Origin of the sequence: Microbacterium oxydans (genome assembly GCF_000956525.1) — a bacterium.
GTDB classification, from domain to species: Bacteria; Actinomycetota; Actinomycetes; order Actinomycetales; family Microbacteriaceae; genus Microbacterium; species Microbacterium oxydans_A.
The window spans coordinates 281,593-396,935 of record NZ_JYIW01000024.1 but is presented as its reverse complement, the minus strand read 5'-3'; the positions used below and the strand labels follow the sequence as shown (position 1 = coordinate 396,935).

Here is a 115,343-nt window from a genome sequence, read left to right as displayed (position 1 = left end):
ATGGCGTACCTCGACCCCGACGGGGCGGAGCCGGCGGAGGAGCTTGCGATGCGTGGGCGGGGGATCCGGTTCGGGCCTGCCAAGCATGGCCTGGTCCCGATCCACGGTGACCTGCTCCCCGAGACCGCGGGAGCATTGCAACGGCAGTTCGACGCGTACTTGAACCCGAAAGTCGACGGGCCACCGGTGCCCGGGGTGCGGTTCGTGCCATCCGGCGACACCGCGGATGCCACCACAGCGGGTGGCGGGTATGCGCGGGGCAGTGATGAGCGGGGTGATGATGACGTGTTGCCGTCGGGTGATCCGGGTGGGATGGTCGACACCCGCACCCGGCCGCAGAAGCAGCATGATGCGTTCGCGGCGATCATCGGCATTGCCGCCCGTCATGATGAGACGCCGAAGCTGGGTGGGGCGGCGCCGACGTTGCTCGTGTCGGTGACAGCGGAGGACTATGCGACCGGTCGCGGGTGGGCGCATGTGGACGGGGTCGATACCCCCGTCTCTGTCGCGACCGCCCGGCACACCGCGTGTGGGGGAACGATCCAACGCGTGCTGTTCGACCCCGAAGGCCGCATCATCGGCATCGGTACCACCGACCGCATCTTCACCACCCACAAACGCAGGGCGATCACCCTCCGCGACAAGGAATGCTTGATCCCCGGGTGCCACGTGCGCGCGTCCTGGTGCGAGATCCACCATGTGCACGAACACGCCAGAGGCGGACCGACACATACGGACAATGGTGTCGCGTTGTGTTGGCACCATCACCGCACCCTCGACACATCAGGGTGGGAGATCCGCATGGGCAACGGCACACCGCAGGTCCGCGGGCCCGCCTGGTGGGACCCCGCACGCCGATGGCGCACCCCACAACCCGCACTCACCCACGCACTCACCGGATAGTCCACGCACTCACCGGCTAGTCCACACGCTCACCGGGCAGTCCGCGGACTCAACCATGCATGCACCGGGTAGCTCCACGAACTCATCGGGCAGTGCGTTGCAGGAGGTGCGCGTTGGCGCTCCGATCACCTGCCAGACTCGGACGATGCCAGGTTTTCATCACGTCGAATTGTGGATCGCGAACCTCGCAGAGGCACGCACCGACTGGGGCTGGCTGCTGCAGCAGCTCGGGTTCGTCCTGGACTCCGAATGGCCAGACGGGCAGTCGTGGTCCGCGGGCGACGCATACCTGACGTTCACGCTGTCGCCGAACCTGTCCGATCCGGTGCACGACCGCCGCCGAGCTGGCCTCAACCACCTGGCGTTCCGCGGAGGCTCCCGCACCGAGGTCGACGCGATCATGGAGAGCGCATCGGACCACGGCTGGGCGCAGCTGTACAGCGAGCGGTATCCGCACGCCGGTGGCGCCCAGCACTACGCCGGCTGGCTCGAGAACGCCGCCGGCTTCAAAGTCGAGATCGTCGCAGACCACGAGGCAGCAGACGACGCAGACGCGCTCCCGTCTCAGGCGCCGTAGTCAGGCAGCTGCTGCAGCGTCCAGGTGTTGCCGTCGGGGTCGTCGAAGGTCACGAACCGGCCCCAGTCGAGGTCTTCCACACCGTTCGCCTCGACCCCGACACCGCGCAGGTGCGCGAGCGCCTCATCGGCATCCGGCACGACGACCTGGATCGTGTTCTGCTGCCCAGGCTCGAGTTCGATCCCGAGACCGGTGCCGAACGCGATCGAGCAGGCGGAGCCCGGCGGGGTCATCTGCACGAAGCGCAGCCCCTCGACCGGCGTCTGGTCGTGGTCGGCGTTGAAACCGATCTTCACGTAGAAGTCCTTCGCCCTGTCGACATCAGCCACCGGCACGAAGATGAGTTCGATCTTCCAGTCCATCGCGCACTCCTCCTGGTGGGCACCGTCGACCCATCCGCGTTCACGGTACGCCGCGCCACCGACATCGCACCAGGCCGGTTCAGGTCTGCAGACGACCGTTCCGCGATGCCGTCAGATCCAGCCCTTGTCGAGGGCGATCCGCACCGCCTGCGCCCGATTCGCAGCCCCGGTCTTCCCGATCGCAGCAGAGAGATGGTTGCGCACGGTCCCCGCCGAGAGGAACACCTCGGCGGCGATCGACGGCGCAGCACGCCCGTCCGCCGCGAGCCGCAGCACCTGTCGTTCACGGTCGCTCAGGGGGTTCGCCCCGTCGAACAGGCTGTCGGCGGCGAGCACGGGATCCAGCACCCGCAGCCCCGACCGCACTCGACGGACAGCCTCGGCCAGCTGCTCGGCAGGGGTGTCCTTGACGATGAACCCGCTCGCACCGGCATCCAGTGCCGCGCGCAGATACCCGGGACGCGCGAATGTCGTCACGATCAGCACCCGGGTGGCAGGGCTCGCCTCACGGATGCGTCGCGTCGCCTCGACGCCGTCCATACCCGGCATCTGGATGTCCATCAGGCACACGTCCGGCCGCAGCTCGGCCGCACGCTGCACCGCTTCCGCCCCGTCTGATGCCATGCCGACCACGGTCAGGTCGGACTCGAGTTCGAGCAGCGCCCCGAGGGCACCGCGCACGAGCGCCTGATCGTCGGCGATCAGCAGGCTGATCTCGCCGGCGGCATCCGATGCGGTCACCAGCGCACCTCCACGCGCGTCCCCACGCCGCCATCGGCATCGGCCGCTCCGAGTGCCAGCGCGGCCCCCGCCGCCGCAGCCCGCTCGCGCATACCGCGAATGCCGTTCCCGCCGTCGACTCCGTCGCCAGCGCTCGTGCCGATACCCACGCCGTCGTCCTCGACCGCCATCCGGCCCGGCGACAGCTGCACTCGCACCGAGTGCGCACGCGCATGCCGGAGGGTGTTGGTCGTGGCCTCTCGGAGGATCCAGCTCGCGGTGATCGCCTGCACCGGCGACAGCGCGCTCGGCTCCCCCTCGACCTGCAACTCGATCTCAGCCGCACGGAGCGAGTCCCGCGATGAGGCCAGCTGCTCCACGAGTGTGGTCGCCCTGGCGCCGGACACGGTCGAGCGCACCCCGGCGATCGCCTCTGCCGTGAGCCGCTCGATGTCGGCGAGCTCTGCCTTGGCACGCTCCGGGTCGGAGTCCATGAGCCGACGCACCAGCTGCGCCTTGAGCCCGACGACCGTCAGCGAGTGCCCGATCAGATCGTGCACGTCGCGAGCCACCGCTTCGCGCCCCTCGCTGGTCGCCAGTTCGAGGCCCAGCCGCTCTGCCTCGGCGGAACGAAGGATGAGCCACGTCGACACGGTGTTCACCGCACCGAGCAGCGCGACGATCGCCAGGACCGAGAGGTAGTCAATGCCGCCAGGGAGCAGGAACACGCAGGCTGCCGTGAGCGCGACCGCGGTGACGGTGGTGATCCAATGCCAGATCCGGGTGAGCCCGTACGAGGCGAACGACATGATGAACGGGAGGAAGCTGAGCGCCGATCCGCCCTCCGCCGGCACCGAGAGCAGGACGCACACGATGAGGGCGACGAACGTGAGCCACTGCCGCGTCGACGGCGTGCGCCCGAGGCCTCCGCCGCCGCGCATGCCGTGCATGAAGCCGGTGACGTACAGCACGACGAATGCCACGAGCGCGACCCATCCGACCACCACCCACACGAGCTGTGCCTCGGATCGCAGCAGTGCGATCACCGGGTAGACGAGGAAGACGAGCCAGATCACGGCCATCAGCCAGCCGAACCGCGCCCACGGATCCTTGCCGGTGGCACGAGCGCTCCGGGCGCCAGGGGCCGCCCACGCTGCCGGCGGCACTCCCGCGGCAGCGAATCCCGCCGCATCCCGAGCCGCGTCGCGAGAGACGTCGCCAGAGCCCCCGGATGCTTCCGAGGTCTCTCGCTTCGATCGCTGCGTCATCCGTCCAACCTACTGTCGTCGTCCGCCGCTACTGCCGCGCCCGCGAGCGCTTCATGCCCATCATCACCAACAGCGCGAACAGGGCGAGCCAGACGGCGACGTTGAGGAACAGCATCCACAGCTGATCCGTCTGTCCGGTCGTGAGCACCCCCTCGGTGAGCGGCCAGCGGCTCAGGGCCACGAAACCGTAGAGCGGCGTGAAACGGGCGATGTCGAGCATCATCCCGTCGAGCGGCATGAACACGTTGCCGAAGAACGCGAAGAACGTCATCGAGATCGAGGCGAGGGCCGCCGCCGAGTCCGAGCTGAAGAACAGCCCGACGCCGAGCCCGAACAGTCCGTACATGAGGCCGAGGCCGAGGACGATGCCCGCCGTCGCGACCCAGCGCCAGGCGTCATCGACGTGGGCCCCGGTCATCATGCCGGCGGTGAACACCGCCACCAGCGCCAGCGCGGCGAACGCGACGGACGTGAGCAGCTTGGTCATCGCGTAGCCGAGGGTGGTCAACGGGGTCATCGCGAGCTGGCGACCCCACCCCTGCTTGGCCTCCGTCGCAGCCAGCGAGGTCAGCGAGCTCATCGCGACGGCCGTGCCGTACGCGGCCATCGAGGTCATCACGTAGAACGAGACGTTCCCGTTGCCGGCCGACAGGGTGCCGTAGCCCATTCCGGCGCCGAACAGCAGGTACATCGCGACCGGCATGGCCAGCGTGAACGCGAGCGTGTAGGGGTTGCGCAGCTGGCGGACGCCTTCGATGCGCAGCATGGTGGGTGAGACGAGCATGTCAGTCCTCCGTCAGGGCCGTGAAGGCGGTTTCGAGCGTGGGGGCGGCGATCTCGAGGTCATGCGCGCCGGCATCGAGGAGCAGGCGGGCGGCGGCATCCGAATCCGTGGCACGAAGGCTGAGCCGATCCCCGTCGACCCGGACATCGATCACGCCGTCGGTGCTCCGCAGCAGCGAGACGAGCTCATCGGATGCCGTGTCCAGCGTCGCCGAGACGGTCCGCTCCCCCAGGCTGGCGCGCAGGAGTGCCGTCGGCGCATCCGCGACGACCGTGCCGCGATGCATCACGACGGTCCGGCGGGCGAACTGCTCCGCCTCCTCGAGGTAATGGGTGGCGAAGATGATCGTCCGCCCCGCGTCCGCGTCGGCGCGCATCACGTCCCAGAAGTGCCGGCGTGCAGTGACGTCCATCCCCGCGGTGGGCTCATCGAGCACGAGGATGTCGGGGTCTGACACCATCGCGAGCGCGAACTTCACCCGCTGCTGCTCGCCCCCAGAGCATTTCGACACCCGACGGCGGGCGAGGTGATCGAGGTCGGCTCGCGCCATGACGTCATCCACCCGGCCGAGCGCTTCCCTGCCGTACAGCGAGGCGATGAGACGGACCGTCTCCCCCACCGTCAGGTCGCCGAGCAGTCCACCGGTCTGCAGCACCGCGCCGATCGCTCCGCTCGAGGTGGCCCGCTCCGGGGTGACGCCGAGCACCCGGACGCTGCCGCTGCTGGGCTCGGTGAGTCCGAGCAGCATGTCGAGCGTCGTCGTCTTGCCTGCGCCGTTCGGTCCCAGCAGGGCGACGACCTCGCCGCGCCGGATGGCGAGATCCACCCGGTCGACGGCCTGCACGCGACGCTCGCCGGTGCCGAAGTGGCGCTCGACGGCCTGCAGTTCGAGTACCACGGGGTCATCGGTCAGGGCGACGGATGCCGGCCGCGCGGTGACTCGCGTCGCCGATCCGTCAACAGAGGAGTTGTTCATACCTCCAGCCTCGTCGAGCGGCGTCGACGAGGCCGGAGGGCAGTGTCATCTCCTCGGCATGACACGTGTCATGCCGAGCGTCCTCACCGCACCGGCAGGAGCGCCCCGTCGAAGAACTCCGCGAGCTCGTCCACGGCATCGAGCGGCAGGATCGCCGCGACGTACTGGTCGGGACGCACGACGATCACGACGCCGTCTCTGGACAGCTCCCGCGCGGCGAAGATGTCGGTCTCGGTCCACTTCGACGGCCCGGCCGCGTACACCTTCTCCCAGTCGGTCAGTCCGAGCGGGCCGGACTTCGGCTGGAACAGTGTCGGCGCCGCCGTGACCTCGAGCTCCTCGAACGGCTGCTGATACACGGCCTTGACGTCGAAGACCGCATCGGCGTCGGCATCCGTCGGCGTGAAGCGAGCGAACACCGGCTCCGCCTCAGACGCCCAGGCGGCGAGCGCGGCGCCGGTGCGATCGCCGAACGCGTACACACGCCAGCGTCCGTCAGCCTTGGCGTGGTGGCCGAGGTGGATCACGTTGCCGTCGCCGACCCGCACGACCTCGGCCGACTTGAAGCGCTTGCCGAGCGGGTATCCGGCCGCGAGCGCCTGATGCCGATCGGACCCGGTGATCATCGACGAGGTGTACTGCGTCATGAATCCCGAGGGGAACTCGGCGGTCGCGAGGTAGTACGTCGCGAGTTCAGACGGGTCGGAGATCTCCTCGGGTTTGCGAGCCATCAGGGTCGACCACTCCCGATCGAAGTCGATCAGCTGCTGCGCCACCGGTCGACGTTCGGCGCCGTAGGTCGCGAGCAGCGCCTCGGGCGCGCGGCCGGTGAGCACCGATCCGAGCTTCCAGCCGAGGTTGAACCCGTCCTGCATCGAGACGTTCATCCCCTGGCCGGCCTTGGCGCTGTGCGTGTGGCAGGCGTCGCCGGTGAGGAAGACACGCGGCGTGCGATCGGCGTCGTCCGGTACGTCGTCGAACCCGTCGGTGACCCGATGCCCGACCTCGTAGACGCTGTGCCAGGCGATCTCCTTCACGTCGAGGGAGTACGGATGCAGGATGTCGTTGGCTTTGCGGATGACGTCCTCGACCGGCGTCTGCCGCACCCGGTGGTCGTCGTCCTCGGCGACCTCGCCCAGGTCGACGTACACGCGGCTGAGGTAGCCGCCCTCACGAGGGATGTGCAGGATGTTGCCGGCCTGCGAGTTGATCGCGCACTTGGTGCGCCAGTCCGGGAAGTCGGTGTTCACGAGCACGTCCATGACCCCCCAGGCGTGCGCGGCGCTGGCACCGACGTGCGTTCGCCCGATCGCCTGGCGCACGCCGCTTCTGGCGCCGTCGCACCCCGCCACGTACTTGGCCCTGATGACGCGCTCGGCCCCGGCGTGCTCGCCCGCCACGTACCGCACACGCACCTCGACGGGGAACTCGCCGTCGTCGTGCACCGTGAGTCCGAGGAATTCCACCCCGTAGTCGGGCGTGATGCGGGCCGGACCGTCGGCGGCCGCCTCGGCGAAGTAGTCGAGCACCCGTGCCTGGTTCACGATCAGATGCGGGAACTCGCAGATGTCGTACGCGTAGTCCGCGGTGCGGGTGGTGCGCACGATGCGCTGCGGGTTCTCGGGGTCGGGGCCCCAGAAGTTCATCCAGCCGATGTTGTAGGCCTCGGCGACGATCCGCTCCGCGAAGCCGAACGCCTGGAACGTCTCGACGCTGCGCGGCTGGATGCCGTCGGCCTGGCCGAGCACGAGCCGACCCTCGCGCTTCTCGATGATGCGGGTCGTGACGCCCGGGTACTGCGACATCTGCGCCGCGAGCAGCATGCCGGCAGGTCCCGAGCCGACGATCAGCACGTCGACCGTCTCCGGGAGTTCAGCCGGCCGGTCGAGGCCGGTGCCTGCGGCGTCCTGCACGCGAGGGTTGCCGGAGACATAGCCGTGGTGGTGGAACTGCATCGTCGTCGATTCCTTCCGGACATCACTGTCGGGGTCTTGCGCCATCCGATCGGTTGTTCTATATTCGAACACACCGTTCTACTATTGAACACATCGTATGCGCGACCCGCGCGGAACACAAGGGAATCCCATGCCCGACGGCGCAACCCCGGCATCGCAGACACTCAGTCGCGGCATCCGCATCCTCGAGATCCTGGCCGAGGCGCGGCATCCGCTCACGATCGACGAGATCGCCGCCCGGCTCGGCGTGCACCGCTCGATCGCGTACCGCCTGCTGCGCACCCTCGAAGACCACGGGTTGACCGGTCGGGACGCAGCAGGCAGCGTCAGCCTCGGCGCGCGCATGGCCGCCCTCGCAGCCGGCGTCGCCTACGACCTGCAGGCCGAGGCGCTCCCCGAGCTCACGGCGATCGCGAACGAGCTCGGCATGACCTGCTTCCTCGCGGTGCTCGACGGCGACGAATGCATCACGCTCGCGAGCGTCGAACCGCGCCACGCGGTCGCGAGCGTCGCACAGCGGCCGGGCGCCCGGCACCGGGTGACCGTCGGCGCCCCCGGCAAGGCGATTCTCGCGCAGCTCTCCCCGGCGGACTGGCCGTCAGACGCCTCCGAAGCACTGCGCGTCGAGGTCGACGCCACCAGGCTCCGCGGCTACGGCACCAGTCACGACGAGGTCATCCCGACGGTGCAATCGGTCGCGGTGCCGCTCGTGCTCCGCGGGCATCGGCCGGCGGCGATCGCGGTCGTGCACGTCGCGACCGATCTCGACGACGCGGCGATCGCCGCGCGACTGCAGCGCTCGGCATCCGTCATCCGCGACGCCCTCGACGGCTGACCACCACGCACAGCGCTCCCACCGCGCACAGCGCTCCGGTCGCACTTCGTGTCGTTCGGCAAGCCGATGAGCGACGCGAAGTGCGACCGGAGCGCGAGGGGCGGCGTCAGGCGCGAGCGAGACCCCGAATCGGACTGACCGACTGCTCCTCCTCGTGATCCGGACCCAGCGGGATGCCGGACCGGTCGCGCAGCAGCAGCGTCGCGATGAGGCCGAGCACCGTCATCCCGGCGAGGTACCACGTCACGGCCTGCGTCGAACCGGTCGCCTGCACGATCGCCGTCGCGATGGTCGGGGCGAAGGCACCACCGGCGATCGCACCGATCGCGTACGAGATCGAGACGCCGGAGAAGCGGATGCTCGCAGGGAACAGCTCCGTGTACAGCGCCGCCTGCGGGCCGTAGGTGAAGCCGAGGCCGATCGTGAGGATCGCGAGGCCGATGAACAGCAGCCCGATCTCGCCGGTGTTCACGAGCGGGAACAGGGTGAACACGCCGACGAGCTGCATGAGCCAGCCGATGATGTACGTGGAGCGACGGCCGATCCGGTCGGAGACCCAGCCGGCGAGCAGCGTCGTGAGCAGCCAGGTGACGGCAGATCCGGCGACCGCCAGGAGCACCGGGCCGCGCTCGAGACCGATCGGACCCTCCGGGTTCGTCGCGTAGCCCTGGATGTACCCGCCGGTGGTCATGTAGCCCACGGCGTTGTTGCCCGCGAAGACGAACGCGGCGACGATCACCAGCAGCGCGTGCTTGCGGAACAGCTGCACGATCGGCATCCGCGCCTTCTCCTTGCGCGCGGCCAGCTCGGTGAACACCGGGCTCTCCTCGACCTTGCGGCGCACGTAGTAGCCGACGAGGATCAGCACGACGCTGAGCAGGAACGGCACGCGCCAGCCCCAGATCGCGAACTGCTCCCCCGGAGCGATCGCGGTCATCAGCGCCATGACACCGGAGGCCAGCAGCAGGCCGAGCGGCACCCCGATCTGCGGCGAGGCGCCGAAGATGCCGCGCTTGGTCCGTGGCGCGTGCTCGACGGCCATCAGGACTGCGCCGCCCCACTCTCCACCGGCCGAGATGCCCTGGATGATGCGCAGCAGCACGAGCAGGATCGGCGCGGTGATGCCGATCGTCTCGTACGTGGGGAGGATGCCGATCAGGGCGGTGGCCGCACCCATCAGGATCAGCGTCCACATGAGAACGGTCTTGCGGCCGAGCTTGTCGCCGTAATGCCCGGCGAGGAATGCGCCGAGCGGGCGGAACAGGAAGCTGACGCCGACGGTCGCGAACGCGATCAGTGCGCTGTTGGCTCCGAGCGGCTCGAAGAACAGCTGGCCGAACACGAGGCCGACCGCGGTCGCGTAGATGAAGAAGTCGTACCACTCGACGGTGGTGCCGACGACGGTCGCGAAGACGACTCTGCGCCGATCGACCGCCGATGCGATGGTGCCGGTGGGGGTGAACCCGGCCTGTGACTGCCCGCTCATGGGGTGTCTCCTTTGGTTGTGACTGCATTGTCACGGCGTGCAGCGGACGCGAATCCGGAGTGCTTGCCGAGGGATGAACCGATGATATATGATTTCGAATACGACGCACAAGGCGTCGAAATCGAGCGCGAGGAGGCGCCCCGTGACGGATCCCATCGACCGCCCCGGCAAGATCATCGCGATCCACCTGAGCTACGCCTCTCGCGCCGATCAGCGCGGACGTCGTCCAGCCGCTCCCTCCTACTTCTTCAAACCGGCCAGCTCCGTCGGCACCACCGGTGGCACGGTCGAACGCCCGGCAGGCACCGAGTTGCTGGCGTTCGAGGGCGAGATCGCACTCGTGATCGGCACCCCCGCCCGTCGCGTCTCCCTCGCGGACGCCTGGTCGCACGTCGGCTGGGTCACGGCCTCGAACGACCTCGGACTCTACGATCTGCGCGCGAACGACAAGGGCTCGAACGTGCGGTCCAAGGGCGGCGACGGCTACACGCCGCTCGGCCCCGAGCTCATCGACGCGAGCACGGTCGACCCCGCCGCCCTGCGCGTGCGCGCCTGGGTCAACGGCGAGCTGCGGCAGGACGACACCACCGCAGGGCTCATCTTCCCCTTGGCGCAGCTCGTGGCCGACCTCTCGCAGCACTTCACGCTCGAGGTCGGCGACGTGATCCTCTCCGGCACGCCTGCCGGTTCCTCGGTCATCGTGCCCGGCGACGTGGTCGAGATCGAAGTGGATGCTCCGGATGCCGCCGGCGCCCCGTCGTCCGGACGACTGGTGACCACGGTGACGCAGGGCGAGGCGCCCTTCGACGGCGAACTCGGGTCGCTCCCGGCCGTCGACGACCTGCAGCGCTCCGAGGCATGGGGATCACGCGAGGCGGCTGGACTGCCCGCCGACATCGCCGAGAAGCCAGAACACGCCGCTCCCGTGCCCGCGCGCGCGGCGGGTTCTGACTCCTCAGGGCTCTCTCCCGAACTGCGCGCCAAGCTGCTCGAAGCGCCGACCGCCGGGCTCTCCGCCCAGCTGCGCAAGCGTGGCCACCACGCCTGCTTCATCGACGGCGTCGCCGCGAACATCGCCGGCACGAAGATCGTCGGCACCGCCAAGACGCTGCGGTTCGTGCCCTTCCGCGAAGACCTGTTCGCCAGCCACGGCGGCGGCTACAACGCCCAGAAGCGCGCCTTCGACGCCGTGCACGAGGGCGAGATCATCGTGATCGAAGCCCGCGGCGATGCGACGACCGGCACGCTCGGCGACATCCTCGCCCTGCGCGCCAAGGTCCGCGGTGCGGCGGGCGTCGTCACGGACGGCGGTGTGCGCGACTTCGACGCCGTGGCCGAGATCGGCCTGCCCGTGTTCTCCCAGGGCGCGCACCCTTCGGTCCTCGGTCGCAAGCACGTGCCGTGGGACGTCGACGTCACGATCGCGTGCGGCGGAGCATCCGTGCAGCCGGGCGACATCATCGTCGGCGACAGCGATGGCGTGATCGTCATCCCGCCCGGGCTGGCCGAAGAAGTCGCCGACGCCGCAGTCGCGCAAGAGATCGAGGATGCCTGGATCGCCGAGCAGGTCGCGGCCGGGCACCCGGTCGACGGGCTGTTCCCGCTGAACGCGGAGTGGCGAGCCCGGTACGAGGCCGCGAGCGGCCCTTCGACAGGCTCAGGGACCCAGGGCGGCTCAGGGACCCAGGACGACGCAGGGGCCCCGGGCGACGACGCAGGGACCCAGGACGGCTCAGGGACCCAGGACGACTCGGGAGCACAGAGCGCATGAGCGACATCGCCACCGCGAGCAAGTCGGAGCAGGCGTACGCCTGGATCCGCTCCCGCATCGCCGCGCACGCGTTCGGTCCCGGCTACCGCCTGGTGCTCGGCTCGATCGCCGACGAGCTCGGCATGAGCGTCGTCCCGGTGCGCGAGGCGATCCGCCGACTCGAGGCCGAGGGACTCGTGACCTTCGAGCGCAACGTCGGCGCCCGCGTGACACTGGTCGATGAGAGCGAGTACGCGCACACGATGGAGACCCTCGGGCTCGTCGAGGGCGCTGCGACCGCGCTGTCCGCTCCGTTCCTCGACGCACGGGCGCTCGACGCGGCCGAAGCCGTCAACGAGACGATGTCGCGCATGCTCGTCGACCTCGACGCGCACGCGTTCACCGAGCTGAACCGCCGCTTCCACTCGGTGCTGTTCGAACCGTGCCCGAACCCGCACCTGCTCGACCTGGTGCACCGCGGATGGGCGCGACTGTCCGGCATCCGCGATTCCACCTTCGCCTACGTGCCGGGCCGCGCACAGCACTCGGTCGAGGAGCACACCCAGATCCTGCAGCTCATCCGTGACGGCGCAGAGCCGCTCGAGATCGAGCTCGCCGCCCGCAACCACCGCCTGCGCACGAGGGACGCCTTCCTCGACGCGCTGCATGCCCGTTCCCACCGAACCCCTGGAGAAGACTCATGACCGATTCGCGCATCCCCGCCGATCTTCCCGACCACATCCAGCACTACATCGACGGCGCCTTCGTCGACTCGGTCGACGGCGACACCTTCGACGTGCTCGACCCGGTGACCAACCAGACCTACACGACGGCCGCGGCCGGCAAGAAGGCCGACATCGAGCTCGCCGTGGCCGCAGCGAAGCGCGCCTTCGATGAGGGCCCGTGGCCGCGCATGCTGCCCCGAGAGCGGAGCCGTGTGCTGCACAGGATCGCCGACATCGTCGAGTCCCGCGATGCACGCCTCGCCGAGCTGGAGTCCTACGATTCCGGCCTGCCGATCACACAGGCGCTGGGGCAGGCTCGTCGTGCCGCAGAGAACTTCCGCTTCTTCGCCGATCTGATCGTCGCGCAGTCGGATGACGCGTTCAAGGTCCCCGGCCGCCAGATGAACTACGTCAACCGCAAGCCGATCGGCGTCGCTGGACTCATCACACCGTGGAACACGCCGTTCATGCTCGAGTCGTGGAAGCTCGGCCCCGCACTCGCGACCGGCAACACTGTCGTGCTCAAGCCGGCCGAGTTCACGCCGCTCTCGGCATCGCTCTGGGCCGGCATCTTCGAGGAGGCCGGACTCCCGCAGGGCGTCTTCAACCTCGTGAACGGCCTCGGCGAGGATGCCGGTGACGCCCTCGTCAAGCACCCGGACGTGCCGCTCATCTCGTTCACCGGCGAGAGCTCGACGGGTCAGCTCATCTTCGGCAACGCGGCCCCCTTCCTCAAGGGCCTGTCGATGGAGCTCGGCGGCAAGTCGCCGGCCGTCGTCTTCGCGGATGCCGATCTCGAGGCTGCCGTCGACGCCACGATCTTCGGCGTCTTCTCGCTCAACGGCGAGCGCTGCACCGCGGGCTCCCGCATCCTGGTCGAGCGGTCGATCTACGAGGAGTTCGTGGAGCGCTACGCCGCGCAGGCGAAGCGTGTCAAGGTCGGCTACCCGCACGACCCTGCCACCGAGGTCGGCGCACTCGTGCACCCCGAGCACTACGACAAGGTGATGAGCTACGTCGAGATCGGCAAGACCGAGGGCCGCCTGGTCGCCGGTGGCGGTCGTCCTGCGGGCTTCGAGGAGGGCAACTTCGTCGCCCCGACCGTGTTCGCGGATGTCTCCCCCGACGCCCGCATCTTCCAGGAGGAGATCTTCGGTCCGGTGGTCGCGATCACGCCGTTCGACTCCGACGACGAGGCACTGTCGCTGGCCAACAACACCAAGTACGGCCTCGCCGCCTACATCTGGACCAACGACCTGAAGCGGGCGCACAACTTCGCACAGTCCGTCGAGGCCGGCATGGTGTGGCTGAACAGCAACAACGTGCGCGACCTGCGCACCCCGTTCGGCGGTGTGAAGGCCTCCGGCCTCGGCCACGAGGGTGGGTACCGCTCGATCGACTTCTACACCGACCAGCAGAGCGTGCACATCACGCTCGGCGGCGCACACAACCCCACTTTCGGCAAGAACTGACCCTGCCCGCACTGATCTGCAAGGACGCTGACATGACCAACCGTGACGACATGACCCTGACCTCAGCGGGCTACTACGTCTCTCAGGAAGCACCGATCCGCTCGGACAACCCGGTCGCGACGCCGAAGAGCACGCCGCCCGATATCCTGCGCTGCGCGTACATGGAGCTCGTGGTCACCGACCTCGCCGCCTCCCGGCAGTTCTACGTCGACATCCTCGGGCTGTACGTGACGACGGAGGACGACCAGGCCATCTACCTGCGCTCCACCGAGGAGTTCATCCACCACAACCTCGTGCTGCGCAAGGGACCGATCGCCGCTGTCGCCGCCTTCTCGTACCGGGTGCGCACCCCTGAGGACCTCGACCGCGCCGTCGAGTTCTACACCGAACTCGGCTGCGAGGTCCGCCGCGAGCCGGGCGGCTTCGTGCAGGGCATCGGCGACTCGGTGCGCGTGGTCGATCCGCTCGGGTTCCCGTACGAGTTCTTCCACCAGTCCGAGCACGTCGAGCGGATGTCGTGGCGCTACGACCTGCACATCCCGGGTGAGCTGGTGCGCCTCGACCACTTCAACCAGGTCACCCCCGACGTGCCGCGCGCGGTCGGCTTCATGCAGGATCTCGGCTTCCGCGTCACGGAGGACATCCAGGACGACGAGGGCACGGTCTACGCCGCATGGATGCGCCGCAAGCCCACCGTGCACGACACCGCGATGACCGGCGGAGACGGCCCGCGCATGCATCACGTGTGCTTCGCGACGCACGAGAAGCACAACATCCTCGCGATCTGCGACAAGCTCGGCGCGCTCCGCCGCTCGGACTCGATCGAGCGCGGCCCCGGCCGTCACGGTGTCAGCAACGCCTTCTACCTGTACCTGCGCGACCCCGACGGCCACCGCGTCGAGGTCTACACGCAGGACTACTACACCGGCGACCCCGACAACCCCGTCATCACCTGGGACGTGCACGACAACCAGCGCCGCGACTGGTGGGGCAACCCCGTCGTGCCGAGCTGGTACACGGATGCATCGCTCGTGCTCGACCTCGATGGCAACCCGCAGCCCGTCGTCGCGCGCACGGATTCGAGCGAGATGGCGGTCACGATCGGCGCCGACGGCTTCTCGTACACCCGCGCTGACGAGGGCGAGAAGAAGCTGGGCAACCAGCTCTAGGCGCTTCGACAGGCTCAGCGACCCACCCCGTGGCTCCTGCCCCTGAGGCCCTTGGGTCCCTGAGCCTGTCGAAGGGCCCGCCACGCCCCCTGGGTCCCTGAGCCCACCTTTGGGTCCCTGGGCCCACCTCCCCCCTGGGTCCCTGAGCCTGTCGAAGGGCCCGAAGAAACCGATCGACGAAGGAGAACCCGGATGCTGTCACCAGACACCGTCGCGCAGATCGCGGCCGAGCTCGCGGAGGCCGACCGCACGCACGCGGTGATCCAGCGGATCACCGCCCGCTACCCCGAGGCGACGGTCGAGGACTCCTACGCGATCCAGGGCGTCTGGCGCGACACGCAGATCGCGGCCGGCCGTCGGCTCGTCGGACGCAAGATCGGCCTGACCTCGAAGGCGATGCAGCAGGCGACCGGCATCACCGAGCCCGACTACGGCGTGATGTTCGATGACACGGTCTATGAGTCCGGCGCCGAGATCCCGGTGGACCACTTCTCGAACGTCCGCATCGAGGTGGAGCTCGCGTTCGTGCTGAAGCATCCGCTGGAGGGTCCTGACTGCACGCTCGAGGATGCCCTCGCCGCGATCGACTATGCGGTGCCGGCGCTCGAGGTGCTGAACTCGCACATCGAGCTGGAGGGCCGCACGATCGTCGACACGATCAGCGACAACGCGGCGTACGGCGCGATGGTGCTCGGCGACGTGCACAAGCGTCCGGACGAGATCGACCTGCGCTGGGTGCCCGGTGTGCTCTCGCGCAACGGTGAGATCGAGGAGACCGGTGTGGCCGCCGGAGTGCTCGGCCATCCGGCCACCGGCGTCGCGTGGCTCGCGAACAAGTTCCATCAGCACGGCGCGCGTCTCGAAGCGGGCGAGGTCATCCTGGCAGGATCGTTCACACGCCCGATGTGGGTGTCGCGGGGCGATGCAGTGCTGTGCGACTACGGACCGATGGGAACAATCACATGCCGCTTCGTCTAGACCCCTCCTTCCGCGAGCGCCTCGCGGCGTCGGATCGATCACTGATCGGCATGTGGGCGTGCTCCGGCAGCCCGGTGGTCACCGAGGTCGCCGCAGGGTCGGGTCTGGACTGGCTCCTGATCGACATGGAGCACTCGGCTGTCACGTTGGAATCCGCGCTCCTGCAGCTGCAGATCGTCGCCGCCTACCCGATCGTGCCCCTCGTCAGGGTGCCGTCGAACGACACGGTCGCGATCAAGCAGATCCTCGACCTCGGCGCGCAGAACCTGATCGTGCCGATGGTGTCGTCCGTCGATGACGCGCTGGCAGCCGTCGCAGCGACCCGCTACCCGCCGGCGGGGGTTCGCGGCGTCGGCAGTGCGCTCGCTCGCAGCGCCCGCTGGAACCGCGTCGACCGCTACCTGCAGGAATCCGCCGAGCACACCTCGCTCACGGTGCAGATCGAGACCGCCGCGGGAGTGGCGGCTGCGGCCGATATCGCGGCGGTCGACGGCGTGGATGCCGTGTTCGTCGGCCCATCCGATCTCGCGGCGTCGATGGGTCTGCTGGGTCAGCAGACCCACCCCGACGTCGTCGCGGCGGTCGAGCAGGTCTTCACCGCTGTGAAGGCCGCTGGCAAGCCGGTCGGCGTGAACGCCTTCGACCCGGTCGCCGCTGATGCATACATCGCCGGCGGGGCGGACTTCGTCGCCGTCGGAGCCGACGTGGCGCTGCTGGCGCGGGCATCCGAGGCCCTCACCGCCCGATTCGTCGCAGCGGCGGGCGCAGAGCGCGCGAGCTACTGACGCGGCGCCCGTCACCCCACCCCGCATCCGACCCGTCCCGCTCTGGCGGATTCATAGCAATCCGGGGAAGACTGTGGTCATGACCTTCGCCGCGCTCCAGCCCCTCGCCGACCGTGCCGCCCTGTTCACCGCGCTCCGTCAGGATGCCCTCTCGACCGCGGCCGACGCGCTCGGCGAGCACCGGTGGGATGCCGACATGGCCGCGGGCACCCTCACGTTCACGGCGAACGACGACCCGAGCCGTCAGCTCGTCGCCCGTGCGCACCTGATCGCGACGATCGCACCCGGCCCCCGATCGATGCTGTGGGCGTGGGCGCACCCGCAGGGAGATGCCCAGGGCGTGGCCGCTCAGCTGCACGCGTACGGCGCTGAGCACGGCATCGTGGAGCTGACGTCGCCCGAGGTCCCGTTCCCCGCCGACGCACCGGCCGACGAGGACTGGATCGCGCAGGCCGCGCACGTGGTCGGCGGCGTGGCGGTCGAGCTCACCGGACGCGCTCCCTACTACTCGGCGCCGGTCGGCGGCGGCACGCGCGCCGTGTTCCTGCTCGATGCCCCGCTCCCCCCGCTGACGGTGGCGGATGCCGTGATCGCACTGCCGCGTCTGCTCGCGGGTCTCGCACTGAGTGATGCCCGCACCTCGGTGTGGGACCTCGCTCGCCTCGCGAACTGGACCCTCACGTGGACCGACGAGGCGTTCTCCGGCGCGACCGTCGTCGATGCCTCCGGCTCCGCGACCTTCCGCTTCGACGAGCAGGCCCGCATCGTGGGGATCGAGAGCACGCTCGCAGGTTCCTGACCGCAGGTCGCACCGCGCGGCTACCATGAGCGCATGAGCGACCTCGACCTCATCCCCGCCGGACGGACGTTCTCCCCGGAGGAGATCACGGTCTTCGCCGACAGCGGCACCCGCACGCTCGAGCAGGCCATCGCCGACGCCGACGTGCTCATCAGTTGCCCGCACGCCGGTGCGCGCATCCCCGAGGAGCTGCTGCCGTACCTCTCTCCCGCGCTCACGCGTCGACTGCAATACGACTTCACCGATGTCTCCACCGACGCGATCGTGCGCACGTGGGCCGCCTCCGATCCGCGAGTCGTCGCGGTGCTGAATCCGCACCCGCGTCTGGTGCGCGACCCGAACAGGGCGCGACCCGAGGACATCGCCGCGGATCTCACGACGGCGCTCGAGCGCACCCGTGCGGCCGGCGCCTGGCAGAAGGTCGATCTCACCGGCGTCGACGCCATCCGTCCGGTGACGTTCTCCTTCTTCCCGATCCTCGACGTCCCTGATGACGAAACGGAACGCGAACGCCTGGTGCAGACGTTCGTGGAGGTCGGCGAACGCGGGCTCGGCGTGTACGAGCAGACGAGGGATGCGCTGACCGAGCGGTTCGTCGCGGCCAAGCTGCGCACCGGCGGTCGATTCACGCGGCTGTCGTTCCACGACACCATGAACACGACCACGACTCGCGAGGGCGCGGTGAATGTCGCCAGGGCGGAGCAGGATCGGCTGCCTGCCGTTGTGGCGCTGTCGAATCGCGGCGACACCCGCGGCGACGAGCGTGATCCCGCCGACCCTCCGACCATGGATCCTGAGCGAGCACGGGCATTGGCCGATGCCCACCGGGCGGGCTTCCGCGTCGAGCGGCCGGATGCCGTGGCGCTCAACACCCCGTACCTCGGGAGCCAGGAGATCATCGCCGCCGGGCGCCGCTTCCGCGAACTGGCGGATGCAGCCGAGGAGGCTGCCCTGACGCTCGACGCCGTGCAGGCCGAGTTCCTTCGGGAGTATCTGCTCGGCGACGCCGCCGTCGAAGCGTTGCACCGCCCGGGCACCGACTGGATCACCGAGGACCCGGAGCACGTGCGAGCAGTCGCCGCGGCCTGCAAGCGCTCGTGGGACATCTTCCGCGCGCTCTGATCGGAGAGCGCATCGACCATCCGGCGCTGCTGCTGCTGCCACGGGTTCGGGGTGCTCAGCCGCCCCAGAGCACCCCGAACAGTGCACCGAACGCGATCGTGGTCGCCGCGAGGATGAGCGTCGGCACGAAGAAGGAGTGGTCGACGAGCTTGGTGCCGAGCTTCGTGGAGCCGGAGGTGTCGAAGTTCGCTGCGGCGATCTGCGAGCCGTTGGTGGGCAGCAGGTAGATGCCGGCGAACGCGCCGGCCCACATGCCGCTGAGGAGTCCGAGCGGGATGCCGGCCGCAAGACCGATCGGCACGATCGTCCTGGTCGCGGTCGACTGGCTGGTGGTGAGCACGCACACCAGGAACACGCCGAGCGCGAAGATCCACGGTGCGGCGCTGACCCAACCGCCGACGCTGCTCGAGATGAGCGCCGAGTGCGCGGTGAGGAAGGTGTCCGTCAGCCACGCGAGGCCGAACAGCGCGATCGCCGAGACCATACCGGCTTTGAACACGGTCATGGTCGGGATCTCCGCCACCTTCGGCCGTGAGACCACCAGGATCAGCGTGCCCACCAGGAACATCACGATCTCGATGATCGGCGTCATGGCGACGGGGTCACCGGCGGCATCCAGTGGGCGGATCCCCTTGAACAGACCGAACACGACGATCGCGGCGACGCCGAGCAGGAAGATCACCGCCGCGTTGCGACCGGCGGTGGTCACCGTGACGTCGGCCTTGATCTCCGCGGCATCAGCGCGGGGCGGAGCGAGCTCTCCCCTGGCGATGCGCGCCTGCACGTCCGGGTCGTCTGCGAGGTCCTTGCCGAGGCGGTTCACGAAGAAGCTCGACACCACGATGCCGACGATCGCGGCCGGGATGGTCACCTTCAGGATGTCGACGAGCTCGAAGTCCCATGGCGCGGTGTCGGTGAGCGTGACCATCGCCGCCATCGCCGCCGACACGGGGCTGCAGGCGAGCGCGACGCCGGTCGCGACGACCGAGAGCGAGAGCGGACGTGACGGGCGGATGCCGTTGCGGTAGGAGAGGTCCTGGATCACCGGGAGCAGCGGATAGAGGATGTTCGAGGTGCCGGCACCCACCGAGAACAGGAACGAGACCAGCGGTGCGACGAGCGTGATCTGCTTGGGGTTCCGCGCGATCAGCTTCGCGGCCACGGAGACCATCCAGTCGATGCCTCCGGCTGACTGCATCATGGATGCCGCGAGCACCACCGAGAGCACGATGAGCAGCGCGTCGACCGGGGGCGAGCCTGGAGAGAGCCCGAAGACGAAGACGAGGATCGCGACGCCCGTGCCACCCCAGAGACCGAGGCCGACGCCGCTGGATCGAGTGCCCATGACGATACAGCCGAGGACGACCAGCAACTCGATGACGAACAGTGCGATGTCCACTGGATTCCTCTCGCCGGGGACGTTGCGGTCAGCATATTGGTCGGCGGGCGGGATTCCGAGCCCCTCATGTGGGATTCTGTTTCGCATGAAGAACGGAATCGTGCGGTTCGTCTCCCTCTACGTGTTCAACGTCGCGGTGCTGCTGCTCATCGGACTGCTGCTGCGTGGGGTGTCGGTCGGATGGAACGCCCTGTGGGCTGCGATCATCCTCACGCTCGCCGCGCTGTTCGTGAAGCCCCTGCTGCGCTCGGCGTTCCGCAGATCGGCCGCGAAGTCGGCAGCCGATCGCACCAGAGCCGGCGAGAAGGTCGTGCAGTACGTGCTCGTGTACGTGGTCGAGTTGATCGTCTGGGTGCTCACCGTCTGGTTGAGCGGCGTGCGCTCCTCGAGCGTCTGGGGCTATGTGCTCCCGCCGCTCATCCTGCTCCTCGGCTGGGTGATCTATGACCGGATCGACGACCGACTCCACGCGAAGGCGTCGGAGGTGTACGACGCCGTGCAGGCGCGAGTGAAGGGCGGAGCGAGGGCCACGCACTCCTCCCCCGCTCCAGCGACCGCGGAGACGGCCGCCGCACGCGATGAGCTGCACGACGGTCTCACCCCGGAGCAGCGCCGCATGCTCGACGAGCTCGGCTGAGGCCGAGGCCGAGGCGCCCAGCAGACCGAGAACGGCACCCATCCCCGAGGGGTGGGTGCCGTTCTGTCATCGGAGCAGGCGGGTCAGACGAGCCGTTCCGCCGCCTCGACCACATTCGTCATGAGCAGTGCGACCGTCATCGGGCCCACACCGCCCGGGTTCGGCGAGAGGAACCCGGCCACCTCGGCCACATCGGGGTGCACATCACCGAAGACCAGGCTCTTCCCGGTCTCCTGGTCGCTCTCGCGCGTCACGCCGACGTCGAGCACCGCAGCGCCGGGCTTCACGTCCTCGGCGCGGATCAGGTGCTTCACACCGGCTGCCGCGACGATGACATCGGCCTCGCGCAGGTAGCGCGACATGTCGACCGTGCCGGTGTGCGTGAGCGTGACCGTGGCGTTCAGGTCGCGCCGCGTGAGCAGGAGGCCGATCGAGCGTCCGATCGTGACCCCGCGTCCGACGACGACCACATGCTTGCCCGTGAGGTCGTAGTCGTTGCGGAGCAGCAGTTCGATCACACCGCGCGGCGTGCACGGCAGCGGGGTGTGGATCGGGCTGTTGACGTTCAGCACGAGCCGACCGAGGTTGGTCGGGTGCAGTCCGTCGGCATCCTTCGCCGGGTCGATGCGCTCGAGGATCGCATCGGTGTCGATGTGCTTCGGCAGCGGCAGTTGCACGATGTAGCCGTGGCAGTCCGGGTCGGCGTTGAGCTCGTCGATCAGTGCCTCGACGTCGGCCTGCGTGGCGTCGGCCGGCAGCTCGCGCTGGATCGAGTTCATGCCGACGGCTTCGGACTGCCGATGCTTCATCCCGACGTACAGCTGTGATGCCGGGTCGGCGCCGACGAGCACGGTCGCGATGCCGGGCGTGATGCCCTTGGCCTTCAGCGCCGCGACGCGCTCGGTGAGCTCGGCCTTGATCTCGGCTGCTGCGGCCTTGCCGTCGAGGACCTTCGCGGTCACTGCTGCAGGTCCGGGTAGAGCGGGAAGCCGGCGGCGAGCGCGTCGACGCGGGCACGGAGCGACTCGACGTCGGCACCGGGGAGCAGCGCGAGCGCGATGATGTCGGCGACCTCGGTGAACTCGGCGTCGCCGAATCCGCGCGTGGCGAGCGCCGGGGTGCCGATGCGCAGACCGGAGGTCACCATCGGCGGACGCGGGTCGTTGGGGACCGCGTTGCGGTTCACGGTGATGCGGATGTCGTGCAGCAGGTCCTCGGCCTGCTTGCCGTCGATCGCGGCGTCGCGCAGGTCGACGAGCACGAGGTGCACGTCGGTGCCGCCGGAGCGCACGCCGATGCCGGCATCCTGCACGTCCTGCTGCGAGAGGCGCTCGGCGATCAGGGCGGCGCCGCGCAGGGTGCGCTCCTGGCGCTCCTTGAACTCGGGCGTCCCGGCGAGCTTGAACGCGGTCGCCTTGGCGGCGATCACGTGCATGAGCGGCCCACCCTGCTGTCCGGGGAAGACGGCCGTGTTGATCTTCTTGGCGAGATCGGCGTCGTTCGTGAGGATGAAGCCGGAGCGGGGTCCACCGATGGTCTTGTGCACGGTCGAGGAGACGACGTGCGCGTGGGGCACCGGGTTCGGGTGCAGCCCTGCGGCGACGAGTCCGGCGAAGTGCGCCATGTCGACCCAGAGCAGTGCCCCGACCTCGTCGGCGATCTCGCGGAAGGCCGCGAAGTCGAGGGTACGCGGGTAGGCCGACCATCCGGCGATGATGACCTTCGGCTTGTGCTCGATGGCCAGGCGGCGGACCTCGTCCATGTCGATCGTCGAGGTCTCGGGGTCCACGCCGTACGCGACGATGTTGTAGAGACGACCGGAGAAGTTGATCTTCATGCCGTGCGTGAGGTGGCCGCCCTGGTCGAGCGAGAGGCCGAGCAGCGTGTCGCCTGGGCGGGCGATGGCGTGCAGCACCGCTGCGTTGGCCGAGGCGCCGGAGTGCGGCTGGACGTTCGCGAACTCCGAGCCGAACAGGCTCTTGGCGCGCGCGATCGCGAGCTCCTCCGCGACGTCGACCTCTTCGCAGCCGCCGTAGTACCGGCGACCGGGGTAGCCCTCGGCGTACTTGTTCGTGAGCACCGACCCCTGCGACTGCAGGACCGAGACGGGCACGAAGTTCTCGGATGCGATCATCTCGAGGAAGGTCTGCTGGCGCTGCAGTTCGCGATCCAGGACCTGGGCGATCTCCGGATCGACCTCGGAAAGCGGGGCGTTGAAGTAACGGTCGGTCATGATGACATGCTCCTCTGACAACGGATTCGAAGGGTGTACCAATCGGCCCAGGCGCGCGGTCGAATTCCGTGGTCAGTCGCTCCCCGGTGGTAGTCCACCCAGACGCCAGTCGCGACGAGTACGAGCATACCGGATTCCCCCTGTGCCCCGAGTGCCCTGCACGATAGGTTTTGTTCATGGTCCTTCCCCATTCCCTCCCCCTTGTTCCACTCCCCGCCGTCGCTGTCGCCGGCGAGGGACGGATGCCGGTCGGCGCGACGTCGCGCGTGCTCGGCGCTTCCCCCGTCGTCGCCCAGCTGATCGATGCGATCGCGGACCGCAGCGGCATCCGCCTCGCTTCGACGATCGACGGCGAACCGACCGAGGGCGACATCGTCCTGCGCGTCGACCCGGCTGCTGCACCGGCGGAGGGCTACACGCTCCGCGTCGGCGAGTACGCGGAGGTCGTCGGCGGCGACGAAGCAGGACTCTTCTTCGGCGTGCAGACCCTGCGCCAGCTCTTCCGCGAGGACGAGGACGGGTGGGGCGTCATCCGCGCAGACATCACCGACAGCCCGCGGTTCGAGCACCGCGGCGTCATGCTCGACGTCACGCGGCACTTCTTCGACGTGGCCGAGGTGAAGAAGTTCATCGACGCGACGAGCGCGCTGAAGCTCAACCGCCTGCACCTGCACCTCAGCGACGATCAGGGCTGGCGCGTGCAGATCGACTCCTGGCCGCTGCTCACCGAGCGCTCGTCCTCGACCGCGGCCGGCGGCGACCGCGGCGGCTTCTACACGAAGGACGACTACCGCGAACTCGTCGAGTACGCGGCATCCCGGCACATGATCCTGATCCCGGAGATCGACCTGCCCGGGCACACCCATGCGATCGGCGTCGCCTACCCGGAGCTCGTCGAGGCACCGGTGCTCAACGACGGACTCATCGCCGAGTCGGCGCGCCTGGGGCAACCGCTGCCCGTGGCCGGCGAGAGCTACCTCGGCTGGGGCGTCGGGCACTCCAGCGTCCGCATCCACGAGGAGCGCACCTACGACTTCGTGCGCGACGTGGTGCGCGAGCTCGCCGAGATGACCCCTGGACCGTACATCCACATCGGCGGCGACGAGTCGCTCGGCACCCCGCAGGCCGACTTCGACCTGTTCGTCGAGCGCGCGACGCAGATCGTGGTCGATGCGGGCAAGACGCCGGTCGCCTGGCACGAGGTCGGCGCAGCCGAGCACATCGCCACCGGCACGATCGGCCAGTACTGGGGCAAGACCACGCCGGAGGGGACGCACGCCGAAGAGGCGGCGCACTTCGTCGCCCGCGGCGGATCGCTCATCATGTCGACCGCGGATGTCGCCTACCTCGACATGAAGTACACGCCGGACTTCCCGCTCGGCCTGACCTGGGCAGCCGTGATCGATGTGCGCTCCTCCTATGAGTGGGAGCCCACGGCGATCCTCGACGTGCCTGACGCTGCGATCCTCGGCGTCGAAGCGCCGCTGTGGTCCGAGACGACCCGCACGCTCGGCGATGTCGAGCAGCTGGTCTTCCCGCGTGCCGCTGCCCAGGCCGAGATCGCCTGGTCTGCGAAGCAGGCGCCGGAGCGCACCTGGGAGTCCTTCCGCACGCGGCTCGGCTCGCTGGCGCCGCTGTGGAACGCTGAGTCGATCGACTTCCACGCCTCCGACGACGTCCCCTGGAGCGACAGATGACCGTGCACTCCTCCGCGACCGGCTCGCTGGTCATCCATTCGGTGCGTCTGATCGACGGCGGCGAGAGCATCGACGACGCCTGGATCCGGATCGAGGACGGCCGCGTCGCCGCGCGCGGCACCGGCGCGGGATGGGCCAGGGCGGACGAGGTCGTCGATGCGACCGAGGCCGCAGGGCAGGGCGCCATCCTCACGCCCGGATTCGTGGACATCCACGGGCACGGCGGCGCCGGAGCATCGTTCGACGACGGCGTCGACGCGATCCGCACCGCACGCGCCCTGCACCGCGAGCACGGCACCACGCGCGCCGTCGTCTCGCTGGTCACCGCTCCCCTGGATGACCTGGCCGACAGCGTCGCGTCGATCGCCGACCTGATGCAGACGGATGCCGACATCCTCGGCTCGCACCTCGAGGGGCCGTTCCTCGACCCTGGCCACCACGGCGCGCACGAGCCGTCGCTGCTGCGGACGCCGATCGCCGACGACGTCCGGCGGCTGCTCGATGCCGGACGCGGCACCATCCGCCAGGTCACGATCGCGCCGGAGCTGCCCGGTGGACTCGAGGCGATCCGGCTGATCGTCGCGGCCGGCGCCGCTGCCGCCGTCGGCCATACGGACGCGGATGCCGAGATGGCCCGCTCCGCCTTCGAGGCCGGGGCATCGATCCTGACGCACGCGTTCAACGCGATGCCGGGGATCCACCATCGAGCGCCTGGGCCGGTGCTGGCCGCCGCCGCGGATCACCGGGTCGTGCTCGAGGCGATCGCCGACGACGTGCACCTCGACCCGCAGATCATCGCTCTGCTGTTCGCCTCGGCTCCGGGCCGCGTGGCACTCATCACCGATGCGATGGCTGCTGCCGGCAGCGCCGACGGCCACTACGACCTCGGCGCCGTCAGCGTCACGGTGACCGACGGCATCGCGCGCGCCGATGACACCGGCTCGATCGCCGGTTCGACGCTGACGCAGGACGTGGCGCTGCAGCGGGCGGTGCATGCAGGCGTTCCGCTGGCCGCTGCCGTGCAGGCGCTGACCGAGACTCCGTCGAAGGCGATCGGGATGGATGCCGAGCTCGGCACCCTGCGCGATGGGCGACTCGGCGATGCCGTGCTGCTGGATGGAGAGCTGCGCGTCGTCCGCGTATGGCAGGGAGGGCGCCCCTCGGTACGAGGCTCCGTCCGCTGATCGCGAGACGACGCGCAGCTCTGCGCTCTCCGGTCGTGCACCTGCATGCGGGTCACCGTTTCCCCAGAATCCGATGGCCCTGTCGCAGTCAGAGCGAGCGGGCCGAGCACTCCTCCCCCGAGGCGCTCGACCCGCTCGGCTGGTGCGGTTGCCCCCGGCACCAGCGCCAGAACTTCGCCCCCCGGTGAAGTTCCTCACGGCTGTCTCTATGGGATGAGACGACGCATGCCCCGATCCATTACGCGATATCCGAGACTTTTTTGAAGTTTCTTCGGGACATCCGGCGGAAGTTGTTCCTGAACTGGGATTCTGTGCTGAAAAAGATTTCGAGGAATCCGTGACGAGGGGTGGCCCTGCGGCGCGATCCGAGTGAGAATGGAGAAGACGCGTGATGAACGGCCCACTCGCGCGTCTCTCTTGTGAGGGCGCACGAGCGTCCCGAGACAGATTGATGGAAGTGCACGAAGACACCCCCCTTCACGATCCGATCGCCGATGCCGATCTGATCCTCCGTACCCGCTCCGGCGACACGGAGGCATTCGGCGAACTCTGGCGACGCCACTACCCCTCTGGGATGGCAGTCGCGCGGTCCGTGACCTCTTCGATCGACCCCGACGACCTCGTCCAGGAGTCGTACACCCGCATCTACCAGGCCATCGTCAAGGGCGGCGGGCCCAACGGCTCGTTCCGCGCCTACCTCTTCACCAGCATCCGCAACACCGCCGCCGCGTGGGGTCGATCCCGCCGCGAGTCCGCGATCGACGAGCTCGACACGGTCGCCGACCCCGACAGCACGGAGCAGGCGACGAACGAGGCGCTCGACCGCAGCCTCACCGCGCAGGCCTTCCGCAGCCTGCCGTCGCGCTGGCAGGAGGTGCTCTGGTACACCGAGATCGAGCAGATGAAGCCGCAGGCCGTCGCTCCGCTGCTCGGCATGAAGGCAGGCGCGGTGTCGCAGCTCGCCTTCCGTGCCAGAGAGGGCCTCCGCGAGGCCTGGATCCAGGCGCACCTTCGCAGCGCAGCCCCCGGCTCCGACTGCCAGTGGACGATCGAGCACCTCGGCGCGTACTCGCGCGGCAACCTCGGCACCCGCGACCACAACCGCCTCGAGGCCCACCTCGACGAATGCGCCCGCTGCATGATCGTGGCCGCCGAAGCCAAAGACGTGTCGATGCGACTCGGGCTCGTGCTCCTGCCGCTCGTGCTCGGCATCACCGGCTCTGCCGGATACCTCGCCACGCTGCAGGGCAACGGCGCGCAGATCGCAGCCCTCGCACCCGCCGTCGTTCCGGCCGCGGTGTTCGCGGGCGGTCATGGCGCCGTAGCCGGCTCGTCCGGCGCACTCGCCTCGGCTCACGCAGCCGGTGGCAGCGGCGGTTCCGGCACTGGAAGCGCCGCCGGTGGCGGCGCCGCGGGTGGCGGTGCGGCCGGCGGAGGCGCAGGGGCCGGCGTGCTCACCGGAATGGGCGCCCTCGTCGGAGTCGGCTCTGCCGCACTCGTGGTCGCCGGCGTCGTCGTCGCCGCGGCCGTCGTGCCGGGACTCACCGGCGCCGGTCCGTCAGCGTCACAGCCGAGCGCAGGAGACTCCGACTCCTCGTCGATCGCGTCGGATGTCGGCCCGGACGCCTCGATGTCGCTCGATGAGCCGGTCGTCATCGAGACGCCCGCTCCCGCTCCGACGCCGGACGAGAAGGTCGCGCCGATCACGGAAGAGGCGGATGCCGCCGACCCCGCGCCGGCCGAGCCTGCCATCCCCGCCGCGGTACCGCCGACTCCCGTGACACCGGTCGTCCCGACGATTCCGACCGACCCCACGGGTCCGGTCGATCCCGTCGATCCCGTCGATCCCGTCGATCCGGTCGATCCGGTCGACCCGCAGCCCACGTTGCCGGAGGGCGCCCCGAGCGTGACCGGCACCGAGGTCTCCCTCGATGGCCTGGTCACGAACTATCGCATCTCGTTCAGCGGCGCCGTCGGCTCCACCGTGCAGGCGCAGATCGACGGCAGCGGCCCGCGGACCGCTGCGCTGACCGGTGCACCGGGGGCAGACGTCGCCACCGGTTCGATCGATCTGCACCCCACGTTCACCCAGCTCTGCGGCAATGCGGCCGTCAGCTTCGCCTACATCGCGGGCGACCAGGTCGGCGTACCGGCCACGACCACCCTGTGGGAGCTCGCTCCCCTCTCGCCGATCACGGCGCTGCTCTGTGACATCGCGTTCGGCGACGAGGCGGCGACCACCGCGCCTGACCCCAGCTCTGCATCGGAACCCGCCACCGAGACTTCCGACTCTGGCACCACCGACGTGAGCAACACCGACGTGACCGCTCCCGCCGCAGACGTCGCGGCTCCCGCCGCCGAGCAGCAGCCCGCGCCGGCCGAAACCGCGCCGACTGAGTCTGCGCCGGCCGAATCCGCACCGGCCGAAACCGCACCGGTCGCGTCCGCACCGATCGACGACGCCCTCCCGGTCGCAGCAGCGCCCACCGACGCGGACGAGGCACCGGCGACCGCCGAATAGACTGGAGCCATGTCTCCGGATCCCGCTCCCGTACCCGGCGTCGAGCGTCCGGTCATCACGGTTCTCGACGTCGTCCGCGCCATCGTCCTGGTGCTCGCGATCGTCTCACTCGCCCTCTGGGGCTTCGCCACCTGGGCGTTCCCCTGGAACGTGGTGCTCGGTATCGGCACGCCGATCGTGGTGCTGCTGGTCTGGGCGCTCTTCCTCTCGCCGAAGCCGGTGCTGCGGGTGCATCCGTACCTCAGGGCCATCGTCGAGCTGCTGATCTACGTCGGCGTCACGATCGCCTGGTGGTCGATGGATCAGGCACTGATCGGCTCGGCCTTCGGCGTCGTCGCGATCGCCGCAGGCGTCATCAGCGGGCGGCGCGCACTGTCGTGAGCGTGCTGGCGCAGCTCTCGACGGCCCTCGGCGATCTCGTCGACGTCGACGACGCAGCGCTCGAAACCGCCAGGGCCGACCGTTCAGGTCATGCCGCCGTCGGCCGACCGATCGCGATCGTGCACGCCGAGACCGTGGAGCACGTGCAGGAGACCATGCGCATCGCCTCCGCGACGCGCACGCCGGTGGTCGTCCGCGGAGCCGGCACCGGCCTCGCCGGCGCAGCGAACGCGGGTGCAGGCGAGATCGTCCTCTCGACCATGCGGATGAACGCACTCACCGAGGTCCGACCGGATGATCTCCTCGCCGTGGTCGAACCGGGCATCCTGAACGCCGACCTCAACCGTCAGCTCGCCGCGCACGGCGTGTGGTGGGCACCCGACCCGGCCAGCCGCGACATCTCGACCGTCGGCGGCAACATCGCCACCGGCGCCGGCGGGCTGCTGTGTGCGAAGTACGGCGTCGTGCGCGATGCGGTGCTCGGTGTCGACCTGGTGCTCGCGGACGGTCGGCTGCTGCATCTCGGCCACCGCAGTGTGAAGGGCGTCACCGGGCTCGACCTGACCTCGCTCGTGATCGGCTCGGAGGGGACGCTCGGCGTCGTGGTCGGCGCCACGTTGAAGCTGCGCAGGCTCGTCGAAGGCGCCACCTGCACCGTGACGGCGACGTTCCCCGATGTCCGCAGCGCGGCCGCGGCGTCTGCCGCGGTGACCGCCGCCGGCGTGCAACCGGCGATCATGGAGCTGATGGATGCCGCGAGCCTCGCAGCCGTGCACGCCCTGCTCCTGCTGCCGGCTCCCCCGGCCGGCGCCGCCCAGCTGACGATCCAGACCGACGGCCCTGCAGCGCTCGCAGAGGCGGAGACGATCGCGGCGGTGCTCAGGGCCGACGCCGGCACCGTCTCGCTCACCCAGGACACCGCAGAGGGCGAGCGCCTGCTGGCGATCCGGCGCTCCATGCACGCGGCGATGGCCTCGCTCGGGACGACGCTGATCGAAGACGTCTCGGTGCCGCGCAGCGCGATGCCCGAGATGTTCGATGAGATCGCCCGCATCGAGCGCGAGTACGGGCTCGTGATCCCGACGGTCGCGCACGCCGGCGACGGCAACCTGCACCCGAACTTCATCTTCGAGGGCACCGAGACTCCTGACCACGTGTGGGCAGCCGCCGACGACCTCTTCCGCGCCGCGATCCGTCTCGGGGGCACCCTGACCGGCGAGCACGGGATCGGCGTCCTGAAACGACGCTGGCTGGCCGACGAGCTCGGCGACGCGCAGTGGGAGCTGCAGCGGCAGATCACGCGGGTGTTCGACCCGCTCGGCATCCTCAATCCCGGCAAGGTCTTCGAGAATCCCGGCAGGCTGATCGAGCAGACGGGTGATGCAGATGCCTGACATCCACGTGAGCGCCGCCGTCATCCTCGACGAGGACGACCGAGTGCTCGTCGTGCGCAAACAGGGCACGACGCGCTTCATGCAGCCGGGTGGCAAGCCGGAGGCCGGCGAATCACCCGCGCAGACACTGATCCGCGAGCTCGATGAGGAGCTCGGCCTGCAGCTCTCCGAGAGCGACCTCACCCCGCTCGGCAGGTTCGTCTCCGCGGCGGCGAACGAGCCGGGGCACCGCGTCGTCGCCGATGCGTTCTCGGCCTCGATCGACCCGCGAACGGTCACGGTGCAGGCCGAGCTCGCCGAGCTGCGCTGGATCACGCCAGCAGACGTCGAGATGCTGCCCCTGGCTCCGCTCAGCCTCGAGCACCTGCTGCCACTCGCGTGGCCGGCGCTGCGAGGCTGAGCGGGCTCAGATGCCCTGCCAGGCCGGCTTGTTGGCGAACGTGTAGCGGTAGTAGTCGGCGAGCTTCAGCCGCGATGCGGCCGCCTCGTCGACCACGATCGTGGCGTGCGGGTGCAGCTGCACCGCCGACGCGGGGAGCATCGCGGTGAGCGGCCCCTCGACCGCGTCGGCGATCGCCTGCGCCTTGCCCTCGCCGAATGCGAGGAGCACGAGGTGGCGAGCCCGCAGGATCGTGCCGAGCCCCTGCGTGATGCAGTGCCGCGGCACGTCGTCGACCGAGTCGAAGAAGCGGGCGTTGTCTGCGCGGGTCTGCTCGGTGAGCGTCTTCACGCGCGTCTGCGATGCGAAGGAGGAACCGGGCTCGTTGAAGCCGATGTGACCGTCGGTGCCGATGCCGAGGATCTGCAGGTCGACGCCGCCGGCTGCCGCGATGGCCGCCTCGTAGTCATCGCCGGCGTGCTGGATGGTCGCCTCCGCGCCGTTGGGCACGTTGATGCGCGCCGGGTCGAGGCCGAGCGGCTCGATGACCTCGCGCGTGATGACCGAGCGGTAGCTCTCCGGGTGCGCCGGGTCGATCCCCACGTACTCGTCGAGGGCGAAGCCGCGCACGAGGGAGAGGTCTCGGCCGTTGCGCTGCTTGCGCAGCGCCTCGTACACGGGGAGCGGCGTCGAGCCGGTGGCGAGCCCGAGCACCGCGTCAGCGCGCTGTGCGATCAGCTCGAAGATCTCGGTGGCGACGAGAGACCCTGCGGCCTCCGCGCTCTCGACGATGACGACCTCAGCCATGGGAAACGATCTCCTTCTCGGTGACGGATGCGCCGACGAGTGCGGCGCCGAATGCTGCAGCGGGTGATCCTGAGGCGAGCAGTTCGATCCGCTCCTCCAGGTGCAGTGAACGCATGAACGCGGATGTCTCTGCATCGGCGCGCAGCGAAGCGCGGATGCCGAGCTCGAGGCGTTCGCCGAGCGCGGTGAGGCCGCCGCCGATGATCACGGTCTCGACGTCGGCGGAGAGCACGAGCACCCGCACCGCGGCGGCAGCGCCGTGGTAGAGGTCTGCCCGCAGCGCGAGCGCCGTCTCGTCCCCCGCGTCCGCGGCGTCGAAGATGTCCTTGACCGGGAGCGCGCCCGGTCGCCCCCATGCGCGCGACAGCGCGCCGCCGCCGCAGAACGTCTCGACGCAGCCGCGCTGGCCGCAGCCGCACAGGCGGCCGTTCGGGTCGACCGAGATGTGGCCGACCTCGCCGGCGGTGCCGCGCGCACCGCGCCAGATCTGCCCGTCCATCACGATGCCGGCCGCGACGCCGGTGCCGAGATTGAGGTACGCCATGGAGCCGGTCACGCCGCGCAGCACTGCAGCCCCGAGGGCCGCCGCCTTCACGTCGTTCTCGATGCGGAAGGGCACACCGAGCGCCTGCTGCGCCCGCACGGCGAGGTCGAGGGATTCCACGCCGAGGTTCACGGCATGCAGCACGCGGCCGGTGTCCGCATCCACCAGACCGGGGATGCCGATGCCGACGGAGCCGATGTCGGACACCGCGAATCCGGTCTCCTCTACCAGCGCGCTGACGGCGAGCACGATGCTCTCCACGACCGCGTCATCGCCCCATCCCGTCGGCCGGCGAAGGCGTCCGAGGATCTCGCCCGACGGCGAGACGGCGACCGCGTCGATCTTGGTGCCGCCGACGTCCAGGCCCACACGGATCTGCCGACCGTCGAGGTCGGCGAAGTCAGCACCCTTCATCGGATGCTGCTCCCGGTGCTGGTCGTGGCGGAGATCACGAGACGCCAAGCTGCGCGGAGAGGACCATCACGGCGGCGCCGCGCAGCACGATGTCCTCCTGGCGGGTGAGGCGGATGAGGGTGTCCTCGAAGACGCCCTCCAGGGTTCTGGCGTGCAGGGTCTCGATCGCGGAGTCGATCAGGATGCCGTCGAGCAGATCCGCAGGTCCGGAGACGACGACCTCGGAGAGATCGAGCGCTGCGACGATCGGGGCGATCGCGATGCCCATCCTGGTGCCGGCATCGCGCAGGATCTCGTCACGAGCCGTCGGCTCGTCGGTGAGCGCATCGCGGAGTCGGCTGACGCTGAGCCAGGCTTCGAGGCACCCGTCCTTACCGCAGGCGCAGCGCGGACCGCCGTCGGTGCCGACCACGACGTGACCGATCTCACCGGCGGCGAAGCGGCTGCCGAGCAGCGGCTGGCTGCCGGTGATGAGCCCTGCACCGACGCCTCGACCGATCTTGATCAACATGAAGTCGGCCTTGGCGTCGCCGAAGGTGTACTCGGCGAGCACCGCGGCATTCGCGTCGTTGCGCGCGAGGACCGGCAGGTCGAGGTCGGCGCTGAGCTTCGCCTCGAGCGGGAAGTTCGTCCAGCCGAGGTTGGGCGAGCTCAGCACGAGACCGTCAGGGCGCACGACGCCAGGGGTGCCGATGCCGGCACCGAGGAGCGGCTGCGTGGACGCCGCCACCAGCTGCCTTGCGAGCTCGACGATCGCTGCATAGACCGCGTCGCCGTCCGGGCCCTCTGGCCGCGCGACCTCACGCCGTTCGAGCACGTCGCCGTCGAGGCTGAGCACCGCGCCGACGAAGGCGCTCGGACCGGAGAGGTCGATTCCGATGATCTGGTGTCCGACGCGATCGATGTCGATCAGGATCGGCGGCTTGCCCGGCCCCACGGTCTCCCGCACGCCCATCTCGATCACGATGCCGTCAGCGATGAACTCGGCGACGAGATCCGAGATCGTGACACGGGTGAGGCCGGTCTCCCTGGAGAGGTCCGCCCGGCTCATCGCACCGGCGTGATACAGGGTCTGCAGCACGAGTGCGCGGTTGTGTCCGCGTGCGTGTTCGGGAAGCACTTTCGAGCGGGAGCGCAGGTGGCGCCCTGGGCCGAAGGCATGGCTGTTCCCGCCGACGTACTCTGCCGTCGTGGCGGGACGCGATTCATCCGAAGCGGACATGTTTGTTAGTAGACCTTACGAACAAAAATTGTGCAACCTCTGCCGCGCGACGCGCGGTGAGGGTTACCGAAACGTTACTCAAGCTGCGACGCCGTGTCGACCGATTCCACGGCCCTCGCGACCAGCCGCTCGACCAATCCGGCAACGATCTGCTCGCGAGCCGCGATCGTCATCGGCTTCTCCGGCACCCCAGGACGCCGCTGGTCCGGCGTCGGACCGTCGAGGGGACGATACCGTACCCCGGCGGCCGCGAGACGGATCAGGTGGGTCGGCAGCCGTCGGGCGAAGTCCGAGAAGTCCGCAATGTCCCCGCCCTCCCACAGGCGCTCGGAGATCGCGGCGAGCCGAGGGAACATGGCGAAGTCGACGCGGTCCCTCGTCGGGAGATGCTCGGTCCAGACGTTGGCCTGGCCGCCGACGGCTCCTTCCGGCACGCGCAGCGTGTACGCGCGCTCGATCGTCAACGGCGGACCGACCCTGATCGGCTCCTCTGCCGACGCCGACTGCGCGTAGTCGAGGTAGACCTCGAGGTCGGGGCAGGCGACGACCGGGATGCCGCGCCGAAGCGCCTCCTGCATCGCGACGGGTCCGCGCCAGGCCAGGATCTGGACGCCATCGGGCACCTCGCCCTCGAGCACCTCGTCCCAGGCGAGGGCGATGCGTCCGCGGCTGCGCACATGCGTCACGAACTCGGCGGTGAACCACGGCTGCACGTCGTGCGGCGTCTCGAGGCCGAGCTCGCGCATCCGCTCTCGTGCAGCCGCGCTCTCGGCCCATTCGGTGACGGGCACCTCATCGCCGCCGATCCCGATCCAATCGGAATCGAAGACGTCGCACAGGGCGTCGATCGCGGCCCGCCCGAATGCGAGCGCCTGCTCGGTCGGGGCGAGTGTGCGGGGATTGACGCCGAAGCGCTCCCACGGTCCGGTGACCGGCTCGCCGACATCCAGGTTGCCGAGCTGCGGATACGCGGCGAGCGCGGCCTGGATGTGACCGGGCAGCTCCACCTCGGGGACGAGCGTGACGAATCGCTCACGTGCATACGCGACCAGGTCGCGCAGCTCGGCGGTCGTGTAGTGCCCCTCGTGCACGCCGGGCTCGACGGTCGCGTGCACGCCGTGCCCGAGCTGGGTCGCAGCGCGGGTCGCGCCGATCTCGGTGAGCAACGGGAACCCCGGCACCTCGTAGCGCCATCCCTGGTCATCGGTGAGGTGCAGGTGCAGGACGTTGAGGTGATGATCCGCGAGCAGGTCGATGAGCCGCCGGATGTCGTCGGCCGGGCGGAAGTGCCTGGCGACGTCGAGCATCGCGCCGCGCCAGGAGTGAGCTGGCGCGCCCTCCCACACGCCAGCGGGCAGGACCGCCGTCTCCGCGCCGGGCGTGCGCAGCTGACGAAGCGTCGTGGCTCCGCGGAACACGCCGGCCGGCGTCGCACCGGCGATCTCGATGCCGTGCTCGGTGATCGTCAGTCGGAAGGCCTCGTCGCCGATGCGATCCGAGGCGAACGCCTCCGCCGCCACTGCCGCATCGACCAGCAGCCGGATCGGCGGCTCACCGGCGACGGCCCGACCGTCGCCGTCCAGTCGCGCGGCGATGTGGGCGAGCTCCGGGTCGGCGAGCACCGGGGTGCGGGCGGTCCAGGTGAAGCCTGGCACCGATGGCTCGATCCTGGCATCGATCTTCGGCACCGTCGCGCGGTGCGGGGCCGGGGCCATCCGCAGGGCTCGGCCGGGGGTTCGGCCCGTGACCTCGCCCGAAGCGACGACGGCGACGCCGCCCACCAGCACGTCGATCACCCCGATGGGGTGATCGAAGGGAGCGTCGAAGGTCGCGCCGGCCGCGATCGTGCGCGGATCGAACAGCACGAGATCCGCCGTCGCACCGATGCGGATGACACCACGCGGCGCATCGCCGCGATCGAGGCCGAGCCGCGTGGCCGGCGTGCCGGACAGGTGCCGCACGGCCTCCTCCAGGGTGAGGATGCTGAGTTCGCGCACGTAGTGGCCGAGGTAGCGCGGGAACGTGCCCCGTCCTCGTGGATGCGGTCTGGCGCCGATCAGGATGCCGTCGCTGCCGGCGGTGTGGCGGGGATGGCGCATGATCTCGCGCACGTTCCCCTCGTCACCGATGTGCATGAGGATGCCGGTGGCTCCCCCGTCGGCGACGATGGTGTCGATCACGACGTCGACGGCGCGACGTCCCTCGGACTCGGCGATCTCTGCGATGGTGCGGCCGACGAGGGCATCGAGCGCCGGCTCGGCGGTGCCGGAGATCTGGATCGCGGTCCAGTCGGCGCGTTCGCCGTGGAAGCCGTCGCAGCCGATCTCCTCGAGCTCGACCCGCACACGCTCGCGCCCAGCGGCATCGAGCTCGGCGAGCACGCGCACGAGGTCGCCGCCCTCGGCGAGTCGGCTCGGCAGCAGCGCTGCCAGCGTGGTCGCGCCGGGGAGGTACGGGTAGGTGTCGAGCGTGACGTCGACGCCGTCGGCGATCGCCTCGTCGACCAGCGCGAGCAGCTCGCGCGCTCTACCCCGGTTCGGGACGAAGTTCATGGTGGCGTGCGTGAGATGGATCGGGCACCCGGTGCGGCGACCGATGTCGAGCGCCTCGCGGTACGCCTCCAACGCGCCCCCGCCGTAACTGCGGGTGTGCGGCGCCCAGTAGCCGCCGCGCTCGGCGACGACGGTGCACAGCGCCTCGAGCTCCGCCGTGTCGGCGTACATGCCCGGCGTGTAGGTGAGGCCGCTCGACATGCCGAAGGCGCCGGCGTCGAGGGCATCCCCGAGCAGCTCGCACATCTCGGCGATCTCCTCGATCGTGGCCGGACGGTTCTCGTGGCCGGCGACCATCATCCGCAGGTTGCCCTGCGGCACGAGCACGGCGGCGTTCGCGACGGCCGTCTCGTCGATCGCGTGCAGCAGGTCGCCCATGCTCCGCCAGGGCGCGGATGCGGGCATCCCGTTCCAGCCGGCGATCTGGGCCGGGATGACGGCTGCCGTCACGTCGTCGAGCGGCGCGTAGCCGAGCCCGTCCTGTCCGAGCACCTCGGTCGTGACGCCCTGCCGGATCTTCGCGTCGTGCGCCGCACCGCCGAGCACGGCGAGCTCGCTGTGCGCATGCATGTCGATGAAGCCGGGGGCGAGCACCAGCCCGCGCGCGTCGATCTCGATCGCGCCGTCCGGCAGCTCGATCACACCGCGCGCAGGGTCGTCGAGGCGCAGGATCGCGACGACCCTGGCTCCCTCGACCGCGACGTCGGCGTCGTATCGGGCGGCACCGGTGCCGTCGACGACCACGGCGCCACGGTAGACGCGGACCAGGCCTTCGGCCGCCTTCTCCGCGCTCAGAAGCATGTCGCCACCGCTCCGATCACGCGGGGGTCATCCGCATCGGGATCGTCGATCACCGCGACCACCCGCCACTTGTCGAAGGCCGTGCACGGGTGCGAGAGCCCGAGGCGCACGACGTCTCCCACGACGACCGACGCACCGGCCGCGAGGTGCAGGAAGGCGTGCTGATCGTTCAGGGCCGTGATCTCGCCGGCCACCGTCTGCGGCGTCGGCAGATCGATGTCGAAGGGGACGTCGCGGCGACCCGCATCGAGGAGGGCAAGCCCGCCCTCCGGCTGCGACAGCACCCTCGACCACGCGTGCATGGCGGAGCGAAGCGGCGCGGTGCCCGTCAACGGTCCGAAGGGCGACATCCGGGAGTAGAACCCGTCGTCGTGGATCTGGAAGGCGCCGGAGCGCAGCACCACATCGGCCGTGTCCCGCTGAGAGGAGAGGACGGCGGCGGCACGATCCGGGAATGAGCTGCCCCCGGCGCTGAGCACCGGACGGATGCCGTCGGGGTAGACCAGCTTCTGATGCAGGGCCACGATCGTCTCGAGGTACGCGTCGACCGCCGCGACCGAGTCCGCACTGCGATCGGGGCCGAACGGCCCCTCGTAGCCGGTGACGCCGGCGAGCCGGAGCCCCGGGGCGGCGGAGATCGCCGCGGCGATGCGCTCGCCCTCATCGATCGTCCGCGCACCGGTGCGTCCGTGCGCCCCGCCGAGCTCGACGAGCACATCGAGCGGACGACTCGCATCGGCGAGCGCCGCCGCGAGGATGTCGACGGTGGCGACCGAGTCGGCCCAGCACAGGATGCGGAGGTCGTGATCGGCGGCGAGCAGCTCCCCCAGTCGCACTGCAGCCCCGGCATCCGTCACCGCATTGGCGATCAGGACCGTGTGCACGCCGGCCGCGATGGCGACCTCCGCCTGCCACGGCGTGGCGATCGAGATGCCCCAGGCACCGGCATCCAGCAGTCGCTGCCACATCGCAGGAGCCATCGTGGTCTTGCCGTGCGGCGCCAGGTGCACTCCCAGGTCGCGGGCCCAGCCGAAGACCGTCTCCTCGTTGTGCGCGAGCGCAGCCTCGTGCACCGTGAGCACCGGGGTCGGCAGATCGGAGAGACGGAGCCCCGCATCCGCGACCTCCGACAGCCGGAGTCCGGCAGCGCGTGCCGGGAAGCCCTTCGCCCAGGCGCCGAGAACGGGATCGGGAATTTGTAGAGGCATCTAACAAGGCTACTAGGCTGGAATCATGACTGCGAAGACCCGCGTTTCGACCGACGCCGCCCCCGCCCCCGCCCACACGTTCTCCCAGGGCATCCGCAAGGGCCCGTTCGTGCAGGTCTCCGGCCAGGGACCCGTCGACCCGGTGACGAACGAGTACCTGTTCCCCGGCGATGTCGCAGCGCAGACGACCCGCACGCTCGAGAACGTCAAGGCGATCGTCGAGGCATCAGGCGCGACCTTCGACGACGTGGTCATGCTGCGCGTGTATCTCACGAAGCGCGAGGACTTCCCGATCATGAACGACGCATACGGCGAGTTCGTGACGGCGCACACGACGAACGGCGTGCTGCCGTCCCGCACCACGGTCTTCACCGGACTCCCCCGCGAGGAGATGCTCGTCGAGATCGACGGCATCGCGATCATCGACTGACCGGCACGGTCCGACGACCGTTGCATCCCCGTTACCTCCCATCACGTACCATTGTCAAATAGGACACGTTTGATGAACCGGGGGGTGAGTGCGTGACCGATCTGATCTCCGCGCAGAACGAGAAGACCGAATCGTTCGGCGATGACCGCGCGACGACGACTCCGCTGACGCCCGCCGAGACATCCGACGACGCGCAGCCGCCGACCGGCGACCAGCCGCTCGCCTGGGCCCCGATCGAGCCGAAGCCCAAGAAGCGGCACCTCGGCCTCTGGATCGGACTCGGACTCGGTGTCGTCGCGATCGGCGCCGGCGCGGCCTCCATGTTCCTCATCGCCCCCGGCTCCACGGTCGCCGGCATCCCGGTCGGCTTCCTCACGCCGGGCGCCGCCGCCGACGCGGTCGACGCGCAGCTCGCATCGACCGAGATCACGCTGACCGGCGCAGGCGATGGAACCGTGCTCTCCGGGGCCGACCTCGGTGCGACGATCGACGCGAAGGCGCTGGCCGACGAAGCGTTCGCCGAGCGCCCGTTCTGGAACGTCACCACCTGGATGGGTGCTGCGATCCCCGGCGAGATCACCCTCGATGCCGCCACCGCGACCAGTGCGCTGCGCGCTGCGGTCCCCAGCAGCTTCGTCGACCCGGTCGACGCCGGTGTCGTCTTCGACGCCGCGACCCAGCAGTACGTCACGACTCCCTCCGAGGCCGGAACCGGCATCGACATCGACGACCTCACCGCTGCCCTCAGCGACGCCGTCGCAGGCGGAGCGCAGACGCTCGAGTACCCCGGCGGCCCCGCCGAAGCGCTCGCTGCGGTCTCCGACGACGACGCAGCCACCACGGCCGCAGCGCTGAACACCATGCTCTCGACCGCCGGGTTCTACATCGGCGAAGAGCGCACCGTCCCTGTCACGCCCGACGTCGTGGCCAGCTGGCTGTCGGTCGTCGACGATGACGGGAAGCTGCAGATCGAGGCCGACCCCGCGGTCATCCAGTCGACCGTCGATGCGCTCCCCGGCCTCGTCGACCGGGCGCCGGTGAACGAGACGAACATCGTCGACTCAGCCGGCACCGTGCTGCGCCAGGAGCAGGTCGGCGCGAACGGTCGCGCTCTGTCCGACACCTCCGGCGTCGCCGAGGACTTCGCAGCGCAGCTGCAGACCGGCAACGGCAACTTCGCCCTCACGGTCTCCGAGACGCCGTTCGAGGTCGTCACGCTGGCGCGCCGCATCGACATCGACCTCGGCTCGCAGCGCGCGACCCTGTACGAGAACGGCAACGTCGTGCAGTCCTGGGCCGTCTCCACCGGACTTCCGGGCACCCTGACTCCGACCGGCAACTTCAAGGTCTTCGCGCACACGCGCATGCAGGACATGGGCTGCTACCCCGGTGCGCCCTACTGCACCGAGAACGTGCCGTGGATCACCTGGTTCACGACGAACATCGGATTCCACGGCACCTACTGGCACAACAACTTCGGCAACCGGATGAGCCACGGCTGCGTCAACCTGCCGGTGGATCTCGCCAAGTACGTCTACGACTGGTCGCCCGTCGGCCTCGAGGTCGCGGTGCACAACTAGCGAGACCTCACGGTCGTCGCCACAGACGCCGCAGCGCACACGACGAAGGGCGGATGCTTCGCAGCATCCGCCCTTCGTCGTGTCTCCGTGTCAGCTGAGGGCGTCGATGATCCCGTTCAGCGTGACCGACGGACGCATGATCGCAGCGACCAGTGCGGCGTCGGGACGGTAGTAGCCGCCGATCTCGACGCGCGTGCCCTGCACCGCGTTCAGCTCGCCGACGATCTTCTGCTCGTTCTCCGCGAGCGTCGCGGCGATCGGAGCGAACGCGGCTGCGAGGTCGGCATCCTTCGTCTGCTTCGCGAGCTCCTGCGCCCAGTACAGGCCCAGGTAGAAGTGGCTGCCGCGGTTGTCGATCGTGCCGAGTGCGCGTCCGGGCGAGCGGTCCTCCTCGAGGAAGGTGCCGGTCGCAGCGTCCAGCGTCTCGGCCAGCACACGTGCCTTCTCGTTGCCGGTGCGGTCTGCGAAGTGCTCGAGTGACGCCGCCAGCGCGAAGAACTCGCCGAGCGAGTCCCAGCGCAGGTAGTTCTCCTCGACCAGCTGCTGCACGTGCTTGGGCGCCGATCCGCCTGCGCCGGTCTCGAACAGTCCGCCGCCCGCGAGCAGCGGCACGATCGAGAGCATCTTGGCGCTCGTGCCGACCTCGAGGATCGGGAACAGGTCGGTCAGGTAGTCACGCAGCACGTTGCCGGTCACCGAGATGGTGTCGAGGCCGTGACGCATGCGCGCCAGCGTGTAGCGCGTGGCCTCCTCGGGGGCGAGGATCGTGAGGGTGAGTCCGTGCGTGTCGAGCAGCGCGAGGCCCTGGTGCACCTTCGCGATGATCTGCGCGTCGTGCGAGCGGTTCGCGTCGAGCCAGAACACGGCGGGTGATCCGGAGGCACGGGCACGCGTGACGGCCAGCTTGACCCAGTCCATGACTGCGATGTGCTTCGTCTGCGTCGCCCGCCAGATGTCGCCTGCGCCGACCTCGTGCTCGATCAGCGCGTTGCCCTCGCTGTCGAGCACCTGCACGACACCGGCCGCGGCGATCTCGAACGTCTTGTCGTGGCTGCCGTACTCCTCGGCCGCCTGCGCCATGAGACCGACGTTCGGCACGGTGCCGATCGTGGCCGGGTCAAGCGGGCCGTTCGCGATCACGTCGTCGAGCACCGCCTGGTAGACACCGGCGTACGACGAGTCAGGGATGACGGCGATGGTGTCGTCCTCGCTCCCGTCCTGGCCCCACAGCTTGCCGCCGTTGCGGACGAGCGCCGGCATCGATGCGTCGACGATCACGTCGCTCGGCACGTGCAGGTTGGTGATGCCCTTGTCGGAGTTGACGTAGGACAGGCGGGGCCCCTCGGCGATGGCCGTGTCGAAGGCCGCCGCGATCTCGGCACCGTCCGCGATGCTCGAGAGTCCGGAGAGGATCGACCCCAGACCGTCGTTCGGCTTGAGGCCGGCCGCGGTGAGCGTGTCGCCGTACTTCGCGAACACATCGGCGAAGAACGCCTTGACGACATGACCGAAGATGATCGGGTCGCTGACCTTCATCATCGTGGCCTTCAGGTGCACCGAGTACAGCACGTCCTCGGACTTCGCCTGCTCCAGAGTCTCGGACAGGAATGCGTCGAGCGCTGCGGCCGACAGGAAGGTCGCGTCGATGATCTCGCGCGGCAGGACCTTGAGGCCCTCCTTCAGCACGGTGACGGTGCCGTCGGTGGCCGTGTGACGGATGCTGAGCACGTCGTCGTTCGCTGCGACCCACGACTTCTCGTTCGACTTGAAGTCGTCGTGCCCCATCGTCGCGACGCGGGTCTTGGATCCCTCGGCGAACGGCTTGTTGCGGTGCGGGTGCTTCTTCGCGTAGTTCTTCACCGCCAGCGGCGCACGGCGGTCGCTGTTGCCCTCGCGCAGCACCGGGTTCACTGCGGAGCCCTTGATGCGGTCGTAGCGCGCGCGGATGTCCTTCTCCTCGAGCGACGCGGGGTCGTCGGGGAAGGAGGGGATGTCGTAGCCCTGCTGCTGCAGTTCGGCGATCGCCGCCTTCAGCTGCGGGATGGATGCCGAGATGTTCGGCAGCTTGATGATGTTCGCCTCGGGGAGCGTGGCGAGGCCGCCGAGCTCTGCGAGGGAGTCGCCCACCTGCTGTTCAGGGGTGAGCTTCTGCGGGAAGGCCGCGAGGATACGGCCGCCGAGCGAGATGTCCCGAGTCTCGAAGTCGATGCCGGCCTGGCCGCTGAAGGCCTGGACGATCGGAAGGAACGAGGCGGTGGCGAGCGCCGGTGCCTCGTCTGTGTAGGTGTAGATGATGGCGTCGTCGGTCACCGGGAGGTTCTCCGTTCACGAGGTCGATTTGTCTCGATACCAAGATACCTGAGCGGCCTCCGGCCCGCGTTCCGGGCGGTCGACGCCGCGTTCGTCCACCGTCATCCTTGCGACGGATTTCTTCACGCGATGCGTGTGCGCCCGTGCGCGAGGGGTTAGCCTGGGGTCATGTCCGAACTGCGAATGGTCGAACTCTCCGCTGCGACGATCGTCGCCGTGAACAACCTGTCGCTCAAGCCCGGGCAGGAGCAGTTCCTCGCTCCGGTGTCCTACGGCATCGCAGCGACCGTGATCAATCCCCAGACCTCCTGGCAGCGGGTCGTGCTCGACGGCGACACCGTCGTCGGGTTCGTCAGCGCCAACTTCGACGACGAGGCACCGGAGGAGCACTTCCGCTCCGTGCTGTGGCGCATCAACGTCGACGCCGACGACCAGGGACGCGGCATCGGCCGCTTCGCGGTCGAGAGCCTGATCGACGAGGCGCGCAAGCGCGGCGTCGACCACGTCGACGTCATCTACGAAGCCGGTGACGACGGGCCGGAGGCCTTCTTCCTCCGCGTCGGCTTCACCCCGGTCGGCGAGACCGAGTACTCCGAGGTCATCGCCTCGATCCGCATCGATTCCTAGGCCGGCGGCGGGGCCTCGAATCCCCTCCCCCATCGAGACCCCGTCGCCCTCCTGATCGGCGTCGCCGGTCCCGATGGCGATGCGGCACGTAGACCGTCCATCGTCGATATGTTGCCAGGAACCACAAAAAGCTTGCGCTCGCTCGTGCGGGCTGTCTATCATCGCTGAAGAGCCGGAAGCGAAGCGCTTCGACGGCAGAGACAGAGCGACGATGGAGTCCCGATGACGACGATTCACGAGGTGGCAGCGGCCGCCGGTGTGTCGATCAGCACCGTCTCCTACGCGCTGAGCGGCAAACGCCCCGTCTCGGAGAAGACGCGACGGCGGATCGAGGATGCCGCGACCTCGCTCGGCTACCAGCCGGATGCCGGCGCCCGCATGCTCGCCGGTCGGCGCACGAACATCTTCGCGCTCACCGAGCCGCTTCGCGCCGACACCCACGCCCCCACGCATATGGCCTTCGTGCTCGCGACCGCCGTGGCCGCTCGGCGCCGCGGCTACGACATCCTGCTCCTCACCGATGAGCAGACCGCCGAGGGCATGAACCGCGTCGCCGCGAGCAATCTGGTCGATGCGATCCTCGTGCTCGACGTCGCACCCGACGACGAACGGGTGGAGATCTCCCGCTCCGTCCGCACGCCGACGATCTTCATCGGCCTCCCGGACGATCAGCGCGACCTGACCTGCGTCGACCTGGACTTCGAGGCCGCAGGGCATCTCGCGGTCGACCGCCTGGCCGACGCCGGCAGCGCCCGCATCCTGCTGCTCGGCCAGACCGAGGTCTCCTATCGCAAGTCGAACTTCCCGCGCCGCCTCCTCCACGGCGTGCAGGAGCGCAGCGCCGAACGCGGCGTCGAGCTGACCTGGACGCCATCCGGCGCGCTCGTCACCGAGCCTGCCGTCGTCCGCGTGGCGATCGACACCGCACTCGACGCCGGCATCCGCGCATTCATCGTGCACGCTGCGAACGATGTGCACGAGCTCCTCCTCGGCGCGCTCGCCGAGCGAGGGCTGGCGGTGGGCGTCGACGTGTCGATCGTCTCGGCCGCCGCATCGTTCGACACCGCCATGCTTCCCACTCCGATCGACACGATCCCGCTCGTCCCGCAGGATTCGTGCGAACTCGCCGTCGAGATCGCCGTGCAGCGACTCGAGGATCCGCACCTGCCGGCGCAGATCCACCTGATCCCGCCCACCTACCGCCCAGCCGGATCGGTCGCTCCCGCACGGGAGTGACACCGGAGGGTTCCACTTCGTCGTCGCCGTTGTCGAAACGCTTCGATGATCGCTGCATCCCACAACTGAACATCCCGACCCGATGAAGTGTCCGGCCCCATGGGCCACCGAGAAAGGAGTGCCGACGATGGCACGGAACATCCGCAGGACGAAGACCCTGGCCGTCGTGGCCGCCCTCGCAGCGACGGGAGTCGTGCTGAGCGGCTGCACCGCTGGATCCGAGGGTGACAGCGGTGGCGGCGACACCCTCAAGCTCTGGCACTACGAGGGTGCGGACAGCGCCATGGGCAAGGCATGGGCCGAGGCGATCAAGATCTTCGAGAAGGAGACCGGCGCCACGGTCGAGTTCGAGGAGAAGTCGTTCGAGCAGATCCAGAAGACCGCGAGCCAGGTGCTCGACACCGACGCGGCCCCCGACCTCATGGAGTTCAACAAGGGCAATGCGACGGCGGGCTTCCTCGCATCGACCGGGCTGATCACCGACATCTCGGATGCCGTCGACGAGTACGGGTGGGCCGACAAGCTCGCACCCTCGCTGCAGACGACAGCCAAGTACTCGGAAGACGGCGTCATGGGCGGCGACACCTGGTTCGGCGTGCCGAACTACGGCGAGTTCGTCGGGGTCTACTACAACGAGAGCGCATTCGCCGAGGCCGGGCTCGCGATCCCCACCACCTATGCGGAGTTCGTCGACGTGCTCGACGCCTTCGTCGCCAAGGGCATCACCCCGCTGGCCGAGGCCGGCGCCGAATATCCGCTCGGACAGCTCTGGTACCAGCTCGCGCTCATGGAGGGCGACCGCGGCTTCGTGGACGACTACCAGCTCTACAAGAACCCGGTCGACTGGCAGGGCCCCGAGATCACCTCGGCGACCGAGACGCTGCAGGAATACGTCGACAAGGGCTACATCGCCTCCGATGTCTCGTCGGTCAAGGCGGAGGACGCCGGCGTGTCCTTCATCAACGGCACCTCGCCGATCTTCGTCTCGGGCTCCTGGTGGTTCGGACGGTTCGTCTCCGAGGCGACCGGCTTCGACTGGAGCATGACCGCGTTCCCTGGCGCCGACCTCTCGCTCGGCTCCTCGGGCAACCTCTGGGTGGTCCCGGAGAACGCAGCCAACAAGGACCTCGCGTACCAGTTCATCGACATCACGATGCGTCCGGAGATCCAGGCGATCATCGGCAACAACGGCGGTCTTCCGGTCGCCGCGGACACCGCCGACATCACGGACGAGAAGAGCGCGGCGCTCATCGAGACGTTCAACGGCGTCCTCGACGCGGACGGTCTGGCCTTCTACCCGGACTGGCCCGCCCCCGGGTTCTACGACGTGATCGTGCAGGAGCTGCAGGGCCTCATCACCGGCGTGCAGGATGCCGCGACGACCGACGCCAACCTCGGCGAGCAGTACGACGAAGGCACGGCGGACTTCCGCTGATCCGCCCTCGCGGGGCGGCGGCCACGACGGCGCCGCCCCCGCACTCTTCAGGAGTTGAACATGTCTCTCGCCACCCGCCAGCGCCGCCGCACGGCGCTCCCACCGGAACAGCCGTCGATCCCGCAGCGCAGCGGCGGCACCGGCGCCTACTGGATCTACCTGCTTCCCGGCTTCGTGCTGCTGCTGGTCATCGTCATCGTGCCGCTGATCTGGAACGTGTACCTCACCTTCACGAAGTGGAAGGGTGTGCGCACTCCGGAGTTCATCGGACTCGAGAACTGGCAGAAGCTCTTCACCGACAGCGACTTCTGGACCTCGTTCACGAACTCGGTCTGGATGATCCTCGCGATGGTCGTGGTCCCCACGATCGTCGGACTCGTCGTCGCAGCGCTCCTGTTCGACGTCGTCGGCCGCAAGTTCGGCGGCAAGGTCGGCAGCTTCCTGCGCGCCACCTACTACCTGCCGCAGATCCTGCCGATCGCGGTCGCCGGCATCGTGATCGGATGGATCGTCCGTCCAGGCGGCGACGGCGCCCTGAACCAGATCCTCGGCGCGTTCGGCATCCCCGCCTACGACTGGCTGGGACAGATGCCGTCAGCCCTGATCGTGCTGATGCTCGTCATGGTCTGGGTGCAGCTCGGCTACCCGGTGGTCGTGTTCATGGCGGCGCTGCAGCGCGTGGATCCCGAGCTCTACGAAGCGGCCGAGCTCGACGGTGCGAACTGGCTGCAGCGCTTCACCGCCATCACCATGAGCATCATCCGACCGGAGATCTTCGTGGTCACGCTGACCTGTACGATCGCCGCGCTCAAGGTGTTCGGCCCGGTCTACATCATCACCCGCGGCGGACCCGCCGGTGCAACCCTGGTACCCGCCTACTACGCCTATCAGGAGTTCTTCACGAAGCGGAACGTGGGCTACGGCGCCACGATCGCCACCGTGCTGACGATCGTCGTCGTCATCGTGTCGATCATCTTCATCCGCGTCCAGAACTCGCTCGAGCGCAAGGAAAGGGCGGGGCTGTGATGCACGCCACCACTGCCATCGTCACCCCGGGGAAGACGCGTCCTCGCGGCGGCATGACCAAGAAGCGGCCGATCGACTGGCTGCTGCTCGCGCTCGTCGTGGTCGGCGCGCTGCTCATCATCGCGCCGTTCTACCTCGTGCTCGTGAACTCGTTCAAGTCGCCCGTCGACTACGCGACCTCCGGGCCGCTCGCGTTCCCCGAGACGCTCGACTTCGGCGGCATCATCAAGTTCTGGGAGCGCGTGAACTTCCCGGAGAAGGTCTGGAACTCGATCTTCATCGCCGGCATCGTCTCGGTGCTCGCGGTCGTGATCTCGATGCTCAACGCCTTCGCGATCGGGATCGGCCGAGTGCGAGGGCGCTCCTGGATCGTGCTGCTGTTCCTGCTCGCCAACCTGCTGCCGCAGGAGGCGCTGCTCTACCCGCTGTACTACATGTTCAAATCGGTCGGCCTGTACGACAACGTGTGGGCGGTGATCATCGTGTTCACGGTGATCCAGGCGGCGTTCGGCACCTACCTGCTCTCCTCCGTCTACGGCACCTTCCCGAAGGAGATCCTCGAAGCGGCATCGCTCGACGGCGCCAGCCGGTGGCAGATCCTCTGGCGTGTGGTCTTCCCGATCAGTCGCCCGACGCTCTCGGTGCTGCTCATCTTCTTCTTCATCTGGACGTGGAACGAGTTCCTCATCCCGCTGACGTTCCTCGCCTCGAACGCCAATCAGACCGTCCCGGTCGCGATCAGCGTGCTGCAGGGCGACCGCCTGATGGACGTCACCACGACGAGCGCGTCCGCACTGCTCGGCATCATCCCCACGCTCATCTTCTTCCTCATCTTCCAGCGCACGCTCACGCGTGGCATCACGGCAGGAGCAGTCAAGTAATGAAGTTCACCGACGGGTTCTGGCAGCTGCGTCCCGGCGTCACCGCGCTGTACGCGCAGGAAGCGTACGACATCGCGGAGACCACCGACACCCCCGACGGCCCAGGTCTGATCATCACCGCGCCGACCATGGCGATCGCCAAGCGCGGCGACGTCCTCAATCGGCCGGTGCTGACAACGACCCTCTCCTCCCCCGCCGAGGGCGTCATCCGCGTGCGCATCGCGCATCACACCGGCGGACGAAGGCATGACGGGTTCCGGCTGCCGGGCGCCGGCGAGACCGGAGCATCAGTCTCGGTGTCGCAGACCGGTGGGGTGCTGGACGCCGGCGCGCTCGTGGCCAGGATCGCCCCCGGTGCGCCGTGGGACCTCTCGTTCGAGGTCGACGGTCGGCGGGTGACCGGCAGCGGCGGCAAGGCGCAGGGCTGCATCCAGCTCGCCCCAGGCGCACAGGTGGATCCCGGCGTCGTCGACAACGCACGGCAGGGCGGCGGCGGCGCGCCGACGGCATCCGTGTTCATGCACGAGCAGCTGGATCTCGGCGTCGGCGAGCTGATCTACGGCCTCGGCGAGCGCTTCGGCCCGCTGGTCAAGAACGGGCAGTCCGTCGAGGTGTGGAACGCCGACGGCGGCACGTCTTCCGAGCAGGCGTACAAGAACGTCCCGTTCCACCTCTCGAACCGCGGGTACGGCGTGCTCGTGAACGACCCTGGCCACGTCTCGTACGAGATCGGGTCGGAGGCCGTGGAGCGCGTGCAGTTCTCGGTCTCGGGCGAGGTGCTCGAGTACTTCGTGATCGCGGGTCCGACGCCCAAGGAGGTCCTGGGCCGATACACCGCGCTGACCGGACGACCACCGGTCGTGCCGGCCTGGTCGTACGGGCTCTGGCTGTCGACCAGCTTCACCACCGACTACGACGAGCAGACCGTGAACTCGTTCATCAATGAGATGGCCGCGCGCGAGCTGCCGGTGTCGGTCTTCCACTTCGACTGCTTCTGGATGCGCGAGTTCAACTGGTGCGACTTCGAGTGGGACCCTCGGGTCTTCCCCGATCCGGAGGGGATGCTCGCGCGCCTGCACGACAAGGATCTCCGCGTCTGCGTGTGGATCAACCCCTACATCGCGCAGCGCTCGCCGCTGTTCCGTGAGGCCGCGGATCAGGGCTTCCTGGTGCAGCGGGCTGACGGCTCGGTGTGGCAGTGGGACCTCTGGCAGGCGGGCATGGGGCTCGTCGACTTCACGAATCCTGACGCCACAGCCTGGTACCAGGGGCATCTGCGCCGACTGATCGCGCAGGGGGTCGACTGCTTCAAGACAGACTTCGGCGAGCGCATCCCGACCGACGTGGTGTGGGCCGACGGCGCCGACCCCGAACGCATGCACAACCGCTACACCGACCTGTACAACCGTGCGGTGTTCGAGGTGCTCACCGACGCCCGTGGCGATGGCGATGCGGTGCTGTTCGCGCGGTCGGCGACAGCCGGCGGGCAGAGCATGCCGGTGCACTGGGGCGGCGACTCGACCTCGACGTTCGCCTCGATGGCCGAGACGCTGCGTGGTGGCCTGTCGCTCGCGTTGAGCGGCTTCGCGTTCTGGAGTCACGACATCGGCGGCTTCGAGGGCACACCGGATGCCGCGGTGTTCAAGCGCTGGACGGCCTTCGGCCTGCTCGGCTCGCACTCGCGCTTCCACGGTTCGAGCTCATACCGGGTGCCGTGGGCGTTCGACGAGGAGGCGGTCGAGGTCACACGTCGCTTCACGCACCTGAAGATGCGGCTCATGCCGTACCTGTACCAGCAGGGACTGGATGCGGCGGCGACCGGCGTGCCGGTGATGCGGCCGATGGCACTCGAGTTCCCCGACGATCCGGCGGCCGCATATCTCGACCGGCAGTACATGCTCGGCTCGAGCGTGCTCGTCGCCCCGGTGTTCTCGGCCGAAGGCACGGTCGACTTCTACCTGCCGCCTGGCGAGTGGACCTCGCTGCTCACAGGAGACACCGTCACCGGCGGCTCCTGGCGGAGCGAGACGCACGACTTCGACTCGCTGCCGCTCTACGTCCGCCCGGGCACCGCACTCCCCTGGGGCGCCCGTGTCGACGGCCCGGAGTACGACTACCACGACTGCCTGCGGTTGCGTGTCTTCCCCGGCGGCACCGGCACAGCCGACGTGACCGTCACCAGCCCCGATGGCCGCAGCGAGACCTACCGCGTCGACCTCGAGGAGATCACGGGGTGACCGGGGCGCCGGCGCCTAGCGTTCGTCGTCGCGGTTCCTGCGGCCGCGGGTGCTCCACGCGGTGAACGCAGATGCTGCGGCACCCGCAGCGCGGTCGATGGCCTCGGCGGATCGGGACAGCGCCTCCTGCGCGGCATCCTGCCACCCCGGCCCTGCGGGCGCCTCGCCGGCCTTCACCCGCGCGCTGTGCTCGGCGACGTCGAGGGCCCTGGCGAGCTGTGCGACGCCGTCGCGGTACGCGGCGAACTCGGCCGGCGTCGGGCGGTCGCCGGCCTCCCGGCGCAGATCGGTCGCGCGGCCGGCCGCACGCAGGTAGGCGGCCGTCTCCGGCTGCTTCACGTCGGTCATGGCCGGGTACGCGATCTGGCTGGCGGGATCGGTCTCGTAGTGCATCCATCGCACGACGATCGCGTCGTGCTCAGCGCGCAGCCGCTCCAGCGGGCGCGGGGCGGATGCCGCGGGGATCGCCGCCCTCGCTGCCTGCAGGCGGGCCCGTCGAGCGCGGATATCGGCGGTCGCGGCCTTCACGTTGCGCTCGGCATCGCGCAGCATCCGGCGGGCACTCGCGAGCTGCTCCGGCGTCGCACGACGCGCCGCACGTTCAGCGGACACGTGCGCGAGGTCGGCCTTCGCGATCTTCACGTCCGCTCGTTTCTCGGCGATCCCTGACTGCGCGAGCTTCAGGTCATGGCGGGCCGCGTCGACCGCGAGTCGTCGCCCGCTCCGTCTCGTCCGCCGCCGGACCCCGATCGCTCCGGCAGTGACGCCGCCCGCCGCGACGGGCGCGAGCCACCACCACTCGGCCAGCAGCATCAACGGGTCCATGCTTCGATGCTACCCAGCGCATCGCCACCGCGCTCCGGGCCGGGCGGCTCCGGTCGCAGAAACGGCCGCCTCCCGCGCGGGAAGACGACCGTTTCTGCGACCGGAGCGTGCCGGGTCAGACCAGCGTCTCCTGCCATGCCGCGTGCAGCTGCGCGAACTTGCCGGTGCCGCCGATCAGGGCAGCGGGGGTGTCGTCCTCGATGATCCGGCCGTGCTCCATCACCAGCACCCGGTCGGCGATCGCGACCGTCGAGAGACGGTGCGCGATGATGATCGCCGTGCGGTCTGCGAGCAGGGTCTGCAGCGCGTCCTGGATCAGCCGCTCCGAGGGGATGTCGAGCGACGCCGTGGCCTCGTCGAGGATCAGCACCGCGGGGTCGGCGAGGAACGCCCGAGCGAACGAGATCAGCTGACGCTGCCCCGCCGACACTCGACCGCCGCGCTTGTTCACATCGGAGTCGTACCCGTCGGGCAACGCCGAGATGAACTCGTCGGCGCCCACCGCACGCGCGGCCGACTTGATCTCGTCGAGGGTCGCGTCCGGCTTGCCGAGGGCGATGTTGTCGGCCACCGTGCCGCTGAACAGGTAGGCCTCCTGCGTCACCATCACGATGGCGCGGCGGAGATCCTTCGGATGCAGCGACCGCAGATCGATGCCGTCGAGGGTGACGCTGCCGATCGAAGGGTCGTAGAAGCGCGAGATGAGCTTCGCCAGCGTGGACTTGCCCGCGCCGGTGGTCCCGACGAGTGCGATCGTCTGCCCTGCCGGGATGTCGAGCGAGAAGTTCGGCAGGATCGTCTTCTCCCCCGAATACCCGAAGGTCACCTCGTCGAAGCGGACGTGACCGCGAGCCTCCCACAGGTCGATCGGCTTCTCGGGGTCCGGCACGGTCGGCCGCTCCTCGAGCACACCCGACACCTTCTCCAGCGCGGCCGTTGCCGACTGGTAGGAGTTCAGGAACATCGCGATCTCCTGCATCGGCGCGAAGAAGTTGCGCACGTACAGCACAGCCGACAGCAGCACGCCGACCGTGAGCGCTCCGGTCGAGACACGGATGCCGCCCCACAGCACCACGAGGCCGAGGGTCAGGGCGGCGACGCCCATGAGTCCCGGCTCGAACGTGCCGAACAGCAGCATCGAACGACGGTTCACATCGCGGTAGTCGCCGGCGACGTCCTGGAAGACCACGTCGTTGCGCGGCTCCTTGCGGAACGCCTTCACGGCCCGGATGCCCGTCATCGTCTCGACGAACTGCACGATGACCTTGGCGCTGATCACGCGCGACTCACGGTAGACGAGCTGCGACCGCGAGTAGAACCAGCGCATCAGCAGCACGAGCGGCACTCCGGCCAGCGCCAGGATCACGCCCGACTGCCAGTCCCAGACCAGCAGCGCGATGAACGTGAAGGCGCCGAAGAGCACCCCCGAGACGAGGTTGTTGAGGCCGCCGTCGAGCAGCTCGCGGATCGAGTCGAGGTCACTGGTCTGGCGCGAGATGATGCGGCCGGAGGTGTACGACTCATGGAACTCGAGGCTCAGTCGCTGCGTGTGCAGGAAGATGCGCTTGCGGAGATCGATCAGGATCGCCTGCGTGATGCGGGCGGCGATGATGACGTACCAGGCGATCAGCGCAGCCGCAGCGGCACCGGCGAACAGGTAGATGCCGCCGATCATGAACGTCGGCATCCAGTCGGCCCGATCGAGCACTGCGGGGAGCGCCCGGTCGATGCCGATGCTGATCAGGATCGGACCTGCCACCTGGAGCGCGGTCGAGATGACCAGCACGACGGCCGCGACGATGACCTGCGGGCGCAGCGGACGGATCAACGACCCGAGCAGACGCAACGAACGGCGACGGATCGCCCTGCTCTCCTCGCGGGTATAGGTGGAGCGGTCCTCGTCCTGGGTACCGGTGATCGTGGAGCTCATGCCTGCACCTCCTTCTCGGTGATTCGTGCGTCGTCGTCGGGTCCGCCATCCGCTCCCTGGGTTGCTGAGCCATCCGCTCCCTGGGTTGCTGAGCCATCCGCTCCCTGGGTTGCTGAGCTTGTCGAAGCATCCCGGATGATCGGGATCGCACCCGTGCGTGCGGCTTCCTCCGCCTCGAGGCTGGAGATGACGTAGCGGTAGTGCCGGCTCGTGCGCAGCAGCTCGCTGTGCGTGCCCACCGCGGTGATCCGGCCCGCCTCCAGCAGCGCGACGCGGTCGGCGAGCGCGACGGTCGAGGGTCGGTGCGCGACGATCATCGCGGTCGTCTCCGCGAGCACGCGGCGCAGTGCCTCCTCGACGAGTGCCTCGGTGTCGACGTCGAGCGCCGACAGCGGGTCGTCGAGCACGAGCACCTTGGGGGCGGCGGCGACCGCACGCGCGAGCGCGAGCCGCTGACGCTGACCGCCGGAGAGGCTCAGCCCCTCCTCGCCGATGATCGTCTCGACGCCGTCGGGCAGCGCGTCGACGAACGACGCCTGTGCGACCTCCAGCGCTTCGCGCATCACACGCTCGGCCTCAGGGCTGTGCACGTCGAGCTCGGCGCGGCCGAGCAGGACGTTCTCGCGGACGGATGCCGAGAACAGCGTCGCGTCCTCGAACGCCATGGCGATGTGCTGACGAAGCTCCGACAGCGGCAGGTCGCGCACGTCGACGCCGTCGAGCGTGACCCGACCTCCGGTGACGTCGTACAGACGAGTGGGGAGTGTGGTGAGCGTGGTCTTGCCGCTGCCGGTCAGGCCGACGAGCGCCATGGTCTCCCCCGGCCGCAGCACCAGGTCGATGCCGTCGAGCAGATCACGCTCGTGCGAACCGGCGTCCTGGTAGCGGAAGTGCGCGTTCTCGAACGCGAGCTCGCCACGCGGCTCCGCGATGTGCACCGGGTGCTCCGGGTCGGTGATGGAGTTCGTCTCCGAGAAGATGTCGAACACGCGGTCGGTCGCCGTCCTGGCGTCGAGCATGAACGAGAACAGGAACCCGATCGACTCGATCGGCCAGCGCAGCACCACGGCCATCGCGAAGAACGCGAACAGCTGGGCCTCGTCGATCTGGCCCTGCGAGATCAACCAGATGCCGGACATCAGGCTGAGCCCGAAGGCGATCTGCGGCATCAGGTCGAGCCAGAACCAGATCGAGGCGACAGCGCCGGCCTTGCTCATCTCGGTCTCGCGCAGCGTCTCGGCCTGACGGCTGAAGCGGCTGAGCGCGTGCTTTCCGCGACCGAACGCCTTGAGCACCCGGATGCCGTGCACGCTCTCCTCGACGCTGGTCGCGAGGTCGCCGGCCTGGTCCTGGCTGCGACGAGTGAGCGCGCCGTAGCGCTTCTCGAACAGGTACCCGCGGATCCACAGCGGGATCGCGGTCACGAGGAAGATGGTGCCGAGCAGCCAGTGCCAGCGGAAGAGCAGTACCGAGCCGATGATGATCGTCAGCACGTTCACGACGAGCAGCACGAGGCCGAACGCGAGCCAGCGCCGGATGAGACCGATGTCCTGCATCATGCGGCTGAGCAGCTGCCCCGACTGCCAACGGTCGTGGAACGACACGGGCAGCGTCTGCAGGCGCGAGTAGAGCGTCGTGCGCATCTGGTACTCGACCTCGGTGGCCGGGTTCAGCACGAACTGACGACGAAGCCACACCATCACGGCCTCACCGAGGGCGAGGGCGAAGACGACGAGCGCGCCGACGACGATCGCGCTGATCTCGCCGGACTGCACCGGTCCGGCCATGATCTGCTCGAGGACGATCGGGATCATCAGGGCGATGATCGCGGCGATGAGCGCGCTGGCCGCGCCGCCGGCGAGTCGCCAGATGACCGGCTTCACGAAGGGCTTGAGCCGCCACAGTGCGGCGGGGGTGGACAGGGAGGCGTTGTTCTGCGGGGAAGGCGAGGAAGACATGTCTCTCAGATGCGTTTCGTATGGCGTGCGGTGAAGAACAGACGGATGCGAGAGCGGGCCGAGCGGCCCGGCATCCGGAGCGGGCGCGTGGAGACGCGCGGCGTGGCTCTAAGGGTGCGTGCGCACCGGGGTCGAGCCGAGAGCTGCGATCGTCGCGACGGAGATCGTGGTCATGGTGTCCTCCTCAGGGCCTCGGCTGCGTCGCCCGGTCGGCGCGACAGCCCACCAGCCTATGTCTGTGAACCAGCTGAACGCAAGAGGCATTCCCGATCCGCACGCATCGGCCTCATCCCTGCGCTGCCACCTCCCGCGCGAGCAGGCTGTCCTTGACCTCGACGCCCCAGGCGAATCCACCGAGCGTGCCGTCGGTTCGGAGCACCCGGTGGCACGGCACGAACAGCGCCGGCGCATTCCGCGCACAGATCGAGGCGGCCGCGCGAACCGCACGGGGGTTGCCGAGCCGTGCGGCGAACGCGGTGTACGTGAGCGGGTCGCCCGGAGCGATGCCGCGCAGCGCCGCCCACCCGGCGAGCTGCAGCGCCGTGCCCCGCTGGTGCACGGCGACCGTGTCGATGGCGGTGATGTCTCCGGCGTAGAACGCGGCGACGGCCGCCGCGGCATCCGTGTCGCCCTCGCGGAGCTGCTCCGGTCGGAGGGCCGCAGCCAGGCGTGCGAGGATGCGCTCGACGTCATCGGTCCACCCCGATGCGAGCACGCGCTGCCGGTCGTCGGTGAGGATCGTGAAGGCCCCGTCCGGGGTGTCGACGGTCTGGATGATGGCGGTCATGCTGGCTCCTTCGAGAGTCGTGGTCGGCGCACGGGAGCCGCGCGCCAGAGGTGGGCGCTGAGGTAGCTGCGCCATGGCGCAGTGCGCTCGGCCCAGGCGGTCAGCGGAGCGGGTTCGCCAGGAAGACCGGACGCCGCGGCGCCGGCGCGCATGGCGACGTCGCCGGGGAGCAGGATGTCCGGGTCGCCGAGCACGCGCATGCGCACGTAGTCCGCCGTCCACGGGCCGATGCCCGGCATGGCGAGCAGCGCGGCCCGCTGTTCGGCGCCGTCGTCGCCGACCGTGAGCGTGAGCGACCCGTCGGCGAGCGCGGCGGCGGCTCCCGTGATCGCCCTGATCCGAGCGGCGGGGCCGCGCAGCACCTCGGCGCCGCGCTCGGCGATGGCCGCCATGGTCGGGAACAGCAGTCCGTCTTCGGTCCGCTCCCCCAGTGCCTCGGCGAGCGCGGAGAGCGCCGTGCGTGCGGCGACGACCGTGATCTGCTGCCCGACCATGGCCCGGATCAGCATCTCGTGCGGGTCGGCTGATCCTGGCACCCTGATGCCGGGCGTCTGCGCGACGAGCGGCGCGAGCTCTGGGTGGGCCGACAGCGCCTCGTCGATCGCCTGCGGATCGGCGTCGAGGTCGAAGATGCGCCGCACCGTGGAGACCAGCGGGGCGAGGTCGGCGAGATGCGTCACCCGTGCGCGCAGGTGCAGCCGTTCCGCGGCATCCTGTCGCACCTCGAACCATGCAGGGCCGCCGGACAACCGCAGGTGTCGCGCGAACGAGGTCGGCGTGGTCTGCTCGACGCCGGGCAGGGCGCGTGCCTGCATCCACGCGAAGATGCCGCTCGCATCGAGCGGTCCTCGGTACGGCAGCACCAGGTCGATCGCTCCCGGTGCCACGGATGCATCGGTGCGGCGCCGAGCTCTGAGCTCGCCCGGGGCGAGGCCGAACACCTCGCGGATCGTCTCGTTCGCCTGGCGGATGCTGGCGAAGCCGGCCGCGTAGGCGACGTCGGAGATCGGCATGTCGGTGCCGACCAGCAGCATGCGAGCCGTGTGCGCGCGGTGCGCCCGCGCGAGCGCGAGGGGACCAGCGCCGAGCTCACCGGCGAGCAGCCGCGTGAGGTGCCGTGGCGAGTAGCCGAGTCGGGCGGCCAGCCCTGGCACGCCCTCGCGCGCGACGACCCCGGAGGAGATCAGGCGCATCGCGCGAGCCGCCGTATCGCCCCGCACATCCCACGCCGGTGAACCGGGCGCCGCCTCCGGCAGGCACCGCTTGCAGGCGCGGTACCCGGCCTCGTGGGCGGCCGCGCTCGTGGGGTAGAAGGTGACGTTCTGCGGCTTCGGTGTGCGGGCGGGGCAGCTCGGCCGGCAGTAGATGCCGGTCGAGCTGACCGCCGTGACGAACTGCCCGTCGAAGCGGGTGTCGCGGGCGCTGATCGCGCGGTATCGCTCGTCGAAGTCGGTCACCGGGAGGCTCATGTCTCAACCCTGCCACGCACCCCCGACACCGGCTGGCGGAAATCGGACATCACGATGGCGCGACGACCGGGGTGCGATGGCGGGGCGGATCCCCTCAACCGCGCAGGTAGACCGTCGCCGTCTCGGTGAAGAACTCGCGAGCCGCCGCGCCCTGCTCCTTGGGGCCGAGCGCACTCGCTCCGGTGCCGCCGAACGGCACATGCAGATCGGCGCCGGCCGACGCGGAGTTGATGTGCACGACACCGACACGGATGTCCTCGATCGCACTGAGGGCATCCGCGAGCCCGGTCGTGAACACCGCTGTGGAGAGGCCGTACTCGCTGTCGTTCACGAGCGCGATGCCCTCGGCGGTCGACGAGACGCGCCTGACGCCGACGACCGGCCCGAACAGTTCCTCGTTCCACAGCTCGCCGGGATCGGACTCGTCGAGCTCGAAGATCGACGGCGGGATGAAGTAGCCATCGGCGAGGGTGCCACTCGCGTACGGCTCGGGCGCGAACACCGGCCGCGCCGATGACGCGCGGGCACGAACGAGGGCGGCTGCCACACGGTCGTACGCACCGGCATCGACCACCGGCCCCATCTCGTTCTTCGGATCGGTGGCGTCGCCGACGCTGATCGCCTCGGCGCGGATCGCCAATCGGCGCAGGAACTCGTCGGCCACCGCCTCGTGCACGATGACCCGCGAGGTCGCCGTGCACTTCTGCCCTGCCGCACGGAAGGCGCCGAGCGCCACCTGCTCCACGGCGAGGTCGAGGTCGGCATCCGCCAGCACGAGCGAGGCGTTCTTGCCGCCGAGCTCGCCCTGGAACGGGATGCCGCGGGCCGCCAGTTGTGCCGCGATGATGCGCCCGACGCGGGTGGAACCGGTGAAGGTGACGGCATCGACCTCGGCGTGCGAGACGATCGCCTCGCCGACCGATGGCGCGCCGTTCACGAGGTTCAGCACGCCGGCAGGCAGCCCTGCACGCTCCAGCGCCTCGGCGAATCGCATCGCGAGCAGCGGGACGAAGGTCGCCGGCTTCCACACGACCGTGTTGCCCCAGACCAGCGCGGGCGCCAGCTTCCACGCCGGGATCGAGATCGGGAAGTTGAACGGGGTGATCGCGCCGACCACGCCGACGGCGCGACGGATGACGAGGATGCGCTCCCCCTGGGTCGGCGACTCGAACACGCCACCGCTCTGCCGTTCGACCTCCTGCGCGTGGAACCGCAGGATGTTCGCGGAGTGCCCCGTCTCGGCGACCGCCTCGACCAGAGTCTTGCCCTCTTCACGGGCCAGCTCGGCACCCCACTCGTCGCGGTGCTCGTCGATGATGTCGGCAGCGCGCAGCAGGATCGCCGCGCGAGCGCGGGCCGGCGTCCTCCGCCAGCCCTCGAACGCGCGGCGCGCGGCGGTGAACGCCCGGTCGACGTCGTCGGCTGACGCACCGCGCCCCGTGCCGACGATGTCGGACGGACGGCTCGGGTTGACGTCGACGAACTCCTCGCCGCTGCCGTCCCGCCAGGCGCCGTCGATGAAGTGACGCAGCTGGAACTCGGTCATGATGCTCCCTCGATGGTGGTGCCGCGGAATGCGGAGAACCCGGTGATGTGCGCGCCGAGGATGAGCGTGTGGATCTCATCCGTCCCCTCGTAGGTGCGGACGGACTCCAGGTTCGCCGCGTGCCGGAGCGGCGAGTAGTCGCCGGAGACGCCGTTGCCGCCGAGGATCGTCCGTGCCTCGCGGGCGATGGCGATCGCGGCTCTCGTGTTGCTGAGCTTCGCGACCGAGATCTGGTGCGGCTGCACCGTGCCGGCATCCTTCAGCCGCCCGAGTCGCAGGGCGAGCAACTGTGCCTTCTCGATCTCGACGGCCATGTCGACGAGCTTCTGCTGCGTGAGCTGGAACGCGCCGATCGGCTGATTGAACTGCATCCGCGTGCGGGAGTACTCCAGCGCGGTGCCGTAGCTGTCGCGGGCGGCACCGATCACGCCCCAGCCGATGCCGTACCGCGCCTCGTTCAGGCAGGAGAACGGGGCACGCAGGCCACGGGCCTCCGGCAGCAGCGCGTCTGCGGGCAGCCGCACGTCGGTCAGCGCGATGTCGCACTGGATCGAGGCGCGCATCGACAGCTTCGGGGCGATCGGGGTCGCAACGAATCCCTCGGTCTCGGTCGGCACGATGAATCCGCGCACGCCGTCCTCGGTCTGCGCCCAGATGATCGCGACCTGGGCGATCGAGGCGAGTCCGATCCAGCGCTTCGCGCCGTTGAGCACCCAGCCGTCGCCCTCGCGGCGCGCGAACGTCGTCATGCTCGACGGGTCGGAGCCGGAGTTGGGTTCGGTGAGCCCGAAGCATCCGATGACCTCTCCGCGTGCCATCCGCGGGAGCCACTCCTGCTTCTGCGCCTCACTTCCGTGCTTGTGGATCGCGCTCATCGCGAGCGACCCCTGCACCGACACGAAGGTGCGAAGGCCGGAATCGCCCGCTTCGAGCTCCATCGCTGCGAGTCCGTACTCGACGGCGCTTCGCCCTGCGCAGCCGTATCCGCTGAGATGCATGCCGAGCAGGCCGAGCTCGGCGAGTTCGGGGACGAGCTCGACCGGGAAGATCGCCCGGTCGTACCAGTCGGCGATGTTCGGGCGGATGCGGGCGTCGACGAACTCGCGCACGCGATCCCGCGTGGCCCGCTCGTCGTCGGTGAGGAGCTCGTCGAAGTCGAGCAGGTCGGGAACGGCGTTCATGCTGCTGCCTCCTCGGCGGCGATGGATCGGATGGAGGTCGCGAGGATCCGCAGGCCGGTCTCGAGCACCGCCTCCTCGATCACGAGCGGCGGCAGCAGTCGGATGACGTTGCCGTACGTGCCGCACGTGAGCGTGAGCACGCCCGCAGCGTGACAGGCCGCGGAGATCTGCTGGGCCAGGTCGGCCCGCGGCGCGAGGGTCACCGGATCGGCGAACTCGACGGCCATCATCGCCCCGCGGCCGCGGACCTCGGCCACGGCGCCGATCTCGTCGAGCAGCGGCTCGAGGTGGTCGCGGATCGCCCGCTCGATGCGCTGCACCCGCGGCAGCAGCGCTGGATCCTCGAGGATCTCGAACACCGCGAGTGCCGCAGCGCACGCCAGCGGGTTTCCTGCATAGGTGCCGCCGAGTCCACCGGCGTGGGCGGCGTCCATGATCTCCGCACGCCCGGTGACGGCGCTCAGCGGAAGCCCGCCGCCGAGAGCCTTGGCGGTCAGCGTGAGGTCGCCGGCGATGCCCTCGTACTCGCTTGCGAAGAGTCGTCCGGTTCGACCGAGCCCTGACTGGATCTCGTCGATCACGAGCACGATGCCGTACCGATCGGCGAGCTCGCGCAGGCCGACGAGGAATCCGGGCGCAGGCACCACGAAGCCGCCTTCGCCCTGGATCGGTTCGACCACGAGGGCTGCGAAGTGGTCGGCTCCGTGCGTGACGACGAGCTGTTCGAGCTCGGCGAGGGCGGCCTCTGCGGCACCGCCACGCAGCGGGTTGGCGTTCGGCCCTCGCACCACGTCGTGCGGGAACGGGCCGAAGGACGTCTTGTACGGATGCTCCTTCGCCGTCATGGCGAGCGTGAGCAGCGAACGCCCGTGGTAGCCCTCGTCGATCACGAGCACTCCAGGACGACCGGTGTGCGCTCTGGCGATCTTCACCGCGTTCTCGACCGCCTCGGCGCCGGTGCTGAACAGCGCGGTGCGCTTCTCGAAGTCGCCTGGCGTGTGCGCGTTCAGCCACTCGGCGACGCGCACGAACCCTTCGTACTCGGTCACCATGAAGCAGGTGTGCGTGAACAGGTCGAGCTGCGCGGCAACGTGCTCGCGCACCACCGGGTTCGCAGCCCCCACGCTGGTGACGGCGATGCCGGACGCGAGATCGATGAACGTGTTGCCGTCGACGTCTTCCAGGGTCGAGGTGCCGGCGCTGGCCACGAAGACCGGCAGCGTGATGCCGAACCCGGATGCCACGGCGGCCAGGCGTTGGGCGTGGAGTGCACGCGATCGGGGTCCGGGGATCTCGGTGCGCAGGTGCGGGACAGTCGTCATGTGCTCGAGGCTAGAAGCTCGCGGGTCCGCGGGAGCGGGCAGTTCGCCCACTGCTTGCGCCGTGGCTGTGCAACACGCACACTGAGTGCATGGTGTCTCTCGGTGAACTCGTGCGGACCGCCGAGTCCGCGCTCCGCCCACTCGCCCCCTTCGACGCCGCACGGACGATCTCCGGCGTCCACGTCTCGGAGCTCGGCGACCCAGGACGCTACCTCGAGGGCGGCGAACTGCTGCTCACCACGGGCATCCCGCTCCACGGCCAGTCGGCCGCGGCGTACGTCGACCGGCTCGCCGAGCACGGGATCGGTGCGATCGGGATCGGGCTCGGCGAGGGCTGGGACGACGCGCCGGTCGAGCTCGTCGAGCGCTGCGCGGTCGCCGGCATCCCGGTGTTCGCGGTCCCCGACGGAGCCCCGTTCCTCGACGTCTCCCGCGCATTCTGGTCGATCGCCGGACGCGGCGGCCAGGAGGAGGCGCTCCGCACGGCCCACGCGCACACCCGGCTCGTCCAGGCGGCGAACGACCCCGATGCGGTCATCGCGGTCATCAGGGTCATGGCGCAGGCGATCGGCGGGTGGGTCGCCTGGCTGCCGTGGGGCCAGGGAGCCGGACCCGGGATGCTGTATCCGCCGTCTCTGGAGGGCATCCTGCCCGCGGTACGCGGCGATGTGGAGCGGTCGCTGCTGCGATCCGGCGTCGAGGCCGCGTCGTTCGTCTCGCACGGTTCGACCGTGCTCGCGCACGCGGTCGTCGTCGGCGAGCGCACGCGTGGGGCGCTCGCGCTCGGCGCCAGCCGACCGCTCGGTCGCGCCGACCGCCAGCTCGCGCTGACCGCGACCGCGCTGTTGCGGCTGCTGATCGCGACCCCCACAGCGGCGGCTCGGCCGGAGGGCTGGATCGCGGAGCTGGCACTCCGTGGCGATGCCGCGGCCGCACGCGCGCTGGCGTCGGCTGCAGACATCGAGCTGCCGCTGCTCTTCTCGGTGCTCGTGGGGAGCGAGGACGACGTCGGCTTCCCGTTCACCGTCGAGCGCGGCGACCTTCGCCTCGTCCTCGTGCCGAGCGGCGGGACCGTGCACGTGGACTCCGGCACGCTCAGCGCTGCCGTCGGGCTCGACGATGTCGCGGTGGCAGCCGCGCGCACGCTCGCACTGCATCGCGCGTCGCCTGGAAGCGGCCTGCGCAGGGAGCCGGAATCCCGAGCCCGACGCTGGGTCGACGACCTCATGCACGCCGATCCGGTCCTGCTGCCCACCGTCGTCTCGTACCTCCGGCATCGGCACCAGGCCGAACGGACGGCACGCGAACTCGGGGTGCATCGCAACACGGTGCGCCCGCGCATCCTCGCCGCCGAACGCCTGCTCGGCATCACCCTGGACGACCCCGATGCGGCGGCCGAGCTCTGGATCGCGCTGCGCGATCAGCAGCGCTGAGTCAGCCGTCGTCAGCCGTCGAGCCAGGCGCGCACCTGGGCGTCGTGTTCGCCGAGTCGTGGCGGCGCGGTCGCCGTGACAGGGAGCGCCGGCGTCCATTCCAGCGGCGATCGGATCTGCCGCGAGCGGCGCCCGTCGCTGCCGACCGCGTCCCACACCGGATCGAGTCCGAGGCGCTCGGCGAGGGCGATGCCGTCTCCGATCGTGTTCACGACTCCGGCGGCGACACCGATCCGGTTCAGTCGTTCCGCCCAGGCCGCGGCCGTGTCGTCGGCGAGCACGTCCTCGAGTTCCGAGACCAGCGCCTCGCGATGCGCGACCCGATCCGGGTTGCTGCGGAAGCGGGGATCGACGGCGAGTCCTGGACGCCCCAGCTCCTCCGTCATCCTGGCGAACTGGGCATCGTTGCCGCAGGCCACCGCGATCGGCGCATCGGCACAGCGCAGGGTCTCGTACGGCGCGATCGACGGATGCCGGTTCCCCAGCCGTGCCGGCTCGATGCCGGCACCGAGATGCGCCGACACCTGATTCACGAGGGCCGCCTGCAGGCTGGAGAGCAGGTTGACCTCGATCCGCGAGCCCAGCCCTGTACGTTCTCGTCGTCGCAGCGCGGCGAGGATGCCGATCACGGCATCCTTCCCGGTCAGCACGTCGACGAGTGCGACACCGGCCTTCATCGCGTCACCGTCCGCATCGCCGGTGATGTGCATGAGTCCGCCGGCGGCCTGCGCCACGAAGTCGTATCCGGGCAGCGCAGCCCCCGCACCGAGACCGAAGCCGCTCACCGACACGGAGATCAGCCGCGGGTGCGCGGCGGCCAGCGTCTCCCAGTCGAAGCCGAGCTTCTCGAAGAGCCCTGGTCGGAAGTTCTCGATCACGACGTCGCTGCGCGCGATGAGCTCGTGCGCTCGATCGCGATCGTCCGGGTCGGCCAGGTCGAGGGTGACCGACTCCTTGCCCCGGTTGGCCGACTCGAAGTACGTGGTCATGCCGGATTCGGCATATGGCGGCCCCCAGGCCCTGGTGTCGTCGCCGGAGCCCGGCCGCTCGACCTTGATCACGCGCGCCCCCAGATCGGCGAGCGTCATGGTCGCGAGCGGTCCGGCGAGCACCCGGGAGAAGTCCGCGACGACGATGCCCTGCAACGGGGCGGTCATGCGTGCACCTGCAGCGCGCGGGCCGTGGAGTCGCGAGCGACGACGGAGATCGGGAACTCGACATCGGTCCCCTTCGTCGCGCGGCCGTCGAGCAGATCGATGAGCAGTTCGGCGCACGCGACGCCCGAGTCACGAGGTCGCAGGTCGATCGACGTGATCGAGGGGGTCAGGAACGGCAGGGACGGGTGATCGACGCACGAGACGACCGTGATGTCCTCGCCGATGGTCCTGCCGAGACGCCCGAGCACGGCGACGACCTCGATGGCGCTGGAGTCAGGTCCGCAGAAGATCACATCGGTCTCGGGATGCTGCTGCAACAGCAGTTCCGTCGCTTCGCGGACCGCAGGCCACGGCGCTTCGAAGGAGATCGGGGCGATCACGGGATCGAGGCCCCGCGTCGCAGAGCCCTTGCGGAATCCGGACACCAGCTGCCGCGACCAGTCCGTCGCATCGGGGGCGACGAGCAGGGCCGGATGCTGCGCTCCGGTGACGTCGACCTCGTCGAACAGCCGGAGCATCGCAGCCTCGTGCGAGGACCAGACCACTCCGTCCGGCGTGCCGGCGACCTCGTCGGGCAGATGCTCCTGCGTGACGACCGGGATGCCGGATCCCATGACGGACTGCAGGCCGGGGTCTCCCGACAGCGGGTCACCGATGATCAGGCCGTCGGCCCTGATCGGGCGCGAGCGACCGGACGAGAGGGATGGGCTCACGATGGTCACGTCGATGTCGTGCGCGGCCGCGCTGGTGACGATGCCGAAGGTGAACGCCATGTAGTACGACGACCTCGAGACGACCTCTGGGAGCACGATGCCGATGGTGCCGATGGCCCCGCCGCGCAGGTGCCGGGCTGCGGTGTTCACCGAGTAGCCGAGCTCGGATGCGGCGGCCAGGACAGCGTCGCGAGTGGCCGAGGAGACGCGCCCTCCCCCGCTGAGCGCGTCGGACGCCGTGGTCTTGCCGACCCCTGCGCGACGAGCGACATCGATCAATCGGGCACGCCGTGGCTCTTGCATGCGGCCGAGTCTAACCACACTCGGCAAGCCGTAATCCACTCGAAACAGTTCGGGTCTTGCGCTGTAACACGTTCATCGCATACTTTTGCCGGAACGTTCCGGCACGCAGACGTTCCGGCACCGACTTCCGACGGAGACTCCATGAACTGCAGCTGTTCCACGTCCGACCACGTCCAGCGATCGCGCCGACTCGGCGACGAGTCGGGGGCGCCGTACGCGACGCTCTCGGAGCACGAGCTGCAGCACGTCGCCGAGATCCTCCGGTCGCACGACTCCCTCGACGAGTCGCACCGCATCGCCTACATCGGGCTCGACGAGCCCGACCGTGCAGAGGTCACCGCCGGACGCCCGGTGCCGCGGCGGGCTCGGGTGCAGCTGCTCGACGTCGACAGCGGTCGCGCACGCGCCGTCACGGTCGACATCGGCACTGGCACGATCGCGAAAGATGTCGACATCGACCCGGAGATCGACGGCCAGGTGCCGCTGCTCCAGGAAGAGCACGGGATCATCCGCGAGCTCATCGGCGCCGACGAGCGCTGGGCGACGGCGCTGGCCGCCCGCGGCATCGACGACCCGAGCACGGTCGCACTCGCCGGTCTCTCCGCCGGCCGGTACCCCATCGAGGGCGAACGCGGACGCCGCCTGGCACGCGTGCTCGGCCACCACCAGCCGACGCCGCAGACCATGCCGTGGGCGCATCCGATCGACGGTCTCGTCGCCTACGTCGATCTCGCCAGCCGCACGGTCGTCGACGTGATCGACGCCGGTGTCATGCCGATCCCGCAGGAGACCGCCGACTACCACGTGCCCGGCACGTTCGGCCCTGAGCGCACGACCCAGAAGCCGATCGTCATCACGCAGCCGGAGGGCCCGAGCTTCTCCTTCGACGGCGACGTGATCTCGTGGGAGAAGTGGTCGCTGCGCATCGCCTACGACATGCGCGAAGGGCTGATCCTGCACGGCATCGGCTTCGAGGATGCCGGTCGCATCCGTCCGATCGTGCACCGCGCGTCGATCGCGGAGATGCTCGTCCCCTACGGCGACCCCGGCCCGGTGCGGTTCTGGCAGAACTACTTCGACACCGGCGAGTACCAGCTCGGACGACTCGTGAACTCGCTCGATCTCGGCTGCGACTGCGTCGGCGACATCACCTATCTCGACGTGCCGATCGCGGACGCCCGCGGGAACGTGAAGATCCTGCCGAACGCGATCTGCATCCACGAGGAGGATGCCGGCGTGCTGTGGAAGCACACCGAGCAGTTCACCGGCTCGAGCGACGTCCGACGTCAGCGACGACTGGTCATCTCCTTCTTCGTCACGGTCGGCAACTACGACTACGGCTTCTACTGGTACCTCTACCTCGACGGCAAGATCGAGTTCGAGGCCAAGGCCACCGGACTCGTGTTCACGGCGGCGTACGACGAGCGCACCGGTCGGTTCGCGAGCGAGCTGGCCCCTGGGCTGGCGGCGCCGTACCACCAGCACCTGTTCTGCGCCCGGCTCGACATGGCCGTCGACGGAGGCCCTGCGGTGATCGACGAGGTGGACGTCCGCACGCTCCCGATCGACGACGACAACCTGCACGGCAGCGCGATCGGCTTCACGACCACCCGGCTGCGCAGCGAGCAGGAGGGCCGCCGCCGCGCCAACGCGACGGTCGACCGCACCTGGCGGGTCAGCAGTGCCACCGCGAAGAACCGCCTCGGCCGACCGACCTCCTACGTGCTGACACCCGAAGGCAAGCCGGTCCTGCTCGCGCAGCCGGAGTCGGTCATCGCGTCGCGCGCCCGGTTCGCGACGGCCGACCTCTGGGTCACCGCCTACGCCCAGGACGAGCGCTACCCCGCCGGCGATGTGGTGAACCAGAGCGCGCCGGAGCAGGGGCTGCCAGCCTTCGTCGCGGACGACGCGTCGATCGACGGCGCCGACCTCGTGCTCTGGCACACCTTCGGCCTCACACACTTCCCCCGCACCGAGGACTGGCCGATCATGCCGGTCGACTCGTGCGGCTTCACGCTCAAGCCCCACGACTTCTTCGACCGGAACCCGACCCTCGACGTTCCGGCCTCCGCGTCCGCATGCTCCTGCGCCCACGAGGACGCAGGCTCCACCGGATCCGAGCACCACCTGCACCACCTCTCTGTCCGCCCGTCGTCGCACGCCGACTGATCAGTCGTCGTCCGACATCCCGAAGGGAAACACCGACATGCACACTGCAGCTCGCGCAGGGGTGGCGTTCACCGCCGTCGCCGTCCTCGCACTCACCGGATGCGCCGCCGGCGCCTCACCCGATACCGAACCCACCCAGGACGAGGCGGCGCCCGGCTTCCTCGCCGTGTCTGACGACGCCTTCGACGGAGGCGGAGAGCTCACCGTCCAGGTCGACTACGACACCGCCGAAGCGAGCGGACTCGACCCGCAGGGCGCGGCGACGGCACGGTCGTGGATGCTGGAGGGACTCTCGTACGAGACCCTGACCACGATCGACGAGAACCTCGACGTCGCGCCCTCCCTCGCCACGTCCTGGGAGACGCCGAGCGACACCGAGTACGTCTTCACCCTCGCCGACGACGCGGTGTTCTCGAACGGACGCCCGATGGTCGCGGACGATGTGGTCGGCAGTCTCCAACGGCTGCTCGACACACCGACGACGTGGACCGGCCAGCTCGGCCCCGTCGCATCGATCGAGGCGACGGGCGACCTCGAGGTCACCGTCACGCTCTCCGAGCCGTACGCCCCGTTCCTCGCGGCACTCGCCAACACCCCGGCCGCCGTGCTGCCGATGGCCGAGATCGAGTCCGGCGCGGTCGACATCACGAAGGAGATGGTCGGCACCGGCCCCCTCGTGGCGACCGCGCACCGCCAGGACGAGGAGTGGACGTTCGAGCCGAACGAGCACCACCCCGACGTCGCGTCCCTCGGATTCTCGACGCTGACGATCGACATCGTCGGCGATGAGGCCACCAGGGCGGCCGCACTGCGCGACGGCTCCGCGGACTTCGCCGTGCTCAACTCGATCGACTCCGCCGAGCTCCTCGCGAACGCGAAGGACGTGACGGTCGTCGGCCAGCGCAACACCGACTTCCACTACCTCATGATCAACTCGCTCACCGGCGACCCCGCATTGCAGGACCAGGACGTGCGGTTCGCGATCAACAGCGCCATCGACCGGGACGCGATCAACGAGCTGGCCTTCGGCGGCTCGACCTCGGCCACCGGCATCACCCCCGCCGGCCTCCCCGACGCCTGCGCCGCCGAGGACCTCCCGTCCGCAGCCCACGACGTGGCCGCAGCGAAGGCAGTGATCGACAAGGTCGGCGGCCTCGACCTTGACCTCGTGGTGTACACCGACGAGCCGGTGCTCGCGCAGATCGCGCAGGTCATGCAGCAGAACCTCGCGGAGATCGGCGTGACCGTGGAGATCCAGCAGGTCGACTTCGCCACCTACTCCGCCACCGTCTACGGCGACCCGGCCGACTTCGACCTCGCGCTCAGCTGGTTCGCCGGCTACGCGGACCCGGCCATGGTCACGACCTGGTGGAACCCCGAGGTCGCCGGATTCTCGGCCGTCTTCATGCAGGGCTCCGACGAGCTCGACGGGCTCATCACCGAGGGATACTCGACGGAACCGGGCACCGCCCGCGCCGGGGTGTTCACGGACCTGTGCGCCCTCGCCGACGAGCAGAGCGAGATGGTGCCGCTGGTGCTGCGTCCGTCCACGCTCGGCTGGAACACCGCCTCGCTGTCCCCGACGCTGAGCAGCGACGAGGGCTACGGCAACTTCCTCCGCCACATCACCGAGTTCCGCGCCAGCTGACATGGCCGTCGCTCTGTGGTCGCTCCGGCGCATCGGCGCCGCACTGCTGACGCTCGTCGTCGTCTCGGTGCTGATCTTCGCGTCCGTGCGCCTCATGCCGGGCGACTACACCGACCTCGTCCTGGGTCCGCTCGCCACCGAGGCGCAGCGGGCCCAGGCCGTGGCCCAGTCCGGACTCGACGATCCGGTGGTCACCCAGTACTTCCATTGGCTCTTCGGCGTCCTCACCGGCGACCTCGGGTACTCGTTCGTCTCGAACGTGTCGGTGACCGAGGAGTTCGCCGCGCGGCTGCCGGTCACGGCGACCATCGCCCTGCTGACCATCGTCGTCACCCTGCTCGTCGGCATCCCGCTCGGTTTCATCGCCGCACTCCGCTCTGAGGGATCTGCCGGTGCAGTCGGACGTATCGTCAGCGCGCTCGGCATCAGCATCCCGGAGTTCCTGCTCGCTGGAATCCTGGTCTTCGCGGTCTCCACGCTCGGACTCGGGGTCTCGGTGGGGCGATTCGCCCCGTTCGCGGTCGATCCCGCCCGGTTCTTCGGCTCGCTCGTGCTCCCCGTGACGGTGCTGGCGGTCGGCTGCATCGCGGTCATCGCCAGGAACACGAGGGATGCGGTGATGAACGTGCTCGTCGAACCGCACGTCCAGGCGGCCGTGGCGCGTGGGGAGACGCCGTGGTTCATCGTGCGGCACCATGTGCTGCGCAACGCCGCAGCCCCGATCCTCACGATCGTCGGCGCGCTCGTCGCCGTCCTGCTCGGCGGCACCGTGATCGTCGAGTTCGTGTTCAACATCCCCGGCATGGGGTCGTACCTGCAGACGGCACTCGGACGGCGCGACTACGCGATCGTGCAGAGCGCCGTGCTGCTGGCCGCCATCGTGTTCATCGTCGCGAGCCTGCTCGTCGACCTCATCGCGAATGCGCTGGATCCGCGCCTGCGCCTGACCGGAGGGAGCCGCCGATGAGCGTCGCACCCACAGCCACCTACCGCGTGCGAGCGGCGAGCCGGGCGACACGCGGCGCCTGGCGTCGCAGCGATGCGGTGTTGCGCACCGCGACCATCGTGCTCGGCGTGATCGTGATCGTGACGGTGATCGCGGTGCTGACCGGCGTCACCGGGTCGACGAGCGCCACGGTCGGCGGTCGACTCGAAGGCCCATCCGCCCTCGCGCCGATCGGTACCGACAACCTCGGCCGCTCGCTGCTCCCCCGACTCTTCCAGGGCACGGCGACCACCCTGGTGGTCTCGATCGTCGCCGTCCTGTGCTCCGCCTTCGTCAGCACGCTGCTCGGCATGCTCGCCGGCTACTACGGCGGTGCTGTGAACGAAGCGGTGATGCGCGTCGCCGACGTGCTCTACGCCTTCCCCGCGCTGGTGCTGGCGATCCTGGTGTCCGCATTGCTCGGACCCGGCCGGCCGGCCGCGATCATCAGCATCGTCGTGATCACGATCCCCCTCATGACGAGGGTCGTGCGCATCGCCACCCGCGCGGTGTCGGAACGCGACTTCATCATCTCCGCCCGCATCAGCGGCGTGCGCACCCCGGTGATCTTCGCGCGCCGCCTGCTGCCGAACATCTCCGGCACGATCGCGGTGCAGGCGAGCTACGCCCTGTCCGTTGCGATCCTCGTCGAGGGCGGGCTGAGCTTCCTCGGCTTCGGCGTGCAGGTGCCGGAGGCGTCACTCGGGCTGCTCATCCAGCAGGGGATGCTCTACATGACGCAGACGCCGCAACTGGTCGTCATCCCCGGCGCCGTGCTGGTCATCTCGATCCTGTGCATCAACATCATCGGCGACGGACTCCGCGACCGATTCGAACCGCGAGAGACGAGGTCCCTCCGATGACCGCCATCCGCATCAGCGATCTCGCCCTGGAGTTCACCGGAGCGACCACGGTCCGCGCGCTCGACGGGGTCGACCTCGACGTCGCCGACGGCAGCTCCGTCGCGATCGTCGGCGAATCCGGTTCGGGGAAGTCCACGCTCGCAGCCGCCATCGGCCGCCTGCAGCCGCGGTCCGCGAGCATCGTCCGCGGGCAGCTGGAGGTCGACGGCATCGATGTCCTCGGCCTCGACGACGATGCCCTGCGGGCGTACCGGCGCGACACCCTCGCGTACATCGCCCAGGACCCGATCGGCTCCCTCGACCCGACCATGCGGATCGGCGCGCAGCTCAGGCTCATCCTCCGCGCGGTCGCTGACGACGACTCGGTGGCCCGCCAGGTCGAGCTGCTCGCGGCGATGCAGATCTCCGACCCGGCACGCGTCATCCGACTGTTCCCCCATCAGGTCTCCGGCGGCATGGCGCAGCGCGTGGCGATCGCCATGGCGATGTGTCGTCGCCCCAAGCTGCTGATCGCCGACGAACCGACCGCCGCGCTCGACAGTCAGGTGCGCGAGGAGGTCATCCGACTCCTGTTCACGCAGGCGCAGGAACAGGGCACGACGATCATCTGGCTGAGTCACGATCTGCCCGCAGTCGCCAGATGGTGCGACCAGGTCGCCGTGATGTACGCCGGACGCGTGGTCGAGCGCGGGCCGGCGGCGGCGGTGCTCGGACGCCCGGTGCATCCGTACTCCCGCGCGCTCGCCGCCACCGACCCGTCGAGGGCGCGCCGCGGCGAGCGCCTCGCGAGCATCCCCGGCTCCCCGCCGGTGCTGCACGGCGAGTCGGAGGGATGCGCGTTCGCGGCCCGCTGCGCCCACCGGATCGACGCCTGCGAGGTCGTGCGTCCCGAACCGCTCGGTGAGCGTCACAGCCTCTGCATCCGTGCAGCGGAGCTCGTCGACGCCGACCATCGAGCGGGGTCGCACCCAGGAGAGGAGCTGTCCGCATGAGCGCCGAACACTCAGCGGCAGACGCGGGCACCGTCCCGACGATCGAACTCGACGACGTCTGCGTCTCCTTCACCTCCGGCATCGGAGCGGGCCGACGCGAGGTCAGGGCGATGTCGCACGTGTCCTTCTCGGTCACGCCTGGGCAGACCCTCGGCCTCGTCGGTGAGTCAGGCTCCGGCAAGACCACGACCGGTGCCGTCGTCCTCGGGCTGCAGCGGCCGGATTCCGGATCCGTGCGGTTCCAGGGCGCTCCGCTCGCCCGGAGTCTGCGTTCACGCGCCGGACGGATGCAGGCCGTGCTGCAGCATCCGCGCTGGGCGCTCGATCCCCGCTCCACCGTGCTCTCCTCGGTCCTGGAGCCGGTGCTCGTGCACGAACGTCGGAGTGCGGCGACCGAGCAGCGCGCACTGGCGATGCTCGAGAGCGTCGGCCTCCCCGCCTCGTTCGCCACCCGCCGGCCGCATCAGCTCTCCGGTGGTCAGCTGCAACGGGTGAGCGTCGCGAGAGCGCTGGTCACGCACCCCGCCTTCATCGTCTTCGACGAGGCGGTGAGCGCGCTCGACGTGTCGGTGCAGGCGCAGATCCTCAACCTCATCCAGGATCTGCAGGCCGAGCACGGGTTCGCCGCCCTCTTCATCTCGCACGACCTCGCGGCCGTGCGGTACATCTCCCACCACGTGGCGGTGATGCGCGCCGGCGAGATCGTCGAGCACGCCCCGACCGAGGTGTTCTACGACCTGCCGACCCATCCCTATTCGCGTCAACTGTTCCAGGAGCTCTCATCGTGACCGACACCCACCGCCTCGCACCCGTCCTCCCCGCAGGACCGCGTCGCTCCAACGGCGACTACGCCCTCTCCCCCGTGCACGGCACCGACCGCGGACTGGTCGAGTACGACTTCCCCGGTGTGCTGCTCGGCACCGCCGAGTACGCGGAGGGGCCGACCGGGGCGACGGTGCTGTCGATCCCCGCCGGCGCGCGCACCTTCAGCGACCGACGCGGTGGCGCGGTCGGCGCCAGCGGACTCTACGGCTTCAACCACGCGATCTGCCTCGCCGGCGGCTCCGTGTACGGTCTCTCGGCGGTCGCCGGAGTGTCGGAGGCACTGTTCGACCGCACAGAGCACCGGTCGAGCTTCGATCAGCTGCAGCTCGTCTCCGGCGCGATCATCTACGACTACTCGGTGCGTGACAATTCGGTGTACCCGGATGCCGCGCTGGGCAGAGCCGCACTGGATGCGGCGCGGCAGGGCGTGGTCGAGGTCGGTCGGGTCGGCGGCGGCGCCTCGGCGTCCTCCGGCAAGGTCGACCCGGCCAGGGTGGAGTTCACCGGGCAGGGTGTCGCCTTCCGGCAGATCGGCGATGTGAAGGTGCTCGTGGTCACCGTCCTCAATCCCTACGGCGTCATCCTGGATCGGCAGGGGCAGATCATCCGCGGCAACTACGACGCCACAACGGGTGAGCGCCGCCATCCGGCGCTCGACTACGAGGAGGCGATCAGCGAATCGCGGCTCGTCGACTCCATGTCGGGCAACACGACCATCACGGCAGTCGTGACGAACGTGCAGCTGTCCGACGTCGAGCTGAAGCAGTTCGGCCTGCAGGTGCACAGCTCGATGCATCGCGGCATCCAGCCCTTCCACACCCCGCTCGACGGCGACACCCTGTTCGCGCTGACCACCGACGAGGTGGCCCTCCCCGCCGACCCCGGCACCTCGCGCGGCCGGCTGTCCCTCAACTCCACCGCGGTGGCCACGCTCGCGGGCGAGACGGCGTGGGACGCGATCCTCTGCGCTGCGGGCTGACCGTGTACGAGTTCGAGAAGTACCCGGCCCCATCGCAGCACGAGGTGAACGAGCTCGTGCGGCGGCATCCGTTCGCGCTCATCGTGTCGAACGGCGGCGGCGCATCCGGCGCGCCCACCGCGACCCACACCCCGGTCATCATCGAGCGGATGGCCGCAGACGGCGGTTTCGTCGGTGGCGAGCTGCTGGGTCACATCGCCCGCAAGAACCCGCAGTGGCAGCAGCTGTCAGACGGCGAATCGGTGCTGTTGATCTTCTCCGGGCCGCACGACTACGTCTCCCCGACGACCTACGCCGACGACCCGAACGTCCCGACGTGGGACTACGCCGCTGTGCACCTCACCGCACGGGTCACGGTGCTCGAGGGCGCCGATGACGGCGTGCACGTCGTGACGCGGACGGTCGAGGACCTCGAGGCGCTCGAGCCGACCGCGTGGGACATGACGAACTCGCTGCCCACATTCGAGCGCATCGTCGGCGGAATCGTGTCGTTCCGGTTCGAGGTCATCGAGCAGCGCGCGGTGTTCAAGGTCAGCCAGGACAAGCCCCACGAGGTGCGACAGCGGGTGGCGGCGGCATCTCGTGCACGCGGGTGCCCCTACGGCGATGTGGCCGAGCTCGTCGAGCGCATCGGAGGCGACGCGTGATCGTGCACGAGTGGACCGCAGCGTCGGCCGATGTGCGCAGCGAGGGCCGCCGGTACGGCGAGCGCTGGGCGCCGCAGCTGCATGCAGCGCGTGACTCCTATCTGCGCCTGTTCGAACAGTCGGGTGTCTCGGCAGACCGGGCGCGCACGATCGCGGACGAGTGCGGTGATGCCGTGCGCGCCGTGGCGCCGGAGATCGCGGAGGAGTTCCTCGGCATCGCGGAGGGCAGCGGGCTGTCGCTCACCGACGTGCAGCTGCTCACCGCGCGGACCGAGATCCTGGCGCGGATGACGCCGTCGATGGAGTGCTCGACGGTCGTGCACGTCCCATCGGACGCGACGCCCCCGCGCACCCTGCAGACGTGGGACTGGCTCGAGACGCTGTCGAACGAGACGGTCGTCCGCCGGCTGCACGCGGCCTCCGGGGCTCGCGTCGTGACCTTCGCCGAGTTCGGTCAGCCGGCCAAGATCGGCGTCAACGACCGCGGTCTCGGCCTGCACTTCAACATCCTCCATCACCGCAGCGACGGTGCGGGGCCGGGGGTGCCGGTGCATGTGCTGGCTCGGATGATCCTCGACCGGGCGAGCACGGTGGCAGAGGCCGCCGACATCGCCCGCAGCATCCCGCTCGCGGCATCGAGCGTGCTGACCGTCGTGACCTTCGACGGCCGGACGCCGGATGCCGCGTGCATCGAGGTCGCCCCGGCCGGCGTCGCGGTGCTCCCTGCGTCGCGAGGCGGCACCATCGCGCACACGAACCACTTCCTCGACGAGACGCTCGCCGCGGGCGAGTACTCGCCGTACGAGACGACGAGCGTGCCGAGATATCAGTGCCTGACGGATGCCGCGGAGCACGCCGAGATCATCGACGACCGCGAGCGGGCGCTGGCGTTCGGCGCGATCCCCGATGCACCGATCTCGGTGCGTGCGCGCCCTGAGGAGCCGGAGCATCTGCGCTGGGAGACGAAGCTCACCGTCGCGCTCGACGTCGCAGCGGGGGCGATCGCGTTCGCCGCTGCCGCGCCGAGCGATGTCGCTGGTGCGCCGTGGCGCAGGGTCACCGTGCCCGATGACCAGCCAGGGTGATGACCGACGTCCTGCACCTGGGCACGCTCCTGCTGGCGGCGGTCGGCGTATGCGCGCTCGCGGGTTCGCCGAGCCGTTCGGCCGCGCCCGAGCTCCTGGCCGCACTGCTCATGCTGTTCGGCATGGCGGACACCATGACGCTCTCACTGCTCCCGCCGGTCGTGTGGTTCGCGCTCATGCTCGTGGCGGCGCTCGCACTCGCCGCCGTTCGCCGGGCGTCGACGACCTCGTCGGCGCCCAGTGGCCCTGCACCGTTGTCCGCGCACCTCGCGCTCGGGCTCGTCGCCACCGGCGTGCTGGTGCTGCTGATGCCGACGATGGGGCCGACGCCGCTCGTCGCGGCCGGGTCGCACGCGCACGCTGCAGCTGCAGCGCTGCCGCAACTCCTGAGCGCCGCAGTGTGCGCGGGCACGGTCGTCCTCGCGGTGATCGCCCTCCGCGCTCGTCCGTCCTGGTCGCATCGGCTGCATCACATCGCGATGGCGGCGTCCACGGTCGCGATGGGCGCGATCGTCGCGACGTGAGACGGGGCTCGGGGACGACTGTCCCCGAGCCCCGTCTATCAGGCGATGCCGCGTCTCAGTGGAAGAAGTGACGCTCGCCCGTGAAGAACATGGTCACGCCGGCCTTGCGGGCGGCGTCGACGACCTCGCCGTCGCGCACGGATCCGCCCGGCTGCACGATCGCGGTGACGCCAGCGTCGATCAGCACCTGCGCACCGTCGGCGAAGGGGAAGAACGCATCGGAGGATGCGACCGATCCGGCTGCGCGGTCGCCGGCACGCTCGACCGCGAGGCGGCACGAGTCGACACGGTTGACCTGGCCCATGCCGACACCGACCGTCGCGTTGTCCTTCGCGAGCACGATCGCGTTCGACTTCACCGCGCGGCAGGCCTTCCACGCGAAGATGAGGTTCTCCATCTCCTCGTCGCTCGGACGATCACCGGAGACGAGCTCCCAGTTCTTCGCGACCGACACGATGTCGTCGGGGAACCGGTCGGCATCCTGCAGCAGCAGGCCGCCGGAGACGAGGCGGACATCCATGCGCTCCTGCTGCCAGTCCTCCGGCAGCTGCAGCAGCCGCAGGTTCTTCTTGGCCTTGAACACCTCGAGCGCCGCCGGCTCGAACGACGGGGCGACGATGACCTCGGTGAAGATGTCCTTCAGGTTCTCGGCCATCTTCAGCGTCACGGTGCCGTTCGCGGCGATCACCCCGCCGTATGCCGACACCGGGTCGCACTCGTGGGCGCGGAGGTGCGCGCTGGCGATCGGGTCGAGCGCGTTCGGCGCGGTGGTGGCGATGCCGCACGGGTTGGCGTGCTTGATGATCGCGACGGCCGGCTTGACCATGTCGTACGCGGCGCGCAGCGCGGCATCCGCGTCGACGTAGTTGTTGTACGACATCTCCTTGCCCTGCAGCTGCGTGGCCTGGGCGATGCCGTGGCCGCCGGCGCGGGTGTAGATGGCGCCGCGCTGGTGCGAGTTCTCGCCGTAGCGCAGCGTCGCGAGGCGCTCGGCCTGGATCGTGAGGTGGGCGGGCAGATCGCCGTCGGCGTTCAGCGTGCCCTCGGCGAACCACGAGGCGACGGCCGTGTCATAGGCGGCGGTGTGGGCGAAGGCGCGGGCCGCGAGCTCACGGCGCTGTGACAGCGTCGTGCCGCCGTCTGCGATCGCGGCGATCACGGCTGGGTACGACTGGGGCGAGACCACGATCGCGACGTTCGCATGGTTCTTCGCGGCAGCGCGCACCATGGCAGGGCCGCCGATGTCGATCTGCTCGACCACATCGTCGCCCTGGGCGCCGGATGCCACGGTCTCCACGAACGGGTACAGGTTCACGACGACGAGGTCGAAGGGCGTGATGTCGAGCTCCTGCAGCTGGCGCTCGTGGTCCTCCAGGCGCAGGTCGGCGAGCAGCCCGCCGTGGATCTTCGGGTGCAGCGTCTTCACGCGCCCGTCGAGCATCTCGGCGACGCCGGTGACGGCGGCGACATCGGTGACCTCATAGCCGGCCTCGCGGATCGTCGCGGCCGTCGAACCGGTCGAGACGATCTCGGCGCCGGCGGCGGCCAGGGCCGCGGCGAGCGAGAGCAGGTCGCTCTTGTCGCTCACCGAGACGAGTGCGCGACGGATCGGCACCGTGTCGCGTTCGCGGTAGAGCGAGTGGTCGTGGCGGGGGCCGGCCATGATGGGCTCCTTCGTGCGTGAGTGCGTTGGGGGAAGTCGGTCAGGATGCGGGGGTCAGTGCGAGCTCGCCGGTCGCGATGCCGCGGACCACGTCGATCAGCAGGCGTCGCTCGACGGGCTTGATGCGCTCGTGCAGGCTGTGCTCGGTGTCGCCGGGGACGATCTCGATGCGCTCCTGCGCCAGGATCGGTCCGGTGTCGACGCCGTCGTCGACGACGATGACACTCGCCCCGGTCTGCGTCGCTCCGGAGGACAGCGCGTCGCGCACACCGTGCGCGCCGGGGAACTCGGGCAGGAACGCCGGGTGCGTGTTGATCAGACGCGGTGAGTAGCGGGCCACCAGCGATGGCGGCAGCAGCCGCATGAGACCGCTGAGCACGACGAGGTCGGGCGACCACACGTCGAGCTGCCTGGCGACCTCATCGCCCCAGGCCTCGCGACTCTCGTGCTCGTGCCACGGGACCGTGAAGCTCGGGATGCCGAACTCCTCCGCGTGGGCGAGTCCGTCGGCCTCGCGGTCGGCGCCGACGACGACGACCCGCGCAGGAAAATCGGGATGGCGAGCAGCCTCGAGGAGGGCGCGAAGGTTCGAGCCGGTGCCCGAGATGAGAACGGCGACCGTGAGCACGCGCCAAGTCTACCCGGGGCCGCGCCGCTGTTCCGTCCGTGAGTCGGCCCTGCGGACCGCCGGCCGACTGGCGTCAGTCCCTCGGGCTGTCCGGGGGACGGAACCGGTCGAGATCGAGCGGCGCCGTGTCGTCGGCAGAACCGATGGGGACACCTCCGGTCTCGCCGTCCGACGGCCAGGCCGTGGCAGCGCTCGGCCAGACCGCACCCTCGGGTGCCACCTCGTCCCACGACGACACCGTGGTCATCTCGGCGTTCCAGCGGTCGGTGCGCTCCTCGGCGAGCTCGTCGCGGTGCCGGGGCGCGAGCAGCAGGATCGCGGCGCCGAGCAGCACCTCGGCGCCGAGCGCGAGCGCGAACGGCAGCGGGGCCGGGCCGACCTCGGTCAGCCGTCCTGGTCCGATCGAGCCCGAGGCCAGCACGGCCGCGAGGGCGGCGAGGCCCGCGGTGACGACACCGATGCCGCCGGCGATGGCGGCACGAGGCCCCATCGTGAGCGGGGTGTCCTCCCAGACCAGACGCGAGCGCACGGCCCACCCGGCGAACGCACCCGCGCCGACCGGGACCAGGATGACGATCAGCATCCAGATCGAGCTGTTCGCCGGCAGCAGACCGAAGATCGGGATGCCGGGGACCACGCCGAGCTGCGTGCCTGCGGGTGAGACGGCGGTGCCGACGCCGACGGCGAAGCCGGGGCCGGCGAGCCACGACACCGCCCAGACGATCATGGTCGGGAGGTAGACGAGCTGCCCGAGCGTCATGATGACCGCGCCCAGCGCGTCGACGCGAGCGGACTGGAACAGCGCGACGACCTCGCCGCCACGCAGCAGCGTCATCACCGCCACGGCGAGCGCACCGGCACCGAGCACGGCGACCAGCACGAAGGCGGTGCCTCTGACGATGGCGGCCGGCACCGGTCCCCAGTCGCCCCAGGAGTCGACGAGATCATGCAGCGCGTCGAGCACACCGCCGTCGCCGTCCTCCCAGGCGATGCGCACGGCGCCGAACAGCGCGCCGACCAGATACGCGGCGGCCGGCAGCACGATGGCGAGCACGAGCGGGGTCTCGGCTGCCACCACGTGCGACGTGAACGCGACCGTCGCACTGATCGCGGCGAACACGATCGCGCCGGAGAGCACGCCGGTCGCCCAGGCGCCAGCCTTCGCGGCCCTGGCACCTGAGCGTGCCGCGAACAGCACCGTGAACAGCAGGAACGCCAGCGGGGTGATCGAGACCGTGAACGCAGCAGCCTCTGCGGGGATCGCGAGGGCGACGATGAGTTCGGGCGGGATCGCCACGTCGATCGGCACACCGTGGCCGAACGCCCACAGTGTGCCGGTGAGCGGCCAGAGGGCGCCCCAATCGGCCGTGATGCCGAATGCGAGGGTCCACAGCAGGGTCAGCGGCGCGAGCAGCACGACGAGACCGACGGCGGCCGCGATGGCGGCGTCGATGGCAGCGAGGAGCGCGACGAGGAGGCGTTGCATAGCGTTTCGAGACTACGACGAGAACCCGAGGGCGACCCGGGGGCGCGCGCGGGTGCGGGCGACACGATATCGTCTCCTCCGGAGGTTCCCCCGATGACAACTGCCCCGTCCCCTGCTCCCGCGACCGCGGAGCCCAAGAACGCACTCGATCGATTCTTCGAGATCAGCAAACGCGGATCCACTGTCGGCACAGAGGTTCGAGGTGGTCTGGTGACGTTCGTCACCATGGCCTACATCGTGATCCTCAACCCGATCATCCTCACCGGCGCCGCAGATGTCGACGGCACCACGCTGAACTTCAGCGCCGTCGGCGCCGCGACCGCGCTGACCGCCGGTGTCATGACGATCCTGTTCGGTCTCGTCACCCGCCTGCCGTTCGGCTTCGCCGCCGGCCTCGGCATCAACGCCTTCGTCGCGTTCTCCGTCGTCGGCCAGGTCACCTGGGCCGAGGCGATGGCGCTCGTGATGATCAACGGCATCGTGATCGTGCTGCTCGCAGCGACCGGCCTTCGCAAGCTGATCTTCGACGCCGTGCCGTTCCAGCTGAAGATCGCGATCACCGTCGGCATCGGCTTCTTCATCGCCTTCATCGGTTTCGTGAACTCCGGGTTCGTCACCGCCACAGGCGCGGCATCACCCCCGGTCGGACTCGGCATCGCCGGCTCGATCGCGACGGTTCCCACCCTGCTGTTCGTCGCGACGTTGATCCTCACCGGCATCCTCGTGGCCCGCAAGGTCAAGGGCGGTCTGCTGATCGGTCTCGTCTCCGGCACCGTGCTGGCGGTGATCGTCGAGGCGATCTGGCACCTCGGTCCGCAGATCGGTTCCGACGGCGAGCTCAACCCCGGCGGCTGGAGCCTGACCGTCCCCGCGCTCACCGGTTCCCCGGTCAGCTTCCCCGACCTCAGCCTGGTCGGTGCGGTCGACTTCGGGTTCGACTTCAACAAGGTCAGCCTCGTCGCCCTCGTCATGATCGTGTTCACGCTCGTGTTCTCGAACTTCTTCGACGCCATGGGCACCATGACCGGCCTCGCGAAGGAAGCCGGCCTCGCCGACGAGAAGGGCGACTTCCCGCGCATCAAGTCGGCGCTGATCGTCGAGGGTGTCGGCGCGATCGCGGGTGGTGCCACCTCGTCGTCGTCGAGCACCGTGTTCATCGAATCCGGCGCCGGCATCGGCGAAGGAGCCCGTACGGGTCTCGCGAACGTCGTGACCGGTGCGATCTTCCTGCTCGCGATGTTCCTCACCCCGCTCACCTCGATCGTGCCGACCGAGATCGCGGCCGCGGCGCTGGTGATCGTCGGCGCCATGATGATGGCGCAGATCAAGTACATCGATCTGGGCGACTTCAGCGTGCTGCTGCCGGTGTTCCTCACCGTGACGGTGATGCCGCTGACCTACTCGATCGCCAACGGCATCGGTGCGGGCTTCGTGAGCTGGGTGCTCGTGCAGGCGCTGTCCGGCAAGGCCAGGAAGGTCAGCCCGCTGCTCTGGGTCGTCGCCGCCGGATTCGTGCTGTTCTTCGCACGCGGTCCGATCGAGGCCCTGTTCGGCGTCGCGGTCTGACGCACTGATTCGAAGAGGGGCGGATGCTGCGGCATCCGCCCCTCTTTCGCATCCCATGGCACCGCGCCGAACGCTCCGGTCGACCGGAGACACCTCCTGGAGCAGGTGATCCGATGTCCGGACTCGATCTCGCACCCGGGCATGAAAGAAGGCCCCAGAGTGGAGTCCGGGGCCTTCTTATCAAGCGTAACTCAGATCAGAGCGCTTCGACAATCGCACGCATCAGGTCGGCGGTCTCGGACGGCGTCTTGCCGACCTTGACCCCGGCGGCCTCAAGGGCCTCCTTCTTGGCCTGAGCGGTACCCGCCGAGCCGGAGACGATGGCGCCTGCGTGGCCCATGGTCTTGCCCTCGGGAGCCGTGAAGCCGGCCACGTAGCCGACGACCGGCTTCGTGACGTGCGCCTTGATGTAGTCGGCCGCGCGCTCCTCGGCGTCGCCGCCGATCTCGCCGATCATGACGATGGCCTTGGTCTCGGGGTCGGCCTCGAACGCGGCGAGCGCGTCGATGTGCGTGGTGCCGATGACCGGGTCGCCGCCGATGCCGATGGCGGTCGAGAAGCCGAGGTCGCGCAGCTCGAACATCATCTGGTAGGTCAGGGTGCCCGACTTCGACACGAGGCCGATCGGTCCCTTGCCCGTGATGTTCGCCGGCGTGATGCCGACGAGCGCCTCACCGGGCGTGATGATGCCGGGGCAGTTCGGCCCGATGATGCGGGTCGTGTTGCCCTTGCTCTGCGCGTAGGCCCAGGCCTCGGCCGAGTCGCCGACGGGCACGCCCTCGGTGATGACCACGAGCAGCGGGATCTCGGCGTCGATGGCCTCGATCATCGCGTCCTTCGTGAAGGCGCCGGGGACGAAGGCGATCGACACGTCTGCGCCGGTCTCCTGCATGGCCTCGGCGACCGATGCGAAGACGGGCAGCTCGACGGCGTTGCCGTCCTTGTCGGTGTGCGAGACCGTGGTGCCGGCCTTGCGGGCGTTGACGCCACCGACGACCTGGGTGCCGGCCTTGAGCATCAGTGCGGTGTGCTTGGTGCCCTCGCCGCCGGTGATGCCCTGGACGATGACCTTGGAGTCCTTGTTGAGGTAGATAGACATAGCTCTGGTTCCTTGTGTCTCAGGCGATCAAGCGTTGGCGAGCTCGGCGGCCTTGTCGGCGCCCTCGTCCATGGTGGCGGCCAGGGTGACGAGCGGGTGCGCGTACTCGGCGAGGATCGCGCGACCCTCGTCGACGCGGTTGCCGTCGAGGCGCACGACGAGCGGCTTGGAGGCAGTCGCTCCCAGCGTCTCGAGTGCGCCCTTGATGCCGTTGGCCACGGCGTCGCACGCCGTGATGCCACCGAAGACGTTGACGAACACGCTCTTGACCTGCGGGTCGTTCAGGATGACGTCGAGGCCTGCGGCCATGACCGCAGCCGAGGCGCCGCCGCCGATGTCGAGGAAGTTGGCCGGCTTGACGCCGTTGTGGTTCTCGCCCGCGTAGGCGACGACGTCGAGCGTCGACATGACGAGTCCTGCGCCGTTGCCGATGATGCCGACCTCGCCGTCGAGCTTCACGTAGTTGAGGCCGGATGCCTTGGCCTTGGCCTCGAGCGGGTCGGCGGCGTCCTTGTCCTCGAGCGCTTCGTGCTCGGGGTGACGGATCTCGGAGGCGTTGTCGTCGAGCGTGACCTTGCCGTCGAGCGCGATGATGTCGCCCTCTTCGGTGCGGACCAGCGGGTTGACCTCGACCAGCGTCGCGTCCTCGCCCTTGTAGACGTCGAAGAGCTTCACGAAGACGTCGGAGACCTTCTCGATGAGGTCTTCGGGGAAGTTCGCCGCGCGGGCGATCTCGACGGCCTTCGCCTTGTCGATACCCGTGAGCGGGTTGACCTCGACGCGGGCGAGCGCCTCGGGACGCTCGACTGCGAGCTCCTCGATCTCCATGCCGCCCTCGACCGAGCAGAGGCTCAGGTAGGAGCGGTTGGCGCGGTCGAGCAGCACGGAGAAGTAGAACTCCTCGGCGATGCGTGCACCCTGGGCGACCATGACGCGCTTGACGACGTGGCCCTTGATGTCGAGGCCGAGGATGGCCTTCGCTGCCTCGTACGCCTCGTCGGGCGTCTTGGCGACCTTGACGCCGCCCGCCTTTCCACGGCCGCCGGTCTTCACCTGAGCCTTGACGACGACCACTCCGCCGATCTTCTCGGCAGCCGCCCTCACCTCTTCAGGGGTGTCCGCGACGATGCCGGCGAGAACCGGCACTCCGTACTTTTCGAAAACGTCTCGTGCCTGGTACTCGTACAGATCCACTGTGGTTCCTTCACTGGGCTGCTGTCTGGTAATTCTCTCGATGTCGAGACATCGACCAGTCCCCCAGCCTACTACCTGGATCTGAGCGCTCCTGTTGCCCGTCTGCGCGCGCAGCGCACTGAGGTCTAGGCTTTCGCCATGCACGAATCCGCAGAACTGCGCACCGGCGTCGTCGCCGCCGCGCTCGAGCTCTTCGCCGCGCAGGGGTTCGATCAGACGTCCGTCGAGCAGATCGCCAAGGCCGCAGGCGTATCTCGCTCGACCTTCTTCCGCCAGTTCGGCGGCAAGGAAGACGTCGTCTTCGCCGACCACGAGGCGCTGCTCGACCGGTTGCGCGAGTTCCTCGCCGAGGGGCACGACGATCCGTGGGCCGCGGTGTGCGCCGCATCCGAATCCGTCTTCTCGCACTTCGCGAACGATCCGGAGCTCGCCAGGCGTCGCTATCGGATCGTGCGCGAGGTGCCGGTGCTGCGCGAGCGCGAGATCATCACGGTGTTCCGGTACGAGCGACTATTCGACGAGTACCTGCGCGGCGCGCTGCCGGGCGTCGATCCGCTCGACGCCGTCGCCTTCGCCGCCCTCGTGACGGCCGTGCACAATCACGTGCTGCGTCAGCTGCTCCGCGGCACGAAGAAGGTGCCGCTCTCGACCCTGCAGAACGCGCTGGCCGATGTGCGTCGCCGGTACGGTGTCGCCGCCGAACAGCCGGAGAGCGCTCCGGACGACGTCGTGGTCGCGGTGTTCCCGCGGTCGATGCCGATCGCCGAGGTCACGCGCCGCCTGCAGACGCAGCTCGACTGAGCACCGCCGCTCCACTGCTGGGCAGCGGTGACGACTGCGGCTCGTGTGGTGGAACCGAGTATCGGGGCGTACGATACTTGGTGCCACCGAAGGAGCCCTCCATGAGCACCCACGCCTCCCCGTTCCCCGGCGAACGCGTCGCCTCGTACGACATCACCGGCCGCCAGGACACCGACTACTACGCGGTGTTCTCCGACATCCCCGCCGACGATCGCGCGGCCTGGGATCGTGCGAAGGCGTACGTCGACGAGGTCGCGCCGCAGATGGCGGATGCCTGGGACCGCGCCGAGTATCCGCTCGAGGCCGCCAGACGCATGGGCGAGATGGATCTCGTCGTCGACGGCATCGACCACCCCGAGCTCACGCGACTCTCGCCGCTCGCCGCCGGCCTCGTCAACATGGAGATCTCGCGCGGCGACGGCTCGCTGGGGACGATCCTCGCCGTGCAGGGCGGACTCGCACTGCGCACGCTCGCCCTGTTCGGCTCACCGGCCCAGCAGGAGCGCTGGCTCACAGGGCTCGCGGATGCCTCGGTGCTCGGTTCGTTCGCGCTCACCGAGCCAGACCACGGCTCCGACTCCGTCTCGCTCGAGACCACAGCCCGCCGCGAGGGCGACAGCTGGGTGCTCCGCGGCACGAAGAAGTGGATCGGCAACGGCGCCTCGGGCGGCATCACCTTCGTTTGGGCCCGCGTCGACGATGAGACCGCCGAGGAGCACGGTGCTGTCCGCTGCTTCCTGGTCGAGCAGGACACCCCCGGCTACACGGGCACCGTCATCCGCGGCAAGGCGTCGCTGCGCGCGATCCACCAGGCGCACATCGTGCTCGATGACGTCCGCGTGCCGCTCGACGCGGTACTGCCGGGGACGAAGAGTTTCAAGGACGCCTCGATCGTGCTGTACGCCACACGCTCGGGCGTCGCCTGGTCGGCGCTCGGCCACGCGACCGCCTGCTACGAGGCCGCACTGGCCTACGCCACGGAGCGCGTGCAGTTCGGCAAACCGCTCGCGAAGTTCCAGATGGTGCAGGAGCGGCTCACCCACATGCTCGAGGACGTCACCGCGATGCAGCTGTACTGCCGCCGCCTCGCCGACCTCGAGACGGCTGGCCAGCTGCGGCCGACCCAGGCCTCACTCGCGAAGTTCCACAACACGCGTGCCGCGAGGCGTGTGGCGTCGACGGCGCGAGACCTGCTCGGCGGCAACGGCATCCTGTTGGAGAACGGCGTGATGCAGCACCTCGCCGACATCGAGGCCATCCACACGTACGAGGGCACCGAGAGCGTGCAGGCGTTGCTGCTCGGCCGCGACATCACCGGCATGAGCGCGTTCGTCTGAGCCGCCCATCACCCCTGGGTCGCTGAGCCTGTCGAAGCGCCCCTCACCCACCCTGGGTCGCTGAGCCACCCTTGGGTCGCTGAGCCACCACTGGGTCGCTGAGCCTGTCGAAGCGCGCATCACGCTGGGTCGCTGAGCCACCCTGGGTCGCTGAGCCTGTCGAAGCGCGCCCCGCGCCTCAGTCGCAGCCGCACCCGCCGGCGGGCGTCTTCACCATGAAGCAGACGTCGCACACGCCGTAGTCCCGCTCCTCGACCGGCTTCGACGGGCGTTCCCGCGGCGCTGAGACCCGAGGGGTCGTGGCGCGCTTCGGCGCACGCTGCGGGGTCAGCGGGATGAACTCGCTCGGGTGGCTGACGTAGAAGAGCGGTGCCCGCCCCTCGCTCGGCTGCAGTCGCAGTGCCGCCGAGCCGACGACGAGTCGTTCGTCTTCCGTGAATCCGTTCGTGTACGTGCGGCCGATGTGCAGTGGTGCACCTTCACCGCGGCGGATCGCCTCGATGTAGCGGCCTCGATCGATGAACGAGCTGATTCCGATCGCATCGACGATGGCCGTGATGAACGCGTGGTTCGACGGGTCGATGCGGTGCGCGCGCAGCGCTTCCGGGAGCGAACGGTATGGACGTGAGGTGCCTGCGGGGGTCGGCCCCTGTACTTCTTTCATCAGTTCCAGGATCGCACGTCCTGGGGGTGGTTTCGACCGTCTGCGTCGAGTGACCGTGCGAGACTGAGGTCATGGCACGAGCGACCGTGATCGGCTCTGGCCCGAACGGTCTCGCCGCGGGGGTGGCGCTCGGCCGTGCGGGCTACGACGTGCGGGTGCTCGAGTCGGCCTCGACGATCGGCGGCGGCCTCCGAACACAGGAGCTCACGCTTCCCGGATTCCGTCACGACGTGTGCTCTGCGGTGCATCCGGCTGCCCGCTCCTCCCCGATCTTCCGGGCATTCGGTCTCGACGATCGCGTCGACTGGATCCATCCGGACATCTCCTACGCGCATCCGCTCGACGGAGGCCGCGCTGCCATCGCGTGGCGCGACATCGAACGCACCGCCGCCGGCCTCGGTGTCGACGGCGACGCCTGGCTGACTCGACTCCGCCCGCTGAGCACGCACATCGACGGCGTGGTCGACTTCACCGGCAATCAGCTGCTGCGCGTCCCCGGCGACCCGATCACCGCCGCCCGGTATGCGATCCGGATGCTGGAGCAGGGCACCCCGCTCGCCTCGTCGGCGTTCCTCGGCGACGCGGCCGCCGCGCTGATGTCGGGCGTGGTCGCCCACGCGAACGCCCCGCTCCCCTCCCTCGCCGCGGCCGCCGCCGGGTTGCTGCTCGCGGCGCACGGGCACGCCGGCGGCTGGGCGTACCCGCGCGGCGGGGCGCAGACGATCGCCGACGCGCTGGTCGCCGATATCGAGGTGCGCGGCGGCACCGTCGAGACCGACGTGCACGTCACCGACCTCGATGCACTCGACTGGGGCGACCCCGGTCGTGGCGACCTGCTCGTGCTGAACACCTCCCCGCGTCTCGCCCTCACGCACTCCGACATCCCCGCCGGCTACGCTCGCACCCTCACCCGATACCGCTACGGGCCTGGCGTCGCGAAGGTCGACTTCGCACTCGACGGCCCGGTGCCGTGGGCGAACGCCGATGTCGCCACCGCGCCGACCGTGCACCTCGGCGGCACGAGGGCCGAGGTGTGGGCGAGCGAGAACGCGGTCGCTGCCGGCCGGGTCAGCGATCGACCGTACGTCCTGCTCGTGCAGCCGTCGGTGTTCGATTCGACGCGGGCACCGGCCGGGAACGCAGTGCTGTGGGCGTACATCCACGTGCCGGCTGGATCCGACCTCGACCCCACCGAGCGCATCACGGCGCAGATCGAACGCTTCGCCCCCGGGTTCCGCGACCGCATCCTGGCGCATCATGCGGTGCCGGCATCCGCTCGCGAAGCGATCAATCCGGCCGAGATCGGCGGAGACATCTCGGGCGGATTGTTCGACATCCGCCAGGCGCTGCGTCGACCGGCGCTCTCCCCCACTCCCTGGCGCACGCCCATGCAGGGCGTGTATCTGACCTCGGGGTCGACGCCGCCGGGTCCCGGCGTGCACGGCATGGCCGGCTGGCACGCCGCACGCACCGCGCTCGCGGACGCCGGTACACCCGCGACCCTCGCTGACCTCTTCGGTTGAGCCGGTCGCGTCCGCTCCGACGCGCGCACTCTTCCGCTCGGCATGCGCTGCGGCCAGGATGGTGCCATGCCCTATGAGATCCCCTCGCCGATGCTCGCGAAGGCCGCCGCCACGGTGCCGGACCCCGCGAAGACGCCCGGCGGGCTGCTGTACGAGCCCAAGTGGGACGGATTCCGCGGGCTCATCTCGTGGGACGGCGAGACCGTCGAGATCGGTTCCCGCGGCGCGAAGCCGCTGACCCGGTACTTCCCCGAGATCGTCGAGGCGGTGCCGTCGCTGCTGCCGGGACCGTGCCTGCTCGATGGCGAGATCGTGGTGGCCACCGGTCCGGAGGGAGCCCAGCGGCTGGACTGGGAGGCGCTGAGTCAGCGCATCCACCCCGCGGCGTCCCGGGTCGCGAAGCTCGCCGCCGAGACACCCGCGATGTTCATCGCGTTCGACCTGCTCGCTCAGGGCGACGACGACCTGCTCAGCACCCCCTTCCACGAACGGCGCGCACGGCTGGAGGCGATGATGTCCGGCGTCGCGCATCCGCTGCACATCACCCGCACGACGCGCGACCGGGATGCGGCCGTCGGCTGGCTCGCCGAGTTCGAGGGGGCTGGCCTCGACGGTGTCGTCGCCAAGCCGCTCGACCAGCCCTACGCGCCTGGCAAGCGCACGCTCATCAAGATCAAGCACGCCCGCACGGCGGATGTGGTCGCGCTCGGCTATCGGGTGCACAAGTCGGGGTCGGGCGTCGGGTCGCTGCTCGTCGGCCTCTACGACACCGACGGCACGCTGCGTCAGGTCGGTGGAGTCGCCGCGTGGAGCGACGTGCGCAGACAGCAGCTGGTCGAGGAGCTCGAGCCCCTCGTCGAGCGTGACGACGCAGGCGACGCCGTGACCGGCGAGGGCGAGCGTTCCCGCTTCAGCGGCGCGAAGGACGTGTCATTCGTGCGGCTGCGCCCCGAACTCGTCCTGGAGGTGCGGTACGACCAGCTGGAGGGCGCCCGCTTCCGGCACACCGTGCAGTTCGAGCGCTGGCGCCCCGATCGCGAGGCGCGTTCATGCACCTATGAACAGCTCGACACGGTGGCCGGGTACGACCTCGCCGACGTCCTCGGCTGAGCCTCACGCATCCGCTGCGGGCGAGCCGTCTTCGTCCCAGTTCGCCGCGACCTTCTTGCTCGGCTGCACGCGCGGGGGTTCGCCCGGCATCTTCGGGAACTCCGGCGGGAAGGAGAGCTCCCCGAGCCCGTTCTCGACATCGCGCTGCCACCACTCCAAGAGCGTGTCGATGCGCCCCGGCGCGGCTTGCATGTCGCCCCACGGGTCGCCGACGTCGTCGAGCCGCTTCGGGATGCTGCGGACGGTGAACCGAGTCGGATCCAGGCCGTCGAGCTCGTCCCAGTGCACAGGAGTCGACACGGTCGCCCCCGGCAGCGCGCGCGGGCTGTAGGCGCCGGCCATGGTGCGGTCACGGTTGGCCTGATTGAAGTCGACGAAGATGCGCTCTCCGCGCTCCTCCTTCCACCAGTTCATGGTGACCTGCTCCGGCATCCGTCGCTCCAGTTCCCGTCCAGCGGCGATCACCGCATGGCGGACGTCGAGGAACTCGTGCGTCGGCTCGATCGGCGCGAAGACGTGCAGGCCACGGTTGCCGCTCGTCTTGGCGAAGGCCTCGAGTCCCGCTTCCCGCAGCACGTCTCGCAGGGTGTGAGCCGCGGTCACGGCATCGGCGAAGTCCGTCCCCGGCTGCGGGTCGAGGTCGATGCGCAGCTCGATGGGGTTGTCGGCATCCGTCGCAAGCGATGCCCAGGGGTGGAACACGATCGTGTTCATCTGCACGGCCCACACGATCGCGCTCGCGCGGTTCAGCACGATCTGCGGATGCTGCCGCCCGCTGTTGTACGTGACGGTGACCGCATCGACGAAGTCGGGCGTGCCCTTGGGCGGGTTCTTCGAGAAGAAGCCCGCTGCCCGCGGGGAGTCAGCGCCGCCGACGCCGTCCCTGAACCGCTCGAGCGACACCGGGCGATTGCCGTTCGCCGCCAGGAACGGTGTCGAGACGACCTGGACGTACTCGGCCAGCTCGGCCTTCGTGATCCCGACATCAGGCCACACGACGCGGTTCGGGCTCGACAGCGCGACCTCGCGCTCTCCATCGGAGTCGGCGACGGTCAGTGTCACGCGTTCTGAGGCCATGCTCCGACCATAGGGCGCGACCGTTCGACGCGGAACCCCCGGAGGTCAGTCCTCCAGATCGACAGCGAGCACGAGCACCGGGGCGAGCGCCGCGCGGTCGACGACCATCGACGGCCCGGCGGAGTCGACGATGACGCCGGCCATCTCGGCGTGGCTCGAGAGCACCTTGGCGAGCTGCTCGGGGGCGAAGGGCAGCGGACGATCTCCGCGACCGAGCGCGATCACCTCGAGCGGGTGCGAGAACAGCTGGAGGAACCGTTTGCCGTCGGTCGTCTGCGCCTCGGCGATGCCGACCGGTCCGCCGCCGCTGCCGTCGTTCACGGCGACCCACATGCGGGTGGCGGCGAGTGCTTCGCCGACCTTCTTCATCGAATCCTGTTCGCGCGGCGAGGCGAGGATCGACTTGACCCGCATGTCGACATCGGCCTGCTCGAGCGTCTTCTCGAGGAGTTCTGTGGGGAAGACCACGCGGTGCGGTGCCGAGGCGTTGTCGACGATGAGACCGGCGAAGTCGCCCGAGACGACCTGCTGCAGCACCGAGGTGACCGGCTGCGCGACGGCGGAGGTCGCGGCGGGGTCCGGCTCGAGCTGTACGGAGTCGCGCACGGCGGCGGCCGAGCTGAACGCGAGCATGAACTGGCGCTCACCGTCGCGGACGACAGCGACCGCGAGCGGCTTGCCCTCGCTGATCTGCGCACGGGCATCGCCGTTGACACGGATGTACAGGTGGCCCTGCAGCGCCTGACGCATCACTCCGAGCAGCTGCTCGTTCGTCGCGCCGGCCTCGATCTGCTTGAGCGCCTCGCGCAGCAGGACGTTGTCCTTCATGCCGGCGACGGTCTCGGTCTGCTCCGGCGGCAGCAGCGGGCCGAGCGGGAGACGCCGGTCGCTCGGATCGACCGCGGCCGCTGCGGGTGCGGACTTCGGAGCGAGCGGCGCCGAGACGGTCGGAGGCGTGACCGCAGGGGTGGTCCTGTCATCGACATCGGGAAGCGCCTCGGGAGGAGCGACCTCGGGACCCGCGGCAGCGCCGACGCCGCGGAATGCCTGCACCGAGATGCCGATCGACGGCGGGGCGGCCTCGGGCTCAGGCGTGTCGGTCTGAGCGTCGTCTGCCGTGAGCGCGTCGGTCTCGGTGACGTCGTCGGAGGCGGCGACGGCATCGTCGACGGACTTCTTGCGGCGGGAGAAGAGGGCCATATCTGCCAGCCTAACCCGCCGCAGCCGCGCTACGACGCTGAGGAGATCTTCTCGATCGGCGCGACCTTGATGAGGAGCTTCTTCTGCCCGGCGGAGTCGAAGCGCACATGCGCGATGCGCTTCGCGCCCTCTCCCGTGACGGCGTCGACCCGACCCTCGCCGAAATCGGTGTGGCGGATGCGATCCCCGGCCGTCAGCTCGAGATCGCCGTTGTCGCGCATCTTGGCGGTGACCCGATTGGGGAACTTGTCCATCGCGGTCGAGAGCGGCTTGAGCGACTCCCTGCCCGGCAGCGGCTTCACGCCGAAGCGGTCTCCAGAGCCCGAGCCGCCGAAGCCGCCGGCTCGACGCGCGTTCAGGGCACGCGACTGCATCCCGCCGCGGGAGTTCACGTCGCCGGGCGACTGGCGCCAGTCGATCAGCGAGGCCGGGATCTCCTGCAGGAAGCGGCTCGGCATCGCGACCGTGACCTCGCCGAACTGCGCGCGGGTCATCGCGAGCGACAGGTGCAGCCGTTTGCGGGCGCGGGTGATGCCGACGTAGAACAGCCGACGTTCCTCCTGCGGCCCCCCTGGCTCACCGGCCGAGATGCGGTGCGGGATGAGATCTTCCTCGACGCCGGTCACGAAGACGGCGTCGTACTCCAGCCCCTTCGCGGTGTGCATCGTCATGAGCGACACGGTGCCCGACTCGTCTTCCAGGTCGTCGGCATCCGACACCAGCGCGACCTCGGTGAGGAAGTCGACGATCGTGCCCTCGGGATTGTTGCGGGCGAAGTCGCGGGTCACGGCGACGAACTCGTCGAGGTTCTCGACGCGCGCCTCGTCCTGCGGGTCGCGGCTGGCGCGCAGCGCGTCGAGGTAGCCGCTCTTCGACAGCAGCAGACTGAGGCCGTCGGCGACCGTGGTCGGCGGCGGCAACTCGCCGGAGGCAGGAAGCATGATCGCTGAGGCCTCGGCCAGCACCTCGTCGAGATGCGCGATCGCCGCCTGGATCTTCGGTCCGAAGCCGAGCTGCGTGGAGTTCGCGAGGGCGTCGCGGAAGCTGATGTCGTGTTCGTCGGCGAACCGGGCGATCGCCGTCTCGGTGACGTCGCCGATGCCGCGCCGTGGCTTGTTCAGGATGCGGCGGACCGACATGTCGTCGGCGGGATTCGCGACGGCCACCAGATAGGCGAGCGCGTCCTTGATCTCGGCGCGATCGTAGAACTTCGTGCCGCCCATGACCTTGTACGGCACGGCGGAGCGGATGAAGATCTCCTCCAGCGCGCGCGACTGCGAGTTCGTGCGGTAGAACACCGCCATCTCGGAGTAGGGCATGCCGGCACGGCGCAGCGACTCGACCTCGTCGGCGACGAACTGCGCCTCATCGTGCTGCGAGTACCCGGTGAAGCCGATGATGGCGTCGCCGTCGCCCTTGTCGCTCCAGAGCTTCTTGTCCTTGCGGTCGAAGTTGTTGCCGATCACCGCGTTGGCGGCCGAGAGGATGTTCTGCGTCGAGCGGTAGTTCTGCTCGAGGAGCACGACCTTCGCGCCGGGGAAATCGCGCTCGAACTCGCTGATGTTGCGGATGTCGGCGCCGCGGAACGCGTAGATCGACTGGTCGGAGTCGCCGACCACCGTGAGCGAGGCACCTCCGGTGTCGGACCCTGAGGCTGCCGAGGGGTGCGGCTCGGGGTCCGGTTCGAAGATCATCATGCCGTTCGAGGCATACGGCTCCGGTGCAGACGGGCCGGACACCGGGCGGGTCAGCTCGTGGATGAGCGCGTACTGCGCGTGGTTGGTGTCCTGGTACTCGTCGACCAGGATGTGACGGAAGCGGCGACGATACGTGTCGGCGACCTGCGGGAACGCCCGGAACAGGTAGACGGTCTGGCCGATCAGGTCGTCGAAGTCGAAGGCGTTCGCCTTGCGCAGCTGACGCTGGTAGTCGGCGAACAGCTCGACGAAGATGCGCTCCGCCGGATCGGACATGTTCGCGTCCCGTGCATACGACTCGGCATCCGACAGCTCGTTCTTGAGCTTCGAGATGCGCGACTGCACCGATGCCGGTGTCAGCCCGTACGCGTCGGCCTCGTGCTCCTTGACCAAGCGCTTGAGCAGCGCACGTGAATCGCCGGAATCGTAGATCGTGAAGGTCTTGGTGAAGCCGAAGTGCTCTGCCTCTCGGCGCAGGATGCGCACGCACGCCGAGTGGAAGGTCGAGATCCACATGCCGCGCGCGACGTCGCCGACGAGCGAACCGACGCGCTCGCGCATCTCGCCTGCCGCCTTGTTCGTGAAGGTGATCGCGAGGATCTGGCTCGGCCATGCCTCGCGGTTGCGCAGCAGCAACGCGATGCGGCGGGTGAGCACGCTCGTCTTGCCGGAGCCTGCGCCCGCGACGATGAGCAGCGCGGGGCCGCGGGAGGTCACGGCGTCGAGCTGCTGCGGGTTGAGGCCGGCGAGGAGGTCGTCCTGACCCTGCGGGCCGGCGGTTCCGGAGACGATGAGGGGAGCTTCGGTCATGGCCTTCTGAGTCTAAGCCGGGTCACCGACACCCGGACACGGGACGGCACGCATCGAGGGCGGAGGAGCGCACTCCCCCGCCCTCGATGCAGGTCTCAGACCGCTCGCCTGCGCTGACGGACGATGAGGCCGCCAGCGGCCAGCATCAGCAGCGCGACGGCGATCGCCGCGACCGGGAGCTGTCCGCCGGTGTTCGCGAGGCCGCCGTCAGCCCGGCCGCCGTCACTCGCACCTCCGGTCGCTGCGGTGACCGTGAGGTCGCCCCAGCCCAGCAGATCGCCGTTCGCGGCGAAGACCGCGATGCGGTGAGCGCCGGCCGCGGCATCCGCCGGGATCGTCACCGTGATCCGACCGGATGCGTCCAGGGCTCCGGTGGCGAGACGCACCGGATCGGAGTACAGCCACACTGCGACCTGCGTGCCGGCGTGGTCAGCGCCGGTCGAGACGACGACGCGCTCCCCCGGCGCAGCGGCGGCCGGATTGATCGTGACGCCGTCGCGGTTGTCGTCGACCAGAGCCGAACCGGGGAGCGGCGGCGTGGTGCCGCCCGGCGTCTCGGTCTCGACGCCTGGCAGGGTGCCCACCCGCAGCGACTGCGAGGCGAAGCCGTCGGCGAACCACCAGACCGGACGCTGCCCGTCGATCGACAGCGAGGCCGGCGCCGTGGCGAAGCCCTCGTTGTTGATGTCGGGCATCCCGGCAGGGCGGGCGTGGTGCACGATACCGGGCTGGTCGGTGCTGTTGAGGGTGATCTCGGCGGACTGTCCGCCGCATCCGTCGTCGCACACCGCCCACAGCACGTCGCGCACGCTGTCGTAGTCGAGCGCCATGACGCCGGCGAGCCCAGGTGCGATCTCGGAGACGAGCGTCGCACCACCGTCCGCGGCGAGCGCGAAGGCGGAGATGTGGCCGGTGTCCTCCACGGCGACGAAGAACAGCCCGCCGCCGTGTCCCGCATAGCCCGCAGGGTCGTACGCGGCACCCGTGTTGTCGTCGAAGAGCCGTCCGGTGAGCGCCGAGTCGGGCACCCACTGCACGGCCTCCATGCCGAGGTTCGCGCCGACAGCGGGGAGCAGGGCCGTCAGGTCCCACTCCTGCTGCGCGACGAGGTCGCCGGCCGCGGCATCCGGATCGACCTTGAGCACGATGTTCTGATTCACGCCCTTCGCACTGTTGTCGCGCTCGGAGGCGACGTAGACGAAGCCGTCGCCGTCGACCGTGATGCCCTCGGTGTCAGGACCGGCGGCACCGGGGTTCGCGGCGTCCTTCTGGAAGCGGACGCGCTTGCCCGTGTCCCAGCCGTCAGCCTTCGCGACCGAACCGTCTGCGTGCGCGTCGAGCTTCCAGATGCGGCCCTCACCGTTGTCGACGGCCCAGAGGAACGCGCCGTCGGCGGTCTCCTGCACGTCGAGACCGGAGCTGTCCTCGAGGAACGTCGGCACGTCGTCGAGCACGCGCACCTCGGCCGAACCGGGCCACGGAGTGACCTCGATCTCCCCGGCGCACACGTTGGGCGCTCCCTTGGTCGACTCGGCCGTCACCGCGAAAGTGCCGGTCGTGTCGGGGCAGCGACCCCAGGTGATCGCCGCGTGGCCCTCGCCCCACGACGTCTCGTCGATGAGCAGGTCGCCGTCGAACACGCGGACCGCGTCACCGCCGCCCAGGCCGAAGCCGAGTGCATCGCGTTCGATCACGAGGAAGCCGCCGGCGGCGATCGAGGTGCCGGCGGGGATCGTGTACGCGTGGGCGTCGTCGTCGTCCTTCACGACGATGCCGGCGACGTCGAGCGCGCCCGAGGTCGGGTTGACCAGCTCGATCCAGTCATCGGGCGAGCCGCCGTCCGATTCGACCTCGTTGATGCGAACCGGGTTGCCGCAGGCGTTGCGCATCCCCTTGGTCGAGACGGCGATGTCGATGAAGTCGCCGGTGCCGTCGGCGCAGCGTGCCAGCACGCCGGCGGCGTGCGCGGTGTAGACGTGCGTTGCGACCGTGGTCCCGTTCGCGTCGCGGATGGTCACGGTGTCGCCGTTGCCGAGGCCGAAGACGAAGTCCGTCGGCTGGTCGAACACGAAGTACGCGCCGGGTGCCAGGACCGTCCCCGCCGGGAGCGGCGTGGTCTCGGTCGCGTGGCCGTTCGGGTCGTTGTCCATCACGGTCCACCCGGACAGATCGACTGCCGCGGCACCGGTGTTCAGCACCTCGACCCAGTCAGTGGCATCGCCGTTCGACTCGATCTCGTTGATGACGACGGACGGCAGCACGCACGAGTTGCTCGCGCCGGGCGTCGGGTGCGCCAGCACGAACTCGCCGACGCCGTCGGGGCAGCGCGCGAGCGTGGCAGCGCCGGCGTCGCCGTCGATCGCGGCGTGGCCGTTCCACGGCTTCGTGTCGTCGATCAGTGCGCCGGTCGTGTCGAACAGGCGGATGCGGTCGGCACTGCCGATGCCGATCGGATCGCGGAACGCGGTCTCGGTGCCACCCACGAGCCCGATCGTGCCCTCCTCGACGAGCAGGTACTGGCCGGCCGCGATCGTGGTGCCCGGACGGAACTGCCAGCGATGGTCGTCCGAGTTGTCGCGGATCTCGTAGCCGGAGATGTCGAGCGCCGCCGTCCCCGGGTTGAAGAACTCGACCCAGTCGCCCGGCTGCGAGTCGACTTCGTTGATCCGGATGGAGCCGGCGGCGGGCGCGATCGAGCAGTCGTTCGCCGCCCCGGGCGTCGCGGTGGTCGCAGGTGCCCACTCACCGGTGCCGTCGGCGCAGCGAGCCCAGACCGACAACGGGGCGGTGTTCTCGTAGGCGTAGGAGTCGACGACGGTGTCATTCGGGTCGAAGAGCACGACCTCGTCGCCCTTGCCGAGCCCGAAGTCGAAGTCGACATCCTTCACGAGCACCAGGAACGCACCGGGCGCCAGCGTCGCACCGGACGGCGCCTGGCCGAAGACATCACGCTTCTCGTCGGAGATCCGCCATCCGTCGAGCGCGACGGTCTCGGTTCCCGCGTTGTAGATCTCGACCTGATCGGCCAGACCCGTCTGCGCATCGTCGTAGACGATCTCGTTCAGCACGAGGCCGGATGCTGCGAGCGGCGCAGCGACCTCGGTGGGGCCGGCGCCGGTTGTGGCGCCGATGGCGGCGGCGGGGGCAGCGAGCAGAGCGGCAGCGCTGAGAGCGCAGACCACCGTGACCGAGACCCCGCGATGCAGGCGGGACATGGGACTCCTGATCGGGTATGCAGACGGGTACCCGATCAGACCATCGACACCGCATGGCCGACGCACGGCTCGGCGATGTACGCCGAGTGAACGCGGGGTTGCCGTTGTCCCGCGTCACCGCGTGGCGGTCAGGCGATGCGGGTTCCAGGCGGCAGCCGCTTCGCCGGGGTGCGAGTGCGCGCCCAGGCTCCGGCGAACAGTCCGCCGGCGAGCACGAGCTGCACACCGAGTCCCACGAACCAGCTCGGCACAGTCGACTCGATCGTCTCGCGCGGTGTCGGCATCGGGTTCTCCTGTTGCAGGTACATCGGGACGCAGTCGTCCCATCGCAGCTCCGACGGAGGCTGTTGCGCGGTGCGGACCCCGAGCTTGATCTGGCCGAACAGATCGACCGGGTATCCATCATCGGTGAACTCGGTCGGGGTGGCATCCGCGAGCACGACGAACGGGTTGGCGGCGAGCACCCACCAGACCAGATCGAAGCGGGGCGACTCGGAGGTCGACTCGTCCCAGCGGTCGCAGATGACCTCACCCCTGGCGTCGTACGGCCTGGAGTAGGTCGTCGTCTCGGTGCGCACGGCCATGCCGCCGAGCGAGAAGGCGATCAGCGTGCCGATCACGAGACCCGCGACCACCAGGTAGGTCGCGGCGACCGAGAAGAGCGGCCGCGCGATGAGACCGCTCAACCCGACGCCGATGGCGGCCACGATGACGATCTCGACCACGAGCACGAGCAGCGAGATGAGCAGCACGAGCGCGTCGGCCCCGCCGCCGACGAGGGAGAACGCCAGGAAGGGCAGCGCCACGACGAGGAAGGCGCCACCGGTCGCGATGGCGGCGAGGAGCTTGCCGAGCATGATGTCGCCGGTCGTCGCTGCGGTCACCTGGACCGCGGCGAGCGTCGCGGCGTCCCGGTCACCGTTGATCGCGTTGCCGCTCAGCGTCGGCGAGACGAGCACCACCAGCAGCAGCACCATGTTGACGACGATCGAGTAGACGCCGGCACCGACGGAGTCGCCCCAGGCGTAGACGGCGAATGCGAGCACGGTGACACCGAGCAGGACGACGCCGAAGACGCCGAGCAGCACGTACCAACCGACGCTGCGCAGCCGCTGCGTCAACTCGAGTCGGGCGATCGTGGTGATGTGGGAGATGCTCATGCGCCGGCCTCCGTCGGGGTCGAAGATGCAGGCGGGTCGGCGCGGGGCCGGAGGTTCAGGAACGTGTGCTCGAGCGCGCTCTGCGCCGGGGCGAACTCCGACACCGGGAGACCGGCCTCGATCAGTCGGCGGAGTGCGTCGACCGCGGAACCCTCGTCGTCGAAACCGATCAGCACGGCACCGCGATCGGCCACGAGCACGTCTGGACTCACACCCAGGGCCGATGCGATCTGCCAGGTGTCGGCGCGCAGCCGTTCGGCGCTCGCCCCCGCGAGACGCAGCCGCCAGGCACGGATGCTCGCCTGCGCCGGGGCACCGTCGACCACCGAGCCGGCGACGAGGAACACCGCATCGTCGACGACCTCCTCGAGCTCCGACAGGATGTGGCTCGAGATCAGGATCGTGCGTCCCTCTGCCGCAAGACGCCGCAGGAGCACCCGCAGCTGCACACGCGCCTCCGGGTCCAGTCCGGATGCCGGCTCGTCGAGCAGCAGCACCTGCGGGTCGTGCACGAGCGCGCGAGCGAGACCGAGCTTCTGCTTCTGCCCTCGTGACAGCACCCTGGCCGGGGAATCGGCGTGTTCATCGAGCCCCACGAGAGCGAGCAGCTCGGTGGCGCGCGCGGCGGCATCCGTCGGCGAGATCCCGTAGAGCCGCGCTGTCGTGACGATCGTCTCGCGCGCGGTCAGCGATGGCCAGGCACCGAGCGCATCCGGCATCCAGCCGAGCAGGCGCCGGGCGGCGAGGGTGTCGACCATCGGATCCACATCGCCGATGCGGATGCTCCCGGTATCGGGAGCCAGCAGCGAGGCGAGCATCAGCAGCAGCGTCGTCTTGCCCGCGCCGTTCGGCCCGACGAGACCGGTGACCCGCCCCTGCTCGGCACGGAAGGTCGCGGAGCGAACCGCCTGGACCGATCCGAACGACCTGCTGACGGCGTCGACCACGATTCCACTCATGCGGCCAGTCTGGCATCGGGAGGGCACCGACCCGCTGACCTCCGGGCGGATGCTCAGCCGCGACGCCGCATGGATGACATGATCGGGTCATGCGCACGATCCTCAACGTCATCTGGGTCATCCTGGCCGGCTGGGCCCTGTTCCTCGGCTACCTGCTGGCCGGTGTGCTGCTGTGCATCCCGATCGTGACGATCCCTTGGGCGATCGCCTCGTTCCGCATCGCACGCTATGCGATCTGGCCGTTCGGCCGCGAGGTCGTGAGCAAGCCGACGTCCGGCGTCGGATCCTTCCTCGGCAACGTGCTCTGGGTGATCCTCGCCGGCTGGTGGCTCGCGATCGGGCACATCATCTCCGGACTCGCGCTGTGCATCACGATCATCGGCATCCCGATGGGGATCGCCGACTTCAAGATGGTGCCGGTGTCGCTCGCGCCACTGGGCAAGGAGATCGTCTCGACGCGCAGGGGCGCCTTCGACCGTACGCTCTGACCACGTCGGGAACGGGCACCCGCCTAGACTGACGCGATGGATGCCGCCCGCCTGCACGCCTGGGATCAGGAGCTGCGCGACGCCCACACCCGGCTGCGCGCCGCGCTCGCCGCCACCCGCGAGGCACTCGCCCGCGGTGAGGAGGCACCGGATGCCGCGCGCGAGTTGACGCTGTTCTGCATCGGCTTCTGCACGGCGCTCGACGGCCATCACCTGAGCGAGGACCGCACCCTGTTCCCGGCGTTGCGAGCCGAGCATCCGGAACTCGGCGGCGTGATCGACACGCTCATGCAGGACCACTCGATGCTCGCGCATCTGTTGCAGGCGCTGCGGGGCGCCGCCGAACGCGATGAGGATCACGCGTCGATCGGGCGGCACCTCGACGGCATCGGGGCGATCATGGAGTCGCATTTCCGCTTCGAGGAGCGCGAGATCCTGACGCCGCTGCGCGCGCTCTCGCTCGAGCGCGACGTGGTCGACGTGCTCGGACCGCTCTGACGGCCCGCTCCGGCGACCGGGTCAGTCGCGGAAGAAGTCCACGCCGAGATCGGGGTGATCGACGAACACCCCGTCGACGCCGGTACGCCGGATGACGTCCCACTCCGCCTCGTAGTCGCCATAGGCGTCCTTGCCGCCGGGACCACGGAACTCCGCAGCGAGGAACGCGTTCTCCGGGCGGCACGTCCACGTGAAGACCTGCAGGCCGCGGGCATGCGCATCCTGGACGATCGTATTGCCCCGTGCGAGCAGCATCTTCTTGCTGACGCTGATGCCGTCGACCTTCCCGACCAGCCCGTTCATGCCCTGCGGCGTCACGGTCGCCTTGTACGTCTGCGCCTTCTTGCCCTGCGCTGACAGCAGATCGTACGCCCGGCCCGACGCCTCGATCAGGTAGATGTACGAGGCGCTGATGCCGGTGTCGCGCAACTGACCCAGCACGGTCGACTCGAACGACTCGATCACGAGCGGCAGCTCACCATCGGCCCATCCGCCAGCACGCAGGTCGCGGGCGATCAGCGGCACGAGGTCGAGTCCGATGCCGGCGAAGTACGTCGCATGCTTCACCTCGAGCACGATGCCGATCTCGCGGCCGTGCTCGATCGACGCCGCCCGCACGAGGTCGAGCAGGTCGGTGAGTCGCAGGATGCCCTGGGCGCCGTCGAAGCTCGCGCTCGACGCCCGCACCTCGGGCAGGCGCTCACGGGTTCGGAGCGCAGAGAGCTCGTCCCAGGTGAAGTCCTCGGTGAACCAGCCGGTCAACGCCTCGCCGTCGACGCGCTTCGTGGTCTTGCGCTCAGCGAACTCCGGATGCGTCGCGACATCGGTCGTGCCCGAGATCTCGTTCTCGTGGCGGACCACCAGCACACCGTCCTTCGTGGCCACGATGTCGGGTTCCACGGCGTCGACGCCCATCGCGAAGGCGAGCTCGTACGACGATCTGCTGTGCTCAGGACGGTAGCCGGGCGCTCCCCGGTGTCCGATCACGAGCGGTGATTTCCTGGGCACGCTCTCAGCGTAGAACACCCCCGCGACACGACCGCCCGAGTATCGTAGACGTAAGCGACCTACGACCCCCTTTGGAGTGAGGCCCACCATGAGCAACTTCGCATTCAACAACCCGGCGTTCCAGAAGCAGGATCCGCGGAACGTCGCGACCTACCCGGGCGGACCCCAGGCTGCTCAGGGTGCGCAGGCCGCCTCCTTCCAGCACGGGACGATGGACGCCGCCGCCAACGCACAGCTGGAGGGCATGTACGCCGCTCCGCCCGCCGGTGCCATCGAGACCGACCGCATGTCCGTCGAGGACACGGTGTGGAAGACGGCCGGCCTGTTCGCCATCCTCCTCGTCACCGCAGCCGTCGGCTGGGTGTGGACCCTCGGCGGCACCCAGTTCGATCCGACCCGCGGCGTCTCGATGCTGCCGTGGATCGTCGGCGCGCTCGGTGGCTTCGTGCTCGCGATGGTCATCACCTTCACCTCGCGCAAGAAGGTGCGCCCCGCGCTGATCTTCGCCTACGCCGCATTCGAGGGCCTCTTCATCGGTGGCATCTCATCGTTCTTCGAGGTCCGCTGGCCCGGCATCGTCATGCAGGCCACGCTCGCGACCGTCGCAGTCGTCGCGGTGACGCTGGTGCTCTTCGCGAGCGGCAAGGTCCGCGCCTCGAAGAAGGCGACCAAGGTCTTCCTGATCGCGATGGGCGGCTACCTCGTCTTCTCGCTGCTCAACCTGGTCCTGATGTGGACCGGCATCAACGACAACGCCTTCGGCCTCTACAGCTCGACGATCGCCGGCATCCCGCTCGGCCTGATCATCGGTGTGCTCGTGGTCATCATGGCCGCGTACTCGCTGGTGCTCGACTTCGACCAGATCCAGCAGGGTGTGCGCAACGGCGCTCCCCGCAAGTACGGCTGGCTCGGCGCCTTCGGCATCATGGTCACGGTCGTCTGGCTCTACGTCGAGATCCTCCGCATCATCGCGATCGCCCGCGGCAACAACTGAGGCCAGGCACCGCACGGACGTCCGAACGGCCCGTCTCCCCCGAGGGAGGCGGGCCTTTCTCATATCCAGGTGCCTGCGCGCAAGGGGGTGCGCCTTTTTCGCGGATTCTATGAATCTGGTGAAGAGTGGTCTCTCGGACCCCCGGCACCCTGGGAGTCCTCCACAGCAAACAAGGAGCAAACCATGAGTTTCCTCGGATTTCTTCTTCTCGGCCTCATCGCCGGAGCCATCGCCAAGCTGATCCTTCCCGGCAAGCAGGGCGGCGGCTGGTTCATCACGCTGCTGCTCGGCGTCGTCGGCGCCCTGCTCGGCGGATGGCTCGGCAGCCTCATCCTGAACCGTCCGCTCACGGAGTTCTGGGACCTCGGCACCTGGCTCCTCGCCATCGGCGGCTCGATCATCGTGCTGCTGATCTACGGCCTGATCGTCGGTCGCGGCAGCAAGGCTCGCAGCTGACGTCTGCTCACGTCATCAGATGATCGCCCTCTCCGGCAGCACATGCGCTGTCGGAGGGGGCGATCAGTCTGTCCCCCGGGACTTCTGCTCCAGCAGCTTCCGCTCGCGGTCGTTCCCGGCGAGACCAGCGGCGACCGCGAACTCGCTCCTGGCCTCCTGCTCACGGCCGAGCCGCAGCAGCAGCTCCCCACGGGTGGCGGGCAACAGGTGGTAGCCGCGAAGCGCCCCCGAGGCGTCGAGCTGGTCGATGATGCGGAGAGCGGATGCCGGTCCGGTCGCCATCGCGACGGCCGCGGCCCGGTTCAGCTCGACCACGGGTGACGGCGCGAGTCGCCCCAGCGCCTCGTAGAGCAGCACGATGCGGTCCCAGTCGGTCTCGTCGATCGACGGGGCGACCGCATGGCACTCCGCGATCGCCGCCTGCAGGCTGTACGCCGCCCGGCCCCGCCCACGGGCGTCGGCCTGTGCGAGGGCGGCACGGCCCCGCGCGATACGGCTGCGATCCCACCGGCTGCGATCCTGGTCCGCCAGCAGCACCGGGTCGCCGTCGGCGTCCGTGCGGGCGGGGAACCGTGCCGCGGTGAGCTCCATCAGCGCGAGCAGCCCGTGCGCCTCCGGCTCCCCCGGCACGAGCGCGACCAGCACGCGCGCGAGCCGGATCGCCTCCTCGCCGAGCTCAGGGCGCATCCAGTCGGAGCCGCTGCTGGCCGCGTGGCCCTCGTTGAAGATCAGGTACAGCACCCCGAGGATCGCACCAAGGCGAGCGGCGTGCTCTTCACGCGGTGGTAGCTCGAACGGGACGTGCGCCGCTGCGAGCGTCTTCTTCGCCCGGACGATGCGCTGCTGCACCGTGGCCGTCGGCACGAGGAAGGCGCGCGCGATCTCCTCGCTCGACAGACCACCCACGACGCGAAGGGTGAGCGCGACCTGCGCCTCCCGCGAGAGCACCGGGTGGCACGAGATGAAGATCAGCCGCAGCACGTCGTCGTCGACGGCATCCGGGTCCCACGGCGCATCCGGGGCGTCGGCCTGTTCGCGTTCCAGGTCGTGGGCGATCACGGCGATGCGATCGTCGAGGCGTTCACGTCTTCGCCAGCCGTCGACCGCCTTCCGTTTCGCCACGGCCGTGAGCCAGGCCGCAGGCGTGCGCGGTATTCCTTCCACCGGCCACTGTCGAAGCGCGTCGACGAGAGCCTCCTGCGCGAGGTCCTCGGCGAGCGAGAAGTCGCCGACCAGCCGGGTGAGCGTACCGATGATGCGCGCCGACTCGATGCGCCACACGGCAGCGACGGCACGCTCCGCCGACCCGTGAACGGGGGCGGAACGCGCCATCGCACTGCCGGCAGCGGCGTCGTCGCTCATGTCACTGCTGCGCGCGCTGCGCCTGGTCCTCGCGCCAGCCCGCTTCCTTCTCGATCCACTCGTTGTCGGCGGGGAAGTCCGAGGCATCCGTCACGCGGCGCACCTCGAGGAACGATCCCTTGCCGAGCGGCGCGCGGCTGGCCCACTCCGCCGCCTCTTCGCGGCTGGACACCTCGAGGATCCAGAAGCCGTTGAACAGCTCCTTGGTCTCACCGTAGGGGCCGTCCGTGACGAGCGGGGTCTCGGCGCTGAAGTCGACGACGAAGCCCTCAGCCGCATCCGTCAGTCCTTCGCCGGCCGCGAGCACGCCCGCCTTGATCATGGACTCGTTGTACTTCCCCATGGCCTCGATGACCTGCTCGAAGGGGGTCTCCTTGTATGCCTCGACGGCCTCGTCGGTCGCGCGCATGATGAGCATGTACTTCATGGTGTTCTCCTTGTTCAGGGGCCGGCTTCTCGACCCTCTCACCGAAGACGTCGAACGGGAACCGTCAGGATCGACATCCGCCCAGAACTTTTTTCTCACCCGCGATTGCCGAGCGGCCCCTTTCGCCCCGAACTGGCCCCTTCTAGACGTTCGAAGAGGGCCGGGTCGAGCGCAAAGGGGTGGGTCGGCGGGAACGAGCGGATGCCGCAGGCGCGGCGCTCAGGCGCGGCGGGACGGTCGCGCGACCGCATCCGAGATCACAGCGGTGAGCGCGGCGAGCGAGCGCTCCGGACTCCAGGCCGCGGCGACACCCGGCGCCTCTGCGCTCAGGCGCGCACGCAGGCTCTCATCCCCGAGCACGCTGCGAAGCGCATCGGCGAGTGCCGCCTCATCGCCGGGGGTCACCAGCACGCCACCGCCCTGCTCGAGCACATCGCGGATACCATAGCGGGCGTCGTACGACACGACCGGTGCTCCGTGCAGCAGTGCCTCGACGATCGAGAGCGGCTGCCCTTCGAAGGCCGTCGCCGTGACCACGACGAAGGCGCGGTCGAGCACACGCCCCGGGTCGTCGGTGTATCCGGCGAGCACGACGCGGTCACCGGCGCCGAGGTCGTCGATCAGTGCCGCGAGCGCGTCCTGCTCGGGACCGCCGCCCCAGATCTCCAGGCGCGTGCCGGGCACGTCAGCGGCGAGGAACGCACGGATCGCATGATCCACGCGCTTGCCCGGCGCGAGGCGCCCGAGGGCGACGACGAGACCCGGTTCGCGCAGGTCGTCACGTCGCTCGACCGCCGGGATCGGATTGGGCACGACCTCGTGCTGCGCCGCCGAACCGAACCGCGCCACCACGTCATCGCGTTGCGTGCCGGTCGGCCAGATCACGGCGTCGAAGCGGTCGGCGAGGCCGAGCCAGCGCGTCCACAGCGCGTTCATCGGGGCATCGGCCGTGTACGGCGCCTCGAGATGGATCGTGTGGATGGTGTGCAGGATGCGGATGCGCGGATCGGACCAGCCGACGATGAGCTCGCCGAGCTGCCGGGACTCGCAGATCACGACGATCGGGCGGTCGCCCATGCCGGCTGTGACATGTTGCAGCCAGGCGCGGTAGATCCCGCCGAACCCCGGCAGCCCCCCGCGCACGACGCCGTCGGCGCTGAAGACCTGCACCGGCTCGGTGCTCAGATGCCAATCAGGGTCGCCCGCGATCACCGGGAGCGCCACGAACGGCCGCCCCTCGGCATCCGTGATCGTGCGATACTCGACGCCCTCATCCGCCGTGAGGGCGGAGTCGGCGGCGGCGAGCAGCCAGTCGGCCGCTCCCCCGTCATCAGCTCGTGCCTCGTCGAAGAGGTTGCGCAGCCGGGACGGGTCGGTCAGCGCGCCGCGCTCCATGAAGGTCGACCGGTGCTCGGCATGCGCCTCGAGCGTGCCAGGATCGAACGTCAGCAGCTGCGGCCCTGCGCCGTCGCCGACCCCTGCGCCGGCGAGCTGCCTGGCGCGCGCGAGCGTCGCGATCGTGTACCCGCCGTCGAGTCCGGGGATCAGGCGACTCGACAGCACCAGGTACTCGGCATCCGGCAGGACGCCGTCGTGCGTCACTCCCACTCGATGGTTCCCGGCGGCTTCGACGTCACGTCGAGCACGACGCGGTTGACGTCGCGCACGCCGTTCGTGATGCGGTTCGAGATCTTCGACAGCACGTCGTACGGCAGCCGGGTCCAGTCGGCCGTCATGGCGTCTTCGCTGGAGACCGGACGCAGCACGATCGGGTGGCCGTAGGTGCGGCCGTCGCCCTGCACGCCGACCGAGCGGACGTCGGCGAGGAGCACGACAGGGCACTGCCAGATCTCCTGGTCGAGCCCGGCCTTCGTGAGCTCCTCGCGTGCGATGGCGTCAGCCTCACGAAGGATCTCGAGACGGTCCTGGGTGACCTCGCCGATGATGCGGATGCCGAGGCCGGGTCCGGGGAACGGCTGGCGTCCCACGATCGCCTCCGGGATGCCGAGTTCGCGGCCGATCGCGCGGACCTCATCCTTGAACAGGGCGCGCAGCGGCTCGATCAGCTCGAAGTCGAGGTCGTCCGGCAGGCCGCCCACGTTGTGGTGCGACTTGATGTTCGCGGTGCCCGCTCCGCCGCCGGACTCGACGACGTCGGGATAGAGCGTCCCCTGCACGAGGAACTTCACCGGGGCGCCGCCGGAGGCCTTCGCCTCGGCGACGAGGTCGAGCTGCACCTTCTCGAACGCGCGGATGAACTCGCGGCCGATGATCTTGCGCTTCTCCTCGGGGTCGGTGACCCCTTCGAGGTGACCGAGGAACGTCTCCGCCGCGTCGACCGTGATCAGCCGCACACCGGTGGACTCGACGTAGTCCGTCTCGACCTGCTCGCGCTCGCCCTTGCGGAGGAGCCCGTGGTCGACGAAGACCGCCGTGAGCTGGTCGCCGATCGCCTTGTGCACGAGAGCGGTGGACACCGCGGAGTCGACGCCGCCGGAGAGCGCGGAGATGACGCGGGCGTCACCCACCTGCTCGCGGATGCGCTCGATCTGCTCGGCGATCACGTTGCCGCTGTTCCAGTCGGATGCCAGGCCGGCACCCTTGTGGAGGAAGTTCTCGATGACCTGCTGCCCGTGGTCGGAGTGCTTGACCTCGGGGTGCCACTGCACGCCGTAGAAGCCGCGCTCCTCGTTCGCGAAGGCGGCGACCTTGGTGGCATCCGTCGTCGCGAGCACGTCGAAGCCCTCTGGGGCCTTGGCGACCTGGTCGCCGTGGCTCATCCAGACGTTCTGCTCCTCCGGCTGGCCGCCGAGCAGGGTGCCGCCGTCGCCGGAGATCACGGCATCCGTGGCTCCGTACTCGCGCAGGCCGGTGTTCGCGACCTCGCCGCCGAGCGTCTGCGCCATGTATTGGAAGCCGTAGCAGATGCCGAGCGTCGGCACGCCGAGGTCGAAGACCGCAGGGTCGAGGCGCGGGGCGCCCTCCTCGTACACCGACGACGGACCGCCGGAGAGGATGATGGCGACCGGGTTCTTGGCCGCGATCTCCTCCGCCGTGGCGGTGTGCGGCACGATCTCGCTGTAGACGCCCGCCTCACGGACGCGACGGGCGATCAGCTGCGCGTACTGCGCGCCGAAGTCGACGACGAGCGCTGGGCGCTGCTGGGTCTCTGACTGTTCGGTCAACGGACACCTTCCGGGGCAGGGGCCTCAGCGGCCTCTCTTGTGGCGAGATAGGTCTTCACTTCGCGGGCGACGATCGCCTCCATGATGAAGGAGAGCAGCGGGATGACGCCGCCGAGCGCGAGCAGGATGAAGCGGCGGAACGGCCAGCGCATCAGGCTCCACATGCGGAAGCACGCGAACAGGTAGACGACGTAGAACCAGCCGTGCGCCACCAGGATGAACAGCGACAGGTTGAACCCGTCACCGAGCGAGGTCATCTCGCAGGCGTTGGTCATCGGGGCGAACAGCGACCACCACTGGCAGTCGGGTCCTGCGAGGACGCCGGCGAACCAGAGCGCTCCTCCTGATCCTCCCGCGAAGAGTTCGAGGTGGATCGGCGTGTACTTCAGCACCATCTCGGTCAGCAGCAGGAGCAGCATGACTCCGGTGATGATCGACGCGATCTGGTAGAACTTCAGCGCACCACGGATCGCCGGAAAGCTGGCGACTTTCGGTTCGGGCATGCGACCAGTCTAGTCGGCGTGCCAGCGCCTCCCACGCGCCAGGCGAGCTCCGCTCACGCGGCCGGAGGACGCGCGACCAGCAGCTCTCCATCGCCCAGCGCCGTGAGCTGCCCGGCGCTCGCAGGCACGAGCAGCGTCGACCCGGCGTCGAGGTGCTCGCCACCGATCTCGACGGCGCCATCGGTCACCACGACGATCGAGAAGCCGGCGTCGATCGTGACGACCCCGCTCACCGGGAACCGCTCGAGACGGAAGTACTCGTCGGCGTCCAACGGGAGCGCTGCGCCCGATGCAGGCGCCTTCCGCACGATGCTGCGCATGTCGTCGAAACTGCGCCCCTGGGTGTTCACGGCCGTGAGGGCGAGGTCGAAGCCGAGCCCCAGGTGTCCGAGCCTCGGACCGTCGATCGCGAACCCGTCCCACTCGAGCAGGATCGACAGGTCCTCCGGCTGCTGGAGCTCGAGCAGCAGCACACCGGTGCCGATCGCGTGCAGCTCCCCCGCAGGCACCCAGACGACGTCACCGGGAGCCACCGGGATCTCGTGCAGCAGACCGAGCAGCGCATCCACGTCCTGCCGGGCGACCAGCTCGGCGAGCAGTGCCGGGTCGACGTCATCGCGCAGACCGATGTGCACCGGGCCGCCCTCGAGGATGTACCAGGCCTCCGCCTTGCCGTGCGCGCGACCCAGGTGAGCCGCCGCGAAATCGTCGTGCGGATGCGCGTGCACCGGCAACCGCTGTCCGGCATCGAGGATCTTCACCAGCAGCCGGATGTCGGCGCCCCACCGCTCGGCATGCTCGGCGCCGAGCCAGGCGACGGGGTCGGCCTCGACGGCGTCTCGCAGCAGCTGTCCGTCAGGGAGCGTGCTCAGACCGAGCCTCTCCTCGCCGCGGATCGTCGTGGTCGACGCCACCCAGTCCTCGGGGACGCGCTCGGTCGCACCGCTCTCGCCACGGAAGGCGTCGAGCCGCGCGCCGCCTCGATAGAAGCGCTCCGGCGGGCGGTTGGATGAGAGTCGTATCGGGTTCATCGGTGCGATCCGTTCTTCGCGTCGGCGTGTGCGTGTGCGTGTGCGGCGAGGAAACCGCCGACGAAGCTGTCTCCGAGTCCGATCGTGGTGGGATGCGCGACGTCGAGCGCAAAGGCCGGCACGCCGGCGGCATCCGCCAGCGCCAGCTCCACCGCCTCGACGAGCACAGCTCCGCCGCGGTGTCGTGCCATCCCGGCGGTCGCGTCGGCCTCGGTGGCGCTGAAGTCATCACCGAGCCGATACCGGGTCGCGGCGACCCGCACCGCGCTCTCCAGGGCGTCACGGTGACGCGCGGCATCCGCGCCGATCGCGATCGCCCAGTACCTGGTGTGCACGACGAGCACCGGCACCGGGATGATCCGCCGCACCTCGTCGAGCGCACGGACGACGTCGGCCGCGTCGAGCAGGTCGACGGAGCGCCCGACGTACTCCTGCAGCTCGTCCTCGTTCATGCCGTAGACGTCGATGTGCGGCAGCAGCCGCCCGCGCACCGTCTCGGCGAACGCCCGCGTGTAGAAGCCGGCGTCCTCGTAGTAGACCAGCGCGTCATCGGGAAGCCGTCGCATCGCGAACACGATCCCGTCGAGCCGCTGCTCGAGCAGGGCATGGTCCTGCATCGTGTTGAAGCCGGAGATCAGGAACGCGGATGCCGTGGCGAGCGCATCCGGCAATCCGGCGGCGAGCGCCATCTCGCGGTTCGGCGGGTCGTTCGCGAAGATCAGGCGGTTCGCGGCCGGCGAGACGATGTCGCCGTCGAGCAGCCGCACCGTCGCTCCCACCGGGTACTGCACGATCAGGTGCGGGTCGAGGGTGTCGTGCTCAGCGGAGGACAGGACGGTGATCGCCGGAGGGAGCAGTCGCCGCACGTTGTCGTCGATGCTCACGAGGTGCTGCACGCTGGGGATGCCGAGGCTGTCGAGCACGAGCCCTGCCCGCACCCCGGTGCCGCCGAGGGTCACGTCGTACGTGAAGTGCGACGCGAACACCTCGACGACCTCGGAGGATGCGACGAAGCGTTCAGCCCCTGTGCCCGCAGCGACGAACGCGAGAACGGTGACGAGCAGGGAGCGCTCGTCGACGATCGGAGCGGTCGGAGTCAGCTCATGCCGACGCACCCGGTGCTCGTGCGCAAGTCGTTCGATCACGGCGGAGTCCCACCGCAGCTCGAAGTCGACCGTGCCGCCGAGCCCGAGCACGAGCTGCCTGTCACTCACTGTCACTGTTCCCGTCGCCGATCATCCTCGATCGCCCTCCCCCTCGACACGCGCCACTCAGTACAGGTCGGCCTTGCCGTCTGCACCGAACAGCTTGATCTTCTCAGCCGCAGTGACCTTCATCGCGGCGATCGGCTCCGGCTGGATCGCGTTCGGCTCGCGCAGACGCTCATCGGTTCCGAGGATCTCACGCATGCGGTTGTGGTACGAGACCTTGATGTCGCTCGAGATGTTGATCTTGTTGACGCCGAGCTCCACCGCGCGACGCAGCTCGGCATCCGGGTTCGACGATCCGCCGTGCAGCACGAGCGGGATCTTCACGGCTGCCTTGATCTGCTCGAGCAGGTCGTGACGCAGCTCGGGGTTCTTCTCCGCGGGGTACAGGCCGTGCGAGGTGCCGATGGCGATCGCGAGGCTGTCGACACCGGTCTCCTGCACGAAGCGCACCGCGTCGTCCGGGTTCGTGTAGATGATCTCGGCCGCACCCGACTCGCCGTAGCTGTCGTTCGCGCCGATGGTGCCGAGCTCGCCCTCGACCTGCACGCCCACCGCGTGCGCAGCCTCGACGACCTTGCGGGTGAGCGCGACGTTCTCATCGAACGGCAGCAGCGACGCGTCGATCATGACCGAGGTGAATCCCGCCTGGATCGCGACGATCATCTGCTCGTAGGTGCCGCCGTGGTCCCAGTGGATCGCGACGGGGACGCTGGCGCGGTGGGCCCGCGAGTGCATCGCCGCGATCAGGTCGGTCGTGATGTGGGAGACCTCGTCGGGGTGGATGGCGATGATGACCGGTGCGGACAGTTCCTCGCTGATGTCGATGATGCCGTTGAACATCGCCCAGTCGCTGATGTTGAACGCGGGGATCGCGAAGTTGTTCGCGTTCGCGACATCGAGGATTGATTTGCCGGTGTAGAGCACGTGATTCTCCTGTTTTCGTGAGGGTCGAAGTGTGGGGTGACGGATGTCAGCTCTTCACGGAGCCCGCAGTGAGCCCGCTGATGAAGTAGCGCTGGAAGAAGAGGAAGAGGATGAGCACCGGGATCGAACCGAGCACGCTCATCGCCATGATCTGGTTCCACTCGTAGGAGTGCTGCCCCATCAGGAGCTGGATGCCGATGGGCACCGTGCGCATGTCGATCGTGCGGGTGAGCGTCAGCGCGAACAGGTACTCGTTCCACGCGATCATGAACGTGTAGATGCCGACCGAGACGATGCCCGGCACGGAGATCGGCACGAGGATGCGCCACAGCGCCGTCATGGATCCGGCGCCGTCGACGCGCACCGCCTCGTCGAGTTCCTTCGGCAGGGTGTTGAAGTAGCCGGTCATCATGATGATCGCGTAGGGCAGGGTGAACACCATGTAGGTGAGGATCAGGCCGAGGTACGAGTTGTAGAGCCCGAGGCCGACCATGAGCCCGAAGTACGGGATCAGCAGGGTGATCGGCGGCACGGCCTGCACGCTGACGATCACGACGTTCAGGATGCGCTTGCCACGGAATTCGAAGCGGCTGAAGGCGTAGGCGGCCTGGATCGCGACGATCAGCGTCAGGATCGTCACGGCTCCGGCGACGATGTAGCTGTTCAGGAAGAACCGCATCGTCTCGGGGTTCGTGAAGATCGCGATGTACGCGTCGAACGAGAACGTGTCGGTGATCAGCCGCGGCGGGAGCTCGAAGATCTGCGTGTTCGACTTGAACGAGCTCGAGAGCATCCAGAGCACCGGCCCTGCGGCGAACACGGCTCCGAGGATGAGGCCGATCGTGACACCGGTCTTCTGGACGGTGCGCTGAGCCTTGACGGTGAGCGCCATGATCAGTCCCTCGCTTTCTGGTGACGGACGTAGAACACGGCGAGCACCATCGACATGAGCAGCACCAGGACGGCGGAGGTCGCCGCGAGCGAGAAGTCGTACTTGGCGAAGGCCAGCTTGTAGGTGAAGGTGCTGAGCACCTCGGTGACATCGATCGGGCCGCCGCCGGTGGTCATCCAGATCAGCGCGAACTGCTGCGAGGTCCAGATCAGGTCGAGCAGGACGAGGCTGATGATGATCGGCCGCAGCTGCGGGATGGTCACGTTCCAGAAGCGCTGGATCGCCCCCGCACCGTCGACGGTCGCCGCCTCGTTGAGCTCGTTCGGGATGCCCTGGAGGCCGGCGAGCAGGCTGACCATGAAGAACGGGTAGCCCGCCCAGATGTTGATGAAGATGATGGTTCCGAGCGCGAGCTGCGGTGAGGCGAGCCACTCGATGTCGGTGTTGAGCAGGAAGTTGATGACGCCGTTCGGAGCGAGCAGCATGCGCCACAGCACCGCGATCACGGCGACCGTGAAGAGCCACGGGAGCACGTACAGTGCCCGGAAGACGGAGCGGGCGAAGCCGCCCAGCAGGGGGCTGTTCAGCATCATCGCGAAGCCGAGGCCGAGCACGAGGTGCGCGACGACGCTGGCGACGGTGAACATGATCGTGTTGCCGGTGGCCTTCCAGAACCCGGGGTCCGAGAGGATCTCCACGTAGTTCTGGATGCCGACGAACTCCGGCGACTTGTTCAGGATCACGTTGTCCTGGAACGAGTACCCGATCACCATGATGATCGGGACGATCATCAGCACGAACAGCAGGATGATCGTCGGCGAGAGGAAGGCGTAGGACTCCGTGGTCTTGCGCAGCTGCCGACGGCGGCGGGACAGCGAGACCCCGGTGACGATCACCTCGGTGTCGTCGTGGGTTCTGAGGCTCATGGGAACCGGTGCTCCTTGGTTGGTCGGGTGCCGCACCGCATCGGCGATGCGGCACCCAGTTCAGGCGAGAGGCGGGAGATCAGAACTCCGCTTCCCAGGCCTCCTGCGCCTTCTTCAGCGCGTCGTCGATCGACTGCTGTCCGTCGAAGGCCGCTTGCAGCTGCTCACCGAGCTGGCGCATGAGCTCCTCGGCGACGGGCAGTCCGGTGAACTCGTTCGCCGGGTACCCCGCCTGGTAGATCTCGAACGCCTTCTTGAACAGCTCGTCATCGTTCACGAAGTCGGGCACGGACTTGGAGTTGCCGGGGAACGCCTTCGCCATGGTCGACAGCTCGGAGTTGGTGTCCTCGCTCATCAGGAACTCGACGAGCTTGAACGCGGCTTCCTTGTGCTCGGAGTTCTCGGCGACGCCGATGCCCCACGATGCGTACGGGATGCCTCGTTCGCCGTCGTATCCGTCCTCGGCGGGGAGCGCCGAGATGGAGAACTTCAGGTCGGGGTTCGTCTCGCGGATCAGGTTGATGTGCGCGAGCGAGTCGATCATCATGCCGACACGGCCGTTCGTGAACTCCTCGACCTTGTCCTGCTCCTTCATGGTGAAGGAACCGGAGGCGATCGAGCCGTCATCCCAGAGGCCGCCGATGAAGTCGACCGCCGAGGTGACGTCGTCGTTCGTCAGGTCGGGCTTGCCGTCCTTCAGCATCGAGCCGCCGGAGGCCCAGACCCACGACATCACGTCGTTCTGCACACCGTTCGGTGCTTCGAGCGACAGCGGGAGCACCCAGCCGGACGCGTCGCCGCCGAGGGCGGAGACCTTCGCCGCAGCATCAGCGAACTCGGTGCGGGTGGTCGGCGGCGCGGTGACGCCGGCCTCAGCCAACAGGGTGTCGTTCGTGAACATCGGGTACACGAAGTTCACGACCGGGATCATGTAGGTGCTGCCGTCGACCTGGATCTGGCTCGCCAGCTCGCTGTCGTCGTACTTGTACTCCTTCATGAGCGCGCTCAGGTCGGAGATGACGCCCTGCGAGGCGAAGTCGTTCACCCAGGCGCCGTCGAGACCGACGACGTCTGGCATGGTGCCGGATGCCGCGCCCGCGAAGAGCTGCTCCTTGGTCGATGCGTAGGGCCCGCTCACGAGATCGACCGTGATGCCGGGGTTCGCCTCTTCGAACTTGTCGATCAATGCGCGGAATTCGCCGTCCGGGAGTTCGGGCTCCCACCACTGCGCGAATTCGATCGTCACGTCGCCATCGCTGCCGCCGCTGTCGCCGGAGGTGCTGGGGGTGCAACCCGCCACCACCAGCATCGAAACGGCCGCGGTCGCGGCGCCGACGATCTTCAGGGTCCGCCGCTGCCCTCGTCCCACTGTGGTCATCACACTTTCTCCTCTTCGAGATGGTGCCGCATGACGCGCTTCGATGCTTGTTCATGCGGTTTTGAGCAATGTTATGCCGACATCTGCGGAAACGTCAAGCCTTGGCACGAAACATGCTGCAGTCATCTCGCCGGGGATTCCGCGAGACGACGGGGAAAATCACCATCGAACCCGTGATGCTGTTTTCTGCGCATGTATGCGGCGTTGTTCGCGTTCATGTGCTAGAGATGTCTGCATGGAAGCTTCTGGAACGGCACAACGACGTCGCCTCCCGGCAGGAAGAAAGGCCGACCTGGCCTCCTACGTCGAGCAGAGCGGTCAGGTCACCGTCAGTGATCTCGCCGAGCATTTCAACGTCTCGATCGACACCATCCGCCGCGACCTCGACCAGCTCGACCGCGAGGGCGTGCTGGTCCGCACCCACGGCGGCGCGGTCAGCACTGCGAGCGGACCGCTGAAAGATCGCGCACTCGATGTGCGCATGCGGGTGCAGACAGAGGAGAAGGAGCGCATCGCCCGCCTCGCGGCCGACCTCGTGCAGAACGGCTCGGTCGTCATGCTGAACGCCGGCACCACGACGCTCGCGGTCGCGCGTGCGCTGCGCAACCATCACGACCTGACGATCGCCACGAACAACCTGCGCATCCCGGCCGAGATCGCGCCGTCGGCCTTCCGCGACCTCTACCTCTTCGGCGGCGCGGTGCGCTCGATCACCCAGGCCACGACGGGGCCCGTGACGTTCACGATGACGCCCGGCGGCCCCGAGGTCGACATCCGCTGCGATCTGGCCCTGATCGGTGTCGGCGCCGTCGACGAGGCGGGATACTCCGCGTCGAACCTCGGCGATGCAGCGATGATGTCCGAGATGATGCAGCGCGCCGAGCGCACCGCCATCCTCGCCGACTCCTCGAAGCTCGACCGACGCTTCTTCGCGCAGATCGCTCACCTCGGCCAAGCCGACTACCTGATCACGGATGCACCACCGCCCCCACACATCGCGGTGGCGCTCGCTCAGGCCGAGGTGCAGGTGCTCACCCCCTGAGCATCCTCCCCCTGAGCATCCTCCTCCTCGAGCACCCGCCTCTTCGAGCACCCCGCCCAGAGCATCCCCGCCGACCCGGCCCCCTGAATGCGACCCGGCCCCCTGAGTGCATCACTCAGGGGGCCGGGTCGCAGCGAAGGGGGTGGTTCGCCCCGTCAGGGTCGGATCAGAACCATCCGCTGATCAGGCTCCAGAGCCAGTCGAGGATCGCACCGACGATGCCGCCGGCGCGGTTGACGGTGACCGTGGCGGTCGCCGCGTCTCCATCAGCCTGCGCCGCCGCCACGGTGTACTTGCCGGACGGAGCGCTCTTCGGCACGGTGACCGAGGTGCTGAACGTGCCGTCTGCCGCGACCTTGACGGTGCCGACCTGGACCGGGTTGCCCTTCTTCGGACGCAGCTCGATGCTCACGGTCTCGCCGGGCACGTAGCCCGCACCGGTGACGGTGAGCTTCTTCCCCGCGGTGACCTTCGAGGATCCGAGGTCGATCGTCCCGGCGAAGGCTGCCTCGCCGGTGATCGTGAACGGCACCTGTACGGTCGTCCCGGTCCCGGCGACGGCCACGGCGAGCACCTGCTCGCCGAACACGCCGGACGGAACGGTGAACGTCAGGCTGGCACGTCCCGCCTCATCGGTCGTGTCGACGATGGTCGGGTCGACCGCGCCGCTCGCGAGCTGCGTGCCGC

98 protein-coding genes and 1 riboswitch (2 of these 99 only partly in view) are annotated in these 115,343 nt (G+C 69.3%); of the genes, 47 read left to right on the top strand and 51 right to left on the bottom strand.

Annotation, left to right across the window (positions count from 1 at the left end; genetic code table 11):
- Positions 1–903, top strand: partial view of an HNH endonuclease signature motif containing protein gene (locus RS83_RS10305; RefSeq protein WP_045279388.1) — the 3' portion only. The gene continues 612 nt to the left of window position 1, outside the view; only the last 903 of its 1,515 coding nucleotides appear in the window; its start codon lies beyond the left edge, outside the window; its stop codon occupies positions 901–903.
- Between the two features lie 145 nt (positions 904–1,048).
- Entirely contained in the window at positions 1,049–1,480 is a 432-nt protein-coding gene (locus tag RS83_RS10300) for a VOC family protein (RefSeq protein ID WP_045279387.1), read from the top strand.
- Here the strand turns inward: RS83_RS10300 and RS83_RS10295 are convergent.
- From RS83_RS10295 to RS83_RS10270, 6 genes are all read right to left on the bottom strand, one after another.
- Complete coding sequence (locus RS83_RS10295; RefSeq protein WP_045279386.1) at positions 1,468–1,842, bottom strand: VOC family protein; 375 nt, start codon at positions 1,840–1,842, stop codon at positions 1,468–1,470. The two genes, RS83_RS10300 and RS83_RS10295, sit on opposite strands and share 13 nt — an antisense overlap.
- 111 nt (positions 1,843–1,953) lie before the next feature.
- Positions 1,954–2,583 (bottom strand): response regulator transcription factor, encoded by a 630-nt coding sequence (locus tag RS83_RS10290; RefSeq protein ID WP_082071627.1) that lies wholly within the window; start codon positions 2,581–2,583, stop codon positions 1,954–1,956.
- Complete coding sequence (locus RS83_RS10285) at positions 2,580–3,830, bottom strand: sensor histidine kinase (protein WP_082071626.1); 1,251 nt, start codon at positions 3,828–3,830, stop codon at positions 2,580–2,582. Before RS83_RS10285 ends, RS83_RS10290 begins: the two co-directional genes overlap by 4 nt.
- Before the next feature lie 28 nt (positions 3,831–3,858).
- Entirely contained in the window at positions 3,859–4,614 is a 756-nt protein-coding gene (locus RS83_RS10280) for an ABC transporter permease (protein ID WP_045279385.1), read from the bottom strand.
- 1 nt (position 4,615) lies between these two features.
- A complete protein-coding gene (locus RS83_RS10275; RefSeq protein ID WP_045279384.1) occupies positions 4,616–5,590 on the bottom strand; it encodes an ABC transporter ATP-binding protein in 975 nt (324 codons plus the stop codon).
- Between the two features lie 83 nt (positions 5,591–5,673).
- A complete protein-coding gene (locus RS83_RS10270) occupies positions 5,674–7,545 on the bottom strand; it encodes an FAD-dependent monooxygenase (RefSeq protein WP_045279461.1) in 1,872 nt (623 codons plus the stop codon).
- A 130-nt stretch (positions 7,546–7,675) separates the two neighbouring features.
- Between RS83_RS10270 and RS83_RS10265 the strand changes: the two genes are divergently transcribed.
- Entirely contained in the window at positions 7,676–8,380 is a 705-nt protein-coding gene (locus RS83_RS10265; RefSeq protein WP_045279383.1) for an IclR family transcriptional regulator, read from the top strand.
- Positions 8,381–8,486: 106 nt separating this feature from the next.
- Here the strand turns inward: RS83_RS10265 and RS83_RS10260 are convergent, their stop codons facing one another.
- Positions 8,487–9,866 (bottom strand): MFS transporter, encoded by a 1,380-nt coding sequence (locus RS83_RS10260; RefSeq protein ID WP_045279382.1) that lies wholly within the window; start codon positions 9,864–9,866, stop codon positions 8,487–8,489.
- Positions 9,867–9,954: 88 nt separating this feature from the next.
- Here RS83_RS10260 and RS83_RS10255 point away from each other — a divergent pair, with 88 nt between their 5' ends.
- From RS83_RS10255 to RS83_RS10220, 8 genes are all read left to right on the top strand, one after another.
- Entirely contained in the window at positions 9,955–11,637 is a 1,683-nt protein-coding gene (locus tag RS83_RS10255) for a fumarylacetoacetate hydrolase family protein (protein WP_269429887.1), read from the top strand.
- Entirely contained in the window at positions 11,634–12,320 is a 687-nt protein-coding gene (locus RS83_RS10250) for a GntR family transcriptional regulator (protein WP_045279381.1), read from the top strand. Before RS83_RS10255 ends, RS83_RS10250 begins: the two co-directional genes overlap by 4 nt.
- The gene (hpaE, locus tag RS83_RS10245) at positions 12,317–13,813 is read left to right on the top strand and encodes a 5-carboxymethyl-2-hydroxymuconate semialdehyde dehydrogenase (protein WP_045279380.1); all 1,497 of its coding nucleotides are present in this window, start codon (positions 12,317–12,319) and stop codon (positions 13,811–13,813) included. The genes RS83_RS10250 and hpaE overlap by 4 nt, the downstream gene beginning before the upstream one ends.
- 32 nt (positions 13,814–13,845) lie before the next feature.
- Positions 13,846–14,982, top strand: coding sequence for a 3,4-dihydroxyphenylacetate 2,3-dioxygenase (gene hpaD, locus RS83_RS10240; protein WP_045279379.1), 1,137 nt, complete (start codon positions 13,846–13,848; stop codon positions 14,980–14,982).
- Positions 14,983–15,174: 192 nt separating this feature from the next.
- Positions 15,175–15,960, top strand: coding sequence for a fumarylacetoacetate hydrolase family protein (locus RS83_RS10235; RefSeq protein WP_045279378.1), 786 nt, complete (start codon positions 15,175–15,177; stop codon positions 15,958–15,960).
- Entirely contained in the window at positions 15,945–16,745 is an 801-nt protein-coding gene (locus tag RS83_RS10230) for an HpcH/HpaI aldolase family protein (RefSeq protein WP_045279377.1), read from the top strand. The genes RS83_RS10235 and RS83_RS10230 overlap by 16 nt, the downstream gene beginning before the upstream one ends.
- Positions 16,746–16,824: 79 nt before the next feature.
- Positions 16,825–17,544, top strand: coding sequence for a DUF6882 domain-containing protein (locus RS83_RS10225; RefSeq protein ID WP_045279376.1), 720 nt, complete (start codon positions 16,825–16,827; stop codon positions 17,542–17,544).
- A gap of 33 nt (positions 17,545–17,577) precedes the next feature.
- Positions 17,578–18,666 carry an N-formylglutamate amidohydrolase gene (locus RS83_RS10220; RefSeq protein ID WP_045279375.1) on the top strand — a complete coding sequence of 363 codons (1,089 nt, stop codon included), beginning with the start codon at positions 17,578–17,580 and terminating at the stop codon, positions 18,664–18,666.
- 55 nt (positions 18,667–18,721) lie between these two features.
- Here RS83_RS10220 and RS83_RS10215 read toward each other — a convergent pair whose 3' ends face one another.
- On the bottom strand, positions 18,722–20,065 hold the full coding sequence (locus tag RS83_RS10215; RefSeq protein ID WP_197072104.1) for an anaerobic C4-dicarboxylate transporter: 1,344 nt from the start codon (positions 20,063–20,065) through the stop codon (positions 18,722–18,724).
- A gap of 85 nt (positions 20,066–20,150) precedes the next feature.
- On the opposite strand from RS83_RS10215, the gene RS83_RS10210 reads away from it, so the two are divergent.
- Positions 20,151–20,702, top strand: coding sequence for a hypothetical protein (locus RS83_RS10210; protein ID WP_045279374.1), 552 nt, complete (start codon positions 20,151–20,153; stop codon positions 20,700–20,702).
- Positions 20,703–20,785: 83 nt separating this feature from the next.
- On the opposite strand, the gene RS83_RS10205 is transcribed toward RS83_RS10210, so the two are convergent.
- Both RS83_RS10205 and glyA read right to left on the bottom strand, forming a co-directional pair.
- Positions 20,786–21,664, bottom strand: a complete 879-nt coding sequence (locus RS83_RS10205) for a bifunctional methylenetetrahydrofolate dehydrogenase/methenyltetrahydrofolate cyclohydrolase (RefSeq protein ID WP_045279373.1) — start codon at positions 21,662–21,664, stop codon at positions 20,786–20,788.
- The gene (gene glyA, locus RS83_RS10200; protein ID WP_045279372.1) at positions 21,661–22,935 is read right to left on the bottom strand and encodes a serine hydroxymethyltransferase; all 1,275 of its coding nucleotides are present in this window, start codon (positions 22,933–22,935) and stop codon (positions 21,661–21,663) included. The genes RS83_RS10205 and glyA overlap by 4 nt, the downstream gene beginning before the upstream one ends.
- Positions 22,936–22,973: 38 nt before the next feature.
- Positions 22,974–23,058: riboswitch (ZMP/ZTP riboswitch) on the bottom strand.
- Between the two features lie 53 nt (positions 23,059–23,111).
- Here glyA and RS83_RS10195 point away from each other — a divergent pair.
- The 6 genes from RS83_RS10195 (at position 23,112) to RS83_RS10170 (ending at position 30,512) form a co-directional block, all read left to right on the top strand.
- On the top strand, positions 23,112–24,632 hold the full coding sequence (locus RS83_RS10195) for a family 20 glycosylhydrolase (protein ID WP_082071624.1): 1,521 nt from the start codon (positions 23,112–23,114) through the stop codon (positions 24,630–24,632).
- A complete protein-coding gene (gene nagA / locus RS83_RS10190) occupies positions 24,629–25,816 on the top strand; it encodes an N-acetylglucosamine-6-phosphate deacetylase (protein WP_045279370.1) in 1,188 nt (395 codons plus the stop codon). Before RS83_RS10195 ends, nagA begins: the two co-directional genes overlap by 4 nt.
- A gap of 457 nt (positions 25,817–26,273) precedes the next feature.
- The gene (locus tag RS83_RS10185; RefSeq protein WP_197072103.1) at positions 26,274–28,337 is read left to right on the top strand and encodes a sigma-70 family RNA polymerase sigma factor; all 2,064 of its coding nucleotides are present in this window, start codon (positions 26,274–26,276) and stop codon (positions 28,335–28,337) included.
- A gap of 9 nt (positions 28,338–28,346) precedes the next feature.
- The gene (locus tag RS83_RS10180) at positions 28,347–28,718 is read left to right on the top strand and encodes a DUF2568 domain-containing protein (RefSeq protein ID WP_045279369.1); all 372 of its coding nucleotides are present in this window, start codon (positions 28,347–28,349) and stop codon (positions 28,716–28,718) included.
- Positions 28,715–30,112, top strand: coding sequence for an FAD-binding oxidoreductase (locus RS83_RS10175; protein ID WP_045279368.1), 1,398 nt, complete (start codon positions 28,715–28,717; stop codon positions 30,110–30,112). Before RS83_RS10180 ends, RS83_RS10175 begins: the two co-directional genes overlap by 4 nt.
- Positions 30,105–30,512 carry an NUDIX hydrolase gene (locus RS83_RS10170; protein ID WP_045279457.1) on the top strand — a complete coding sequence of 136 codons (408 nt, stop codon included), beginning with the start codon at positions 30,105–30,107 and terminating at the stop codon, positions 30,510–30,512. Before RS83_RS10175 ends, RS83_RS10170 begins: the two co-directional genes overlap by 8 nt.
- 6 nt (positions 30,513–30,518) lie before the next feature.
- On the opposite strand, the gene nagB is transcribed toward RS83_RS10170, so the two are convergent.
- The 5 genes from nagB to RS83_RS10145 form a co-directional block, all read right to left on the bottom strand.
- Positions 30,519–31,298, bottom strand: a complete 780-nt coding sequence (gene nagB / locus RS83_RS10165; protein ID WP_045279367.1) for a glucosamine-6-phosphate deaminase — start codon at positions 31,296–31,298, stop codon at positions 30,519–30,521.
- On the bottom strand, positions 31,291–32,256 hold the full coding sequence (locus RS83_RS10160; RefSeq protein WP_197072102.1) for an ROK family protein: 966 nt from the start codon (positions 32,254–32,256) through the stop codon (positions 31,291–31,293). Before RS83_RS10160 ends, nagB begins: the two co-directional genes overlap by 8 nt.
- Before the next feature lie 34 nt (positions 32,257–32,290).
- A complete protein-coding gene (locus RS83_RS10155) occupies positions 32,291–33,478 on the bottom strand; it encodes an ROK family transcriptional regulator (RefSeq protein WP_045279366.1) in 1,188 nt (395 codons plus the stop codon).
- 74 nt (positions 33,479–33,552) lie between these two features.
- Positions 33,553–36,831 (bottom strand): family 20 glycosylhydrolase, encoded by a 3,279-nt coding sequence (locus RS83_RS10150; protein WP_045279365.1) that lies wholly within the window; start codon positions 36,829–36,831, stop codon positions 33,553–33,555.
- Positions 36,822–38,039: an alanine racemase gene (locus tag RS83_RS10145; RefSeq protein ID WP_082071622.1), complete on the bottom strand. Its 1,218-nt coding sequence runs from the start codon at positions 38,037–38,039 to the stop codon at positions 36,822–36,824. Before RS83_RS10145 ends, RS83_RS10150 begins: the two co-directional genes overlap by 10 nt.
- A 25-nt stretch (positions 38,040–38,064) precedes the next feature.
- Between RS83_RS10145 and RS83_RS10140 the strand changes: the two genes are divergently transcribed.
- Positions 38,065–38,469 carry a RidA family protein gene (locus RS83_RS10140; RefSeq protein WP_045279364.1) on the top strand — a complete coding sequence of 135 codons (405 nt, stop codon included), beginning with the start codon at positions 38,065–38,067 and terminating at the stop codon, positions 38,467–38,469.
- Positions 38,470–38,561: 92 nt separating this feature from the next.
- Positions 38,562–40,049 carry a L,D-transpeptidase family protein gene (locus RS83_RS10135; RefSeq protein ID WP_082071621.1) on the top strand — a complete coding sequence of 496 codons (1,488 nt, stop codon included), beginning with the start codon at positions 38,562–38,564 and terminating at the stop codon, positions 40,047–40,049.
- Positions 40,050–40,139: 90 nt separating this feature from the next.
- Here RS83_RS10135 and RS83_RS10130 read toward each other — a convergent pair whose 3' ends face one another.
- On the bottom strand, positions 40,140–42,359 hold the full coding sequence (locus tag RS83_RS10130; RefSeq protein WP_045279363.1) for an NADP-dependent isocitrate dehydrogenase: 2,220 nt from the start codon (positions 42,357–42,359) through the stop codon (positions 40,140–40,142).
- Between the two features lie 168 nt (positions 42,360–42,527).
- On the opposite strand from RS83_RS10130, the gene RS83_RS10125 reads away from it, so the two are divergent.
- The 6 genes from RS83_RS10125 to yicI all read left to right on the top strand — a co-directional run bounded on the left by RS83_RS10125 (position 42,528) and on the right by yicI (position 49,801).
- Positions 42,528–42,986: a GNAT family N-acetyltransferase gene (locus RS83_RS10125; RefSeq protein ID WP_045279362.1), complete on the top strand. Its 459-nt coding sequence runs from the start codon at positions 42,528–42,530 to the stop codon at positions 42,984–42,986.
- Between the two features lie 222 nt (positions 42,987–43,208).
- The gene (locus RS83_RS10120) at positions 43,209–44,222 is read left to right on the top strand and encodes a LacI family DNA-binding transcriptional regulator (RefSeq protein WP_045279361.1); all 1,014 of its coding nucleotides are present in this window, start codon (positions 43,209–43,211) and stop codon (positions 44,220–44,222) included.
- Positions 44,223–44,349: 127 nt separating this feature from the next.
- Positions 44,350–45,657, top strand: a complete 1,308-nt coding sequence (locus tag RS83_RS10115) for an ABC transporter substrate-binding protein (RefSeq protein WP_045279360.1) — start codon at positions 44,350–44,352, stop codon at positions 45,655–45,657.
- A gap of 60 nt (positions 45,658–45,717) precedes the next feature.
- The gene (locus RS83_RS10110) at positions 45,718–46,683 is read left to right on the top strand and encodes a carbohydrate ABC transporter permease (protein WP_045279359.1); all 966 of its coding nucleotides are present in this window, start codon (positions 45,718–45,720) and stop codon (positions 46,681–46,683) included.
- Positions 46,683–47,564 (top strand): carbohydrate ABC transporter permease, encoded by an 882-nt coding sequence (locus RS83_RS10105; protein WP_082071620.1) that lies wholly within the window; start codon positions 46,683–46,685, stop codon positions 47,562–47,564. Before RS83_RS10110 ends, RS83_RS10105 begins: the two co-directional genes overlap by 1 nt.
- The gene (yicI, locus tag RS83_RS10100) at positions 47,564–49,801 is read left to right on the top strand and encodes an alpha-xylosidase (protein ID WP_045279358.1); all 2,238 of its coding nucleotides are present in this window, start codon (positions 47,564–47,566) and stop codon (positions 49,799–49,801) included. The genes RS83_RS10105 and yicI overlap by 1 nt, the downstream gene beginning before the upstream one ends.
- A gap of 15 nt (positions 49,802–49,816) precedes the next feature.
- Here the strand turns inward: yicI and RS83_RS10095 are convergent, their stop codons facing one another.
- From RS83_RS10095 to gabT, 8 genes are all read right to left on the bottom strand, one after another.
- Positions 49,817–50,626: a hypothetical protein gene (locus RS83_RS10095; RefSeq protein ID WP_045279357.1), complete on the bottom strand. Its 810-nt coding sequence runs from the start codon at positions 50,624–50,626 to the stop codon at positions 49,817–49,819.
- A 115-nt stretch (positions 50,627–50,741) separates the two neighbouring features.
- On the bottom strand, positions 50,742–52,556 hold the full coding sequence (locus tag RS83_RS10090; protein WP_045279356.1) for an ABC transporter ATP-binding protein: 1,815 nt from the start codon (positions 52,554–52,556) through the stop codon (positions 50,742–50,744).
- Positions 52,553–54,514, bottom strand: coding sequence for an ABC transporter ATP-binding protein (locus RS83_RS10085; protein WP_045279355.1), 1,962 nt, complete (start codon positions 54,512–54,514; stop codon positions 52,553–52,555). The genes RS83_RS10090 and RS83_RS10085 overlap by 4 nt, the downstream gene beginning before the upstream one ends.
- A 286-nt stretch (positions 54,515–54,800) precedes the next feature.
- Positions 54,801–55,301: a methylated-DNA--[protein]-cysteine S-methyltransferase gene (locus RS83_RS10080; RefSeq protein WP_045279354.1), complete on the bottom strand. Its 501-nt coding sequence runs from the start codon at positions 55,299–55,301 to the stop codon at positions 54,801–54,803.
- Positions 55,298–56,770, bottom strand: coding sequence for an AlkA N-terminal domain-containing protein (locus RS83_RS10075; RefSeq protein ID WP_045279353.1), 1,473 nt, complete (start codon positions 56,768–56,770; stop codon positions 55,298–55,300). The genes RS83_RS10080 and RS83_RS10075 overlap by 4 nt, the downstream gene beginning before the upstream one ends.
- A gap of 94 nt (positions 56,771–56,864) precedes the next feature.
- A complete protein-coding gene (locus tag RS83_RS10070; RefSeq protein WP_045279352.1) occupies positions 56,865–58,316 on the bottom strand; it encodes an aldehyde dehydrogenase family protein in 1,452 nt (483 codons plus the stop codon).
- Entirely contained in the window at positions 58,313–59,497 is a 1,185-nt protein-coding gene (locus tag RS83_RS10065; protein ID WP_045279351.1) for an acyl-CoA dehydrogenase family protein, read from the bottom strand. Before RS83_RS10065 ends, RS83_RS10070 begins: the two co-directional genes overlap by 4 nt.
- Positions 59,494–60,819 (bottom strand): 4-aminobutyrate--2-oxoglutarate transaminase, encoded by a 1,326-nt coding sequence (gabT, locus tag RS83_RS10060; protein ID WP_045279350.1) that lies wholly within the window; start codon positions 60,817–60,819, stop codon positions 59,494–59,496. Before gabT ends, RS83_RS10065 begins: the two co-directional genes overlap by 4 nt.
- An 89-nt stretch (positions 60,820–60,908) precedes the next feature.
- Between gabT and RS83_RS10055 the strand changes: the two genes are divergently transcribed.
- Positions 60,909–62,252, top strand: coding sequence for a PucR family transcriptional regulator (locus RS83_RS10055; RefSeq protein WP_045279349.1), 1,344 nt, complete (start codon positions 60,909–60,911; stop codon positions 62,250–62,252).
- A gap of 11 nt (positions 62,253–62,263) precedes the next feature.
- On the opposite strand, the gene RS83_RS10050 is transcribed toward RS83_RS10055, so the two are convergent.
- Positions 62,264–63,409 carry a CaiB/BaiF CoA transferase family protein gene (locus RS83_RS10050; protein WP_045279348.1) on the bottom strand — a complete coding sequence of 382 codons (1,146 nt, stop codon included), beginning with the start codon at positions 63,407–63,409 and terminating at the stop codon, positions 62,264–62,266.
- On the bottom strand, positions 63,406–64,425 hold the full coding sequence (locus RS83_RS10045; protein WP_045279347.1) for a LacI family DNA-binding transcriptional regulator: 1,020 nt from the start codon (positions 64,423–64,425) through the stop codon (positions 63,406–63,408). Before RS83_RS10045 ends, RS83_RS10050 begins: the two co-directional genes overlap by 4 nt.
- Positions 64,426–64,566: 141 nt before the next feature.
- On the opposite strand from RS83_RS10045, the gene RS83_RS10040 reads away from it, so the two are divergent.
- The 10 genes from RS83_RS10040 to RS83_RS18325 are packed head-to-tail and all read left to right on the top strand — an operon-like array spanning position 64,567 to position 75,142.
- The gene (locus RS83_RS10040) at positions 64,567–66,594 is read left to right on the top strand and encodes a primary-amine oxidase (protein ID WP_082071619.1); all 2,028 of its coding nucleotides are present in this window, start codon (positions 64,567–64,569) and stop codon (positions 66,592–66,594) included.
- 37 nt (positions 66,595–66,631) lie between these two features.
- Positions 66,632–68,242, top strand: coding sequence for an ABC transporter substrate-binding protein (locus RS83_RS10035; protein WP_045279346.1), 1,611 nt, complete (start codon positions 66,632–66,634; stop codon positions 68,240–68,242).
- A gap of 1 nt (position 68,243) precedes the next feature.
- Positions 68,244–69,209 carry an ABC transporter permease gene (locus RS83_RS10030; protein WP_045279345.1) on the top strand — a complete coding sequence of 322 codons (966 nt, stop codon included), beginning with the start codon at positions 68,244–68,246 and terminating at the stop codon, positions 69,207–69,209.
- Positions 69,206–70,090, top strand: coding sequence for an ABC transporter permease (locus RS83_RS10025; RefSeq protein ID WP_052679058.1), 885 nt, complete (start codon positions 69,206–69,208; stop codon positions 70,088–70,090). Before RS83_RS10030 ends, RS83_RS10025 begins: the two co-directional genes overlap by 4 nt.
- Complete coding sequence (locus RS83_RS10020; RefSeq protein WP_045279344.1) at positions 70,087–71,082, top strand: ABC transporter ATP-binding protein; 996 nt, start codon at positions 70,087–70,089, stop codon at positions 71,080–71,082. The genes RS83_RS10025 and RS83_RS10020 overlap by 4 nt, the downstream gene beginning before the upstream one ends.
- Positions 71,079–71,870: an ATP-binding cassette domain-containing protein gene (locus RS83_RS10015; protein ID WP_045279343.1), complete on the top strand. Its 792-nt coding sequence runs from the start codon at positions 71,079–71,081 to the stop codon at positions 71,868–71,870. The genes RS83_RS10020 and RS83_RS10015 overlap by 4 nt, the downstream gene beginning before the upstream one ends.
- Entirely contained in the window at positions 71,867–72,886 is a 1,020-nt protein-coding gene (locus RS83_RS10010; protein ID WP_230114111.1) for a P1 family peptidase, read from the top strand. The genes RS83_RS10015 and RS83_RS10010 overlap by 4 nt, the downstream gene beginning before the upstream one ends.
- Positions 72,856–73,533, top strand: coding sequence for an FMN-binding negative transcriptional regulator (locus RS83_RS10005; protein WP_052679056.1), 678 nt, complete (start codon positions 72,856–72,858; stop codon positions 73,531–73,533). Before RS83_RS10010 ends, RS83_RS10005 begins: the two co-directional genes overlap by 31 nt.
- Positions 73,530–74,618 (top strand): C45 family autoproteolytic acyltransferase/hydolase, encoded by a 1,089-nt coding sequence (locus RS83_RS10000; RefSeq protein ID WP_045279342.1) that lies wholly within the window; start codon positions 73,530–73,532, stop codon positions 74,616–74,618. Before RS83_RS10005 ends, RS83_RS10000 begins: the two co-directional genes overlap by 4 nt.
- Positions 74,618–75,142 carry a hypothetical protein gene (locus RS83_RS18325; protein WP_052679055.1) on the top strand — a complete coding sequence of 175 codons (525 nt, stop codon included), beginning with the start codon at positions 74,618–74,620 and terminating at the stop codon, positions 75,140–75,142. The genes RS83_RS10000 and RS83_RS18325 overlap by 1 nt, the downstream gene beginning before the upstream one ends.
- Positions 75,143–75,197: 55 nt before the next feature.
- Here RS83_RS18325 and purH read toward each other — a convergent pair whose 3' ends face one another.
- The 3 genes from purH to RS83_RS09980 all read right to left on the bottom strand — a co-directional run bounded on the left by purH (position 75,198) and on the right by RS83_RS09980 (position 78,919).
- Positions 75,198–76,805, bottom strand: a complete 1,608-nt coding sequence (gene purH, locus RS83_RS09990) for a bifunctional phosphoribosylaminoimidazolecarboxamide formyltransferase/IMP cyclohydrolase (protein WP_045279341.1) — start codon at positions 76,803–76,805, stop codon at positions 75,198–75,200.
- A 40-nt stretch (positions 76,806–76,845) separates the two neighbouring features.
- Entirely contained in the window at positions 76,846–77,433 is a 588-nt protein-coding gene (gene purN / locus RS83_RS09985) for a phosphoribosylglycinamide formyltransferase (RefSeq protein ID WP_045279340.1), read from the bottom strand.
- Between the two features lie 73 nt (positions 77,434–77,506).
- Positions 77,507–78,919 (bottom strand): DUF6350 family protein, encoded by a 1,413-nt coding sequence (locus tag RS83_RS09980; protein ID WP_045279339.1) that lies wholly within the window; start codon positions 78,917–78,919, stop codon positions 77,507–77,509.
- A 93-nt stretch (positions 78,920–79,012) separates the two neighbouring features.
- Between RS83_RS09980 and RS83_RS09975 the strand changes: the two genes are divergently transcribed.
- Complete coding sequence (locus RS83_RS09975) at positions 79,013–80,485, top strand: NCS2 family permease (protein ID WP_045279338.1); 1,473 nt, start codon at positions 79,013–79,015, stop codon at positions 80,483–80,485.
- A gap of 196 nt (positions 80,486–80,681) precedes the next feature.
- Here RS83_RS09975 and sucD read toward each other — a convergent pair whose 3' ends face one another.
- Together sucD and sucC are read right to left on the bottom strand one after the other, a co-directional pair.
- Positions 80,682–81,584: a succinate--CoA ligase subunit alpha gene (sucD, locus tag RS83_RS09970; protein WP_045279337.1), complete on the bottom strand. Its 903-nt coding sequence runs from the start codon at positions 81,582–81,584 to the stop codon at positions 80,682–80,684.
- Between the two features lie 27 nt (positions 81,585–81,611).
- Positions 81,612–82,778, bottom strand: a complete 1,167-nt coding sequence (gene sucC / locus RS83_RS09965) for an ADP-forming succinate--CoA ligase subunit beta (protein WP_045279336.1) — start codon at positions 82,776–82,778, stop codon at positions 81,612–81,614.
- A 138-nt stretch (positions 82,779–82,916) separates the two neighbouring features.
- Between sucC and RS83_RS09960 the strand changes: the two genes are divergently transcribed.
- Both RS83_RS09960 and RS83_RS09955 read left to right on the top strand, forming a co-directional pair.
- A complete protein-coding gene (locus RS83_RS09960; RefSeq protein WP_045279335.1) occupies positions 82,917–83,579 on the top strand; it encodes a TetR/AcrR family transcriptional regulator in 663 nt (220 codons plus the stop codon).
- Between the two features lie 101 nt (positions 83,580–83,680).
- A complete protein-coding gene (locus RS83_RS09955) occupies positions 83,681–84,916 on the top strand; it encodes an acyl-CoA dehydrogenase family protein (protein WP_045279334.1) in 1,236 nt (411 codons plus the stop codon).
- Between the two features lie 178 nt (positions 84,917–85,094).
- On the opposite strand, the gene RS83_RS09950 is transcribed toward RS83_RS09955, so the two are convergent.
- Positions 85,095–85,580 carry an SLC41A family transporter gene (locus RS83_RS09950; RefSeq protein ID WP_045279333.1) on the bottom strand — a complete coding sequence of 162 codons (486 nt, stop codon included), beginning with the start codon at positions 85,578–85,580 and terminating at the stop codon, positions 85,095–85,097.
- Positions 85,581–85,651: 71 nt separating this feature from the next.
- Here RS83_RS09950 and RS83_RS09945 point away from each other — a divergent pair, with 71 nt between their 5' ends.
- Both RS83_RS09945 and RS83_RS09940 read left to right on the top strand, forming a co-directional pair.
- Positions 85,652–87,103 (top strand): phytoene desaturase family protein, encoded by a 1,452-nt coding sequence (locus tag RS83_RS09945; protein WP_045279332.1) that lies wholly within the window; start codon positions 85,652–85,654, stop codon positions 87,101–87,103.
- Between the two features lie 66 nt (positions 87,104–87,169).
- Positions 87,170–88,213 (top strand): ATP-dependent DNA ligase, encoded by a 1,044-nt coding sequence (locus RS83_RS09940; RefSeq protein ID WP_045279331.1) that lies wholly within the window; start codon positions 87,170–87,172, stop codon positions 88,211–88,213.
- 3 nt (positions 88,214–88,216) lie between these two features.
- On the opposite strand, the gene ligD is transcribed toward RS83_RS09940, so the two are convergent.
- From ligD to RS83_RS09910, 6 genes are all read right to left on the bottom strand, one after another.
- Positions 88,217–89,290, bottom strand: coding sequence for a non-homologous end-joining DNA ligase (ligD, locus tag RS83_RS09935; RefSeq protein ID WP_045279330.1), 1,074 nt, complete (start codon positions 89,288–89,290; stop codon positions 88,217–88,219).
- 45 nt (positions 89,291–89,335) lie between these two features.
- Positions 89,336–90,490, bottom strand: coding sequence for an SseB family protein (locus RS83_RS09930; RefSeq protein ID WP_052679054.1), 1,155 nt, complete (start codon positions 90,488–90,490; stop codon positions 89,336–89,338).
- A 29-nt stretch (positions 90,491–90,519) separates the two neighbouring features.
- The gene (locus tag RS83_RS09925) at positions 90,520–92,997 is read right to left on the bottom strand and encodes an ATP-dependent helicase (RefSeq protein ID WP_045279329.1); all 2,478 of its coding nucleotides are present in this window, start codon (positions 92,995–92,997) and stop codon (positions 90,520–90,522) included.
- 95 nt (positions 92,998–93,092) lie between these two features.
- On the bottom strand, positions 93,093–96,212 hold the full coding sequence (locus tag RS83_RS09920) for a lamin tail domain-containing protein (RefSeq protein ID WP_052679053.1): 3,120 nt from the start codon (positions 96,210–96,212) through the stop codon (positions 93,093–93,095).
- 128 nt (positions 96,213–96,340) lie between these two features.
- Positions 96,341–97,372 carry an ABC transporter permease gene (locus RS83_RS09915; RefSeq protein ID WP_045279328.1) on the bottom strand — a complete coding sequence of 344 codons (1,032 nt, stop codon included), beginning with the start codon at positions 97,370–97,372 and terminating at the stop codon, positions 96,341–96,343.
- A complete protein-coding gene (locus RS83_RS09910; RefSeq protein WP_045279327.1) occupies positions 97,369–98,331 on the bottom strand; it encodes an ABC transporter ATP-binding protein in 963 nt (320 codons plus the stop codon). The genes RS83_RS09915 and RS83_RS09910 overlap by 4 nt, the downstream gene beginning before the upstream one ends.
- An 89-nt stretch (positions 98,332–98,420) precedes the next feature.
- Between RS83_RS09910 and RS83_RS09905 the strand changes: the two genes are divergently transcribed.
- Both RS83_RS09905 and RS83_RS09900 read left to right on the top strand, forming a co-directional pair.
- Positions 98,421–98,819 (top strand): YccF domain-containing protein, encoded by a 399-nt coding sequence (locus RS83_RS09905; RefSeq protein WP_045279326.1) that lies wholly within the window; start codon positions 98,421–98,423, stop codon positions 98,817–98,819.
- A gap of 36 nt (positions 98,820–98,855) precedes the next feature.
- On the top strand, positions 98,856–99,317 hold the full coding sequence (locus RS83_RS09900; protein WP_045279325.1) for a hemerythrin domain-containing protein: 462 nt from the start codon (positions 98,856–98,858) through the stop codon (positions 99,315–99,317).
- A gap of 21 nt (positions 99,318–99,338) precedes the next feature.
- On the opposite strand, the gene RS83_RS09895 is transcribed toward RS83_RS09900, so the two are convergent.
- Positions 99,339–100,325 carry a glycerophosphodiester phosphodiesterase family protein gene (locus tag RS83_RS09895; protein ID WP_045279445.1) on the bottom strand — a complete coding sequence of 329 codons (987 nt, stop codon included), beginning with the start codon at positions 100,323–100,325 and terminating at the stop codon, positions 99,339–99,341.
- Positions 100,326–100,413: 88 nt separating this feature from the next.
- Between RS83_RS09895 and RS83_RS09890 the strand changes: the two genes are divergently transcribed.
- Together RS83_RS09890 and RS83_RS09885 are read left to right on the top strand one after the other, a co-directional pair.
- Positions 100,414–101,319, top strand: a complete 906-nt coding sequence (locus RS83_RS09890; protein ID WP_045279324.1) for a Bax inhibitor-1/YccA family membrane protein — start codon at positions 100,414–100,416, stop codon at positions 101,317–101,319.
- Between the two features lie 183 nt (positions 101,320–101,502).
- Positions 101,503–101,775 (top strand): GlsB/YeaQ/YmgE family stress response membrane protein, encoded by a 273-nt coding sequence (locus tag RS83_RS09885; protein ID WP_045279323.1) that lies wholly within the window; start codon positions 101,503–101,505, stop codon positions 101,773–101,775.
- A 63-nt stretch (positions 101,776–101,838) separates the two neighbouring features.
- On the opposite strand, the gene RS83_RS09880 is transcribed toward RS83_RS09885, so the two are convergent.
- The 11 genes from RS83_RS09880 to RS83_RS09830 all read right to left on the bottom strand — a co-directional run bounded on the left by RS83_RS09880 (position 101,839) and on the right by RS83_RS09830 (position 113,614).
- On the bottom strand, positions 101,839–103,137 hold the full coding sequence (locus tag RS83_RS09880; RefSeq protein ID WP_082071618.1) for an RNA polymerase sigma factor: 1,299 nt from the start codon (positions 103,135–103,137) through the stop codon (positions 101,839–101,841).
- A gap of 1 nt (position 103,138) precedes the next feature.
- The gene (locus RS83_RS09875; RefSeq protein WP_045279322.1) at positions 103,139–103,564 is read right to left on the bottom strand and encodes a YciI family protein; all 426 of its coding nucleotides are present in this window, start codon (positions 103,562–103,564) and stop codon (positions 103,139–103,141) included.
- Between the two features lie 219 nt (positions 103,565–103,783).
- Positions 103,784–105,166 carry a glycosyltransferase gene (locus tag RS83_RS09870; RefSeq protein ID WP_231587761.1) on the bottom strand — a complete coding sequence of 461 codons (1,383 nt, stop codon included), beginning with the start codon at positions 105,164–105,166 and terminating at the stop codon, positions 103,784–103,786.
- Positions 105,163–106,749 carry a glutamine-hydrolyzing GMP synthase gene (gene guaA / locus RS83_RS09865; RefSeq protein ID WP_045279320.1) on the bottom strand — a complete coding sequence of 529 codons (1,587 nt, stop codon included), beginning with the start codon at positions 106,747–106,749 and terminating at the stop codon, positions 105,163–105,165. The genes RS83_RS09870 and guaA overlap by 4 nt, the downstream gene beginning before the upstream one ends.
- Positions 106,746–107,252: a DUF3817 domain-containing protein gene (locus RS83_RS09860; protein WP_045279319.1), complete on the bottom strand. Its 507-nt coding sequence runs from the start codon at positions 107,250–107,252 to the stop codon at positions 106,746–106,748. Before RS83_RS09860 ends, guaA begins: the two co-directional genes overlap by 4 nt.
- A gap of 53 nt (positions 107,253–107,305) precedes the next feature.
- The gene (locus tag RS83_RS09855) at positions 107,306–108,283 is read right to left on the bottom strand and encodes a class I mannose-6-phosphate isomerase (RefSeq protein WP_045279318.1); all 978 of its coding nucleotides are present in this window, start codon (positions 108,281–108,283) and stop codon (positions 107,306–107,308) included.
- Positions 108,280–109,497 carry an ADP-dependent glucokinase/phosphofructokinase gene (locus RS83_RS09850; protein ID WP_045279317.1) on the bottom strand — a complete coding sequence of 406 codons (1,218 nt, stop codon included), beginning with the start codon at positions 109,495–109,497 and terminating at the stop codon, positions 108,280–108,282. The genes RS83_RS09855 and RS83_RS09850 overlap by 4 nt, the downstream gene beginning before the upstream one ends.
- 57 nt (positions 109,498–109,554) lie before the next feature.
- Entirely contained in the window at positions 109,555–110,418 is an 864-nt protein-coding gene (locus tag RS83_RS09845) for a ketose-bisphosphate aldolase (protein ID WP_045279316.1), read from the bottom strand.
- Between the two features lie 46 nt (positions 110,419–110,464).
- Complete coding sequence (locus tag RS83_RS09840) at positions 110,465–111,310, bottom strand: carbohydrate ABC transporter permease (RefSeq protein WP_045279315.1); 846 nt, start codon at positions 111,308–111,310, stop codon at positions 110,465–110,467.
- Positions 111,311–111,312: 2 nt separating this feature from the next.
- The gene (locus RS83_RS09835) at positions 111,313–112,236 is read right to left on the bottom strand and encodes a carbohydrate ABC transporter permease (RefSeq protein WP_045279314.1); all 924 of its coding nucleotides are present in this window, start codon (positions 112,234–112,236) and stop codon (positions 111,313–111,315) included.
- Between the two features lie 79 nt (positions 112,237–112,315).
- Positions 112,316–113,614 carry an ABC transporter substrate-binding protein gene (locus RS83_RS09830; RefSeq protein ID WP_045279313.1) on the bottom strand — a complete coding sequence of 433 codons (1,299 nt, stop codon included), beginning with the start codon at positions 113,612–113,614 and terminating at the stop codon, positions 112,316–112,318.
- 235 nt (positions 113,615–113,849) lie between these two features.
- On the opposite strand from RS83_RS09830, the gene RS83_RS09825 reads away from it, so the two are divergent.
- Entirely contained in the window at positions 113,850–114,656 is an 807-nt protein-coding gene (locus tag RS83_RS09825; protein WP_045279312.1) for a DeoR/GlpR family DNA-binding transcription regulator, read from the top strand.
- A 166-nt stretch (positions 114,657–114,822) separates the two neighbouring features.
- On the opposite strand, the gene RS83_RS09820 is transcribed toward RS83_RS09825, so the two are convergent.
- Positions 114,823–115,343, bottom strand: partial view of an ExeM/NucH family extracellular endonuclease gene (locus RS83_RS09820; RefSeq protein WP_045279311.1) — the 3' portion only. Its footprint extends 4,105 nt past the window's final position; 521 of the gene's 4,626 nt are visible here — the last part of the coding sequence; its start codon lies beyond the right edge, outside the window; its stop codon occupies positions 114,823–114,825.

Coding starts and splice junctions, on each gene's coding strand:
- RS83_RS10300 (WP_045279387.1), top strand. CDS start 1,049: ATGCCAGGTTTTCATCACGTCGAATTGTGGATCGCGAACCTCGCAGAG.
- RS83_RS10295 (WP_045279386.1), bottom strand. CDS start 1,842: ATGGACTGGAAGATCGAACTCATCTTCGTGCCGGTGGCTGATGTCGAC.
- RS83_RS10285 (WP_082071626.1), bottom strand. CDS start 3,830: ATGACGCAGCGATCGAAGCGAGAGACCTCGGAAGCATCCGGGGGCTCT.
- RS83_RS10280 (WP_045279385.1), bottom strand. CDS start 4,614: ATGCTCGTCTCACCCACCATGCTGCGCATCGAAGGCGTCCGCCAGCTG.
- RS83_RS10275 (WP_045279384.1), bottom strand. CDS start 5,590: ATGAACAACTCCTCTGTTGACGGATCGGCGACGCGAGTCACCGCGCGG.
- RS83_RS10270 (WP_045279461.1), bottom strand. CDS start 7,545: ATGCAGTTCCACCACCACGGCTATGTCTCCGGCAACCCTCGCGTGCAG.
- RS83_RS10265 (WP_045279383.1), top strand. CDS start 7,676: ATGCCCGACGGCGCAACCCCGGCATCGCAGACACTCAGTCGCGGCATC.
- RS83_RS10260 (WP_045279382.1), bottom strand. CDS start 9,866: ATGAGCGGGCAGTCACAGGCCGGGTTCACCCCCACCGGCACCATCGCA.
- RS83_RS10255 (WP_269429887.1), top strand. CDS start 9,955: ATGATTTCGAATACGACGCACAAGGCGTCGAAATCGAGCGCGAGGAGG.
- RS83_RS10250 (WP_045279381.1), top strand. CDS start 11,634: ATGAGCGACATCGCCACCGCGAGCAAGTCGGAGCAGGCGTACGCCTGG.
- hpaE (WP_045279380.1), top strand. CDS start 12,317: ATGACCGATTCGCGCATCCCCGCCGATCTTCCCGACCACATCCAGCAC.
- hpaD (WP_045279379.1), top strand. CDS start 13,846: ATGACCAACCGTGACGACATGACCCTGACCTCAGCGGGCTACTACGTC.
- RS83_RS10235 (WP_045279378.1), top strand. CDS start 15,175: ATGCTGTCACCAGACACCGTCGCGCAGATCGCGGCCGAGCTCGCGGAG.
- RS83_RS10230 (WP_045279377.1), top strand. CDS start 15,945: ATGCCGCTTCGTCTAGACCCCTCCTTCCGCGAGCGCCTCGCGGCGTCG.
- RS83_RS10225 (WP_045279376.1), top strand. CDS start 16,825: ATGACCTTCGCCGCGCTCCAGCCCCTCGCCGACCGTGCCGCCCTGTTC.
- RS83_RS10220 (WP_045279375.1), top strand. CDS start 17,578: ATGAGCGACCTCGACCTCATCCCCGCCGGACGGACGTTCTCCCCGGAG.
- RS83_RS10210 (WP_045279374.1), top strand. CDS start 20,151: ATGAAGAACGGAATCGTGCGGTTCGTCTCCCTCTACGTGTTCAACGTC.
- glyA (WP_045279372.1), bottom strand. CDS start 22,935: ATGACCGACCGTTACTTCAACGCCCCGCTTTCCGAGGTCGATCCGGAG.
- RS83_RS10195 (WP_082071624.1), top strand. CDS start 23,112: ATGGTCCTTCCCCATTCCCTCCCCCTTGTTCCACTCCCCGCCGTCGCT.
- nagA (WP_045279370.1), top strand. CDS start 24,629: ATGACCGTGCACTCCTCCGCGACCGGCTCGCTGGTCATCCATTCGGTG.
- RS83_RS10180 (WP_045279369.1), top strand. CDS start 28,347: ATGTCTCCGGATCCCGCTCCCGTACCCGGCGTCGAGCGTCCGGTCATC.
- RS83_RS10170 (WP_045279457.1), top strand. CDS start 30,105: ATGCCTGACATCCACGTGAGCGCCGCCGTCATCCTCGACGAGGACGAC.
- nagB (WP_045279367.1), bottom strand. CDS start 31,298: ATGGCTGAGGTCGTCATCGTCGAGAGCGCGGAGGCCGCAGGGTCTCTC.
- RS83_RS10160 (WP_197072102.1), bottom strand. CDS start 32,256: ATGAAGGGTGCTGACTTCGCCGACCTCGACGGTCGGCAGATCCGTGTG.
- RS83_RS10155 (WP_045279366.1), bottom strand. CDS start 33,478: ATGTCCGCTTCGGATGAATCGCGTCCCGCCACGACGGCAGAGTACGTC.
- RS83_RS10150 (WP_045279365.1), bottom strand. CDS start 36,831: ATGCTTCTGAGCGCGGAGAAGGCGGCCGAAGGCCTGGTCCGCGTCTAC.
- RS83_RS10145 (WP_082071622.1), bottom strand. CDS start 38,039: ATGCCTCTACAAATTCCCGATCCCGTTCTCGGCGCCTGGGCGAAGGGC.
- RS83_RS10140 (WP_045279364.1), top strand. CDS start 38,065: ATGACTGCGAAGACCCGCGTTTCGACCGACGCCGCCCCCGCCCCCGCC.
- RS83_RS10125 (WP_045279362.1), top strand. CDS start 42,528: ATGTCCGAACTGCGAATGGTCGAACTCTCCGCTGCGACGATCGTCGCC.
- RS83_RS10120 (WP_045279361.1), top strand. CDS start 43,209: ATGACGACGATTCACGAGGTGGCAGCGGCCGCCGGTGTGTCGATCAGC.
- RS83_RS10115 (WP_045279360.1), top strand. CDS start 44,350: ATGGCACGGAACATCCGCAGGACGAAGACCCTGGCCGTCGTGGCCGCC.
- RS83_RS10110 (WP_045279359.1), top strand. CDS start 45,718: ATGTCTCTCGCCACCCGCCAGCGCCGCCGCACGGCGCTCCCACCGGAA.
- RS83_RS10105 (WP_082071620.1), top strand. CDS start 46,683: ATGCACGCCACCACTGCCATCGTCACCCCGGGGAAGACGCGTCCTCGC.
- yicI (WP_045279358.1), top strand. CDS start 47,564: ATGAAGTTCACCGACGGGTTCTGGCAGCTGCGTCCCGGCGTCACCGCG.
- RS83_RS10095 (WP_045279357.1), bottom strand. CDS start 50,626: ATGGACCCGTTGATGCTGCTGGCCGAGTGGTGGTGGCTCGCGCCCGTC.
- RS83_RS10090 (WP_045279356.1), bottom strand. CDS start 52,556: ATGAGCTCCACGATCACCGGTACCCAGGACGAGGACCGCTCCACCTAT.
- RS83_RS10085 (WP_045279355.1), bottom strand. CDS start 54,514: ATGTCTTCCTCGCCTTCCCCGCAGAACAACGCCTCCCTGTCCACCCCC.
- RS83_RS10080 (WP_045279354.1), bottom strand. CDS start 55,301: ATGACCGCCATCATCCAGACCGTCGACACCCCGGACGGGGCCTTCACG.
- RS83_RS10075 (WP_045279353.1), bottom strand. CDS start 56,770: ATGAGCCTCCCGGTGACCGACTTCGACGAGCGATACCGCGCGATCAGC.
- RS83_RS10070 (WP_045279352.1), bottom strand. CDS start 58,316: ATGACCGAGTTCCAGCTGCGTCACTTCATCGACGGCGCCTGGCGGGAC.
- RS83_RS10065 (WP_045279351.1), bottom strand. CDS start 59,497: ATGAACGCCGTTCCCGACCTGCTCGACTTCGACGAGCTCCTCACCGAC.
- gabT (WP_045279350.1), bottom strand. CDS start 60,819: ATGACGACTGTCCCGCACCTGCGCACCGAGATCCCCGGACCCCGATCG.
- RS83_RS10055 (WP_045279349.1), top strand. CDS start 60,909: ATGGTGTCTCTCGGTGAACTCGTGCGGACCGCCGAGTCCGCGCTCCGC.
- RS83_RS10050 (WP_045279348.1), bottom strand. CDS start 63,409: ATGACCGCCCCGTTGCAGGGCATCGTCGTCGCGGACTTCTCCCGGGTG.
- RS83_RS10045 (WP_045279347.1), bottom strand. CDS start 64,425: ATGCAAGAGCCACGGCGTGCCCGATTGATCGATGTCGCTCGTCGCGCA.
- RS83_RS10040 (WP_082071619.1), top strand. CDS start 64,567: ATGAACTGCAGCTGTTCCACGTCCGACCACGTCCAGCGATCGCGCCGA.
- RS83_RS10035 (WP_045279346.1), top strand. CDS start 66,632: ATGCACACTGCAGCTCGCGCAGGGGTGGCGTTCACCGCCGTCGCCGTC.
- RS83_RS10030 (WP_045279345.1), top strand. CDS start 68,244: ATGGCCGTCGCTCTGTGGTCGCTCCGGCGCATCGGCGCCGCACTGCTG.
- RS83_RS10025 (WP_052679058.1), top strand. CDS start 69,206: ATGAGCGTCGCACCCACAGCCACCTACCGCGTGCGAGCGGCGAGCCGG.
- RS83_RS10020 (WP_045279344.1), top strand. CDS start 70,087: ATGACCGCCATCCGCATCAGCGATCTCGCCCTGGAGTTCACCGGAGCG.
- RS83_RS10015 (WP_045279343.1), top strand. CDS start 71,079: ATGAGCGCCGAACACTCAGCGGCAGACGCGGGCACCGTCCCGACGATC.
- RS83_RS18325 (WP_052679055.1), top strand. CDS start 74,618: ATGACCGACGTCCTGCACCTGGGCACGCTCCTGCTGGCGGCGGTCGGC.
- purH (WP_045279341.1), bottom strand. CDS start 76,805: ATGGCCGGCCCCCGCCACGACCACTCGCTCTACCGCGAACGCGACACG.
- RS83_RS09980 (WP_045279339.1), bottom strand. CDS start 78,919: ATGCAACGCCTCCTCGTCGCGCTCCTCGCTGCCATCGACGCCGCCATC.
- RS83_RS09975 (WP_045279338.1), top strand. CDS start 79,013: ATGACAACTGCCCCGTCCCCTGCTCCCGCGACCGCGGAGCCCAAGAAC.
- sucD (WP_045279337.1), bottom strand. CDS start 81,584: ATGTCTATCTACCTCAACAAGGACTCCAAGGTCATCGTCCAGGGCATC.
- RS83_RS09960 (WP_045279335.1), top strand. CDS start 82,917: ATGCACGAATCCGCAGAACTGCGCACCGGCGTCGTCGCCGCCGCGCTC.
- RS83_RS09955 (WP_045279334.1), top strand. CDS start 83,681: ATGAGCACCCACGCCTCCCCGTTCCCCGGCGAACGCGTCGCCTCGTAC.
- RS83_RS09950 (WP_045279333.1), bottom strand. CDS start 85,580: ATGAAAGAAGTACAGGGGCCGACCCCCGCAGGCACCTCACGTCCATAC.
- RS83_RS09945 (WP_045279332.1), top strand. CDS start 85,652: ATGGCACGAGCGACCGTGATCGGCTCTGGCCCGAACGGTCTCGCCGCG.
- RS83_RS09940 (WP_045279331.1), top strand. CDS start 87,170: ATGCCCTATGAGATCCCCTCGCCGATGCTCGCGAAGGCCGCCGCCACG.
- ligD (WP_045279330.1), bottom strand. CDS start 89,290: ATGGCCTCAGAACGCGTGACACTGACCGTCGCCGACTCCGATGGAGAG.
- RS83_RS09930 (WP_052679054.1), bottom strand. CDS start 90,490: ATGGCCCTCTTCTCCCGCCGCAAGAAGTCCGTCGACGATGCCGTCGCC.
- RS83_RS09925 (WP_045279329.1), bottom strand. CDS start 92,997: ATGACCGAAGCTCCCCTCATCGTCTCCGGAACCGCCGGCCCGCAGGGT.
- RS83_RS09920 (WP_052679053.1), bottom strand. CDS start 96,212: ATGTCCCGCCTGCATCGCGGGGTCTCGGTCACGGTGGTCTGCGCTCTC.
- RS83_RS09915 (WP_045279328.1), bottom strand. CDS start 97,372: ATGAGCATCTCCCACATCACCACGATCGCCCGACTCGAGTTGACGCAG.
- RS83_RS09910 (WP_045279327.1), bottom strand. CDS start 98,331: ATGAGTGGAATCGTGGTCGACGCCGTCAGCAGGTCGTTCGGATCGGTC.
- RS83_RS09905 (WP_045279326.1), top strand. CDS start 98,421: ATGCGCACGATCCTCAACGTCATCTGGGTCATCCTGGCCGGCTGGGCC.
- RS83_RS09900 (WP_045279325.1), top strand. CDS start 98,856: ATGGATGCCGCCCGCCTGCACGCCTGGGATCAGGAGCTGCGCGACGCC.
- RS83_RS09890 (WP_045279324.1), top strand. CDS start 100,414: ATGAGCAACTTCGCATTCAACAACCCGGCGTTCCAGAAGCAGGATCCG.
- RS83_RS09885 (WP_045279323.1), top strand. CDS start 101,503: ATGAGTTTCCTCGGATTTCTTCTTCTCGGCCTCATCGCCGGAGCCATC.
- RS83_RS09880 (WP_082071618.1), bottom strand. CDS start 103,137: ATGAGCGACGACGCCGCTGCCGGCAGTGCGATGGCGCGTTCCGCCCCC.
- RS83_RS09875 (WP_045279322.1), bottom strand. CDS start 103,564: ATGAAGTACATGCTCATCATGCGCGCGACCGACGAGGCCGTCGAGGCA.
- RS83_RS09860 (WP_045279319.1), bottom strand. CDS start 107,252: ATGCCCGAACCGAAAGTCGCCAGCTTTCCGGCGATCCGTGGTGCGCTG.
- RS83_RS09855 (WP_045279318.1), bottom strand. CDS start 108,283: ATGAACCCGATACGACTCTCATCCAACCGCCCGCCGGAGCGCTTCTAT.
- RS83_RS09840 (WP_045279315.1), bottom strand. CDS start 111,310: ATGGCGCTCACCGTCAAGGCTCAGCGCACCGTCCAGAAGACCGGTGTC.
- RS83_RS09835 (WP_045279314.1), bottom strand. CDS start 112,236: ATGAGCCTCAGAACCCACGACGACACCGAGGTGATCGTCACCGGGGTC.
- RS83_RS09830 (WP_045279313.1), bottom strand. CDS start 113,614: ATGACCACAGTGGGACGAGGGCAGCGGCGGACCCTGAAGATCGTCGGC.
- RS83_RS09825 (WP_045279312.1), top strand. CDS start 113,850: ATGGAAGCTTCTGGAACGGCACAACGACGTCGCCTCCCGGCAGGAAGA.